Source organism: Winogradskyella thalassocola, assembly GCF_900099995.1.
Taxonomy (GTDB): Bacteria; Bacteroidota; Bacteroidia; order Flavobacteriales; family Flavobacteriaceae; genus Winogradskyella; species Winogradskyella thalassocola.
This window is the reverse complement of the sequence record NZ_FNCZ01000009.1, coordinates 57,672-160,006: the sequence shown is the minus strand read 5'-3', so window position 1 is coordinate 160,006 and position 102,335 is coordinate 57,672. Positions and strand designations below refer to the sequence as shown.

88 protein-coding genes, 2 tRNA genes and 1 pseudogene (1 of these 91 only partly in view) are annotated in these 102,335 nt (G+C 32.0%); 30 read left to right on the top strand and 61 right to left on the bottom strand.

The genetic code is table 11. From position 1 onward, the window contains the following. The 3 genes and pseudogenes from BLT80_RS17135 to BLT80_RS17125 all read right to left on the bottom strand — a co-directional run. Positions 1-276: pseudogene (locus BLT80_RS17135) on the bottom strand (hypothetical protein); the annotation flags it as partial. Between the two features lie 104 nt (positions 277-380). After that, on the bottom strand, positions 381-752 hold the full coding sequence (locus BLT80_RS17130) for a transposase (RefSeq protein ID WP_092470243.1): 372 nt from the start codon (positions 750-752) through the stop codon (positions 381-383). A gap of 68 nt (positions 753-820) precedes the next feature. Next, positions 821-1,375 carry a thioredoxin family protein gene (locus tag BLT80_RS17125; protein ID WP_092470241.1) on the bottom strand — a complete coding sequence of 185 codons (555 nt, stop codon included), beginning with the start codon at positions 1,373-1,375 and terminating at the stop codon, positions 821-823. 35 nt (positions 1,376-1,410) lie between these two features. Between BLT80_RS17125 and BLT80_RS17120 the strand changes: the two genes are divergently transcribed. Next, on the top strand, positions 1,411-1,746 hold the full coding sequence (locus tag BLT80_RS17120) for a tRNA-binding protein (RefSeq protein WP_092470239.1): 336 nt from the start codon (positions 1,411-1,413) through the stop codon (positions 1,744-1,746). 232 nt (positions 1,747-1,978) lie between these two features. Here BLT80_RS17120 and BLT80_RS17115 read toward each other — a convergent pair whose 3' ends face one another. From BLT80_RS17115 to BLT80_RS17105, 3 genes are all read right to left on the bottom strand, one after another. After that, positions 1,979-4,486 carry a M14 metallopeptidase family protein gene (locus BLT80_RS17115; RefSeq protein WP_092470237.1) on the bottom strand — a complete coding sequence of 836 codons (2,508 nt, stop codon included), beginning with the start codon at positions 4,484-4,486 and terminating at the stop codon, positions 1,979-1,981. Positions 4,487-4,573: 87 nt separating this feature from the next. Continuing rightward, on the bottom strand, positions 4,574-4,963 hold the full coding sequence (locus tag BLT80_RS17110; RefSeq protein WP_092470235.1) for a PUR family DNA/RNA-binding protein: 390 nt from the start codon (positions 4,961-4,963) through the stop codon (positions 4,574-4,576). A gap of 66 nt (positions 4,964-5,029) precedes the next feature. Then, positions 5,030-6,784 (bottom strand): ABC transporter ATP-binding protein, encoded by a 1,755-nt coding sequence (locus tag BLT80_RS17105; protein ID WP_092470233.1) that lies wholly within the window; start codon positions 6,782-6,784, stop codon positions 5,030-5,032. Positions 6,785-6,916: 132 nt separating this feature from the next. Here BLT80_RS17105 and BLT80_RS17100 point away from each other — a divergent pair, with 132 nt between their 5' ends. The 4 genes from BLT80_RS17100 (at position 6,917) to yajC (ending at position 10,200) form a co-directional block, all read left to right on the top strand. Beyond that, on the top strand, positions 6,917-8,020 hold the full coding sequence (locus BLT80_RS17100; RefSeq protein ID WP_092470232.1) for a Glu/Leu/Phe/Val family dehydrogenase: 1,104 nt from the start codon (positions 6,917-6,919) through the stop codon (positions 8,018-8,020). A 108-nt stretch (positions 8,021-8,128) separates the two neighbouring features. Then, a complete protein-coding gene (gene nusB, locus BLT80_RS17095) occupies positions 8,129-9,073 on the top strand; it encodes a transcription antitermination factor NusB (RefSeq protein ID WP_245710287.1) in 945 nt (314 codons plus the stop codon). A 234-nt stretch (positions 9,074-9,307) separates the two neighbouring features. Continuing rightward, complete coding sequence (locus tag BLT80_RS17090; RefSeq protein WP_092470230.1) at positions 9,308-9,886, top strand: DUF1573 domain-containing protein; 579 nt, start codon at positions 9,308-9,310, stop codon at positions 9,884-9,886. Between the two features lie 23 nt (positions 9,887-9,909). After that, entirely contained in the window at positions 9,910-10,200 is a 291-nt protein-coding gene (gene yajC / locus BLT80_RS17085) for a preprotein translocase subunit YajC (protein ID WP_092470229.1), read from the top strand. Positions 10,201-10,355: 155 nt separating this feature from the next. Here the strand turns inward: yajC and BLT80_RS17080 are convergent, their stop codons facing one another. The 5 genes from BLT80_RS17080 to BLT80_RS17060 form a co-directional block, all read right to left on the bottom strand. Beyond that, positions 10,356-10,955, bottom strand: a complete 600-nt coding sequence (locus BLT80_RS17080) for a YdeI/OmpD-associated family protein (RefSeq protein WP_092470227.1) — start codon at positions 10,953-10,955, stop codon at positions 10,356-10,358. 241 nt (positions 10,956-11,196) lie between these two features. Continuing rightward, positions 11,197-11,691: an SMI1/KNR4 family protein gene (locus tag BLT80_RS17075; RefSeq protein ID WP_092470225.1), complete on the bottom strand. Its 495-nt coding sequence runs from the start codon at positions 11,689-11,691 to the stop codon at positions 11,197-11,199. Positions 11,692-11,750: 59 nt separating this feature from the next. Next, positions 11,751-12,116: a DUF2200 domain-containing protein gene (locus tag BLT80_RS17070; RefSeq protein WP_092470223.1), complete on the bottom strand. Its 366-nt coding sequence runs from the start codon at positions 12,114-12,116 to the stop codon at positions 11,751-11,753. Between the two features lie 133 nt (positions 12,117-12,249). After that, positions 12,250-13,479 carry a peptidase T gene (gene pepT, locus BLT80_RS17065; protein WP_092470221.1) on the bottom strand — a complete coding sequence of 410 codons (1,230 nt, stop codon included), beginning with the start codon at positions 13,477-13,479 and terminating at the stop codon, positions 12,250-12,252. Between the two features lie 20 nt (positions 13,480-13,499). Next, on the bottom strand, positions 13,500-14,330 hold the full coding sequence (locus BLT80_RS17060) for a universal stress protein (RefSeq protein ID WP_092470219.1): 831 nt from the start codon (positions 14,328-14,330) through the stop codon (positions 13,500-13,502). Between the two features lie 148 nt (positions 14,331-14,478). Here BLT80_RS17060 and BLT80_RS17055 point away from each other — a divergent pair, with 148 nt between their 5' ends. The 3 genes from BLT80_RS17055 (at position 14,479) to BLT80_RS17045 (ending at position 17,141) form a co-directional block, all read left to right on the top strand. Beyond that, positions 14,479-15,513 (top strand): quinone-dependent dihydroorotate dehydrogenase, encoded by a 1,035-nt coding sequence (locus BLT80_RS17055; protein ID WP_092470217.1) that lies wholly within the window; start codon positions 14,479-14,481, stop codon positions 15,511-15,513. A 2-nt stretch (positions 15,514-15,515) separates the two neighbouring features. Then, on the top strand, positions 15,516-16,133 hold the full coding sequence (locus tag BLT80_RS17050; protein ID WP_092470215.1) for a LysE family translocator: 618 nt from the start codon (positions 15,516-15,518) through the stop codon (positions 16,131-16,133). 144 nt (positions 16,134-16,277) lie between these two features. After that, a complete protein-coding gene (locus tag BLT80_RS17045; protein WP_092470213.1) occupies positions 16,278-17,141 on the top strand; it encodes a hydroxymethylglutaryl-CoA lyase in 864 nt (287 codons plus the stop codon). Between the two features lie 53 nt (positions 17,142-17,194). On the opposite strand, the gene BLT80_RS17040 is transcribed toward BLT80_RS17045, so the two are convergent. Together BLT80_RS17040 and BLT80_RS17035 are read right to left on the bottom strand one after the other, a co-directional pair. Further along, complete coding sequence (locus tag BLT80_RS17040; protein ID WP_092470211.1) at positions 17,195-18,292, bottom strand: HmuY family protein; 1,098 nt, start codon at positions 18,290-18,292, stop codon at positions 17,195-17,197. Between the two features lie 12 nt (positions 18,293-18,304). Beyond that, positions 18,305-20,443: a TonB-dependent receptor plug domain-containing protein gene (locus tag BLT80_RS17035; protein ID WP_092470209.1), complete on the bottom strand. Its 2,139-nt coding sequence runs from the start codon at positions 20,441-20,443 to the stop codon at positions 18,305-18,307. Positions 20,444-20,545: 102 nt separating this feature from the next. Between BLT80_RS17035 and BLT80_RS17030 the strand changes: the two genes are divergently transcribed. The 5 genes from BLT80_RS17030 to guaB all read left to right on the top strand — a co-directional run bounded on the left by BLT80_RS17030 (position 20,546) and on the right by guaB (position 27,234). After that, positions 20,546-21,448: a DUF6607 family protein gene (locus tag BLT80_RS17030; RefSeq protein ID WP_092470208.1), complete on the top strand. Its 903-nt coding sequence runs from the start codon at positions 20,546-20,548 to the stop codon at positions 21,446-21,448. Between the two features lie 26 nt (positions 21,449-21,474). After that, positions 21,475-22,956, top strand: coding sequence for an ankyrin repeat domain-containing protein (locus BLT80_RS17025; protein WP_092470206.1), 1,482 nt, complete (start codon positions 21,475-21,477; stop codon positions 22,954-22,956). Positions 22,957-22,969: 13 nt separating this feature from the next. Then, positions 22,970-23,455 (top strand): DUF2271 domain-containing protein, encoded by a 486-nt coding sequence (locus tag BLT80_RS17020; protein WP_092470203.1) that lies wholly within the window; start codon positions 22,970-22,972, stop codon positions 23,453-23,455. Between the two features lie 10 nt (positions 23,456-23,465). After that, positions 23,466-25,664, top strand: a complete 2,199-nt coding sequence (locus BLT80_RS17015; protein ID WP_092470202.1) for a PepSY domain-containing protein — start codon at positions 23,466-23,468, stop codon at positions 25,662-25,664. A 97-nt stretch (positions 25,665-25,761) separates the two neighbouring features. Then, positions 25,762-27,234: an IMP dehydrogenase gene (guaB, locus tag BLT80_RS17010; RefSeq protein ID WP_092470200.1), complete on the top strand. Its 1,473-nt coding sequence runs from the start codon at positions 25,762-25,764 to the stop codon at positions 27,232-27,234. Between the two features lie 117 nt (positions 27,235-27,351). On the opposite strand, the gene BLT80_RS17005 is transcribed toward guaB, so the two are convergent. The 11 genes from BLT80_RS17005 to thrA all read right to left on the bottom strand — a co-directional run bounded on the left by BLT80_RS17005 (position 27,352) and on the right by thrA (position 38,263). Continuing rightward, positions 27,352-28,080, bottom strand: coding sequence for a siderophore-interacting protein (locus BLT80_RS17005; protein ID WP_092470199.1), 729 nt, complete (start codon positions 28,078-28,080; stop codon positions 27,352-27,354). An 11-nt stretch (positions 28,081-28,091) separates the two neighbouring features. Beyond that, a complete protein-coding gene (locus BLT80_RS17000) occupies positions 28,092-28,952 on the bottom strand; it encodes an SDR family oxidoreductase (RefSeq protein ID WP_092470197.1) in 861 nt (286 codons plus the stop codon). Between the two features lie 301 nt (positions 28,953-29,253). Next, the gene (locus BLT80_RS16995) at positions 29,254-30,117 is read right to left on the bottom strand and encodes a helix-turn-helix domain-containing protein (protein WP_092470195.1); all 864 of its coding nucleotides are present in this window, start codon (positions 30,115-30,117) and stop codon (positions 29,254-29,256) included. 146 nt (positions 30,118-30,263) lie between these two features. After that, positions 30,264-31,034, bottom strand: coding sequence for a thioredoxin family protein (locus tag BLT80_RS16990; RefSeq protein ID WP_092470193.1), 771 nt, complete (start codon positions 31,032-31,034; stop codon positions 30,264-30,266). A 7-nt stretch (positions 31,035-31,041) separates the two neighbouring features. Further along, entirely contained in the window at positions 31,042-31,518 is a 477-nt protein-coding gene (locus BLT80_RS16985) for a TlpA family protein disulfide reductase (protein ID WP_092470191.1), read from the bottom strand. Between the two features lie 139 nt (positions 31,519-31,657). After that, entirely contained in the window at positions 31,658-32,008 is a 351-nt protein-coding gene (locus tag BLT80_RS16980; protein ID WP_092470189.1) for a GIY-YIG nuclease family protein, read from the bottom strand. A 17-nt stretch (positions 32,009-32,025) separates the two neighbouring features. Continuing rightward, positions 32,026-32,556: a GNAT family N-acetyltransferase gene (locus BLT80_RS16975; protein WP_092470187.1), complete on the bottom strand. Its 531-nt coding sequence runs from the start codon at positions 32,554-32,556 to the stop codon at positions 32,026-32,028. Positions 32,557-32,568: 12 nt separating this feature from the next. Continuing rightward, entirely contained in the window at positions 32,569-33,405 is an 837-nt protein-coding gene (locus tag BLT80_RS16970) for a DUF6503 family protein (protein ID WP_092470185.1), read from the bottom strand. Positions 33,406-33,439: 34 nt separating this feature from the next. After that, positions 33,440-34,729, bottom strand: a complete 1,290-nt coding sequence (thrC, locus tag BLT80_RS16965) for a threonine synthase (protein WP_092470183.1) — start codon at positions 34,727-34,729, stop codon at positions 33,440-33,442. A 131-nt stretch (positions 34,730-34,860) separates the two neighbouring features. Further along, positions 34,861-35,784: a homoserine kinase gene (locus BLT80_RS16960; protein WP_092470257.1), complete on the bottom strand. Its 924-nt coding sequence runs from the start codon at positions 35,782-35,784 to the stop codon at positions 34,861-34,863. Between the two features lie 4 nt (positions 35,785-35,788). Then, positions 35,789-38,263: a bifunctional aspartate kinase/homoserine dehydrogenase I gene (gene thrA / locus BLT80_RS16955; RefSeq protein ID WP_092470182.1), complete on the bottom strand. Its 2,475-nt coding sequence runs from the start codon at positions 38,261-38,263 to the stop codon at positions 35,789-35,791. 385 nt (positions 38,264-38,648) lie between these two features. Between thrA and BLT80_RS16950 the strand changes: the two genes are divergently transcribed. Then, entirely contained in the window at positions 38,649-40,202 is a 1,554-nt protein-coding gene (locus tag BLT80_RS16950; RefSeq protein WP_092470180.1) for an NAD(P)H-hydrate dehydratase, read from the top strand. 61 nt (positions 40,203-40,263) lie between these two features. Here BLT80_RS16950 and BLT80_RS16945 read toward each other — a convergent pair whose 3' ends face one another. Beyond that, on the bottom strand, positions 40,264-41,301 hold the full coding sequence (locus tag BLT80_RS16945) for a TlpA family protein disulfide reductase (protein WP_092470178.1): 1,038 nt from the start codon (positions 41,299-41,301) through the stop codon (positions 40,264-40,266). A 142-nt stretch (positions 41,302-41,443) separates the two neighbouring features. After that, the gene (locus tag BLT80_RS16940) at positions 41,444-42,796 is read right to left on the bottom strand and encodes a TlpA family protein disulfide reductase (RefSeq protein ID WP_092470255.1); all 1,353 of its coding nucleotides are present in this window, start codon (positions 42,794-42,796) and stop codon (positions 41,444-41,446) included. A gap of 128 nt (positions 42,797-42,924) precedes the next feature. On the opposite strand from BLT80_RS16940, the gene hutH reads away from it, so the two are divergent. Continuing rightward, positions 42,925-44,454 (top strand): histidine ammonia-lyase, encoded by a 1,530-nt coding sequence (gene hutH, locus BLT80_RS16935; RefSeq protein WP_092470176.1) that lies wholly within the window; start codon positions 42,925-42,927, stop codon positions 44,452-44,454. A gap of 101 nt (positions 44,455-44,555) precedes the next feature. Here hutH and BLT80_RS16930 read toward each other — a convergent pair whose 3' ends face one another. Next, positions 44,556-44,927 (bottom strand): hypothetical protein, encoded by a 372-nt coding sequence (locus tag BLT80_RS16930; RefSeq protein WP_092470174.1) that lies wholly within the window; start codon positions 44,925-44,927, stop codon positions 44,556-44,558. Between the two features lie 80 nt (positions 44,928-45,007). Beyond that, entirely contained in the window at positions 45,008-47,557 is a 2,550-nt protein-coding gene (locus BLT80_RS16925) for an ATP-dependent Clp protease ATP-binding subunit (protein WP_092470172.1), read from the bottom strand. A gap of 262 nt (positions 47,558-47,819) precedes the next feature. On the opposite strand from BLT80_RS16925, the gene gyrA reads away from it, so the two are divergent. Further along, positions 47,820-50,363 (top strand): DNA gyrase subunit A, encoded by a 2,544-nt coding sequence (gene gyrA, locus BLT80_RS16920; protein ID WP_092470170.1) that lies wholly within the window; start codon positions 47,820-47,822, stop codon positions 50,361-50,363. A 26-nt stretch (positions 50,364-50,389) separates the two neighbouring features. Continuing rightward, positions 50,390-51,676, top strand: a complete 1,287-nt coding sequence (locus tag BLT80_RS16915) for a tetratricopeptide repeat protein (RefSeq protein WP_092470168.1) — start codon at positions 50,390-50,392, stop codon at positions 51,674-51,676. Positions 51,677-51,730: 54 nt separating this feature from the next. Here the strand turns inward: BLT80_RS16915 and BLT80_RS16910 are convergent, their stop codons facing one another. Together BLT80_RS16910 and BLT80_RS16905 are read right to left on the bottom strand one after the other, a co-directional pair. Beyond that, complete coding sequence (locus BLT80_RS16910) at positions 51,731-52,480, bottom strand: C40 family peptidase (protein ID WP_092470166.1); 750 nt, start codon at positions 52,478-52,480, stop codon at positions 51,731-51,733. Between the two features lie 9 nt (positions 52,481-52,489). Then, the gene (locus tag BLT80_RS16905) at positions 52,490-53,668 is read right to left on the bottom strand and encodes an acetyl-CoA C-acyltransferase (RefSeq protein WP_092470164.1); all 1,179 of its coding nucleotides are present in this window, start codon (positions 53,666-53,668) and stop codon (positions 52,490-52,492) included. Positions 53,669-53,782: 114 nt separating this feature from the next. On the opposite strand from BLT80_RS16905, the gene BLT80_RS16900 reads away from it, so the two are divergent. After that, positions 53,783-55,834 (top strand): HD family phosphohydrolase, encoded by a 2,052-nt coding sequence (locus tag BLT80_RS16900; RefSeq protein ID WP_092470162.1) that lies wholly within the window; start codon positions 53,783-53,785, stop codon positions 55,832-55,834. A 338-nt stretch (positions 55,835-56,172) separates the two neighbouring features. On the opposite strand, the gene BLT80_RS16890 is transcribed toward BLT80_RS16900, so the two are convergent. From BLT80_RS16890 to BLT80_RS16875, 4 genes are all read right to left on the bottom strand, one after another. Continuing rightward, positions 56,173-56,254, bottom strand: a tRNA-Tyr gene (locus BLT80_RS16890). Positions 56,255-56,311: 57 nt separating this feature from the next. Next, positions 56,312-56,384: transfer RNA gene (locus BLT80_RS16885), tRNA-Gly, on the bottom strand. 231 nt (positions 56,385-56,615) lie between these two features. Continuing rightward, a complete protein-coding gene (locus BLT80_RS16880; protein WP_092470160.1) occupies positions 56,616-56,864 on the bottom strand; it encodes a GIY-YIG nuclease family protein in 249 nt (82 codons plus the stop codon). 240 nt (positions 56,865-57,104) lie between these two features. Continuing rightward, positions 57,105-57,353 (bottom strand): GIY-YIG nuclease family protein, encoded by a 249-nt coding sequence (locus BLT80_RS16875; protein WP_092470158.1) that lies wholly within the window; start codon positions 57,351-57,353, stop codon positions 57,105-57,107. 388 nt (positions 57,354-57,741) lie between these two features. Between BLT80_RS16875 and BLT80_RS16870 the strand changes: the two genes are divergently transcribed. The 3 genes from BLT80_RS16870 to BLT80_RS16860 all read left to right on the top strand — a co-directional run bounded on the left by BLT80_RS16870 (position 57,742) and on the right by BLT80_RS16860 (position 63,529). Beyond that, positions 57,742-58,998 carry a tyrosine-type recombinase/integrase gene (locus tag BLT80_RS16870; RefSeq protein ID WP_092470156.1) on the top strand — a complete coding sequence of 419 codons (1,257 nt, stop codon included), beginning with the start codon at positions 57,742-57,744 and terminating at the stop codon, positions 58,996-58,998. 1,300 nt (positions 58,999-60,298) lie between these two features. Beyond that, entirely contained in the window at positions 60,299-60,751 is a 453-nt protein-coding gene (locus BLT80_RS16865) for an Hsp20/alpha crystallin family protein (protein WP_092470154.1), read from the top strand. A 132-nt stretch (positions 60,752-60,883) separates the two neighbouring features. Beyond that, positions 60,884-63,529, top strand: a complete 2,646-nt coding sequence (locus BLT80_RS16860; RefSeq protein ID WP_092470253.1) for a cation-translocating P-type ATPase — start codon at positions 60,884-60,886, stop codon at positions 63,527-63,529. A gap of 183 nt (positions 63,530-63,712) precedes the next feature. Here BLT80_RS16860 and BLT80_RS16855 read toward each other — a convergent pair whose 3' ends face one another. The 3 genes from BLT80_RS16855 to BLT80_RS16845 form a co-directional block, all read right to left on the bottom strand. Continuing rightward, positions 63,713-64,213 (bottom strand): nicotinate-nucleotide adenylyltransferase, encoded by a 501-nt coding sequence (locus BLT80_RS16855; RefSeq protein ID WP_092470152.1) that lies wholly within the window; start codon positions 64,211-64,213, stop codon positions 63,713-63,715. A 143-nt stretch (positions 64,214-64,356) separates the two neighbouring features. Next, the gene (locus BLT80_RS16850; protein WP_092470150.1) at positions 64,357-66,633 is read right to left on the bottom strand and encodes a glycosyltransferase; all 2,277 of its coding nucleotides are present in this window, start codon (positions 66,631-66,633) and stop codon (positions 64,357-64,359) included. A gap of 5 nt (positions 66,634-66,638) precedes the next feature. Beyond that, positions 66,639-67,676, bottom strand: a complete 1,038-nt coding sequence (locus BLT80_RS16845) for a glycoside hydrolase family 130 protein (protein ID WP_092470148.1) — start codon at positions 67,674-67,676, stop codon at positions 66,639-66,641. 122 nt (positions 67,677-67,798) lie between these two features. On the opposite strand from BLT80_RS16845, the gene BLT80_RS16840 reads away from it, so the two are divergent. Together BLT80_RS16840 and BLT80_RS16835 are read left to right on the top strand one after the other, a co-directional pair. Continuing rightward, positions 67,799-69,742, top strand: a complete 1,944-nt coding sequence (locus tag BLT80_RS16840) for an erythromycin esterase family protein (RefSeq protein WP_092470146.1) — start codon at positions 67,799-67,801, stop codon at positions 69,740-69,742. 332 nt (positions 69,743-70,074) lie between these two features. Continuing rightward, positions 70,075-71,205 (top strand): T9SS type A sorting domain-containing protein, encoded by a 1,131-nt coding sequence (locus BLT80_RS16835; protein ID WP_175455640.1) that lies wholly within the window; start codon positions 70,075-70,077, stop codon positions 71,203-71,205. 111 nt (positions 71,206-71,316) lie between these two features. On the opposite strand, the gene BLT80_RS16830 is transcribed toward BLT80_RS16835, so the two are convergent. From BLT80_RS16830 to BLT80_RS16810, 5 genes are all read right to left on the bottom strand, one after another. Continuing rightward, positions 71,317-71,949: a phosphoribosyltransferase gene (locus BLT80_RS16830; protein WP_092470142.1), complete on the bottom strand. Its 633-nt coding sequence runs from the start codon at positions 71,947-71,949 to the stop codon at positions 71,317-71,319. 5 nt (positions 71,950-71,954) lie between these two features. Beyond that, on the bottom strand, positions 71,955-72,590 hold the full coding sequence (locus tag BLT80_RS16825; protein ID WP_092470140.1) for a dienelactone hydrolase family protein: 636 nt from the start codon (positions 72,588-72,590) through the stop codon (positions 71,955-71,957). A gap of 4 nt (positions 72,591-72,594) precedes the next feature. Then, entirely contained in the window at positions 72,595-73,257 is a 663-nt protein-coding gene (locus BLT80_RS16820) for a YceI family protein (protein WP_175455639.1), read from the bottom strand. 72 nt (positions 73,258-73,329) lie between these two features. Next, complete coding sequence (locus BLT80_RS16815; protein WP_092470136.1) at positions 73,330-73,551, bottom strand: heavy-metal-associated domain-containing protein; 222 nt, start codon at positions 73,549-73,551, stop codon at positions 73,330-73,332. Beyond that, entirely contained in the window at positions 73,548-74,348 is an 801-nt protein-coding gene (locus tag BLT80_RS16810) for a patatin-like phospholipase family protein (RefSeq protein WP_092470134.1), read from the bottom strand. Before BLT80_RS16810 ends, BLT80_RS16815 begins: the two co-directional genes overlap by 4 nt. A gap of 602 nt (positions 74,349-74,950) precedes the next feature. On the opposite strand from BLT80_RS16810, the gene BLT80_RS16805 reads away from it, so the two are divergent. From BLT80_RS16805 to BLT80_RS16795, 3 genes are read left to right on the top strand one after another with little or no spacing between them, the layout of a single operon-like run. Continuing rightward, a complete protein-coding gene (locus tag BLT80_RS16805) occupies positions 74,951-78,223 on the top strand; it encodes a PAS domain S-box protein (protein WP_092470132.1) in 3,273 nt (1,090 codons plus the stop codon). A 36-nt stretch (positions 78,224-78,259) separates the two neighbouring features. Then, entirely contained in the window at positions 78,260-79,330 is a 1,071-nt protein-coding gene (locus BLT80_RS16800) for a response regulator (protein WP_092470130.1), read from the top strand. Between the two features lie 11 nt (positions 79,331-79,341). After that, positions 79,342-80,376, top strand: a complete 1,035-nt coding sequence (locus BLT80_RS16795; RefSeq protein WP_092470128.1) for an AI-2E family transporter — start codon at positions 79,342-79,344, stop codon at positions 80,374-80,376. Between the two features lie 307 nt (positions 80,377-80,683). On the opposite strand, the gene BLT80_RS16790 is transcribed toward BLT80_RS16795, so the two are convergent. Both BLT80_RS16790 and BLT80_RS16785 read right to left on the bottom strand, forming a co-directional pair. Continuing rightward, entirely contained in the window at positions 80,684-80,896 is a 213-nt protein-coding gene (locus BLT80_RS16790; RefSeq protein WP_092470126.1) for a DUF6327 family protein, read from the bottom strand. Between the two features lie 313 nt (positions 80,897-81,209). Further along, positions 81,210-81,539: a YtxH domain-containing protein gene (locus tag BLT80_RS16785; RefSeq protein WP_092470124.1), complete on the bottom strand. Its 330-nt coding sequence runs from the start codon at positions 81,537-81,539 to the stop codon at positions 81,210-81,212. Positions 81,540-81,753: 214 nt separating this feature from the next. Here BLT80_RS16785 and BLT80_RS16780 point away from each other — a divergent pair, with 214 nt between their 5' ends. After that, on the top strand, positions 81,754-82,224 hold the full coding sequence (locus BLT80_RS16780; RefSeq protein WP_139181094.1) for a hypothetical protein: 471 nt from the start codon (positions 81,754-81,756) through the stop codon (positions 82,222-82,224). 36 nt (positions 82,225-82,260) lie between these two features. Here the strand turns inward: BLT80_RS16780 and BLT80_RS16775 are convergent, their stop codons facing one another. The 3 genes from BLT80_RS16775 to ppsA all read right to left on the bottom strand — a co-directional run bounded on the left by BLT80_RS16775 (position 82,261) and on the right by ppsA (position 87,807). Next, positions 82,261-83,286, bottom strand: a complete 1,026-nt coding sequence (locus BLT80_RS16775) for a S1C family serine protease (RefSeq protein WP_092470120.1) — start codon at positions 83,284-83,286, stop codon at positions 82,261-82,263. A gap of 1,475 nt (positions 83,287-84,761) precedes the next feature. Then, complete coding sequence (locus BLT80_RS16770; RefSeq protein ID WP_092470117.1) at positions 84,762-85,211, bottom strand: DUF2267 domain-containing protein; 450 nt, start codon at positions 85,209-85,211, stop codon at positions 84,762-84,764. Positions 85,212-85,395: 184 nt separating this feature from the next. Continuing rightward, complete coding sequence (gene ppsA / locus BLT80_RS16765; protein ID WP_092470115.1) at positions 85,396-87,807, bottom strand: phosphoenolpyruvate synthase; 2,412 nt, start codon at positions 87,805-87,807, stop codon at positions 85,396-85,398. Between the two features lie 177 nt (positions 87,808-87,984). On the opposite strand from ppsA, the gene BLT80_RS16760 reads away from it, so the two are divergent. Further along, on the top strand, positions 87,985-88,194 hold the full coding sequence (locus BLT80_RS16760; protein ID WP_092470113.1) for a dodecin family protein: 210 nt from the start codon (positions 87,985-87,987) through the stop codon (positions 88,192-88,194). A 133-nt stretch (positions 88,195-88,327) separates the two neighbouring features. Here the strand turns inward: BLT80_RS16760 and BLT80_RS16755 are convergent, their stop codons facing one another. The 5 genes from BLT80_RS16755 to BLT80_RS16735 form a co-directional block, all read right to left on the bottom strand. Further along, entirely contained in the window at positions 88,328-89,005 is a 678-nt protein-coding gene (locus BLT80_RS16755) for a hypothetical protein (RefSeq protein WP_092470111.1), read from the bottom strand. A 3-nt stretch (positions 89,006-89,008) separates the two neighbouring features. After that, a complete protein-coding gene (locus BLT80_RS16750; RefSeq protein ID WP_092470109.1) occupies positions 89,009-90,166 on the bottom strand; it encodes a baeRF7 domain-containing protein in 1,158 nt (385 codons plus the stop codon). A gap of 100 nt (positions 90,167-90,266) precedes the next feature. Next, positions 90,267-91,184, bottom strand: a complete 918-nt coding sequence (gene ligD, locus BLT80_RS16745) for a non-homologous end-joining DNA ligase (protein WP_092470107.1) — start codon at positions 91,182-91,184, stop codon at positions 90,267-90,269. Between the two features lie 109 nt (positions 91,185-91,293). Then, the gene (locus tag BLT80_RS16740; RefSeq protein ID WP_092470105.1) at positions 91,294-91,962 is read right to left on the bottom strand and encodes a BON domain-containing protein; all 669 of its coding nucleotides are present in this window, start codon (positions 91,960-91,962) and stop codon (positions 91,294-91,296) included. Between the two features lie 363 nt (positions 91,963-92,325). Continuing rightward, positions 92,326-93,060 carry an LOG family protein gene (locus tag BLT80_RS16735; RefSeq protein ID WP_092470103.1) on the bottom strand — a complete coding sequence of 245 codons (735 nt, stop codon included), beginning with the start codon at positions 93,058-93,060 and terminating at the stop codon, positions 92,326-92,328. A gap of 125 nt (positions 93,061-93,185) precedes the next feature. Here BLT80_RS16735 and BLT80_RS16730 point away from each other — a divergent pair, with 125 nt between their 5' ends. Together BLT80_RS16730 and BLT80_RS16725 are read left to right on the top strand one after the other, a co-directional pair. Continuing rightward, on the top strand, positions 93,186-93,635 hold the full coding sequence (locus tag BLT80_RS16730) for a pyridoxamine 5'-phosphate oxidase family protein (RefSeq protein WP_092470101.1): 450 nt from the start codon (positions 93,186-93,188) through the stop codon (positions 93,633-93,635). 192 nt (positions 93,636-93,827) lie between these two features. Then, a complete protein-coding gene (locus BLT80_RS16725) occupies positions 93,828-94,850 on the top strand; it encodes a 2-hydroxyacid dehydrogenase (protein ID WP_092470099.1) in 1,023 nt (340 codons plus the stop codon). A 4-nt stretch (positions 94,851-94,854) separates the two neighbouring features. On the opposite strand, the gene BLT80_RS16720 is transcribed toward BLT80_RS16725, so the two are convergent. From BLT80_RS16720 to ftsH, 9 genes are all read right to left on the bottom strand, one after another. Further along, complete coding sequence (locus BLT80_RS16720) at positions 94,855-95,952, bottom strand: DUF6920 family protein (protein WP_092470097.1); 1,098 nt, start codon at positions 95,950-95,952, stop codon at positions 94,855-94,857. Between the two features lie 537 nt (positions 95,953-96,489). Next, entirely contained in the window at positions 96,490-97,710 is a 1,221-nt protein-coding gene (locus tag BLT80_RS16715) for a metallophosphoesterase (RefSeq protein WP_092470095.1), read from the bottom strand. Between the two features lie 96 nt (positions 97,711-97,806). Then, on the bottom strand, positions 97,807-98,454 hold the full coding sequence (locus BLT80_RS16710; RefSeq protein ID WP_245710286.1) for a CDP-alcohol phosphatidyltransferase family protein: 648 nt from the start codon (positions 98,452-98,454) through the stop codon (positions 97,807-97,809). 128 nt (positions 98,455-98,582) lie between these two features. Next, a complete protein-coding gene (locus BLT80_RS16705; protein WP_092470089.1) occupies positions 98,583-99,668 on the bottom strand; it encodes a site-2 protease family protein in 1,086 nt (361 codons plus the stop codon). A gap of 7 nt (positions 99,669-99,675) precedes the next feature. Then, positions 99,676-100,290 carry a WG repeat-containing protein gene (locus BLT80_RS16700; RefSeq protein ID WP_092470086.1) on the bottom strand — a complete coding sequence of 205 codons (615 nt, stop codon included), beginning with the start codon at positions 100,288-100,290 and terminating at the stop codon, positions 99,676-99,678. Between the two features lie 399 nt (positions 100,291-100,689). Then, the gene (locus tag BLT80_RS16695; RefSeq protein WP_092470084.1) at positions 100,690-101,346 is read right to left on the bottom strand and encodes a BON domain-containing protein; all 657 of its coding nucleotides are present in this window, start codon (positions 101,344-101,346) and stop codon (positions 100,690-100,692) included. 13 nt (positions 101,347-101,359) lie between these two features. Next, entirely contained in the window at positions 101,360-101,863 is a 504-nt protein-coding gene (locus BLT80_RS16690; RefSeq protein ID WP_092470082.1) for a hypothetical protein, read from the bottom strand. A gap of 41 nt (positions 101,864-101,904) precedes the next feature. Continuing rightward, positions 101,905-102,303, bottom strand: coding sequence for a hypothetical protein (locus BLT80_RS16685; RefSeq protein WP_092470080.1), 399 nt, complete (start codon positions 102,301-102,303; stop codon positions 101,905-101,907). Positions 102,304-102,314: 11 nt separating this feature from the next. Continuing rightward, positions 102,315-102,335 carry the 3' portion of an ATP-dependent zinc metalloprotease FtsH gene (gene ftsH / locus BLT80_RS16680; RefSeq protein ID WP_092470078.1) on the bottom strand. It continues 1,920 nt past the right edge of the window, so the window shows 21 of its 1,941 coding nt (coding positions 1,921-1,941); the start codon falls outside the window, past its right edge; it ends in the stop codon at positions 102,315-102,317.

The following is a 102,335-nucleotide window of genomic DNA, read 5'->3' as shown; positions in this document are numbered from 1 at the left end:
TTGGTTAGACCTTGTGACTTCTACATCTTTTATAATGTTATTGTATTTATAAAAACGATGATACGAGTTAGTCGTTCTGGCACTAGTTCTCTTTCTAAGTGTTAGCATTTGGTGCTTTCTAAGAACATTAAATAAAGTATCTCTACCAACCTTAATATTGGCTTCAGTAAAATCTGCATCTAATGATTTTAAAAGTTTTCTAACGCCTTCTCTAGGAAGGGATTTGCGTCTTTCTCTAACAATTTCAATAATCTGTTGTTCTATTTCTAAACGCATATCAGCTCTAGATTTGTATTTATAATACGCATCACGTTTAAGCCCAAAACAATGGGTTATGGTAGTTAAAGAAGCAAATCCCTTAGATTTCTGTTCAGCTTTTACTAAGGCTTTATGCTTAACTTTTTTTTTAATTCAGCTACAGATTTATAGCCAAGATCTTCGGCAGCTACTTCCAGATATGAATCTAATACCAAAGCATCTAGATCCTTTTTATACAGTAGTTTTTTGAGCTGTTCAATTTCCTTTTGAAGAGCTTTGATTCTTGAAATTTCGTCTTTAGTTTCCACTTTTACTCTGGTGTTCATTAAGTCTTTACGATTGTACTTTTTAATCCACTCATTAACGGTTGTAGGCGCAATAGAGTAGAGTTTACATAGTTCACTCTTTGTGTGTTTTCCGGTTGTAAGTTCGGCTAAAATTTTCAGTTTAAAAGGTTCTGAATACCGTCTAATTACTTTGTCATTTTTGTACATAATGTTTAAAATTATGTAGCCTTTATTCAGGACGGGTCACTACTAATCATCCTAAAACTAGATTAATTTTATATCCACTTTATATTACAACCCATGCTAGGCTTTTGATTTGGATTTACAGCTTCTTTGTTAATTAATGCATTCATGGCTGCTCTTATATCTTTTCCTGTTACGGGTTTGCCATTTCCTGGTCTAGAATCATCTAATTGACCTGTGTAAACTAATTTTAAATCACCATCAAACAAGAAAAAATCTGGAGTACAGGCAGCATCATATGCTTTAGCAACCTCTTGAGTTTGATCGTACAAATACGGAAAGATATAATCGTTATCTATGGCATTCTTAGTCATTAATTCGGGACGATCTTGCGGGTAATTCTTAGCATCATTACTAGAAATTGCAATGCAATTAACTCCTTTAGAAACATAATTTTTAGCCAGTTGCGATAGCTCTGAACTGACATGAATTACGAAAGGGCAGTGGTTACAAATAAACATAACTAAAGTTCCCGTGGTTCCTTTTAATTCGTTGAGTGATTTTTTGGTATTATCTACGGTATCTATAAGATTAAAATCTGGTGCTTTGGTACCCAAAGGCAACATATTAGATTCGGTTCTGGCCATTTTACAATGTCTATTTTATTCGTTAATTTTACTAAATGGAAAAGATAATAACATTTGAAGACTTTACAAAGGTAGATTTACGAATAGGGACAATTATAGAGGTAAATGATTTTCCGAATGCGCGTCGCCCTGCGTATCAATTGGTAATAGATTTTGGAGCATTAGGTGTTAAAAAATCTTCTGCTCAAATTACGACCCAATACCAAAAAGAAGATTTACAAGGCAGACAAATAGTAGCCGTGGTTAACTTTCCTAAAAAGCAAATTGCCAATTTTATGAGCGAATGTTTAGTGGTTGGAGCCGTAAAAGCAGATGACGTGTTTTTATTACACCCGGAAACTAAAGTTAAAAACGGAATGCAAGTGTCTTAAGGTTTTTAGTATCAAAGTATCAAAGTATCAAAGTATCAAAGTATCAAAGTTTCAGAGTTTCAAAGTTTCTGAGGTTTAACATTTAATATGTCCATTGAGGTGTTTTCATACTTTCGAAAAAGTTGATATAATGCATGATAAAAACATTTCAAGATTAACATATTAGATCTCATAAAAATATTATTTTCAACAATCAACAATCAACAATCAACAATCAACAATCAACAATCAACTACATCTCTTCTCTAAAGAAAATAGCATTCATTAACAGCTTGTTAGTACCATACCAGAACGCTCTAAAATTAGTGTTGTCCGTAAAGCCTATAATTTTTCCTCTACCGATTTTTCCGATTTTAAAAGGCACAGTTTTACTAATGCTGTCTAAATTTTGTTCCGAAATATAACCACTTAATAATGGGTTTTTAGTGTACTGAATAGGATTGTTATAGCTATTCTTATCTTCATTTATAAATAAAGTCGAATTTCTAAACACCGCCAACTTATCATTTTTATAGCCAAAATTAATAGGGTGGGAGCGATCTAACTCGGTTTCGAAAATAGCACCTCCAATAACTTGTGCACCTCTAAAATCGCTACGTTCTTCGTAAGTAATGTTTTTTGCAGTTAACTTGTTTTTCTTAAAATCAATGGTCATTAATTTTTTAGAGTTCAACCATTTTAAAGCATTTTTATAAGCGACCAAAGTGCCACCATTACTAATCCACGATTGTAATTTCTTAGTACTGCTTTCGCTTAATCCAGAATTAGAATTCACCATGATAATAGTATTATACCGGCTTAAATCTGCTCTACTAATGCTTTTCGTATCGAGTTTGGTGGCTATAATATCATAGCGTGTATCAAATAAATGCCATATTTCGCCAGCATCATAAGAGGTCATGCCGTCACCAACTAGAAGAGCGATTTTTGGTAATTCTAGATGGCTAAAATTCCGACTTCCCAAATCAATACCGTCGTTTAAACCTGTTGAAACTGCAGTAATTGTAATATGACTTTGTTGTGCTAACTCATTAAGAAAACTATACATCTCAGAGGTGCTTAACTCTTGATTTTTAACAGGAATCATAATCGTACCATAGTCGTAAGATGTACCATTAGCTTTAAAACGTTTCATGGCAACCTTGGCTCTTACACCTTTCTTTAAAATAGCATTCAATAATTTTGGAGAGTAATACTCGTGCCATTCAAATAAATAAGCGTAGTCACTTTTAGAACTGACGCCTCCTTTGTGTTGTTTTAAATCTGTGACTTCATCTCCTGCATTGGCAGTCGTCGTTTCTGTATAATCTAAATTAAACGCTAAAGGGAATGTCCACGCAGAAATATCATAAAACAAGCTATCTTCAAATGTGGTTCGTTTTTCAAACATGGCATTTATCAACCGTGTATTCTTTTGATTCTTTGGGACTACATAACTGTAGCCTTTTTTATAGTTTTTGCCATCTTTCGAAAAATCAGATTTTAAGTCGTGAAACGTAATACGATGACGTTTTAATATTTCAGCTAAATGGTAAGTTTTAGCAGCATCTTTTTCATCTCCGAAAACAATCGCGTTTTTCCCTTCTTTAGAAGCTTCAGCTCTCGCATTTTTATAGAAGTTGTGCTGATACTCTAAAATGTCTTTTCGCATGCTATTTGCCGCTTCAAGCGTTGAAAAAGCGGCTGTATATTGATTTTTAATTGTAAATGGAAAGGTTAACAAACCATTTTCACTTTCTTGAATATGACCACGAGAACTCGCTTGTTCAAATAAAATACCAATACCTCCATTAATATCAGGAAAGGTTGATCCTTTTCCGTAGTAGAAGTCATCAAAACTTTCTTCAGAATAATATAATGAGCCTATTTTATCTAAAGCCTTCGCATGATACGTCGCAATACCTTTAGTTAAATCTTGGTTTAATTGTGGAGTTAATGGGTGTGTACGTGACGGAATTCCAGGTTGAAAAAAGAAACTTGCATTGGTACCCATTTCATGATGATCCGTTAAAATATTTGGCATCCAATTATGAAAGGTTTCTATACGTGCTCTAGATTCTGGTAACTGCACAGGTAACCAATCTCTGTTCATATCAAACCAATAATGATTGGTACGAGCACCGGGCCAAACTTCACTGTATTCTCTATCGTTTGGATCCGGATTTAGATTAATGTTTTTATTGGTATTTGCCCAATATGCAAAGCGTTGTAGGCCGTCTGGATTCAAAGATGGATCAAACAAAATCACGGTGTTTTTTAATAAATCCTCAATTTCTGCACCTTCAGCTGCTGCTAAATAATACGCCACTAATAAAGCGGCATTAGATCCACTTGGTTCATTACCGTGAATTGAAAAACCTTGATAAACTACAATTGGTCGGTTTTCTGCATTTGCAGAATTGGATTCGGTCGCTTTGATATGCGCTGATTGAATGGCATCTAGATTTTTATGATTTTCTGATGCCGTTATGGTTAGTAGAAGAAGCGGTCTATCTTCAAAAGTTTTACCTCTATCTTCTAATGTAATTCTATCCGAAGCATTAGCTAAGGCCTTCATGTATTCTACTAATTTGTCGTGTGTCACATGCCATTCGCCAACGTTATGACCAAGAACACTCTGTGGTGTTGGTATGGTTGGATTTAATGACACATCTTGCGGTAAATAATAAGATAATTCTGTTTGTGACTGCGAGAAAAGTGTAGTGGTTGTAAGAATTAGGAGTAGAAGGATGCGTTGCATGGCATTTTTAGGTTGGTTAGTCCCTAAAAATAGAAAAACCCTGACAATAAATTGTCAAGGTTTGTTATAATTTAACAGAAGTAGTTTTTAAATATCGTCGAAACTAATATCTGTAAAGCTATCTGTAGTTTTAGTATCTTCTGGTGTTTTTGCTTCTTGAGTTACAAAATCATCTTCGCGTTTAAAGTCTTTTTGGTGACGTTCGCTAATAACTTCTTGACCTTTCTCATTAATAATATAATCGGTCATTTCAATTAAAATCTCTTTAAACTCTGTAAAATCTTCTTTATAAAGATAAATTTTATGCTTTTTGTAATGGAAAGAACCATCATCATTGGTGAATTTTTTACTCTCCGTAACCGTTAAATAATAATCACCAGCTTTTGTAGCTCTAACATCAAAGAAATAGGTTCTTCTTCCTGCACGTAATACTTTGGAATAAATTTCTTCCTTATCCATCATTTCATAATCACTCATAACTCAATCTATTTTTTTAATTTCAATCCAAAAATCTAAAAAAAAAGTAACCTAAACAACAAATAATTACATTTCTTTTTCGGAGAGTTGTTTCTTGTATAATTCGTTGTAGTAGCTATCCGTATTTATAAGGCTTTCGTGATTTCCAGACTCAATTACTTTTCCGTCCTCTAAAACAATTATGAGATCTGCATTTTTAGCCGAAGACACTCGATGACTCACAATAATCGTCGTTTTATCTTTGGTCAATTTTACGAGATTTTTGAGTATTTTTTCTTCTGTTTCAGTATCTACAGCAGACAAACAATCATCAAATAACAAAATATCTGGTTTTTTAATAATAGCTCTAGCAATAGAAACCCGTTGTTTTTGACCTCCAGATAAGGTAATACCACGTTCTCCTAAAACCGTATCATAGCCTTTAGTAAAACCGATGATGTTTTTATGGACTTTAGCATTTTGAGCTGCTTCGATGACTTCTTCATCTGTGGCATCTTCCTTTCCAAATTTTATATTGTTCTTTATGCTATCTGAAAACAAGAAGGCATCTTGTGGGACGTAGCCAATACTTTCTCTAAGGCTAAAAAGATTCAATTCCGAAATAACCGTATTATCTATTAAAATAGACCCGTTGTCAATATCATATAAGCGGCCTATTAGATCTAAGATGGTCGATTTTCCAGAGCCTGTTTTTCCGAGAATAACTAAAGTTTCACCAGATTTTAATGTGAAACTGACATCTTTTAAAGCTTCAATATTAGTGTCAGGATAGACGAAGGATACATTTTTAAATTCGATATCTCCTTTTATCGGTGTGAGCTCAGTTGCTGTATTTTTAATATCTGGTTCCGTTTTTAAAAATTCGTTAATACGCTCTTGTGATGCTTCAGCTTGTTGAATTAAAGACGTTACCCAACCTACAGTTGCTACAGGCCATGTTAACATATTGACATAGATAATAAACTCTGCAATGGTTCCTATTTGCTCAATTTCCCCATTCATATATTGCATGCCTCCAACATAAATTACTATAAGATTACTCACTCCAATCAATAAAATCATCATCGGAAAAAATAAGGCTTGCACTTTGGTAAGGTTAATTTGTTTCTGGCGGTTTTCTGCTGAAAGATTTTCGAACGCTTCATTTGTTCTTGGTTCAATACCATAAGATTTTATGACAGATATACCACTAAACGTTTCTTGAGAATAGGTAGAAAGTGTAGAAAGCGATTGTTGTACTATAGTACTGCGTTTATTAATTAAACGACTCAATTTATAAATAGCAACCGAAAGAAATGGTAATGGTAATAAAGTGTATAATGTTAATGACGGAGATCTATCTATCATATATATTATAGCCACAGCAAATAGCGTAATGGTATTAATAGTGTACATTATAGCAGGGCCAACGTACATCCTTACTTTACCGACATCTTCGCTAATTCGGTTCATTAAATCACCGGTTCTGTTGGCTTTATAAAACTTTAAAGACAGTATTTGGTAATGATGATAGATTTCATTTTTGAGATCAAATTCTACATAACGCGATACATTAATGATTGTTTGGCGCATTAAAAACGTAAAGATTCCTGCGGCAACAGCGGCTCCTACGAGATAGAGAATGTTTATCGTTAACTCACTTTTAAAAAATTCTTCAGATATTTTTCCTTCTAATCGGTCAGAAACAATATTTATAGATGCGCCAACTAAACGTGGTGTAAACAGTGCAAATATCTTAGAAACTATGGTGATAAAGATGCCAATTATAATGCGATACCTGTATTTATAAAAATATTTATTGAGATGTTTTAGTGCCTTCATTTTTTAATTTAGTAGGTCAAAAGTATTATGACAATCGTATTTAATAGTTAATATTTTGCTAATCCTTTAATTATAATTTACTTTTGCATGCTGTTTTTAGAATATCTTTAAACGCCCTAAAATTTAATGAACATGACTTCAGAAATTATATCGTCAAAAGAATTAAAAAAAATGGATCCGGTTTTCGGACAACATTCTTTTGATGATCATGAGCAAATTGTTTTTTGCAACGACAAAGATACTGGTTTAAAAGCTATAATTGGTATTCATAACACAGTTTTAGGACCAGCTTTAGGTGGTACAAGAATGTGGAATTACGCTAACGAATGGGAAGCCCTTAATGATGTATTGCGCTTATCGCGTGGCATGACATTTAAATCTGCGATTACAGGTTTAAATCTTGGTGGAGGTAAAGCCGTTATTATTGGTGATGCCAAAACACAAAAAACTCCTGAGTTAATGCGACGCTTTGGTGAGTTTGTACATTCATTAAGCGGACGTTATATTACAGCTGAAGATGTTGGTATGACAACAGCTGATATGGATACAGTGAGAGAAGTAACTCCTTATGTAACTGGAATTTCGGAAGGCAAAGGTGGAGCGGGTAATCCGTCTCCAATCACTGCTTATGGTGTTTTTATGGGAATGAAAGCGGCTGCTAAATTTAAATTTGGTTCAGATGTCTTAGAAGATAAAAACGTCTATGTACAAGGTATTGGTAATGTAGGTGAAGCGCTTGTTGAGCATTTGGTTAACGAAGGTGCTAATGTGACTATTGCAGATATCAGTCAAGAACGATTAGAAGAAGTACGCACCAAATACGGTGTTACGATCTATGGTGGTAATGATATTTACAGCGAAGAGATGGATATCTATGCACCTTGTGCTTTAGGAGCGACCATAAATGACGATACTATATATAAGTTGAAGGCAAAAATTATTGCTGGAGCTGCAAATAATCAGTTAGCTGAAGAGAAAACTCATGGTTTAATTTTGCAAGAACGTGGTATCGTTTATGCACCAGATTTTTTAATTAATGCAGGTGGAATTATCAATGTATATGCCGAATTGGAAAATTACGACAGACAGGAGATAATGCGTAAGACCGAGAATATTTATAATACAACGCTCGAAATCTTAGATAATGCTAAAGTAAATAATCTTACAACACACAATGCAGCTCTAAATATTGCTAGAGAGCGTATTGAAACACGTAAACGAGAAAACTTAAAATAGTCTCAATTATTTTCTGTTATAAAAATTAAATAATAGTATTTTTGCAAGGTGAATCTTTTATAGGTTCACCTTTTTTAATAATCAAATACTAAAAGTGAGTTCTTACACATGCTAAACCGAAGACACATCAGAATTAAAGTCATGCAATCCATGTATGCTTTTAAAGGTACCGAAAGTGATGATTTAATAAAAGAACAAAAGTTTTTGTTACACAGTTTAGATAGCATGTATGATTTATACTTGTCGCTTTTAGCGTTGCTTACTGAACTACACAAAAAGAGCAAGGATCATAACGAAAAAGTACAAAATAAACTTGTAAAATCAGAAGCGGATAAAAATCTGAGTTTAAAGTTTCAAGAAAATCAACTTCTGCATCTTATTAGTAGTAATACAATGTTGCAAGAAGCGATTGGAAATCGAAAATTAAATTATTGGGATTTAGATTTCGAATATGTAGACATTCTTTTTAAAGCTATTTTAAAAAGCGATATCTATGAAAGTTATACGGACGATGCTGAAACCAGCTTTAAGAAAGATAAAAATTTCGTAGTCGATGTGTTTACCGAAATTATAGCACCTAACGATAAGCTCTACGATTTTTTTGAAGATAAAAAATTAACTTGGGTAGATGATTTACCGGTGGTAAATACTGCCATGTTAAAAGTACTGCGTAAGTTAAAGTTGACGTCTCCAGAAACAGCTTTGTTACCAAATTTGTATAAAGATGATGACGATAAAGAATTTGCTATAGAGTTGTTTAAAAAGACATTCTTGAATAGTTCTAGATTTGCTGAAGAGATTAGTAAAAAAACGACGAATTGGGATTCTGAACGTTTGGCGAGTTTAGATGGGGTATTGTTAAAAATGTCGCTTTGCGAATTTCAAAAATTTCCATCTATTCCTCATAAAGTTACGATTAACGAATATCTTGAAATAGCCAAAGAATACTCTACACCGAAAAGTAGTTTGTTTATCAATGGTATATTAGATAAGATCGTAAAGGAGTATCAATCTGAAAAAATTCACCTAAAAACAGGTAGAGGTTTAATGTAGTTTTTGTCTTTGATGTTTTTAATATAGACTTTCAATTAGGTGCAATGCTTATAGAGGAATTAGCATGATATATGTTAAAATTCTTTCATTTAAGATTGTTAATTGCTTGATTCATAATCATTTTGAAAGCTGTTTCTTACAAAAATTTGTTAAGAAGTACGTAAAAATTTTAATTCGTTGAAATAATTATTAACTTCGCCAATCGATTATAAATTTTAACAAAAAAATAAAATAATGAAAAAAGTAATTTTAGGACTTAGTGCATTATGCTTGGTAGCTTTTACATCTTGTAAAGAGGATGCTGCTAGTAAAATTAAATCTGAAAATATTGCAGCAGCAGCTGATAGAGATGCTAACGCTGGTGATTTTGCAGTTTTAACATTAGACAAAACAGAACATGATTTTGGTACAATTGCCGATGGAACACCTGTAGAAACAGTATTTAAATATACAAATACAGGAAACTCTATGTTAGTGGTAAGCGATATTAAAAGTACTTGTGGGTGTACAGTTCCTACAAACTATACAAAAGAAGTTCAGCCAGGTGAAACAGGTGAGTTTACAGTGAGGTTTAATGGTAAAGGTAATGGTAAGACAACTAAGTCTTTAACTATGGTTACTAATACTGAAAAAGGACAATTACCAGTAAAGATTACGGCTTTTATTGAGAAAGATCCAAATGCACCTGCTACACAAGCTGCAAAACCAGCAGGAACGGCTAACATTAATCCTTTAGCTACAGATAATGGAGCTGCTGCTACGCCAAGAAAGTATTCTACGCAACCAGGTCACGAAGGACATAACCACGATTAATAATTATTACTGATATTTACTAAATGGAAGCATTAGGATCATTTTTACCGTTTATCGCCATTTTTGCAGTGATGTATTTCTTTATGATTGCACCACAAATGAAACGCTCTAAACAAGAAAAAAAGTTTGCAAGCGAGTTAACACGAGGCACTCGTGTTATTACTAAAAGCGGTATGCACGGAAAAGTTGTAGAATTAAATGATAAAGATAACAGTTGTGTTATCGAAACATTAGCAGGGAAAATTAAATTTGACCGTTCTGCAATTTCTATGGAAATGAGTAATAAATTAAATGCCCCAGCTGTTGTAAAATAGACTGCGTTTTATTATAAATTATTAAAGACTGTTCATTAATTTGAACAGTCTTTTTTTTATTGTAAATAGTATATTTTTCGAAACATAGTTGTTTTGTTACCAACAACCAACAACCAACAACCAACAACCAACAACCAACAACCGACAACTTACAACTATAACTTCCTATACTTATCATGCAAACCAATACCTTTCCTAATCATTGGTGTAATTTTATCTAAGCGTGTTTGTTTGGTAGTCGCTCGTTTTGCCTCAGAAATATACTCACAATACTCGCGTTGTTTAGATAGAGATAGTGATTTAAAACACGTTTTTAGTTCACTATTAATCTTTAAAAGGTCTTTTAATTCATTGGGAATAACAATGGTTTTAATGTTACGCTGTAGTTTTATTGCGCGCCCTAAGTGTTGATTTTCTATAGCTTCCTTTACGTAAGCTAAAACAGCAGCTTCATTAATATCTGCTACAGTTTCAAAACGCATTTGTCGCATGGCTTTCGTTTTTTCTTCTTGAGCATTATAAAGCAATTGTTGTGTATCCTTTAAAAAGATACCGTGATGAAACCAGATGCAAAAATGATTCTTAAACGCACCAATACCTAAAACATTTTTACCGTTTAAGCAGTAGGTTGGCATGCTCCATTTTATAGTTTCTTCTAATTCGGTGGTGTTGATGATACGTCGTAAAATGCTAAGTGCATCTGAGAAGTGACTATTGACTTCAATGTATTCTTCTACTGAGGTTACTTTTTGCATTGGAATTGGTTTAGCTACCGAAAAGGCGTTTAAGGAATCCTTTTTTACTTTTTTTAATACCCTAAATTAATTCCCTTGAATGACGTTTTATCTCACTATTTGGCCCAAATTTCCCCCATGCAAATCCTTCTTTATTTTTAGCATGTCTTAAATCTACTATAACCCAATCATTACCTTCCAATTGGTTTAAGAAAGGGGCGAAGGCTATATCAGCCTTTTCAAAATCGATTTTATCTAAAAATTAACTGTTGTTTTTCCAAATATCATAGACTACTTTATCATGGATGTCATTGAGGTAATTTTCTGTAGGTGATTCATGAAATTCTAATAAGCTGCTTAAAAAATCATTTAGATTATCAGCGTAGCGTATAAACACTGCCGGATCGTGGCAAGCGTAGTATACATAACCTAATGAGCCATCATTTAATATATCCAAAACCCAATGATTTCCAAATCCATCGTGTCCTAGAGTGACAGAATTTGGGCATAATTCAGTGAAACCAAATTGTCCTATTGAAGAAAAATCAATGTCATCCAAACCATAATCTTCCCAACCACGCGTCTCTTTTAAAATGTCTATGAGTTCATTATCAATGGTATGATTAGGAAATAATAGTTTTAGGTTTTCAATTTCTGAAGCTGTTAAACCATCTTTAAAATCTAAAGTATAAGTTTCACCATCTTCGTCGGTAAAGGCTGATGATTTTAGTTTTTTAAGAATTGCTATATTATTCATGTTTCGATGATGCTTCGTATTATATACTATGCTAATTATTTACAAGGTTGTGATGTGAATTATGCGCTACGTAAAATTTTTTCCATTTTTCGTCCTTTTGCTAATTCATCAACCAATTTATCTAAATAGCGCACTTCTTTAGTTAGTTGAGTTTCTATTTCTTCAATTCGGTATCCACAGATAACACCCTTTATGAGATGTGCATCTGGGTTTAGCTTAGCTTTCTCAAAGAAGGATTTAAACGTGACTCTATTATTAATGAGCGTTTGTAATGTTGTGTCATTAAAACCGGTTAACCATGTAATCACTTGATGTAATTCTTCTTTTGTTCTGCCCTTCTTCTCAACTTTTGTAATATAATGCGGATAAACCGATGCAAATGTCATTACAGCAATGCGCTCGTCGTGTTTTGGTGTTGTAGTCATAATGAATGTATTGTAATTGAAAAACTAAAGAATTTTGGTTCTTAAATTTAAGCATAAAAAAAATAAGCAGTAAACTAAATGCTATAGTTTACTGCTTATTGAAATTATTATAAGTCTTTAAAAAGGACTGAAACTATTTTTCTATCGCCGTTAACTCAGCAATTTTACAAATAACCTCAACAGCTTTTTGCATACTTTCTACAGGTACATATTCGTAACGCCCATGAAAATTATGGCCACCTGCAAAAATATTAGGGCAAGGTAATCCCATATAAGAGAGTTGAGAACCATCAGTTCCTCCACGTATCGCTTTAATTAATGGAGTCACTCCAACAGCTTTCATCGCTTCTTCTGCAATATCTACAATATGCATTACAGGTTCCACTTTCTCTTTCATGTTGAAGTACTGATCTTTTATTTCAATCTTAAAAACTTCACTTTCGTATTTTGTATTTAAATCGAAAACAATCTTTTCCAATAGCGCTTTTCGAGCTTCAAACTTATCCTTGTCATGATCTCTAATAATATATTGAAGTGTCGTTTCTTCAACATCTCCTTCAATATTATGCAAATGGAAAAATCCTTCGTAACCTTCGGTACATTCAGGTGTTTCTAATCGTGGTAAAATAGTAATAAACTCTGAAGCGTAATACATAGAATTGATCATTTTTCCTTTCGCATAACCAGGATGTACAATTTTACCTTTTACTTTAATCTTAGCTCCAGCAGCATTAAAATTTTCATATTCTAATTCTCCAACTTGGCTACCATCCATGGTATAAGCCCAATCTGCACCAAATTTTTCAACATCAAATTTATGAGCTCCTCTACCAATTTCTTCATCTGGGGTAAACCCAATTCTTATGGTGCCATGTTTAATTTCAGGATGATTAATAAGGTATTCCATAGCTGTTACAATCTCAGTAATACCAGCTTTATCATCGGCTCCTAAAAGGGTGGTACCATCTGTTGTGATTAAAGTCTGACCTTTATAAAGTAATAAGTCGTCGAAATAATCTGGGGACAGAATAATATTCTCTTCAGCATTTAAAACGATATCTTTTCCGTCATATTCACTGACAATTTGAGGTTTTACATTAGCACCTGTAAAATCAGGAGAGGTATCAAAATGAGATACAAATCCGATAACAGGGACATGGTGAGAAACATTACTAGGTAAGGTTGCCATGATATACGCATTCTCATCTATAGTCACATCACTTAGCCCTATCGCTTTTAGTTCTTCAACTAATTTATTAGCCAAATCCCATTGCTTTTTAGTGCTTGGTGTCGTTTCTGACTCTGGGTCTGATTCTGTATCTATTGTAACGTAACTAATAAAACGCTCTATTATATGCTGCATAAAATTATTTGTTTTGAAAATTAAAGTTTAAAGGTAATAACTGGAAGTTTAGAATGGTTAACGACATCTTCAGAAATACTACCACCAAAGAAATGACTGAGTCCTTTTCTTCCGTGAGTAATCATAGCTATCGCATCTGCCTGTTGTCTTTTTGCAAAACTTGATACTCCATCTTCGATATTATGATCTGAAATACGAGCAATAGAAACATCAGTTTCTTTTAATTTTGCAAGCTTTAAGAAGGTTTCAATTTTTTCGTCAATTTCATCAGTACTTAAAAAGCTTAGATTTGGAGAATTAATATGCAATAAAGTTGTCTTTTTACTTAATTTCAATAGTAACTCTAATGCCTTTTTAATAGCAGGAGCACTGTCTTCTGAAAAATCTGTAGCTAATACAATCTGTTCAAAATTAGTAGACTTTAGTTCTGATTTCACAACTAAAACTGGTGTGTTGCTATAGCGTACTACTTTCTCAGTGTTAGAACCAGTAAAAATTCCATCGTGATCACTATGACCTCTAGACCCCATAACAATTAAGTCTGCTCTAACATCATTTGCAACTGCTGCAACTTCTTTTAGAACTTTATGGTATTTAACCATTGGAGTTACTTCAAGACCTTCAAGATAGGGTTGATCTAAAAATGTTTCAAACTTTTTGTTCGCTACCATTAGCATAAATGCATTTTCTTGACCTCTTTCAGTGCTTGAAGCAGAGAAAATAGATTCAGACATTTCTAGCATATGCATTACAATTAACTCTGAGTTATGTTGTTTTGCTAATGAAGCAGCGGTTTCTAAAGCATATTCTGAATGTTTAGAAAAATCTACAGGAACTATAATTTTTTTCATGATATTTAGGTTTTGGTTTGGATTCCAAAGTTAGTAAAAAACTTAAGCATAAATAATGATATATAACAGTTTCTATTAAAATTAATAGCTTAAACCATGGTTTATTTTAAAGTGGAGTTGCTTATTTTTGTGATGTAAAATTCTTCTCATGTACAAAGCTTTAATCAGACCCATTTTATTCCTTTTTGATCCAGAAAAAGTACATTATTTCACCTTTTCGTTAATTCGGAATTTATCTAAAATACCAGGAGTAAAAAGTGTTTTTAAATCTCTTTATGTTATTGAAGACAAACAATTAGAACGTGAATTGTTTGGGTTAAAATTTAAAAACCCAGTAGGTTTAGCAGCAGGTTTTGATAAAAATGCGGTTTTATATAATGAATTGGCCAATTTCGGATTTGGTTTTATTGAAATAGGAACAGTAACACCAAAAGCTCAAGAAGGAAATCCTAAAAAACGCTTATTCAGACTAAAAGATGATAAAGGGATTATTAACCGCATGGGTTTTAATAATGAAGGTTTACAAGCTGCAATTTCACAACTAAAGAACAATAAAGGGCAACTTATTATTGGTGGAAATATTGGAAAAAATACGCAAACACTTCCTGAAAATTATACTAAAGATTATCTAGAGTGTTTTAATGCCTTACATCCTTATGTAGATTATTTTGTACTTAACGTCAGTTGTCCAAATGTAGGAAGCCACGCTAAATTAAATGATAAAGATTATTTGTTAGAGCTGATTTCTACGGTACAAGAAGCTAATGCTACATTTAGTAAGCAGAAACCCATTCTACTTAAAATTGCACCAGATTTAAACGATGTGCAATTAGATGAAATTGTAGAATTAATTGCAGAAACAAATCTCGATGGTGTTATTGCAAGTAATACCTCTATTGACAGAACAGGATTAAAAGCGAGTGATGCACGACTTAACGAGATTGGTAATGGTGGTTTAAGCGGACAACCAATTAAAGATAAATCGACTAAAGTCATTCAGTACTTAGCGGATAAAAGCAAAAAATCCTTTCCTATTATTGGAGTAGGAGGTATTCATTCTGCAGAAGATGCTTTAGAAAAAATAGCAGCTGGTGCCGATTTGGTTCAGGTGTATACCGGTTTTATTTATGAAGGGCCGAGTTTAATCAAACGCATTAATAAATTGATATTGAATAATCAATAATTTTGAATTTCGAAATTCTTACCGCATTTATAGGAGCCACAATTGCTTTGGCATTTGCTCCTGGACCAGATAATATTTATGTCTTAGTACAAAGTATTAGTCATGGTAAATCTTATGGGATGGCAACCGTTTGCGGTTTAATTACAGGTTGTATAATTCATACGACTTTATTAGCCTTTGGTGTTTCTGCTATCATAGCAGCAAATGAAAACCTATTCTTTGGTATTAAACTTTTAGGAGCCATTTATCTGTTATACCTAGCCTACAAAGTCTTTAAATCTGATGCAAGTCTTAATCTCAATTCCGAACATGTGCCTAAGAAAAGTCTAAAACAGTTATTTGTTCAAGGTTTTTTTATGAATGTTCTCAATCCAAAAGTGACCATTTTCTTTTTAGCGTTTTTTCCAGGGTTTTTATTTAGTGAAACGATGAGTACCGTTTGGCAGTTTTATATTTTAGGTGGACTTTTTATGCTGGTGTCTTTTATTATTTTTTCTATTATAGCGTTGCTTGCAGGACAAATTAAAACCTACACCTTAAAGCATAAAAATTCAGGTTTCGTTTTGAAATGGCTTCAGATTGTGGTATTTGTGGGGATTGCGGTTTTTATTCTCATTTAGAAAGATATTCTATATGACTTATGTTAACACATTCAGATAGTTATCGGAATCTCTAATTTAGAAGAATCATTTATGCTAATTATTATCGCCTTCAAATTCTATTTCGAGTTCAATTTCAATTTCAATTAATGTATATTTGAACTAATGAATAAAGCGGTTAAAATAATAGAATGTCCAAGAGATGCCATGCAAGGCATTAAGGCTTTTATACCTACAGAAAAGAAAGTACAATACATTCAATCGTTACTTCGTGTTGGTTTTGATACTATTGATTTCGGAAGTTTTGTATCTCCAAAAGCAATTCCGCAATTAGTAGATACAGCCGAAGTTTTAGCACAATTAGATTTGAGTAAAACAGAGAGTAAACTACTCGCCATTATTGCGAATACTCGTGGTGCAAATGACGCTTCAGTGCATAAGGAAATAGATTATTTAGGCTTTCCATTTTCGATATCTGAAAACTTTCAAATGCGTAATACGCACAAAACCATAGCACAATCGGTTGTTACGCTTTCTGAAATTTTAGAAATAGCAGATAAGAGTAATAAAGAAGTGGTGGTTTATATTTCTATGGGTTTTGGAAATCCGTATGGTGATCCTTGGAATGTAGATATAGTAGGAGAGTGGACCGAACGTTTAGCAAAACTGGGAGTTCGTATTTTATCTTTGAGTGATACCATTGGGAGCTCTAATCCTGAGAATATTGACTATTTGTTTTCAAATTTAATTCCTGAGTATCCAGATATTCAATTTGGTGCACATTTGCATACCACACCAAGCACATGGTTCGAAAAAATTGATGCAGCTTACAAAGCAGGTTGTCGTCGTTTTGATGGAGCTATACAGGGTTTTGGTGGTTGCCCAATGGCAAAAGATGAGTTAACAGGCAATATGCCAACCGAAAAAATGTTGTCTTACTTTACGCAGAAAAAAGCGCATAATCTTAATGCTATGTGTTTTGAAAGCTCTTATAATGAAGCGACTAAGATTTTTAGTGTGTATCATTAATAAAAAAAGCCTCCATTTTAAATGAAGGCTTTTTTAATATCTATTTTAAAAGTTTACTGTAATAAACTATATACAAATTCAGGATGACCACGTTCTCCTTCTGCATTAGTTAAGGCTAAGAATCTCAATTTATAAAGATTACCATCTGTATCATTAATTATATAAAAGACGTTATCTTTAAGAGAAGGTAATGAACCTGGTCCTCCACCATTTCTCCAGCTGCTTCCGATAATTCTTTGATCATTGGAAAAATTAGATGCAGCGACATCATTTATCGTGAAATTGTCATAAGATAGTTCCGTATTTTCTTCAGTATCTATCCTATAAACATCTACGTTAGCTAGGTTATTTGAAGCTACAAAATCTCCATAGAAATAAGCACCGTAACTATCAGTTCCGGCGAAAACTTCATCCGTAAAGGTTGTAAAGTTTAAATCCCAACTTGAAGATGTTGGTTCAACGTTAACAATACTTTCTGTAGTAAAGCTAAAGAATGTAAAGTTATAATTGCTGTCTTTAGAGATTGTAATTTCTTCATGTGTAGTGGCGTCTAAGTCGGCATATTGAATGGTGTAGTCATTCCCGTTTCTTAATACTCGGATTTTTTTCCAACCTCTTTCTTCATCTTTTAAATCAACAGAACCAGTTGCAGGTGTTTCTGTGCCTACTTCACTACCTAGATTAATCAAATATACTTTGTTTTCAGAGTCTGTAGCAGATATTTCACTGATAGCAGTACCATATATATTTCCGTCAAAAGCATCAACAAAAGCTAAATTTGCAGTATCAAAAATACCAACTTTAGCTAGAGGTTGTAAATCTATTACTTCTTGAGTTGTTGAATTTACGGCATCAATGTCATCAAATGATAATTCTGCTGCAGCCATTTCTATAGAACCATTAATAGCAACCCTGAAATCTGAACCAGAGTAAAATCCTAGGTCCCAAGAATCACGTTGCGCTGATGTCGTTGTGTTTGTACTTAAATCAATATAAACTTGGTTTTGTTGATTAGGGCCTCCAACTTCTGGAGCGATAGAAGCACCTTCAATCACAATAGTAAGCGGGCCAGAAACGTCGTCGTCGCTACTACAGCTAGAAAATGCAATAATACATAGGCATAAAGCCGTTTTTAAAAATTTATTTGTCATAATATTTAGTGTTTAAAAATTTAGGTTATATAATAGTTTTAAATAAAAAGATCTTCCATAGCCTAACAATAAAGCATTACTGTTAGTAGAGTGTGTACCACCAGTGGCAGCATTGTTAACGTTTACATTGGTGACATCTAATAGGTTTCGTGCACCAAGCGTAACTTTAATTTTATTGTCTAAAAATGATTTTTTTACAGAGGCGTCTAACCAACTGTAAGCATCCGTTGTTGCTTTTGAGAATGTTGAATTACCATCCGTATCAGATCCAGACGCTAAGTATTGTTCTTGCTCTCCGTTGTATTTTAATAATAAGGTGAATGAGGTATCCCAAGGTTCCACAAAATAGGATGCACTTGTATTGACTTGAAAATTGTACAGAAAATCATCAGTGCCATTAACTTCATTACTATTGATTCTAGAAATACCTTGAAACGTTGCTCCTAAGTTGAATGATAACTTATCTAATTTTAATGAATTTTCTAATGAAAGACTCCACAGTTTAAATTTATCAATGTTTATAAATTGATATCGCAAAGGACTGGTATTAACGACAGCCAAATCAATTCTATCTGAAACATCGACATAGCTTAACTTTAAGTTGTTGACTAAAGACAGGTCATTAAACCAACTTCTCTTTTTTAGATTCACAAAGGCTGAAAATCCATTCTCTGGATTTAAGTTTTCATTACCCTGAACATCATGATTAGAATCTACAAAATAGTAGTATAACTCTTCAAAATTAGGTGTTCTATAAGAGGTACCGACATTTGCTCTAAGTTCAAAACCATGATCCATTAAATAACGCGCACTTAAAGAGCCCATTAATTTTGATTTAAAAAGTGAATTATATTCATAGCGTACACCAGGACGTAAAGAGAATGCATTGGATAAGTTTAATTCGGAAGACCCAAAAATGGCCGAGTTAGTCTGCTTATTGGTTTTATCTCGTTGAGTAACATCACCTGAAGCTTGTGTGTCAAAGCCTTCAATATAGCGCGCTTCATAACCGAGTTGGAAATTATAAAAATCACTTTTCACTAAGTTGTCTATAGTTCCTTTAGAAAAGAAGACTTTACTAGATTGGTAGGTTTCATCCGTTTCATTACTGCGTTCTTTACTTAAAATGAAATAGTTAAATTCGTTTAAGTCGCGTTCTTGTTGTTGGTAGGAGAGTGCTACGTTATAGTTAGCTCCAGAATTTAAGTTACCATCAATATTAAGATTGTTGACAAATCGGTTGGTGGTAAATATGCGATCTGTAGCAGATGGATTACTCGTTTGATTTTGAGTATCAATATTTGCTCTTACAGCGGCATCATAGTAATTAATTTGCTCGTTAAAGTATTCAAACTTGTATAGTACTCTAAAATTATTGCCTTTATAATTAATCAAAGCATTGGTGTTTAATTGCTGTTTTGGCAACCATTCATAACCTCTAAGACCGTCATTTTGGTAATAATCTTGTCCTTGGCGTTGGTTGAAAAATCCAGCGAAATCATTTCGGTTAACTCCAATTTTAGCCATCCATTTCTCATTAATATTATGAGCTACACTAAAGGATTGGATATGTCTACCTTCATCAAACAAAGCATACTCATCACTTACGGTTTCTTCTTGTAAATAGGCTCGAATGTTCCATGTGTTAGCAATAGACTTTTTAGTAATAATATTAATCACTCCAGAAACAGCATTCGCACCAAATTCTACTCCCATGGCACCTTCAACGATTTCAATACGTTCAATAGCATCGAGATTAATTTGTGTTAAATCAATGTCATTCCCTAAACCATTATCACTAACCATGGGGATGTTATCCACCAAAATATTGAAATATTGAGAGTCTAATCCAAAGAACGAAATCGTAGAGCGTCCTGTTTGGGCATTAGGAATAATAGTAAGGTTAAGGTTGAAATTTAATAAATCGGCCAAATTGTTTGCCGCAACTTGCTCAATCTGAGTTCTATTAATAACAATGACATTATGTACGGACTTTTTAATAGAGGTTGGATTATACTGGCCAGTAACAACGACTTCATCTAAAGGTTTAACTTTAATACTGTCCGTTGGTGTTTCACTTTTCTGAGCAAAAGACCATGAAAAGAAAATAATTGAAAAATAAATTGAGATTTTATTTTTATTTAGACTCATTCTTGATAAATTTGTCGCAAATATATAATCTTATTTTAATTCATTCTAAATAAGAATAGTTTTTTTTGAATAATTTTAAAACACATCATTTATCTTTTAAATATGAAAAAAGTAATACCAGTTTTAGCCATTGTATTAGCATTTACTTTAAGTAGTAACGCACAAAAAAAGAAGACTCTAGATCAGGAAGCCATTAAAGATATGTGTGGTTGTTTTGAAGTAACGTTCAATTTTACGGAGACCTTCAACTATAGTAATGATTCGATTTACAGACCTTCAGAAACCAAAGTTGATAAAGGTTTAGAGTACGCTTTTGCTATAGAAGATGAAGATGATAAAATTTCAATTCAACATTTATTACAAGTTGGGCGAACTGATAGTCCACATATTGTAAAACACTGGAGACAAGATTGGTTATTTCAAAACCAAGACTTTTATATGTATAATGGCGATAATAATTGGACCTTTGAAAAAAAATCTAAGGATGCTGTAAAAGGACAGTGGACGCAGAAGGTGTTTCAGGTAGATGATAGTCCACGGTATGAAGGTTCTGGTACTTGGGTTCATGTAGATGGTAAGAATTACTGGGAAAACACAACAACAGCGCCATTACCGAGACGTGAATACACCAAACGTAGCGATTACAATATTACATTTAGAGGTAACCGTCACGAGATTACTAACTATGGTTGGGTTCACGATCAAGATAATGATAAAGTGTTACGAGAAACTGGAAAAGAAGATGTTATTATTGCAAAAGAAAAAGGATTTAATACGTATAAAAAAGTAGATGATAGTAGATGCCAAGCTTCAATAGACTGGTGGAAAGCACAACAAGATAAATGGGCTTTAGTAAGAACAAAATGGGAAGCTGTTTACAACAGAAATAAAGATTTAACCCTTGAGGAAAAAGTGGATAATAAAGTATTGTTTAAATACTTATTAGATGATGACATCACAGCAGAAAAAGACATTAATAGTATTATAGAATCTTTTGTAAAATAGAAAATTAAAAATAAACCATTATATATATGAAAACAATTAAATCGATACTAGTCATCCTTTTTGTGGCCTTGTCTTTATCTACTTTCGCACAGAATGAAAATATCTTTTTAGATCGTGAGTTTTGGGGAACCCAACCAACGGTAGAAACTGTAAAACAGAAAATAATTGAAGGTAACAATCCTGCTGAAGCCAATGGTAATAATTTTGATGGAGTCGTTTACGCTACGTTGCAAGATGCACCCTTAAAGACCGTTATTTACATGATTTCTCAAAAAGGAAATGACGTCAATAAATTAACACACGATGGTAGAACCTATGCGTTTTGGGCAGCTTATAAAGGCAATGCTGAATTAGTGCAATACCTATTAGAAAATGGGGCAAAAACTAATATAACAGACGATAAAGGGAATTCTATAATCAATTTTGCTGCTGGTTCTGGTCAACAAAATACTAAGGTATATGATCTTGTTATTAAATATGGAGCAGACCTTCAGAAAGATTTAAATACAGATGGAGCAAACGCTTTATTAATAGCAGCGCCAAATGATCCAGATTTTAAATTAGTATCATACTTCCAGTCTAAAGGTTTAGATATTAATAGTGTTGACAGTGATGGTAATGGTATTTTTAATTACGTTACCAAAAAAGGTGAGATTGAATCATTAAATGCTTTATTAAAAAAAGGAATCAAAGGCACTGATGAAGCTTTCATATTTGCAGCAAATGGAGCAAGAGGGACATCTAATGGCATTGAGGTTTATAAATATTTAGAACGTGTGGGTTTAAATCCAAATGTAACTAATAAAGAAGGTGTGTCGGCACTACATATTTTGGCAGCTAGAAGTAAAGATTTAGATGTAATTAAATTTTTACTAGATAAAGGCTTAGAGGTGAGTACTAAAGATTCTAAAGGAAATAATGCCTTAATGCATGCAGCTTCAAGCAATAACTTAGAGGTCGTTAAACTTTTAGCTGATAATATAAAAAGCTATAATGACACCAACACGAAAGACCAATCCGCTTTAACTTTAGCTGTAGGTGGAAATACATCAGATGTTGTAGAATTCTTAATTAAGAAAGGCTCTAAAACTACTATTGTAGATAATGAAGGAAACAATTTAGTTTATTATTTAATTGATTCTTATTCAACGAGAGATAAAGAAGCGTTTTCTGAAAAAATGGAATTATTAGCAGCTAATAAGGTCGACTTAACTAAAGTGCAAAAAAATGGAAATACTTGGTTTCATTTAGCAGCTGAAAAAAATAGCCTTGATTTATTAAAATTGGCATTAAAAATGAATCAAGATATCAATGCAAAAAACAGTGAAGGAAATACAGCTTTACATTTGGCTGCATTAAAAGCTAACGATGATTCTGTTCTTAAGTTTCTTATAGAAAATGGAGCAAAGAAAGATATCGTTACAGATTTTGAAGAATCTGCTTATGATTTAGCACAAGAAAATGAGTTGCTAAAAAAGGGTAATATCTCAATTGAATTTTTAAAATAATATAATTTTGAATATGAAGAACATACGTACAATAGCATTATTATGTGTCGTAATATTTAGTTTAGTATCATTTACTAATCCAGTAGAATCTACAAAGTACAAATGCATGATTCAAATGACCAACTATACAGGTGAAGGTGCCTATATTGTTATTTCATTATTGAATCCTGAAGGCGACTATGTAGAAACTTTAAATGTCATTGGCGACGACGACGAATGGTATAATACAGTAGAGTCTTGGTGGGATTTTTACGGCAAAAAACGTAACGATATTGATGCTATTACAGGAGCCACAGTGAGTGGAGGAGAACGTACTATTAATGTTATTGAAATTGATAACGACAAACTAGATAAAGGTTATAAATTAAGATTTGAAACCGCTGTTGAAGATCAAGACTATTACGAAAGTGATGTGGAATTTGAGTTAACCTCAGAAACTATTAAGTCTAAAGTAGAAGGCCAAGGTTTTATCCGTTACATCCGAATGATGCCTCAATAAAACAGACACTATGACCATTTCCATTTGGAGATACAGTCATTTAGTTTTGGCTGTCATATCTTCTTTGTTCATTTTAATAGCATCGGTAACAGGTGCTATTTTGGCGTTTGAACCCATTACAAATCAGTTGCAACCGTATGCTGTTTCTGGGACGAACGAGATTTCTCTTGCTGAAACCTTAAGTGTGTTGCAACAAGAATATGATGAAGTCTTTACACTCGAAATTGATAATAACGATTTTGTAAGTGCATCAGTCATTACGAAAGAAGGGGACAGTGAAACCTTTTATATCAATCCTATTACCGGCGAAAAATTAGGTGATATTATAAAGAAAGCACCAATTTATGAATTCGCAACCAACCTTCACCGTTCGCTATTTTTAAAAACAACAGGTCGTGTTTTCATAGGTGTGGTGTCCTTTTTGTTATTTCTGATTTCAGTAACAGGAATTCAATTAATATTAAAACGTCAAGGTGGTATCAAACGTTTCTTTTCTAAAGTGGTTAGAGAAAATTTTGATCAGTATTACCATGTCGTTATTGGTCGATATACCTTGATTCCTATTGTGATTATTACGCTTTCAGGTGTGTTTCTATCACTTGAAAAATTTGATTTACTTCCTGATTCGAAAATCTCACATAATTATCCTGAGCAAGATGACGTTGAACACAAATTAGACATCATAGAGTTTCAAACATTTCAAGATATAAAACTTGAAGATGTAAGCTATGTAGAATTTCCATTTTCTGATGATATTGAAGATTATTTCACCGTTAAATTATCTGATAAGGAAATTTTAGTCAATCAATATACAGGAGCTATCGTCAGCAACCAAAACACATCGTTTGTAGCATTGGCATCTAATTGGAGCTTAATTTTGCATACAGGTCAAGGGACTATTTTATGGTCAATAATGTTGTTATTAGCGAGTTTGGCCATTTTATTCTTTATGTATTCTGGTTTTGCCATGACGTTAAAACGACGAAAAGAAACCTCGAAAATTAAGAATAAATTCAAAAAAAATGAGGCAGACTACATCATTTTAGTAGGTTCAGAAACTGGAAACACTTTTAATTCTGCCAAGCTATTTTATGACGCTTTAATCGCAGAAGGTCATTCGGTTTTTATTACAGCTTTAAACGCGTATTCAGAATATAAAAAGGCTAAACATGTCATCGTTTTTGTATCAACTTACGGAGAAGGTGAAGCTCCAACAAGTGCTTCAAATTTCGAAAAGTTATTTCAAAAAACGCATCAGAAGCAAACGATGAAGTATGCAGTTGTTGGTTTTGGATCGCTTATGTATCCTGACTATTGTAAATATGCCATTGAAGTCGATGAGATGTTTCAAATGCAAGATCATTTTGTGGAACACCTTCCGCTTTTCAAAATTAATAACCAATCCTTTGAGGCTTATAAAACGTGGATTAAGCAATGGAATGAGCGCACTAATCACGATTTAAAAATCAAGTTTCAAAAACCTCAAGTCAATTTAAAAAAATTAAAGGAGTTTAAGGTTATTAATAAATCAGAACCTAATAATGACGATTCGTTTTTGGTACAATTACGACCTAATAAAAAAGTGAAATTTGAGTCTGGTGATTTATTGTCTTTATATCCGGAAGCGGATTTTATTGAACGCCAATATTCCATTGGTAAAATAGAAAATGACATTATTTTAAGTATTAAAAAACACGAATTTGGGGTCTGCTCTAATTATTTCAACAACTTAAAAGTAAACGAGATTGTTAAAGCACAAGTCAAACGAAACCTAGATTTTCATTTTCCAACGGATGTAAAAGACGTGGTAATGATAGCCAACGGTACAGGAATTGCTCCGTTTTTGGGAATGATTAATGATAATCAAAGTAAAATAAAAACCCACTTATTTTGGGGAGGACGTACACAAGATTCTCTAAGTATTTATGAAAATATTATAGATTCTGCGTTTAGTAAAAAGACCTTATCTAGTTTTCATATTGCGTATTCACAAGAGCAGAAAGATAAAATTTACGTTCAAGATTTAATTTTAGAGCATCAAGACTTGTTGAGTGGTGTTTTGAATGCTAATGGAGTCATAATGATTTGTGGTTCTGTGGCTATGCAAAATCGCGTTTTAGAAGTGTTGCATACCATCACTACAACACACTTAGACAAACCGTTAAGTGCTTTTGAAAACAACGATCAGCTTAAAATGGATTGTTATTGATTATTAATAGATTGTTAAGTGTTGCAAATAGCCTTTCAATATGTTATAATTTGTCAATATTAATTGTACTTTTGCGTGCAATTAAATTTTAATTGCCATGACAGCACACGAAAATAAAATTGTTGGAGAAGGTCTTACTTACGATGACGTACTCTTAGTTCCAGCATTTTCAGAAGTTCTTCCTCGCGAAGTCAATATTCAAACTAAATTTACACGAAATATAACCATTAACATTCCTGTGATTTCCGCAGCTATGGATACGGTTACCGAAAGTAAAATGGCGATTGCCATGGCGCAAGAAGGTGGAATTGGCGTGTTGCACAAAAACATGACGATTGAGCAGCAAGCTGATAAAGTACGAAAAGTAAAGCGTGCAGAAAGCGGTATGATTATCGATCCTGTGACCTTACCATTAACCGCTACTGTTTTTGATGCCAAATCTAATATGGCCGAACATGGTATTGGTGGAATTCCTATCGTTGATGACAACGGAATCTTAAAAGGGATCGTTACCAACAGAGATTTACGTTTTGAGCACGAAAGCAAAAAAGCCATCGTTGACGTTATGACTAAAGAAAATTTAGTCACTGCAGCTGTTGGAACCTCTTTAAAAGATGCTGAAAAAATTCTTCAACAAAACAAAATTGAAAAATTATTAATTGTTGATGATAATTATAAACTAAAAGGTCTAATTACGTTTAGAGATATCACTAAGGTGACGCAAAAGCCAAATGCAAATAAAGATTCTTACGGAAGATTGCGTGTTGCAGCGGCTATTGGTGTTACTGCAGATGCTGTAGAACGTGTTTCTGCATTAGTAAATGCCGGTGTTGATGCGGTAATTATTGATACTGCTCATGGTCATACCAAAGGTGTGGTTTTAGTTTTAAAAGAGATTAAAAAGAAGTTTCCAAAATTGGACGTTATTGTTGGTAACATCGCTACAGGTGAAGCAGCAAAATATTTGGTAGAAGCTGGTGCAGATGCAGTAAAAGTAGGAATTGGTCCCGGATCAATTTGTACAACTAGAGTAGTAGCAGGAGTTGGTTTTCCTCAGTTCTCTGCGGTTTTAGAAGTCGCTGCAGCTATTAAAGGTTCAGGTGTTCCTGTGATTGCAGATGGTGGAATTCGTTATACAGGTGATATTCCTAAAGCGATTGCGGCTGGTGCAGATACGGTAATGCTAGGTTCGCTTTTAGCAGGAACTAAAGAAAGTCCTGGAGATACGATTATATACGAAGGTCGAAAATTTAAATCGTACCGAGGCATGGGTTCTGTGGAAGCCATGAAACAAGGAAGTAAGGATCGTTATTTCCAAGATGTTGAAGATGATATTAAAAAATTAGTACCAGAAGGTATTGTTGGTCGTGTGCCATATAAAGGTGAGTTGGTAGAAAGTATTCATCAGTTTATTGGTGGACTTAGAGCAGGAATGGGCTATTGTGGTGCAAAAGACATTGCCACTTTAAAAGAAACCGGACGTTTTGTAAAAATCACAAGTTCTGGGATTAATGAAAGTCATCCTCATGATGTAACGATTACTAATGAGTCACCTAATTATTCAAGATAATTAAATTCCTGTGAAAGCAGTAATCTATATAAAAAACAAAAACAGCATCTTTTAGGATGCTGTTCTTTTGTTACTATAATAATCTAGGGGTTGTTTTAAATTTCTTTTTATCAGCAATTATTCTAGTCCTTTTTTTTCAGGGTTCCAGAAAGGTTTAGTTTTTATTCGTTTGGTGTCCCAATGCAATTCCTTCCTGAAAAAATGATTTATAGCAATACATGTTCTGCTATCACCAGCAATATAAGCTATCGTTTTGTCCTTTAGAGTAGGGATTATTTCTTTTAATTGAACAATAATTTCATGGTAAGGGTTTTCAGGTAATTCATGAAAGTTAAAAGGAAAGCGTCCATCAATATCCGGAAATAATTCACTTTTATCAGAATTATAGATGACACTAACTATTTGCTTATCCTTGCCAATATTGCGGTTAATCATGTATAAATGAGACAGGGCAGAACGGTCTCCTATCATAATATAGCTATCCGCTGAATCGTCTGCAGTAAAATTACCTTTCTTCCATTTGTAATAAATGGTATCACCTTCTTTACAATCTTTTGCCCATTGAGAGCCTACACCATTACTATGAGTAGCAATTGCTAAATCTAATGTGCCTTTTTCTTTGTCAATATCCCAAACGCTGTAGCTTCTTATTTTGTCTTTCATAGACAGTTCTTCTTTGCCTATACCTAAAGCCATTCTTAAGAAAGCACCAGGTGTAAACGTAGCTTTACGAATACTGTCTCCTTGCAGACGAATTCTAAAAGCACTCTTAGAAAGTGTAACCTTTTCTATAATAGTAGCTTCCTCTAAGACTACAGTTTTTAATATATTTTCTAAAATGCTCAATGGTCTTAAATTTAGTTTTGAACGTGATTTTGATGGTAAGCCTCTATTAGCCTTAAAGCCGATTTATGTGGTCTACCAGCAGCTTTTTCATAATCAGAATGCACATCATTGGCACCATTTTTAATGCCTTCGTAAATTCCTGCTATGATAGTTCCTAGAAACTCACCAAGCTCAGCTATTCTATCCGCTTTATAAGCTGCTACAGAAAGCGTATTATAAACTAGTTTTGTACCGTAAACCTGATTAATAAAGTCTGCAAGTTGCTTTTGAGAAATCGCTTCACCGACTAAATTATAGGTATTGCCATTATGCTTTTCCTCTAATAACATTTTAGCATAGGCAAATCCTAATTCTTCACGACTCGTATACGTACATTTTCCTTGGTCTGCGGAATTTCTTATCTCACCGTCTTTTATGTAGGTATCTATATACTCTAAATCGGGTTCAATATAAATGCCGTTTCTACCAATAACCCATTGTAAACCGGAGTTACGGATGTCTTCTTCCGTCTGACGATTACTTTGTACTACAGGACTAAAAGCATTGTTTTCTTCAGCACCAACAATACTCGTATATACTATTTTTTGAACGCCGTTTTGTTTGGCTGCTTCAATAACATTGCGGTGTTGTTGTATTCTTTTCTGTGGATCATCCATACCAGAAACTAACAATACGATGTCTATACCTTTTAAAGCGGCGTTGAAATCTTCACGGCTGTTGTAATCACCTTTTCTAACTTCTACACCTAAGTGTTCTGCCTTTTTTGTGGTTCGAGCTATGGCTATGACATTTTCTTTTTTAGTGGCTTTTAAAAGTGCTTTTACAATGGCAGATCCTAAATGTCCGCCTGCTGATGTTACTGCAATTTTCATAATATGTGTTTGTTTATGAATGTTTCGATTTTAATTCTTCTAACTCTTTTTCAAGTTGATCGGCTTTCATTTTAAATTTATCCATAGCCTTTTTTAATTGATGGATTTTTTTAAAAGCTTCTTCATCCTGAACTGCTTAATATGTAGTTTCTCCTTCTTTTACCTTTATCTTAGAATAGCTCCCACAAGTAGGGCATTTTGCGACGTCGCTCATAATATGTTTTATAGCAAAGGTCTTCATATTACTAAGATTGTAAAAGGTAAATCCGTTATTAAAAATGGTAAATCTGAAACCTATAGGCTAAAATGAGGTTTTGAATTCCTTAGGAGAAAGGCCTGTGTGTTTTTTGAAAAACTTAGAGAAATTGGTGACTTCATCAAATCCATTTTGAAAAGCCACTTCTTTAAGACTTATAGTGCTACTAAAAATGTCGCGCTTAATTTCTAGAATCACGTAGTTATCAATAAAATGTTTGGCAGTATTTAGGGTACTTGCTCTAACTATGGTGTTGAGATGTTTTGTTGATATGTTTAGCAGTTGTGCGTAATCTTTGACGTTCCGTGTTTTTATATAATGTTCTTCTACCAAATCCTTGAAAGTCATAAAGAGACTTTGGTGTTTTTTATTGAACGTTTCATTTGAGACTTTATGAGCTTCGCGCTCTAATTTCAATAAAAATAGCTCTAATATTTTAGCAATTATTTCCTTTTGAGCGTAAGTGTATTTGCTTTGAATCTCTTCAGTTATCCGTTCTAAAAAAAAGTCGGTTAAAGTGCTGTTTTCAACTAATGGATCTGAAATATGATAGTTGTATAAATGCGAAATAAATTCGACCGAAGATTTTGAGAAATATTTTAAAATAAAATCTTCTGTAAATACGACAAGATACCCATCGTATTGAAAATGATCTTGAAAAGCATGTACCTGCCCTTTTGCAATTTTAAGTACAGAGCCTTTTTGGATGTTGTAAGTTTTTAAATCGATTTGATGTTCACCTTTACCTTCTGTTACAATCAATAAGGCGAAAAAGGAAATTCGGTGTGGCTGATGTGGATTGTGATTGGGATCTTTTTTAATTCGTGAGAATAATTCGTCTAATGAAATACATTCAATATCCGTAGCTCCTTCGCTACTTTTAAAAGCTACATTTGGGAAATGATTCAATGATGAATTGATTTATATATTTTGAATAAAAATAACAATTAATATGGATTATGCTGAAATGTATGGAAAAGTCAATCTTCAATTAGTATTATAAAAAAAGCAGCATCAAGAAGGTGCTGCTTTATAACTATTATTTAAGTGTACCCTTAAGCTTTACTAGCTTTTACCGGACAGCCTATAGCTTTTGTGAAATTTGGACTTGGTTTTTCTCCTTTTTCCAAAGCTTCAATAGCGTCTTTAACAAAGTTGACTTTTACATCTTCAGGTGATTTTGCATTATCATCTATAGTACCTATATATTGTACTTTACGTTCTGCATCTAATAAGAAAACGTGAGGTGTTCTTACCGCACCATATTGAGGATATATTTTTTGACCTTCGTCTACTAAGTAAGGAAATGTAAATCCTTTGTCTTCTGAACGTTTTTGCATTGCTGCGTAACCTTCTTTTTCGTTTTCAGGACTGTTAGGGTTAATAGCAATTACAGGATATCCTTTCGGCGCATATTCATTGTTTAATGCAATTAAACGGTCTTCATATAATACTGAAAATGGACATTCGTTACAGGTAAATGTGACGATATAACCTTTTGCATTTTCAATACTAGCTAAAGAAACCATTGAACCATCTACGTTCTTAAGATTAAAATCAGTAGCAACATCACCAATGTTGTAACCACCAATTTCTTCTAAAGTTTTAGTTTGTTCTGGACTACCACCTCCTTTAGGTGGTCCTTTTCTATCGCCTCCGTGCGGTGGTCCTTTTCGGTCTCCGTCATGAGGAGGATGTTCTCCTTTATGATCTTTATGTTGATTTTCAGCAGAACGTTCTCCTGTTGTATTTCCTTCGTTTTTACAAGATACAAGTACACTTGCTGATAAGCCAATAATGGCAATTAGGACACTAATTCTTTTCATGTTTGTTTTAATTAAGTTTATGTATTTGGTTTTCTATGTCTTCTAAATTCTCGAATGAACGTTCATAAAATAAGCGTTCATCTTTGTTGAACATAATGGTAAATGGAATGGCTCCAGACCAATTAGGATCTATTTTGTCTATCCAAGTATTAGAATCCGGATCATCTAATAACACGACTTTAGAACTTATATTTTTTTCCTTTAAAAAAGGCTTAAGCTTTGTTTCAATATCTTTTGGGAAATCTAAGCTTACCAAAATGACTTCAACATCAGGATGTTTTGCTGCAAATTGCTCAATGTATGGTAATTCTTTGACGCAAGGCGCACACCACATTGCCCAAAAATTAATGAGATAGGTTTTATCGGATTCCGTATAAATTAAGGGTTCAAATTGATTGAAATCGTAAACAGGAATGTCTTGATTAAGATTCGTAGTCGTGTTAGAATTTAATGTTTTACCTGATTTAGTGTTGTTGCAACTCATAAGAAGGCTGAGTGCTAAAACGAGATATAGTGATGATTTTAGGAGCTTTAACTTTAATAACTTCAAAATGATGTATTCAATTATTTTTGGTTAGACTCCATCAATGATAAAAGGTTTAATTTAAAAGTGATTTTTTTTATTAATTAAACCAAACAGCATAACCTTCGCGTCGCAATTCTAAGGCTATTTGTTCTTCTGCTTTTAAAGCTTCAGCTCTAGTGAAAAATGGATCGATATGATTAAAAAGACTAGGACGTAAATAGGTGCCGTATTTCTCGACAATATTCGCAGATATTTTATGGCCTTTTTTATTTCGATGTCCTGTTTTGTGTTGAAGAAATCGTTCTTTTGGAGTTTTGCTGGTCATACCAACATACAAACATTCTAAAACGCCATTAAATTGCGGATTGGCATTTCTGAACTTCGTGTTTTCCGTAAACACACGTTTCGATAATTCTATAACATATATGGTGTAAAGCGTTTTTGCCATTTTTAAATGTATAGACTCTATTTGTCATCGCTCAATGCGCGATAATAGTGAAGTAACTCTTCTTCATTATTTGGTAGTTTGCCAATACCCTTTAAACTAAAACCTAAACGTTCCAATAGTTTTCTAGAAGCTAAATTAGTTTCAAGTGTATAACCACTCAATTCGGTTAAACAGTAATCTTCTTTGGCAGCAATTAGTAATTGATTCGCCGCTTCAAAAGCATAACCTTTGCCTATATAAGCAGGTAGGAAAGCAAAACCAATATCAGGATCTTCTCTGTCTTCTCTATGATATAAACCACAAGTACCGAGTCTTGTATTATCTGAGGTTCTAATAGCAACGTAATTACCGTAGCCATATTTTTTTAACTGTGGAAAGGCTTTTTCGATGATATAATCTTTAGCATCTTTAACTGTTTTTACGTTTCTATTGCCGATATTTTCAATCCATTTTGGTGTGTTCATTAACTCTAAGATAAATGCAGCGTCATCAGTATCAATGGGCTTGATAAGTAACCTAGGAGTTTGAAATTGTTTATAGATAGACACAAATGTTTGGTTTTATTTTTTGAAATCGTCCTGAGTTAAATTAGTATTGAATTTTATGTTAGTCCAACTTACGATAATCCATGGCTTGTCATTGACGTCTGCATTCCATGTTGAAAGCTTATATTTTCGTTTTGTCGGCATTAATAAACCGTCAACTTCTTCATAGTCTAAAACCATCAAATTTGGAGTTTCCATTTTTCCAAAATCAGCAACCGTAAAAAGAAACTGATCAACTAAGTTAGTGTCTTTATTAATATACAATTGATATATATCTGTAGGTTTGTCATTTTCTGAATCGAAACTCACCTTTACAACGTCATAGTTTTTGTTGTCTATAGTTGTTTCCTCTATAAATTCATAATTCAATCCTGGATCTAACAATTTTTGAAACATCGTAAACCAGTAAAAATTTGTAGGTCTATTAAAAGCGACTCTTTTTAAGTAGTCTTCATTCGTTAAAACGTCACCGTTATGTTTTAACCAATAAGCGTTGCCGTCATAACCTTGTTCTATTACCCCTTCAAGATTGGCTAATGTTCTTTCATGGGTATGGTATGCTCCATATGATAATTCACCGTCAAAAATATATTTTTCAGTAGAGCTGTCTGTTTTTCCATCAGGTGTTTGGTAGGTATACGTGTAAACAACATCTTTAAGTTGACTTAACTTTTCGTAGTTACCTACGTTCTGAACCATATTAAAAACTAGTTCATGCCCTTTATTTTGAAATTTTGGAGTCAGTTCCTGTTCTACGGTGCTAGTTTTATTTTCAGGTTTTACTTGGTTCTCGTTTTTACAAGATACCAAAAGGCCAATTAAAAGAATACTTGTTGTTAGGTGAAGTCTCATTTAAGGTAAAATTAAGCTAATTAATATGCAGTCATTATTGCAGTAAGAATGCTTTCAATGCGTCATAAGAATTAATAGCGATTGCTACTTTTTCTTTGTGCATTACAGCTTCAATTTGTGGAGGTAAATCTATGTTTTCTCTAATCACGTCCTCAACAACATCTAAAAACTTTGTTGGATGTGCTGTTTCTAAAAATACAACATGAGCCTCATTTTCTTTTAAGTAGTCTTTAGCTCCCAAATACCCTACACCTCCGTGAGGATCTGCAACATAATTAAAATCATTATACAATTCTAAAAGGGCAGCTCTGGTATCATCATCAGTGTAGCTGTACGATGATAAATTAGCTTTTAACGTATCAAAGTCATTATTGTGTAATTCTTGGATTCTGATAAAATTACTCGGATTTCCAACATCCATAGCATTACTGATCGTTTGAACAGATGGTTTAGGATTGTACGTTTGAGAAATCATATAATTAACAACCGTAGCATTTGCGTTGTTGGCTGCAATAAAATGCTTAATCGGTAAGCCTAATTTTTGAGCCACCATACCAGCACAAATATTACCAAAATTACCACTTGGAACTGAAAAGACGAGATCTTTATTTTTGGATTTGAGCTGTTTGTAAGTAAACATAAAATAGAAAAGTTGCGGTAACCAACGTGCAATGTTAATAGAGTTGGCTGAAGTCAATTGCATTTTGCTCGTTAATTCAGTATCCATAAAGGCTTGCTTTACCATGTCTTGACAATCATCAAAAACACCATCAACTTCTAATGCAGTTATGTTTTGACCTAGTGTGGTTAATTGTTTTTCTTGAATATCACTTACTTTTCCACTAGGGTAGAGGATAACGACATTGACACCTTTAACACCTAAAAAGCCATTGGCAACCGCTCCGCCTGTATCTCCAGAAGTGGCTACTAAAACGGTAACATCTTTAGTATTGGTTTTGTTAAAGTACCCTAAACAGCGTGCCATAAAACGCGCACCAACATCTTTAAAAGCCATTGTTGGACCATGAAATAACTCGAGAGTAGAAATGTTTTCATTGATCTCAACCACAGGAAAATCGAAATTCAATGTTTCTTCAACAATAGTTTTTAAAACGTCCTCAGGAATTTCAGGACCAATGAATTGTTTTATCGCTTCGAAGGCTATTTCCGTGTTAGATTTATCTTCAATAGTCTCAAAAAATGAGGGCTCTAATGGAGTAATAGATTCAGGGAAATATAAACCCTTATCTGGTGCTAATCCTCTTACAACTGCATCTTCGAAAGTTGTGTTGGGCGCTTTTCTGTTAAGTGAATAGTAATTCATTTTATTTTTATTCTAAATTATTAAACGCTTCATTTAAGTTAACTTTTTAGAGAAAATTCTTTGTGGATCTTCGTGCCTTCTCTGTGAAGCTTTGTGTTATAACTTTTAGTATTAAGTCTTCGGAATAATTATTAAATCACTCGAATTCCTTCAGTATTTATTTTAGAAACATAAGTTTCAAATAATATATCTGTTGTTGAATATACGTTTCTTATCGTTTTTTCGACCTCCTTAGCTGTAGCTTCACTTTTACTCAACATAAAAATTGAAGGTCCAGAGCCCGAAATCGCACAACCCAAAGCTCCAGCTTCTAATGCTGCAGTTTTAACAGCATCAAAATGTGGAATTAATTGTTTACGATAGGGTTCAATCACCACATCGTGCAATGCATCTTTAATTAAATCATAATCTGAAGTATGTAAAGCATGTACTAAACTACCCACATTTGCCCATTGTGTAATAGCATTGCTTAATGGAATCTCTTTAGGTAAAATCGCGCGAGACTCTGAAGTTTTAATTTCAATTTGTGGATGAATTAACGTCGCAAATAAATCCGATGGCGTCGGTAGCTCTAATATTTGCAGTGGAGAAGCACTTTTAACAAGTGTAAATCCACCAAAAATAGCAGGAGCCAAATTATCCGCATGTTCACATTGACTAGCCAAAACTTCGCCTTTCATAGCATAGTACGTCAGCTTCGTTTTATCTAATGGTCTTCCGAGGAGTTCATTCATTCCAAAAACACTTCCTGCCGCACTAGCCGAACTGCTTCCAATACCACTGCCTGGTTTTATTTTTTTATAAATTTCTATTTCAAAACCGCAATCGGGTTGTAAAGCGTCATACATGGCTAAAGCCGAAACTCCTGCCACATTTTTTTCTGCTTCAAAAGGTAAATCGTAGCCTTCAATTTTTGTGATCTTTATACCTTTTTCTTCTGTTTTTCTGATGACCATTTCGTCACCGATAGTATCTAAACAAAAGCCTAACACATCAAAGCCACAGGCGACATTAGCTACGGTTGCAGGTGAAAATATTTTAATTTCTTCAGTCATCATATTAGTTATTAGCGATTCTAATGATATCAGCAAATAACCCAGACGCTGTAACATCTGCACCAGCACCAGCACCTTTAATGATTAAGGGTTGCTCAGGATAGCGTTGCGTGTAAAACATTACGATATTATCTTTTCCTTTTAAGTTATAAAATGGATGCCCTTCAGGAATTTCTTGAAGTCCAACTTTAGCTTTTCCATTATTAAATTCGGCAACAAATTTTAGTTGGCAGTTATTGTCTTGAGCAGATTTAAATAAGCGTTGATAATACGCTTCGTCTTCAATCAATGTTTTGAAGAAGTCTTCAACAGTATCAGAATTTGAGGCATTTTCGGTTAAGAAATTATCAGTTTCAAGTTGAGATAATTCAATAGCATGACCACTTTCACGAGCTAAAATTAAAACTTTACGAGCGACATCAATTCCGCTTAAATCTATTCTCGGATCTGGTTCAGTATAACCTTCTTCTTGTGCTTGTTTTACAACATCGTAAAAAGTAGTTTCTGCATTAAAATTATTGAATATAAAGTTTAAGCTTCCAGATAATACAGCCTGAATAGTATTTATTTTATCTCCTGACGTAATCAAATTACTCAAGGTGTCTAATACAGGTAAACCTGCACCAACATTGGTTTCAAATAAAAAGGACGCATTGTATTGTCTTGATAGCGCTTTTAATTCATTGTAGTATTCAATGTTGCCAGAACATGCAATTTTATTACAAGCGACTACAGAAATGCTTTGCTTTAAGTAGTTGCCATAAATATTAGATACCGCTTCATTTGCCGTAATATCTACGAACACAGAATTTCTTAAGTTCAAGTTTTTAGCGTGTTCAAAAAAACCATCTAAAGTTGCTTTTTCTCCGTTTTCGAGTTCCTGTTTCCAGTTCTTTAAATTAATACCTTCGTCGTTAACAACCATGGTTCTAGAGTTTGATAACCCAGCGATTCTTAAGTTGATTTTAAAGTTCTCCTTTAAATACCCTTTTTGTTGTTTTATCTGTTCTATAAGTCGTTCTCCAACATTACCAACTCCAGTAATAAAGAGATTGATTTGTTTGGTCTTAATTTCAAAAAACTGCTCGTGTAAACTATTTAATGCTTTTTTTACATCGTTTTTATGAATCACAGCAGAGATATTACGTTCAGAAGCCCCTTGAGCAATGGCTCTAATATTCACGTTGTTTTTACCAAGTGTACTAAACATCTTCCCGCTTATACCTTGATGATTTTTCATTTTATCACCAATTACGGCGATGATAGATAAGTTGGTTTCTAAAACAATAGGGTCAATTTTTTGCAGCGCAATTTCATATTCAAAAACAGAATCAATAGCTATTTTTGCACGTTGCGCATCGAGATCAGATATTCCGAAACAAATAGTATGTTCTGAAGATGATTGTGTAATTAAAATGATATTAATTTTCTCTTGAGCAAGCGTTTCAAATAACCGCTTACTAAATCCGGGCACACCAACCATACCATTACCTTGTAAGGTAAGTAGGGCTACATTATCAATATTGCTAATTCCTTTTACAGGCGAATTTCCATTTGGAGTTACGTTTTGCGTAATTGTAGTACCAATAGCATCAGGATCTAAAGTGTTTTTAATCACAATAGGAATTTTCTTTTTAAGTACAGGCATTACTGTTGGTGGGTATAAAACTTTGGCACCAAAATGTGATAATTCAACAGCCTCTTGATATGATAATTCTACAATTGGTGAAGCTTGTTTTACTAGTTTAGGATTAGTGGTGTACATACCACTGACGTCTGTCCAGATTTGTAATTCATCAGCATCCATTGCCGCTGCAATAATAGCTGCTGTGTAATCTGAACCACCACGACCTAAAGTTGTTATTTCACCATTGATAGAGTTTGAGACAAAACCAGGAAGTAAAACAATAGGACTAGAGTTTGAATTAAAAAAGGATTGGATATTAGTGTTTGTAATATCGAAATATACGGTAGCATTATTAAAATTTGAATCTGTAACAATGAGTTCTTGCGAGTTCTTTAATGCCGCGTCGATTGCTCTAGATTCTAATGTATAGTAAATTATAGTCGATGATAAATTTTCACCAAAACTTAATAATTTATCCTTAGTTTTTGGGGACAATTCATTAATAAGATAAATACCGTCTAAGAGACTTTTTAGGTCACTTAATTTTTCTGTAATTAAATCATGTAAATCATCCTGCTTTTTTTGTATTGATTTATCATTATCAGGATTTAAAAATAAACCCTCAATTACAGCATTGTGAATAGACCAAATGGTATCATATTTATGTTTGTAGTCTAAATCTTTATTACAAGCTAAGTTTCCTGCTTCTAATAATTTATCTGTAATGCCACCAACGGCAGAAACCACAACGGCAATATTGGTTGTTTTAGATTGTTGATCTAAAATAGAAATGACTTTATTTATGTTTTCGGCTGAACCAACTGATGTTCCACCAAATTTGAGAACTTTCATACTAAATATATTTTAAGAGAATAAAATGTCTGTATAGACAATTAGGGACGGAGAGCATATTATAAATTACCCCAAAGGGTAATAATTGTTGAAATAAAAAACATAAATGCACACATAGCGTGTGAATTGGAAATTATGGATATGTTATTTTTTTTCTTCATTACATCTCAAATGTATTATTTTTATAACAATAAAAAAACAATTCGTTTCTTTTTAGGGATTTGTTAAAAATACGTCTTCTAATTATTAAAAATGAAATGAAACTTGCTATTTGCAAACGCTTTTAAAACAATATTCGACATGTCCGCAGTATAACCTTCTCAGTTAAAAGAGAATGAAATTATGGATGTGAGATATACTATTAATAAACAATACATATTATTACATGAAATTATTTTCTAAAGAACAAATTTACGAAGGAGATAAATTAACTACAGAACGCCAAAATATTTCCTCTACAGACTTAATGGAACGTGCAGGTACACAAATATTTAATTGGATGCATGCTCGAATGCAAGGTGCACAAGTACCAATTCATGTGTTTTGTGGTATTGGCAACAATGGTGGTGACGGACTTGTTTTAGCAAGACATTTAGTAACACATGGCTATAATGTGGTTACATATATAGTGAATTGTAGTGATAAGCGTTCTAAAGACTTTTTGATTAATTACGATCGTATTAAATCTGTTACTAAAAAATGGCCAACAATGTTGAGCTGCAAGGAAGATTTCACTGAAATTGAAATTGGTGTGGATGACATTATTGTAGATGCTATTTTTGGTATTGGGTTGAATAGACCTCCAAATGATTGGGTAAAAGTTTTATTTCAAAAATTTAAAGCATCCAAAGCATTTACGTTGTCTATAGATATACCTTCCGGATTATATACAGATAAAGCCGTAGAAGAAGAGAATGCTGTTGTTTATGCAGGTTATACTTTGAGTTTTCAATCTCCAAAGTTGGTATTCTTTTTACCCGAAACCGAAAAATATACTGTACAATGGGAAGTTTTGGATATAGGTATAGATCGTGATTATTTAATAAAAACCGAAACGGAAGTTGAGTTGATTTCAAAGCATGAAGTCTTACCTATATATAAACCGAGAAGAAAATTTGCGCATAAAGGAGATTTTGGGCATGTGATGATTTTGGGAGGAAGCTACGGTAAAATAGGAGCTGTTAATCTAGCGAGTAGAGCAGCTTTAAGTGCTGGTGCAGGATTGGTAACGGCGTACATTCCAAAATGTGGATATCACAGTTTGCAAACGGCTATACCAGAAGTAATGGTGATTACAGATGATTCTGAAACGCATATTTCAAATATAAATTTCAATATAGAACCAACTGTAATTGGTGTTGGAGTAGGACTTGGTACTTCTGCTGAAACGGCAAAGACACTTGAAGTATTTTTAAAGAAAAATAAAGCTCCATTAGTGATTGATGCAGATGGCTTAAATATATTGTCACAAAAGAAATCACTTTTAAAATTGTTGCCAGCACAAACCGTATTAACACCACATCCTAAAGAGTTAGAACGGTTAATAGGGAAATGGTCCAATGATTTTGAAAAACTAGAAAAAGTAAAAGCTTTTTCAGAAAAGTATAAGGTTATTGTCTTAATTAAAGGAGCACACTCCATCACGGTGAATAAAAATAAATTGTATATAAATACCACAGGAAATCCAGGTATGGCAACAGCAGGAAGTGGTGATGTGTTAACAGGACTAATTTCAGGTTTAATAGCGCAAGGATACACGCCTTTGGCTGCTACTATTTTTGGAGTGTATCTGCATGGTAAATCCGCAGATATTTCCATAGAAGATTATGGTTATCAAAGTTTAATAGCGAGTCACATAATAGAAACTATTGGTGAAGCTTATATCGATTTATTCAAACAACCAGAACCGCCAAAAGAAGAACCGCAACAAGAAAAATAATAACATAAAAAAAGCCTGTTTAAATTTATTTAAACAGGCTTTTAATTCAATGATGTTGAAATTAGATACTCAACTCATTAAATAAATTTATTAAAGCAGAGTTAGATGGTCTTGGCGCATCTGCACTCACAATATTTCCATTAGGATCTATTAATATAAATCTTGGAATTCCACTAACTTTATAATCTTGTATAAACTGAGACATAAAACCATTATCAGCAATTAACTGCATACCACCTAATTCCTTTTCACTTACCATTTTTTTCCAACCTTTATAAGCTTCAGCAGGATCTCCTTTATAACCTCGACCTTCATCAACAGAAATACTTACAAATTCTATGTTTTTTCCTTCATATTGTTTTTCAACTTTTTTAAGTGAAGGTATTTCCTTAATACAAGGACCACACCAAGTTGCCCATAAATCTATATATACGTATTTACCTTTTAAGTCAGAAAGTGATGTTTTTCCACCAGCATAATTTTCGTAGTTTTCAAAAATAGGTGATGGAGATCCTTTTGGAAAAGCATTAAGTCTAGCTTGCTTACTTTCCATAAATTTAGAAAGTTGCTCCACAGTCATATTAATGTTATTATCCATAATAGCAACATGAGTAGAATCTACGTCAGTATATTTAAGTTTTAAATCTTCGTAAGCAGACTTATAACCTACAATAGCTTCTTCCACTTGACTCATATCACCTGTAGCAACAAGATCTTCGGTAAAGTGATTTTTAGAAATTAAAAAGGATTGAACCGTAAAATTATTTAGATCAGAATCATCACCCTTAAAAATAACAGAATCTATAAAGGCATTATAATCCGTTTCAAAAGAAGACACGTTGTCATTTTTTAAGTATATCTGACCGTATTCCTTTCCGTGTTGAAAGTTGTAATCTCCAGCTTCAACTTTTAATGTGTCGTTAAATGTACCATCATCATTTAAGGTAATTATCTTTTCGTAAGCTCCTGGCTTAAATATTTTTAGGGTTTTACTTTCATCAGGATTTGCAATTTTTCCAGAAAGTGTAACATAATCTTTTGGTTCTCCTTTACATGCAAATAATGTAACTGCCACGCAAAGTGATAATAATCGTTTCATAACTCGTTTTTTTGTTTGAAAGCAAAAATAAACATTATATAGTAAGACCTATTTTAAAATTATTATAAAATTTTATCTAAAAATGATAAAATCAAAAAGCCTTCAAAAGAAGGCTTTTATGTCATTTATAAAATTGTTTTGCTTATATATTTAATTCATTAAATAACTCTATAAGTTTTGGATCAGAAGGTCTCGGAGCATCTGCACTCACAATATTACCATCAGGATCAATGAGTAAAAATCTTGGGATACTATTAATAGCATAATCAGTAACAAATTGTGATTTTGAATTATTATCAGCAATAAGTTGTATGCCTCCTAATTCTTTGTCATTAACCATTTTAACCCATTTATCATGTGCACTTTCTACATCAATTGAAGTGCTCACAAAAGCAATGTTTTTTCCATGATATTTTTTCTCAAGTTCCTTAAGTGATGGGATTTCGGCAATACATGGGCCACACCAAGTTGCCCAAACATCTATATAAATAAACTGCCCTTTAAGATCATCTAAAGATGTTGTACCACCTTTATGATTCTCATAATTTACAAACTTAGGTGATGGCATACCTTTAACAAGTTTTTGAATTTTATTATAATCTTTAGTTAAGTTGTCTTTGAATTTTTCATCTGAAGATAATCCCATAATACCTTCATAATAAACTTTATTGTCGTCATTATTTGGAGCTATTCTGTATTGAAGTGTACTCGCTAAATCGTTCTTTAGTTCCGGAAAAGCTTCTTTATTAATAAATTCAAATACTTCAGTAGGACTATCAGCTTCACCAATTTTTTGAACGTAATGATTTTTTACTAAATTTTTATAGCTTTCTACACTAGTATAGTCCGTTTGATTTTTGTAATCTAAGTTTTCAAGCGGCTTCATAAATTCAGGTGAAGGTATAAATGCTTCATTTTTTGAATAATACTTATGAGCTGAAGGATAATTTTGAATAAAACTTAGATAGTCATATTTAATGTTTTTTTCTTCTATACTGACAAATTCAGGATTTAAATCTTTTTGAACTTTTAAAAGTTTGAATTTAGAATTTTTAATATCATTTATTGCAGAAAGAAATTCAGTTTCGTTGCTAGAATATAATTTTGCAATATCAATATTAGCATTTTCATTCGCCATATATTTTGCGGCTAAATAATTATTGTTTTGAGAACCTGCGCCAGTGTAAGCTATGGTTTCGTCAAACATTTCTGTGTCTAACGTTACATTTATATTATCCTTTGGAGAAAGGTAAATAGCGGAAGTTTCACCACCGTGACTTAAGCTGTAAAATCCAGCTTCAACTTTTAGAGTATCTGCAAAAGTTCCGTTATTGTTTAACGTAATCTCTTTGACTTTTTCGCGTCCTTTTAAGATTGTAACTTTAAGGTCTTTTGGGTTTTCTATTTTACCAGAAAATAGGGTGTAATCTACTTTTGCTTCTTCATTACACGCAAAGCATAGTGCAACTACAAAAACGGCTATTAATCTTTTCATATATTTTAATTTGTTTAACATCAAAAATACATAATCTAAGATAATGATTAGAATTGAATGAAATATTAATTATTCCATGGTAAAATCCAAAATAATTCTCAATTTTGAAGACATATAAAATACACTTCATGGATAACTATCATATCATTTCTTCTGACGCTTTAGATATTGTAACAATTTATAATATTTTTTATGAAAAGAAGAAGCTAAAACTTTCAGAAGCATCGGCAAATAATATACAGAAATGTAAAACGTATTTAGATAAAAAGTTAGCCAATGAAAAAAAACCAATGTATGGAATTAACACAGGATTTGGTTCGCTTTATAATGTGAAAATCTCTGATGCAGATTTAAGTCAATTGCAAGAAAATTTAGTAATGTCTCATGCCTGTGGAACAGGTGATCGTGTACCAGAATCTATAGTTAAAGTGATGTTGCTTTTAAAAATACAATCGCTTAGTTATGGTCATAGTGGAGTGCAGTTAGCGACGGTAGAACGACTCATCGAATTTTTTAATAATGATATATTTCCATTTGTTTTTACACAAGGCTCTTTAGGGGCTTCAGGTGATTTAGCACCTTTAGCACATTTGGCATTGCCTTTATTAGGTAAAGGAAAAGTAGTACATAATAACGAGGAATATGATGCAGCCGTACTTTTAGACAAATTTAATTGGAAGCCTATTACACTTGAAGCTAAAGAAGGTTTAGCCTTATTAAATGGTACGCAATTTATGAGTGCGTATGGTGTGTATTTATTATTAATGTCTCATAAAACATCGTATTTAGCTGATATTATCGCTAGTATTTCTTTAGATGCTTTTGATGGACGCTTAGATCCTTTTCATGATTTAGTCCATGCAGTAAGACCGCATCCTGGACAACGCAAAGTGGCAAGACGCTTTAATGAGTTTCTTAAAGGAAGTGAGCTTATTACACGCGAAAAAGAACATGTTCAAGATCCTTATTCGTTTCGTTGTATTCCACAGGTGCACGGCGCAACAAAGGATACTCTAGATTTTGTTGAAAAAGTTATTTTGACTGAAATTAACTCAGTAACTGATAACCCTAATATTTTTCATGAGGAAGATTTAATTATTTCTGGGGGAAATTTTCATGGTCAACCATTGGCATTGGCCTTAGATTATTTAAAAATTGCCATGGCCGAAATTGGAAACATATCTGAACGACGTGTATTTCAACTCGTATCTGGTTTAAGAGGATTGCCTGCATTTTTAGTAGATAATCCAGGACTAAATTCTGGTTTTATGATTCCACAGTACACCTCAGCAAGTATTGTTAGTGCAAATAAACAAATGGCAACTCCGGCAAGCATAGATAGTATTGTGTCGAGTAACGGACAAGAAGATCACGTAAGTATGGGCGCCAATGCCGCAACACAAGCGTATACCTTAGTTAAAAATGTAGAGCGCGTTATTGCTATTGAATTGATGAATGCGTCGCAAGCGTTAGAATTTAGAAGACCTTTAAAAACATCACCATTATTAGAATCGTTTTTAGAGCAATACCGAAAAGTAGTGCCGTTTATAAAAGTAGATGAAGTATTGCATAATTCTATAGAAGCTTCAATTCAATTTTTAAAGGATGTTGATATTGAAATTGAAGAATTATTTTTGAATTCTTATGATTTAAAGTAATAGTTAATAGTGTTTGCTGCTGTTTTTAAACAGGCTCTTTTAACTCAGCGAGAAATTAATATAGGTAGAAAAATCTTCTGTTAGCAAATAGATATTTAAACTCATTGAGCTGCGATTATCTCATCAGCCCAAGCAAAAGCGTCATCCATTTTGCTAAAAATTTCAAATGGTTTTTTAAAAAACATTCGTTCTATTTGAGCATTAATTTTTGCTTGATAATTGTTAGAAACTACGACCAAGCCTATTAAATTTTTAATTTGAGCAGTTTTAGAATAAACTTCTGGATTTACCGAATAGGAATGGATTCTGTGTGAAATATAAACAAATGGTTTGTTTGAAAAGTAAGTCTCTGTTACTTTTATGAGTGTATTGTTGTGTTCTGTAGAGACAATAATGCCTTCTTTTATAACAACTATAACATAATGGTCATAAATTGTCATATCACAAAAATCGAAGTTTAGGGTTTCGTTCATGACTATGGTGTGAATTCAAAAATATAAGATAAAAAAAACTCTTTCATAAAGAAAGAGTTTTTTTTAATATTGAGTCTTGTTTATGATTCTGTGGTTTTACTAGAAGATTTAATCTTAATGCTTAAAACATCATTTTTTTCATCTAAATCCATTGAGATCGTATCTCCTTCATGAATTTTAGAGTTAATAATTTCTTCTGCAAGTGCATCTTCAACATATTTCTGAATCGCCCTATTAAGAGGTCTCGCTCCGTACTGTTTATCAAATCCTTTTTCAGCAATATAACCTTTCGCTTTATCTGTAAGCTTCAGTTCGTACCCTAAGTCTTTGATTCTGTCTATAAGCTTAGCCATTTCAATATCGATAATTTTACCAATATCTTCTTTTTCTAAGGCGTTAAAGACAATAACATCGTCTATTCTATTTAAAAACTCTGGTGCAAATGCTTTTTTAAGTGCATTTTCTATTACAGCTTTAGCATGGTCTGATTCTTGGGCAACTGCTGCTGCAGTACCAAAACCAACACCACTACCAAAATCCTTTAGTTTTCTAGCACCTATGTTAGACGTCATGATAATGATTGTATTTCTAAAATCAATTTTACGACCTAAACTGTCTGTTAAATACCCATCGTCTAAAACTTGTAGCAACATATTGAAGACATCTGGATGTGCTTTTTCTATTTCGTCTAAAAGCACTACAGCATAAGGCTTACGTCTTATTTTCTCAGTCAATTGTCCGCCTTCTTCATAGCCTACATAACCTGGAGGTGCTCCAACTAAGCGAGAGATTGCGAATTTCTCCATGTATTCACTCATGTCGATTCTAACAAGGGCATCATCGCTATCAAATAACTCACGCGCTAAAACCTTTGCTAACTGCGTTTTACCAACACCAGTTTGTCCTAAAAATATAAATGATCCAATTGGTTTATTAGGATCCTTAAGTCCAGCTCTATTTCGTTGAATAGCTTTAACCACCTTTGCAACAGCTTGGTCCTGACCAATTACTTTTCCTTTTATTAAATCTGGTAATTTAGAGAGTTTTGTAATCTCTTTTTGCGCAATTTTATTTACAGGAATTCCTGTCATCATAGAAACGACATCAGCAACATTGTCTTCTGTCACAATTTCGCGATGCTGTTTGGTCTCTTCTTCCCATTTTTCTTGGGCAGTAGCCAATTCTTTTTCTAGTCGTTTTTCATCATCTCTAAGCTTTGCAGCTTCTTCGTATTTCTGTTTTTTAACGACGCTATTCTTGGTTGCTTTAACTTCTTCAAGTTTCTTTTCTAATTCAAGAATTTGTTTTGGCACATCTATATTCGTAATATGAACTCGAGAGCCAGCTTCATCTAAAGCATCAATAGCTTTGTCTGGTAAAAAGCGTTCTGTCATATAACGACTCGTTAATTTTACACAGGCTTCAATCGCTTCATCTGTATAATTAACATTGTGATGTTCTTCGTACTTACCTTTAATATTATTAAGAATTTCAATAGTTTCCTCAACAGAAGTTGGCTCTACTATGACCTTCTGAAAACGACGTTCTAAAGCACCGTCTTTTTCAATATACTGTCTGTACTCGTCTAAAGTTGTTGCACCAATACATTGTATTTCGCCTCTTGCTAATGCCGGTTTAAACATGTTAGAAGCATCTAAACTTCCTGTGGCTCCACCAGCTCCAACAATAGTATGAATTTCATCTATAAAAAGAATAATATCATCATTCTTTTCAAGCTCGTTCATAACGGCTTTCATACGTTCTTCAAACTGACCTCTATATTTTGTACCTGCTACTAAACTTGCTAAATCTAAAGTTACGACACGCTTATTAAATAAGGTGCGAGAGACTTTACGTTTTACAATTCGTAAGGCAAGACCTTCAGCAATGGCAGATTTACCAACGCCAGGTTCTCCTATTAATAAAGGGTTGTTTTTCTTTCTTCGACTTAAAATTTGAGAAACACGTTGTATTTCCTTTTCTCTACCTACAACAGGATCTAATTTATCCTCTTCTGCAAGTACAGTTAAGTCCCTTCCAAAATTATCTAAAACAGGTGTTTTTGATTTTTTATTCGTTTTGCTAGTTTGTCCACCAAATGGATTTTGCTTTGCTTCTTCTTCGTCATTCATATCGTCATCAGAAAACGATTCTGCTTTTGGAGTGTCTAAATAATCATCTTCGCTAGTTATCATAGATTTAAATTCTTCTTTAACGTTATCATAATCTACTTTAAGCTTATTTAAAAGCTTGGTTGTAGGGTCATTTTCATTTCTTAAAATACACAACAGTAAATGTGCGGTATTAATAGAGGTGCTTTGAAACAATTTAGCTTCTAAAAATGTTGTTTTTAGAGCACGTTCTGCTTGTCTTGTTAAGTGTAAGTTCTTTTTTTCGTTAGATGTTGTTGCTATATTTGGATTAGCAGGACTTAATATCTCTACTTTGCGCCTTAAGTGATTTAAATCGACTTCTAACGCACTTAATATATCAATCGCTTTACCATTACCATCTCTTAATAGGCCAAGCATTAAATGCTCTGTACCAATAAAATCATGGCCTAATCGTAAGGCTTCTTCTTTGCTATAAGCTATAACATCTTTAACTCTTGGGGAAAAATTATCATCCATACTATATTCCTTTCTGCTTTAAAAATAATAAAAACATATTGAGTATAAGGCAAAAACTATACCTTAATTATATGTTGCAAACGAAGAGACTAAAAAAGTGTTTTAAATCAAAGGAAATATGCAGATACTTATTAACGAAAAAGATATTAAATATTGTTAATAAAAAATCCCAAAAATCGAATAGATTTTGTCTATAAACAGTAGTATTTTGGTTATCTTAGCGCGTTGCGAAAACTTACGAAAAAACTAATTAAAATTATATATGGCAGAAGGAGAAAAGCTCATTCCAATTAACATTGAAGATGAAATGAAATCGGCCTACATTGATTATTCAATGTCGGTCATTGTGTCACGTGCGTTACCAGATGTAAGAGATGGTTTAAAGCCAGTTCATAGACGTGTACTTTACGGTATGCACGAACTGGGAATTAGAGCGAATAGTGCACATAAAAAATCAGCGAGAATAGTTGGTGAAGTTTTAGGAAAGTATCATCCACATGGAGATACCTCAGTTTATGATGCAATGGTACGTATGGCTCAAGAATGGAGTTTGCGTTATATGTTAGTTGATGGACAGGGTAACTTTGGATCTGTAGATGGTGATAGTCCTGCAGCAATGCGTTATACTGAAGCAAGAATGCGTAAGATATCTGAAGATATGTTGGCAGATATTGACAAAGAAACTGTTGATCATAAATTGAATTTTGATGATACACTTCAAGAACCAACGGTGCTTCCAACGCGTATTCCTGGACTTTTAGTCAATGGGGCATCTGGTATTGCTGTTGGTATGGCTACAAATATGCCACCACATAACTTAACTGAGGTTGTAAATGGTACAATTGCTTATATCGATAATAACGACATTGAAATTGATGAATTAATTCAACATATAAAAGCTCCAGATTTTCCAACAGGAGGAACTATATATGGTTATGATGGAGTTAAGGAAGCTTTTCATACTGGTCGTGGGCGTATTGTAATGCGTGCAAAAGCGATAATTGAAGAAGTACAAGGTAGAGAGTGTGTTATTGTTACTGAAATTCCTTATCAGGTTAACAAAGCAGATATGATTAAGAAAACTGCTGACTTAGTTAACGAAAAAAAACTAGAAGGTATTGCTACCATTAGAGATGAATCTGATAGAAATGGTATGCGAATTGTTTACGTTATAAAACGTGATGCTATTCCTAATATCGTTCTTAATAAGTTATTTAAATATACGGCTTTACAAACGTCTTTTAGTGTGAATAATATTGCACTAGTTAATGGTCGTCCACAATTATTAAACTTAAAAGAATTAATCCACTATTTCGTTGAGCATAGACATGATGTTGTTGTTAGACGTACGACTTATGAACTACGTAAGGCTGAAGAACGTGCACATATCTTAGAAGGTTTAATTATTGCTTCGGATAATATTGATGAAGTGATTAAAATTATCCGTGCATCATCTAATGCAGATGAGGCTCGTAATAATTTGATTGAGCGTTTTAAACTGTCAGAAATACAGGCGAAAGCTATTGTCGAAATGCGTTTGCGTCAGTTAACAGGTTTAGAACAAGATAAGTTACGTTCTGAATATGACGATATCATGAAAACAATTATTGATCTTAAGGATATCTTAGACAAGAAAGAACGTCGAATGGATATTATTAAAGGAGAGCTTGAAGTTGTTAGAGATAAATATGGTGATGAGCGTCGTTCAGTTATAGAATATGCAGGTGGAGATGTGAGTATTGAAGATATGATACCAGATGCACAAGTTGTAATTACCATTTCACATGCTGGTTATATTAAGAGAACTTTACTTTCAGAATATAAAACACAGCATAGAGGAGGAGTTGGGCAAAAAGCATCAACAACGCGTAACGAAGATTTCTTAGAACATTTATTTGTAGGTACTAACCACCAATACATGTTATTCTTCACGCAAAAAGGAAAATGTTTCTGGATGCGTGTTTACGAAATTCCAGAAGGCTCTAAAACTTCTAAAGGTAGAGCTATTCAGAATTTAATAAATATTGAGCAAGATGATAAAGTGATGGCTTTCATTTGTACTCAAGATTTAAAAGATGAAGAGTATATTAATAGTCACTATGTCATTATGGCGACTAAACAAGGTCAGGTTAAGAAAACATCTTTAGAGCAATATTCTAGACCAAGATCTAACGGAATTAATGCTATCACTATTAAGGAGGACGATGTTTTATTAGAAGCGAAGTTAACAACTGGTGAAAGCCAAGTGATGTTAGCCTTAAAATCTGGAAAAGCAATTCGTTTTGAAGAAGCCAAAACAAGACCAATGGGTAGAAATGCTTCTGGTGTTCGTGGTATTAGACTTCAAGATGAGAAAACAGATGAAGTTATCGGAATGATCGCTGTAGATGATATGGAAAGTAACATTTTAGTAGTGTCCGAGAATGGGTATGGAAAACGCTCTAGCTTAGAAGATTATAGAATTACCAATAGAGGAGGGAAAGGTGTAAAAACCATTTCTATCACAGAAAAAACAGGTAATTTAGTGTCTATTAAAAATGTAACTGATGAGGATGATTTAATGATTATTAATAAATCTGGAATCGCAATTAGAATGGCAGTAGCCGATTTACGTGTTATGGGTAGAGCAACACAAGGTGTTAAACTTATTAACTTAAAAGGAAATGATTCTATTGCAGCTGTTGCCAAAGTAATGAAAGATGAAGATGAAGAAGAGATAATAGATGTAGATGCTGAAATACTTGATAGTGAAGATGCTATTGAAGATGGCACGGCTATTGATAATAATGACACAGAAAGCGAATAATTAACAACAAAACGATTTAATACAAGATGAAAAAATTACTGACAATAGTGCTAACTTTAGCAATTACCTCATTGTCTTTTGCACAAAAAAATGAGATAAAAGCAATTGAAAAAGCACTTAAAAACTCAAATTTTGCGGATGCTAAATCAGCATCAGCAGCAGCTGAAGCTTTAATTGGTAGTATGGACGATAAGTCTAAAGCTAAATTCTATTTATTAAAAGCACGAGCATTGTATGCAAATGGTGCTGGTACAGATGCTAATATCGATGAGGCTATAACAAGCTTAGATAACTTGAAAGATTTAGAATCTAAAATGGGAAAATTAAAATATACCCAAGAAGCTAATGATATGACTACTGGTATGGTTAATACATTTTTAACCAAAGCAAATGAGGCTTTTACTAATAAAAACTATAAAGTTGCAGCAAAGCGCTTTGAGAAAGTCTATAGAATGTCTCCAAAAGATACTCTATATCTTTATTATGCCGCTTCTTCTGCAGTTACAGAGCCAGACTATGATACTGCTTTAGATTATTACGTTCAACTTAAAAATATGGGGTATAATGGGGCAGAGATGAATTATTACGCAACTAATGTTGAAACTGGTGAAGAAGAAAATTTTACAGATAAAGCATCAAGGGACTTTTCAGTTAAAGCGAAACTACATAAGGCTCCTAGAGATGAAAAAAGTAAATCTAAAACAGCCGAAATAGTAAAAAACATTGCTTTAATATATGTGTCTCAAGGCGAGAATGAAAAAGCTTTAGGAGCTATGGCAGATGCTAGAGAAGAAAATCCTGATGATATTGGGTTATTATTATCTGAAGCTAATGTATATCTTAAAATGGGTAACAGAGAGCGCTTTAGAGATTTGATGGAAGAAGCAACTAAAAAAGATCCGGGTAATGCTGAGTTACAATATAACTTAGGAGTTTTGGCCGCTGAAGGTGGAAACTCGGAAGCAGCAATAAAATATTATGAGAAAGCAGTTTCAATCAATCCGAATTATGTTGATGCTTATACAAATATAGCTGTTGTTATTTTAGATGGTGAAGCAAAAATCGTTGAAGAAATGAATGCTTTAGGTACTAGTAAAGCTGATAATATAAAGTATGATGAATTAAAGGAGAAACGTACTCAAGTCTATGAAAAAGCGATTCCTTATTTAGAAAAAGCTTTAGAATTGAAAAATACTAACGTTGATGCAGCTAGAACTTTAATGAACATTTATAGCGCCTTAGGAGAAACTGATAAGTTTAAAACTATGAGAGCTAAAGTTGAAGCGATGGAAGCTTCTGCTAATGGTAATTAATTTTATTATTTAGAATATAAAAAAAAAGCGACTTTTTTAAAAGTCGCTTTTTTTTTATACTATTTTTTTAATGACCCTCAGTTTATGAGTATGTACGTTTTTATCAATATTATAAATACCGCTATGATCTAAGCGATCTATTCTAACTTTCCCATGGGCATGGATAACATAATTGTCTTCCATTATAATCCCAACATGAGTAATATGACCTTCAGAGTTATCAAAAAACGCTAAATCACCTGGTTCACTTTCTTCTATAAAGCTTAAGGCTTCTCCTTGTGTAGCTTGCTCAGAGGCATCCCTAAACAATTTATAACCATTAATTTTATATACCATCTGTGTAAAACCAGAGCAGTCAATTCCAAAAGGTGTTTTTCCTCCCCACAAATAGGGAGCATTTAAAAATAAAAATGCAGATTTTACAATGTTTTCTTTATTGCTTTTTGAAGTTAAAACAGCTCCATCAAAATTATGATTAAGGAAGTCTAAACCATTTAAATCAGACCCAACAGGTATCGGGTATAAATTATTTGAAGCATCTGTTACAAATTCGATTAAATCTTTAGATAAATTAATATCGGATGTATTTAAATCGTTATAATTAGCTTCTTCAATTTCAAGATACTGTTTATTATCTATCCAGCCTTCGTATTTATCGAAAGCAAAACGGATACGACTCCATTTTTTACGCTGTTCAAGCACTTTAAAATAGTCACCATACAATGCTTGCGTTACCATTTCACTGGTATCGCTAGGTTCAAGTCTTATAGGTACAATTCCAAGATTGCAAATGCCGTATTGCATAGGGTTGGGTTAAGCGCGTTCTATTACCACTGCAGAAGCACCACCACCACCATTACAAATAGCAGCTGCACCTAATTTGGCATTATTTTGATGTAAGACATTGATTAACGTCACTAAAATTCTAGCACCAGAACAACCTAATGGGTGTCCTAATGAAACAGCACCACCATTTACATTGACGTTAGTATCAGTTAATCCTAAAATTTTCATATTTGCTAAACCAACAATAGAAAATGCTTCATTAAATTCAAAGAAATCAATTGCATCTATGTCAACATTAGCTTTTGCTAGTGCTTTTGGTAATGCTTTTGAAGGAGCAGTAGTAAACCAATTAGGTTCATGTGCAGCATCAGCATATCCTTTTATAACAGCAATTGGTTTTAAACCTAATTCTTCTGCTTTTTCTCTACTCATTAAAACTAATGCAGCAGCTCCATCATTAATTGTAGACGCATTTGCTGCTGTTACAGTTCCGTCTTTCGTAAAAGCAGGACGTAACGCCGGAATTTTATCCATTCTCACATTAGCGTATTCTTCATCTCTATCAACAATAACAGGTTCTCCACGACGTTGAGGAACTTCCACAGAAATCACTTCTTTGTCAAATTTACCTGCATCCCAAGCCGCTTTAGAGCGTTCGTAAGATTGAATAGCAAAAGCATCTTGATCTTCTCTTGAGAATTCATATTCCGTAGCACAAGCATCTGCACAAACTCCCATGGCATTATTATCATATGCATCTACTAAACCATCTTTTTGCATGCCGTCTACTAAGGTCCCAGGACCAAATTTAGTTCCGGTTCTAGCGTGGAAATAATGAGGAATTAAACTCATGTTTTCCATACCACCAGCAACAACAATATTAGCATCTCCTAGTTGAATAGCTTGAGCTGCTTGCATTACTGCTTTCATACCAGAAGCACAAACTTTATTAATCGTAGTACAAGGAATTGTATTTGGTAAACCAGCAAAAATAGCGGCCTGTCTTGCAGGTGCTTGTCCTGTACCAGCTTGCACAACATTTCCCATAATAACTTCATCGACCAATTCTGGTTTCAATTTAATTTTATCTAAAGCTCCTTTAATAGCTGCAGCCCCTAAACGTGGTGCTGGTACTGTAGATAGGCTTCCTAAAAAACTTCCAATTGGTGTTCTTACTGCTGAAACGATAACGACGTCCTTATTCATTGTGATTATGTTTGATGTTATTTGATGCGAAATTAAACATTTTTTGAGAGATTTGAGAATGTATTAATGATATTAGCCGTCTAAAATTCTAATATTTATTACATTTGATTGTATATGAATGTATTCTACAATAAGTGGTATAAGAATCACGCCTTAGTCTATAAGATTTTGTTGTTTATAGTAACAACATTATTTATAGTATATCTATTTCCAAAAACAGGAAAGTTTAGATACTCGTTTGAAAAAGGAAAGCCTTGGCAATCCGAAAACTTATATGCGCCTTTTAACTTTGCTATCAAAAAGTCTAAAGAGGAATTAGATAAGGAGAAGAGCGAAATAAAAGGCCAAAGTCTCGTTTATTTTGAAATAAATACGGAGATAAAAGAAGAGGTGTTATCTGATTATTTAACAAGGTTTAATCAGGTGTTTAAGGATTCTAGTAATTTTAGTATTGAAAATTCTGACCTGTACAAAAAAGGAAAAGCAATTGTTAATAGTCTTTACAGTTCAGGCATATTAGATTCCGATTATAACTATGCTGACGATAGAGCTGTAAAACTAGCGACCGCTAATAAAGTTGAAAAAGAAATTCAATATGGAAGTTTATTTGAGCTGAGTAACTTACGTCAACGGGTAGAGTCGGATATGGGGAATTCCATTCCTATAGATGTAAAAAAACGCATAGTATCTGTTTTTTTCGACGTTATTAAACCTAATATTAAACTTAATGCGAGCTTAACAGAAAAAGCCTTAGAAGAAGAGCTATCAAGAATATCTCTAACAAGAGGGCGTGTAGAGAAAGACCAGCTCATTATTTCAAAAGGACAAGTTATTGAAGAAGCTCAATATGATATTTTAAGCTCTTTAAAATCAGAATATGAATCGCAAGTTTGGAATTCAGCCAATTACAATTGGGTACTTATAGCATATACGTTGTTGGTTGCCTTGGCGCTGTTAATGTTATTATTATTTCTTAGTAAGTACAGAAAAGAGGTCTTTATAAATAATACAAAAGTTACGTTTATATTTTTCAATATTGCGTTAATGATCTTGTTGAGCACTTTGGTGATTAACTTTAATTCTCAGTATATCTATGTCGTCCCATTATGTATTTTACCCCTAGTATTAAAAGCCTTTTTCGATGCTAGATTGGGTTTGTTTACGCATGTGCTTACCGTTTTGCTTTTAGGTTTTGTGGTGCCCAATAGTTATGAGTATATGTTTCTTCAGATTATTGCGGGTATGGTTACTATTCTGACGGTTTCGGAATTGTATAAACGTGCTAACCTTTTCATTTCAGTAGGTCAAATAACATTTATTTATATCATTGCTTACTTTGCCTTTTTTGTGATTCACGAAGGGCAACTAACAGGGTTAAAAGTTGAAATTTTTGGGATGTTTATCCTCTGTGGTTTGGCAACGCTATTTGTTCAACCTTTAATTTATATCTATGAAAAAATCTTCGGATTAGTATCTGACGTGTCGTTATTAGAACTTTCTGATACCAATACCAAATTATTGAAAGAATTATCTAACCGAGCACCTGGAACATTTCATCATTCGTTAAACGTTGCGAATTTGGCAGAAGCATCAGCCAATGAAATTGGCGCGAATGCTATGTTGGTTAGGGTGGGAGCTTTATATCATGATATTGGTAAAATGAATAATCCAACTTATTTTACTGAAAATCAGAGTACAGGTATTAATCCGCACGATGAATTATCGAGTGAAGAAAGTGCTAAAGTAATTATAGATCATGTTCTAAACGGGATTGAAATTGCAAAAAAATACAATTTACCAGATCGTGTTATAGATTTTATAAGAACGCATCATGGAACGAGTTTGGTTTACTATTTTTATATGAAAGAAAAGGCAGCCAATGAAAATGTAGACATCAAAGATTTTACCTATCCTGGACCAACTCCTTTTAGTAAAGAAACCGCCATTCTGATGATTTGTGATAGTGTTGAAGCAGCTTCTAAAAGCTTAAAAGAACCAACAAGCACTAAGATTAATGATTTTGTTGAGAACATAATTAACAAGCAAATGGAAAGTGGTCAGTTTCTAAATGCTGATATCACCTTTAAAGAAATTCAGGCTCTTAAGAAAGTACTTAAGTTTAAGTTGGCTAATATTTATCATTTAAGGATTGAGTATCCTGAGTAAATTGAAATATGCCTCAGTGTGTGTGTTGTCCACGTTCTTTACTTTTCAATTGACGATATTATAAACACAAAAAAACTCAATATAAATGTTATTAAGGCTTCTTGTGATTGCACGAGGATTCGAACCTAGGACCGCCTGCTTGGAAAGCTGATGCTCCACCAACTGAGCTGCTCTCACATTTTGTAATTAAATTGCTTTAATTAGTGGTATTTCAATATGTAGAATCGTTATGTTTATTTTAGATTACTTCGCTTCGCTCAGTATTTTGGATTGGTGAGTCAATCGAAATGATTTTTATAAAAGTGAGCTTTTGTAAAGCTGCATTTAAAAATCATTTGTGGGGAGAGCAGGATTCGAACCTGCGAAGACGTAGTCAGCAGATTTACAGTCTGCCCTCGTTGGCCGCTTGAGTATCTCCCCAATACTTTAATTCAATATTTCAAACTAAAAAGACCTCTCAATTTAGGATGTCTTTAGAGCGAGAGACCGGGTTCGAACCGGCGACATTCAGCTTGGAAGGCTGACGCTCTACCAACTGAGCTACTCTCGCATTTTTGGTTAGCGGTCGCGAATATATAAATATTTTTTAAAAATGTATTAATTTTTCTTTTTTTTAGGCTATAAAATTTACTGTAGGTTCAACGTAGAACTTATCTATAGATTTAGAGTTGAAATATGTGTTATAAAACACAAAAAAGCCTCAACATAAATGTTAAGGCTTCTTGTGATCGCACTAGGATTCGAACCTAGGACCGTCCCGATTATAAATCGGGATACTCAATCATTCAGTACTATTTATTAGTGTGCGTATAAACTCACTAGATTTTTGCTTTTTTACATACATCTCGTATTGATAAGCTTCAGATTTGGTTGTAAATTCTTTTGTATAAACAACAGTCCAAGGAAATCCGGATTTGGTAGATTTACTTCTTCCGGTATTATGGCGTTTAAGCCTATCTTTTAGATCAGCTGAATGTCCGACATAAAATCTATTTTTTGATTTAGAATATAAAATATATGTAGTATACATAATTCTAAGATACTAAAAAAAGCCTCACTATTTTTAATATGGCCTATTGTGATTGTACTAGGATTCATGCTTAAAGCTGTCCTGATTATAAATCTCGATGCCCTATCTCAATGATTTTCGAATTTGTTATATAATATAACTATAAAACACAAAAAAGCCTCAACATAAATGTTAAGGCTTTTTGTGATCGCACTAGGATTCGAACCTAGGACCGTCCCGATTATAAATCGGGATGCTCAATCATTCAGTGCTATTTATTAGTTTGCGTATAAACTCACTAGATTTTTGCTTTTTTACATACATCTCGTATTGATAAGCTTCAGATTTGGTTGTAAATTCTTTTGTATAAACAACGGTCCAAGGTAATCCGTATTTGGTAGATTTACTTCTTCCGGTATTATGGCGTTTAAGCCTATCTTTTAGATCAGCTGAATGTCCGACATAAAATCTATTTTTTGATTTAGAATATAAAATATATGTAGTATACATAATTCTAAGATACTAAAAAAGCCTCACTATTTTTAATGCGACCTATTGTGATCGCACTAGGATTCGAACCTAGGACCATCCCGATTATAAATCGGGATGCTCTATCTCAATGATTTTCAAATTTGTTATATAATACATACTTATAAAACACAAAAAAGCCTCAACATAAATGTTAAGGCTTCTTGTGATCGCACTAGGATTCGAACCTAGGACCGCCTGCTTAGAAGGCCAAAAAAGCGACTATTTTTAAAAGTAATATTACTTGTAAGTGTTTGATTTATTGAGGTTTAGTTTATTTTAGGATTGTTTGATATGATTTGTACTCAAACAAAAGTGTGCGTAAAGTGTGCGTAATTTTTGCTAACTTTATATCTAAAATTACTGAGAAATGGCACGAGCAAAATTAATTTTGGATACCAGAGCTAAATCAAAAACTGCGAATGAAGGGTTGTTTCCAATCGTAGTTAGAGTTTTTCATAAGAGACCTAGAATGATTCGTCTTCCTTACAAGACGTCTAAAGCTGGATGGGATGCAAATAACATGACAATGAAAAAATCAGTTTCAGTAAATAAGGATTTGGATTGTGATGAGATTAATAAAGCGTTATATGAAAAACTTCATTCAGCAAAGACTTTGATCAATGAACTTGGTGATACTCTTAATCAGATAACAGTTGATACGCTAGTTGAGAATATTAAGAAAATATGGGATGATAAATTAGATTCAAAGGTTAAGAAAGATCTTTCTAATGAAATTACTATTGCGGAATGGGGTAACGTTTTAATAAATCGAAAACTGAAATCTAACAAACCTGCAACTGCTAATTGGTACAAAAATGCAATAACAGCTTTTGAAAAATTCAATAATAATTCTCCTGTAAAGTTTCATCAGATTACAGTAACTTTTTTAACTGATTTTGAGATAGAACATTTATCAAAAGGAAATTCTAAAAATTGTATAAGTTCATACGCAAGAGCAATTAGAGCTATTTATAATAGTGCAATTAAAGAAGATGTATTTATACCATTTAAACATCCTTTTTCTAGTTATAAAATTCCATCTACAACAAGAACAAAAAAAAAGGCATTGTCTAAAGAAAAAATAAATGCTATTCGAAATTTGAAATATGAAGAAAACAGTACTCTTTGGCATACAAGAAATTATTTCTTAGCCATGTTTAATTGTAGAGGTATGAATTTAATTGATCTTGCTAAATTGAAATTAGGTGATATAAAGGGAAATAGAATATTTTATGGCAGAAGTAAAACCAACGACCCTTTATCAATTAGAATCACCACAGAATTTTCTGAAATACTTAATAAGTATACCCATGATAAGGAGCCCAATGACTTTATTTTTCCAATAGGTTATGACGGTTCGGTTGAAGCTTTTAAAAAATATCGCTCAGACAGAAGATTAATTAACAAATTATTGAAGAAAATTGCAAAAGATGCAAATATAGAAGAAAAAATAACCTCTTATTATATACGACATTCTTGGGCAACTATCGCAAAAAACATGGGCATTTCTACGGAAATAATTAGCGAAGGGCTAGGGCATCAATCTATTCGAACAACTGAGGTTTATTTGAAAAGTTTCGAAAATATAGTTTTAGATGAAGCAAATGATCTTATCGTTGGTTAATTATTAAAACAATCTCATGAAATAACTCATAAGAATATAGATAATATGTTTTGGTCTTCCTATGCATTAAAGTTATATTAGATTATTTAGTAAATCTAAAAGATATTTTGAATAAAAATATTATAACAGCGTTTAAGTATAATTTATTTAAAATACATATTTGAATGAGTTGGTACAGTTTAATAATAAATATGCTCGTTACACCATAAATTTTTTATAGCTCGAATCAAAGGGATTTACGATCTATAGAATAAAATGATGCCTTAAATTGATCTTTCATTTTAGCTGCGGTTTCTCCATTCACTATAAAATCTGTAGAGATAACAGTGATCCTTAATAACTCTTTAGATGGTGTATCATTATAGCTAATTTTACCGGTTTTCTCGACTAAAACAAATTCTTCCTATCTTAATTTTTTTAATTAAGTGGACTAAATCAGATGCTTCAATAGTAATAAATTAATCTCCTTTTCTTAAAACCATATCTCCAAAAACCTCATTTAAGACTTCAAAATCAATTTTGTTTTCGCTACAAAATTTTCGAAACCCAATTAAGATTTTTTTTAGATTAGGATCTTTATCTGGTTATATTAAAAGAACCTTCTTCATTGAATTATAATTACTGAGAAATGGCAAGAGTAAAATTGATTTTGGATACTATCACTAAGTATAAAAGAGTGATAGAAGGGCGGTTTTTTATCTTTCTGCTACTTTCTAATAAGATACTTTGGATTATTCGTCGTTTTGATTAGAATTCTAAACGGGATGAGAAACTAATAATACAATTATTAAAAACATCTATTTTTGTAGATAAGGATTTGTATTTTATCAGAACTGAGATTCCTTTAAAATAAAATTCATTTTAATTAATACTATATTTGGTTTATTCTTTAACAATTTGATAGAAATTTAGGAAGCTTTTAATTTGATTAATAAGATTTGAATTTTAGTCTTTGCCAAATTTTTCATGAACAAATTATGTCTAAAAAACGTTTAGTATTAGTAGTTATTTTCATCTAGTTTTAAGATTATTTATTTGAACAACGATATGATGCTAATCACTCAAATTATAAAATATTACTCATTATCTCATAGAGCAAAATTACTATTAAAATTAATATTAATTTGGATCCAAAAGGATTAAATGCATATTAAAAATCTTAATCAATACTTCATAAAATTAGGCATAAAATTCTGTTTGAATAAAGTTTAACAATCCTACTGACCTAGGTCATTTCTAAAACTCTAGTTTCCATGTAATTTAGCAGTAAATAAATTGTTTAACTTAAAATTATAAAATTATGTCACTTGTAAAATTTAGAAACAGAAGACCATGGGGAAATCTTGTTACATCAAATTTTTTTGATAATGATGATTTTTTTAGTAACCCATTATTGAGTAATGAACTTTGGAATACGCAATTGAATGAGCCAGCGCTAAACATTAAAGAAACCAACGAAGCTTTTGAGGTAGAATTGGCAGCACCTGGATTTTCTAAAAAAGATTTTGAAGTAACCATCGATGACGGATGCTTAAATATTTCAGCAGAAAATTCACATTCTGAAGAAGAAAAAGAAAACAACTATACACGTAAAGAATTTAGCTATAATTCTTTTGAAAAAAGATTGCAACTTCCAGATTCTATAAAAGAGGAAGATGTTAAAGCAAAATATAAAGATGGTGTGCTTAGTTTTAATCTTATTAAAAAAGAAGAGGCTAAACTGCACAAGCCAAAGAAAATTGATATTGCGTAAAGTGTGATTTTTAATGAAGATGTTTGGAGATTACCCTCTTGCCAAAATTTTTTATCTAAAAGTTTTGGCAAGAGGGTTTTTAAATCTTTTACTTGTAGTAGTGATTGATTTTAATTTATAATACCAATGACCATGTCAGAACCTTTTTCTCTTTCCATAAAATCTGTAGTAGACAGGTTAAACAGTAATACTAATTCTGGTATAACTGAAAGTAAAGTAAAGGAACGTATAAAGGAATATGGCAAAAATGAGATAGCAGCAAAACTACCAAAGAAAACAATAAAAATCTTAATAGACCAATGTAACGATCCAATCATCCTCATTCTCCTGGTTGCAGCAGGTCTTACTTTCGTTTTTAACGATGATTTGCCCGAGACTATAGCTATAATCACTGTTGTCCTAATTACAGTAATTATAGGCTTTATAATGGAGCTACAAGGCATTCGTTCTCTTGAAGCACTTCGACAGATGGGATTTACTGAGAGCACGGTTTTGCGCAACGGAAAAATTAAAACTGTAAAATCATCTGTACTTGTACCAGGTGATATTCTTTTAATGGAAGTAGGAGATGTCGTTTCAGCGGATGCTCGGCTCATTACTGTTGAAAACTTAGCAATTAAAGAAGCATCGTTAACTGGAGAAAGTAGAGCTATCTACAAGCATGTCAACGTTCTACCTCGCGCCACTATATTATCAGACAGGAAAAATATGGTGTTTAAGGGAACCACTGTAGAGCAAGGTTCTGCAAAAGCAATCGTAGTTGCTACTGGAAAAAACACGCAACTAGGTAAGATTCAGGAAATGGGAAGTACGATTGAAGAAGAACGAACCCCATTAGAAAAAAAAATAAGTGCATTAAGTAAACGGCTTATATACCTTACCTTATTTTTTGCAATCCTCATTATTTTTACCGGTTATTTAAGAGATTTGGATATGCGTTTAATCATAGAAACAGCCGTAGCATTAGCTGTTGCAGCAATACCAGAAGGGCTTCCTGTTATAGCAACTATGGCTTTGGCAAGAGGTATGATGAAACTATCCAAGCGAAATGTTATTATAAAAAAAATGGAGGCTGTTGAAACTTTAGGAGCTACAAACATTATTTGTACAGATAAAACAGGTACGCTTACCGAAGATAAAATGCAAGTACATACCTTGATTTTTGAAGGTGAAGTTCTAAGCGAAATACACAACAAAGACAATGTTTACTTTGAGAATATAGAAAAATCCAAAGCTTTAAATGTTATAATAATGAATAGTGTTTTGTGCAACAATACTATTTTAAATGCAAAAGACATGAAAGGAGACAGTGTTGAATTGGCACTCATTCAGTTTGTTAAAAAATTGCATATTAATCCAAAAGAAATTAAAGAGAATAATCCTGAAGAATTAGAGATTCCGTTCAATACCTCTAGTAAATTAATGGCAACATTAAATGTAACAGAGAAAGGGTTCACGGTTTACGTAAAAGGCGCTTTTGAGAGTGTTATAAACCTTTGTAATACCATTCTTAAAGACAACAAATCACAAGTATTTAAGAATAAAAAAGAATGGACTAATCGCGTTAATAATTTGGCATCTCAAGGGCTAAGAGTATTAGCTTTTGCTTATAAAGAACTCGATGAAAAACCAGAAAAAAATAAGGTGTTATCTCAGTTAACTTTTATTGGAGTTATTGGATTTTTGGATCCAGCTAGAGAAGATGTAAAAGCAACCATAAAAGTGTATAAAGAAGCGGGTATAAAAGTGGTAATGATGACGGGAGATCATCTAAGAACTGCAAAAAAAATAGCTCAAGAAATTGGCTTATTACCTCAAAATTCGGTTTCAAGTAGTATTTTACATGGACAAGACTTACAATTTGAAACTGAACCAAACCCTACTATGGTAACAAATATATTGAATGCTTCGGTTTTTGCGAGGGTAACACCAGAGCAAAAATTAAAACTGGTTTCCCTTTATCAAGTAAATGATAATGTTGTAGGTATGTTTGGTGATGGTATTAACGACATTCCTGCTCTGCATAAAGCAGATATTGGGATTGCCATGGGCATTAGAGGTACACAAGCAGCAAGGGAAGCAGCAGATGTTATTCTAAAAAATGATAAATTTACAGCAATGGAATTGGCCATTAAGCAAGGACGTGCCATTTTTGATCATATAAGACAGTTTGTGGTATATCTACTGTCTTGCAATTTGGCAGAAGTAGTGTCTGTAGGTTTGGCAGCTTTACTCGCTTTACCAGCACCATTATTACCTTTACAAATATTGTTTTTAAATCTTATTACAGATATATTTCCTGCATTAGCCCTAGGTATGGGAAAAGGAGAAGTGGATATTATGAAACGTCCACCAGGGAAAGCCAACGAACCGATTATGTCTGCAAAACGATGGAAATCAACCATTATCTTCGGGCTTTGCATAACGACTGCTGTTATTGGTATTACTGCCTATGCTCACTTCGTACTTCAACTAACATCTAAAATAATAAACAATATGGCATTTTACACCTTAGTTTTAGCGCAATTATTAAACGTTTTTAACATGGCAGAAAGCAGAGTATCATTTTTTAATAATGAAATTTTAAAAAATCCTTGGATATGGTCTTCTATTGTTATATCACTATTGATAACCGTGGGTATCTATTACATTCCGCCTGTGTCAAACGCACTTTTCTTAACCAATTTATCTACAGAACAAATAGGTTGGGTAATCGTTTTTGCTTTTGGTTCATTGGTTTTATCACAGATTTTTAAACGGTTAGGATTTACGTTTTAATCGTGTTTTACGCACTTTTTTATACATAGACTTTAGACTATTTTTATAGTTAGTAATAAAGCAATTATTAGTGAAACATAAAAAAAAGACCATTAAACCTATCAAAGCTCATTGGTCTTTTTTGTAATCTCATTTATACAGTAATGAGTATTTTAATTAATTTTTATAAGCATTGTTTCAAATTTATAAAAAATTACCATCTTGGTCCGTTTTAACTCTAATGGTTTTCTCTCCATTAGTCAATTTTAACTTATAGGTTTTTTTAGATTCCCATTCTGGCTCAGAATAACTCACTTTATAGATATCTTTATCTACTGCCCAGTTAGGAAACCGTTCTACTAACGCTTTACTTACTGAAAGTGGTAGTTTTACGTTCTTATAACGTTCAATAGTTCTAAGTAACTTACCATCTTCGTCATAAGTAGCTACAGCATATCCTTTTGGAATATAAAATGACACATTGTAACTATCATATTCATCGCTGTAATACTCTTCTTTTGTTACATCAAACTTAGCCAGTTTTATTTGTAAATCTTTAACGCTTTGATCAATATCTTCATCCACCACTTCATAAATGTATTTGTATTTGATAGGGCGAACGACAACTGTGTCGAGTTCAACTATTTGTGCAAATATTGGCGAGGTGAACGCACAAATTAATAAAAAAAGAAATAAATTTTTCATAATAATAAAGTTTAAAAGTTAATAATATTCAAATTTAAACATCAAACAAAAGCTGTAAAATGACCTCGGTCATTAGATTGATTTTATTGTAGTAGAAGCATCTTGGAATCTAGCTATAGATTAAATTTTGGTTTTGTTAAAACTCATTTATTTGATAATCTAAAAGAGGCTTTCATAGTTGCTTTTTTTTGTTGAAATAGCTTTATAGATGAAACAGTCTTTTGTTGTTCCATAATAATGCGTCCCATCAAATAACAAATAGTGGACTCGGCACCTTGGTTTAAATTTACGTTCGTTTTTTCTAAGCCGTCATAACAACCACCAGTTATTGGGTTATACATAATTTGATTGAGATGATTTTTACCTAAAAACCAATCAAATGCTGTTTGCATCATCGTTTTATACATAGGATCTTCAAACGTTTTATAAAAGAGACTTAAAGTCTGTATGGTATAAGAAACATCAATAGGTTGTTCTCCAAATTTACTTGGAATACTGTCTTTTTTATACCATCCTTGATTAGAAATTACTTTAAAATGCCCATTTATAAACATCTTTGATAGTAGAAAATCAAACGATTCTATAGCGACTCTCTTATAAGAATCTTTACCTGTTACTAGATAACTATAAAGTATAGCTTCTGGAAGAACACTATTAGCATACGTTAAGTAATTTTCAAACCAGTTCCAGCTTCTTATCGCATTGACATCGTAATTTGAAATAAGGTTTTTTGATAGTTTTTTAATAATTGATATCGCATTGTTATCTTTATCTGCAGAGTTATATAAATATAATCCTTTTATCACAAAACCAATAGCTCTAGGAGACAAAATATTGCTCATCCATGGTATACTTCGTAAGAGACTTAATTTCGCTCTAGTTACAAAAGTTTTTGGTAAATGTTCTTTTAAAGAAACAACGGTTCCCAGAGCCCAAATAGCTCTTGCATTAGAATCCTCTAGATTTACATAGTCGTTTTTTATATGCGTGTGGTTGTGCTCATCCACATAGTTTATAAAAGTGCCATACTCTGTTTGGCAACGCTCAATAAAAGATAAGTATGTATCTATAAATAATAAGTTTGAAGATTTTTTAAACACATTATAATGCATACACATAGTGATTAACGCACGAGCATTATCATCCAAGGTATATCCAGAATTAATATCTGGTTCAGAAATTTTGCTAAACTGAATTATGCCTAAAGCTGTGGTCATATTTTTTAAATGGTTTAGCTTTATTGGAGGATAGTTGAATGTAGTTTTCAACGATTCATCGATACTTTTTTTATAAATATCAATTTGTTTTATAGCGACATTATTCCATGAAGATGCTCTTGTTTTTTCAAAAGCGGAGAGTGCCATAGACTCTCGTAATGTGTTATTATGTAGTATTTTAATTGTTTCTTTCGCCATTTGTTCTGAGTCTTCAATAGGTACTAATATTCCTTCGTTAATTGAAAGCACTTCGTTAGTATGCGGAATAGCTGTTGCCACGATAGGACAAGCGCAACTCATGGCATAAGCAAAAGTGCCACTTACGGCTTGGTTGGCATCTTTAGAAGTAAATAGGTAAATATCTGTTGCCTTTAAATAGTCCAAAAGCTCGTCTATTTCTAAATAGCGATTAATAAAACTGACATGGTTTTTGAGTTTGAGTTCTTTAACAAGCAATTCTAAAGAATCTCTATAGTCATCTTTGTTGTTTACTAAGGTATTGGGATGTGTTTTGCCTAAAATTAAATACAAAACATTAGGTGTGTGATTAATAATTTCTGGCAATGCTTTTAAGGCTGTCTCAATACTTTTGCCTGAACTTAAAAGCCCAAAGGTTGACAAAACTGTGCGATTTTCTAAATTAAATTTACGTTTAGCATTTTGAGTATTTTCATAATTAACGTTATGAGTGCCATGTGGAATGCATGCAATACTATTTTCATTAATATCATAATCGTCTACTAGTATCTTTTTAGATTTTTTAGTCATTACAATAACAGAATTACTATAAGAAATAAGTAGCTTAACAAAAGCCATTAATTTTTTATCAGGAGTTGGTATAACGCTGTGAAATGTGAAAGTTACTGGTTTTTTTAGTACGTCCAGAAAACCTAATAAATAGTTTCCATAAGTGCCACCAAACAAACCAAATTCATGTTGTATATGTACCAATTTTATAGTATTGTCGCCATTTATTTCTCTGCCAATTTTAGTGTAATCTGACTTTAATGTGGGATTGATGGTAAAATGAACATTATGATTTACATCTGTATTATCTGAAATATCACAGATTTCGCAAGCCAACTTTTCACCAAAAACATCAGTAATAGCAGAAATAATATCTTGGGTATAAGTAGCAATGCCACATTGTGTTGGAGGAAATGTTGATAGAAACAGTATTTTAGGTGGTGAATTTATTTTCATTGTTTTTATTGATTTTTCAGTTCATCTAATAGTGTATTAATATTAACGGATGCCACTGCTACGCAACTATCTGCTGCGCCATAATAAATATAAAGCTCATCATCAAAAAGAGCTGTTCCTGTTGGGAATACTACATTGTTTACGTAGCCTACTTTTTCATAACTTTCAGTAGGAGAGAACAAAGGTTTATTAAGTCTTCCTAGTACTTTTCTAGGATCATTCAAGTCTAATAAAACTGCAGAGGCATGATAAATTAAGTGTTTTGTATGGTTTTCTACACTGTGGTATATAACCAACCAGCCTAAATCAGTCTCAATAGGAGGACATCCACCACCGATATGGCTACTTTCGTGTTTATATTTTGGTTGTAATACAATATGTTGTCTTAAATTTGAAATGTAGGTCTCCCAAAATGCTACCGTTAACTCAGAAGGGTCATTGAAATATAAGATTTGAATAGAGGGAAAAAGTCTGTGGAATACGGCAAATTTTCCATTTATTTTCTTCGGAAAAAAGATAATGTTCTTGTCCCAAACATATATTTTTCCTTTCATTAATCGCTCAAGCTTATACCGACAATATAAATCATAGAAAAGTGTATGATGGATACTTATTTTTTCATAATTATTTTTAATAAGCTCTGAATATTCTTCAAAGGTAAATTTGGGTGTAATAATACCTTGTCGTTCAAAGCTTTTTAAATCTTTTGAAGTAGCATATGCACCAAAAACGTTAATACTGTCATAAGCAGCATACGAAAGATAATAGGTATCATCAATTTTTGTAATTCTAGGATCTTCCACACCTTGAAATTCTTCTGGAGTTTCTGAGAAAAAGATAGGCTCATTATAGCGCTTAATAACTTTTAAAGGACCTTCTAATTTGCTATAACCTATGGTAGAGAAATTTCCATTTCTAACAGCACGATATAATAAATGCACGGTATTTCCTTCTTGAATTGCAGCAGGATTAAAAACTCCTAAATTTTCAAAGCTATTATTCGTCTTTTCGAGAATAATACCATGTTTAGTTACTAAAGTCATTATAATGCATTGGATTTTTGATGAAATTAACTTTATTTAATAACCGCTAAAATGATCTAGGTCATTTCAAAACTGTTTCATTGGTACTATATTTAACAGTCTATTTTTAAATAAATATAAAGATGAAGGAGATTAGTATTGAAGAACAATTAAAAGATAAAGGCATAAGAAATTCATTGCTTATTGAGGCCTTTCAAGATATTCCTGAAGCGTTTTTTTTATCAGAAAACCTACATCCTTATTTTTATGAAGATATCAGAATTGAAAAAGCCATCGAGAAAACAGAACCTAGAGTTATTGTAGTTGCCAGAATGTTAGAGCAATTGGAAGTTAAAGAGGAAGAGAAAATTTTGGTTATTGGAGTAGATTCTGTTTATATTTTGGCAGCACTTTCTAAGATTTATAAGGAGGTATACACCGTAGAAACTACTAAAACTTATGCAGAATGGGCATTAGAAGTCTTAAAGAATATAGAGGTTACGAATGTGCATATAAAAACTGGGAAACTTGTGAACGGTTGGAAAACAAAAGGCCCATTTAATGCTATCTTAAGTGCTTCAGAATTTAAAGAAGTTCCTAATACCATAAAACAACAATTAAACATAGGTGCTAAATTACTGGCTCCAGTTGGACCAGATTGGGCACACGTTATGCTAGAAATTATAGAACGCACTTCTGAAACCGATTTTATCACAAAGGCTCTACGAGATAACTATTTTATTCCAAAGCCAAAACTGATTCCTAAAATTGGGACTAAGATGTATCCTGAAAATGAAATTATAGACGAAATAGGTATTAGTTCCATTCCTTTTAAAACGATTAAAAAATTCCCAATAGATGGATTGTTAGAGCGTATAGGTGATGCTAAAGTGGTGTTATTAGGAGAAGCCTCACATGGAACGTCAGAGTTTTATGCCATGCGGCAAGAAATCACAAAAGCATTAATAGAAAAAAAAGGGTTTAACCTTGTTTGTGCAGAAGCAGATTGGTCCGATGCAGAGCAGATTAACAATTATGTAAGAAACCAATACCAATCTCAAGATTGGATGCCTTTTGCACGTTTTCCTGAATGGATGTGGAAAAATAGGGAAGTACTCGATTTTGTAGAATGGCTTAAAAAAAACAATACTAAACATAATAATACAATAGGTTTTTATGGCCTTGATTTATATGGATTAGAAAACTCTATTGATTTAGTTATTAATTATCTTGAAGAGATTGATTCAGACTTAGCAGCACTTGCAAAATTGCGTTATTCGTGTATTATGCCTTATATGTCAAATCCTACCGTATATGGTAAATTAGTAAAAAATCAGAAATTAGAGAGCTGTGAGAAAGCCGTGCTAAAAATGTTGTTTGATTTGTTAAAAAACAAAAATAAACTCAACCATTCTCAAGCCTATTTTTATGCCTACCAAAATGCGACAGTTGTGGTTGACGCAGAGCGGTATTACAAAGCTATGTACTATGGTAGCGCAGAATCTTGGAACTTGCGTGATTTTCACATGTTTTATACCTTAAAATCATTACTATCTTATCATGGTAAAGACTCAAAAGCGGTTGTTTGGGCGCATAATTCGCATATAGGAAATGCTTTGGCTACAGAAATGTACGCGAGAGGAGAAATAAATATTGGGCATTTATGCAAGGAACATTTTGAATCTAAATCTTATAATATTGGTTTTGGAACCCATACAGGAACCGTTGCTGCAGCTAAAAACTGGGGAGATGCAATGCAAGTTATGCCTATTAATAATTCTTTAGCAGAAAGCTACGAACATTTATGTCATAAAACTAACGTTACTAATTTTACATTGCCTTTAAGAGAACAATATTCAGAAAAAAACTTGAGGGAATTATTAAGCACACCAAGGTTAGAACGCGCTATTGGCGTTGTTTATAGATCAGAAACAGAATTGATGAGCCATTACTTTAAAACTGTTTTACCATCTCAATTTGATGAGTATATATGGTTCAATAAAACAAAAGCTATAACACCACTTAAAATAAAAACAGAAAAGCCTGAGCTAAAATACATGCATCCATTTGGCAGAATAGACAAATAAATAATTTCAATTTATTAATTCTAGCTATTAAAACTGTTGTATTTGTACAAACTTATATTTTCTGTATGTTATAGGTTTTTATAACTCTATACTAGCATTACTCTCAATAAATATTAAAGGATAAAGATGATTCAAAACTAAAAATCAATGATTTAGGTCATTATGTTTAATCACAAGCAAACTGACTCACATCATTTTAAAAATGTATTACTACGGCTATTTTTATTGAAACTATTGATTAAAATTAAATTAAAACGTGAAAATTAATATCCGATAGTTTATACATGTTAATGTATTATTTGAATTTTCAATTAACCATAAAATATTATGTTATGAAAAAAATTACTTTATTACTATTATTTACATTTTCGAACTTTTACGCACAGCAGCAATCCTTCGCAGTTCCCGAAACTTGGGAAATTGATTCTTGGGATGGAACAAATTGGAATTTGTCGTCTAGAACAAGCAATACGTTTAATGAAGATTGTTTTCCCATTGAAACATTACAACAAGTAGATCTCGGAGGCGTTCTTATTAATTCAATATTTATTACCACTAGTTATAATGATAATAATCAGCCAATTTTAATGATTGCACAACTTTGGAATTCTAATACAAATTCTTGGAACAATTTATTCAAAGAGGATTATACATATTCAGGAGGTAACTTAACAGAATTACTAACTTCTGTTTGGGTAAATAATACATGGCAGCAATCAGAGAAGAAAACTTCGACTTATTCTGGCTCAGAAAACCTTCTAATAAACAGCATTACTGAAGAGTGGGTGACGTCTTCAAATTCTTGGGAAAATGATGAGCGAGAAGTGTATTCTTATGAGGTGTATTCTTGTTCAGTTTTTTTTATTTCAACCATTGAAATTCAAGATTGGAATGGGACAAGTTGGGAAAACGATGCTCGTGAAGTCTATTCTTATGCTAATTGTTTAATTGCTACGTTAGAGTCTCAAGATTGGGATGGGTTCAATTGGGAAAATGAATATCGTGAAATATTTTACTATGACGGAAATGATTATTTAATAGAAATAGAAGAGGAAGACTGGAATGGTACTACTTATGAAATCGATTCTAGAATTTTAATAACAAATAGTATTGACGGAAACCCAACGGAAATGATTTCGCAAGATTGGCTCGATAATAATACATGGTTAAATACAATTAGAGATACAAGAACCTATTCTTGTTTACCATTAGCTATTACTGAAGTAGGCGAATTAATAAATTTACGGATATATCCTAATCCTGCTTCAAATAGAATTCACATTAATTCAAATTATAATTTAGATGTTTTTATTTATGATACTAATGGAAGAGAATTATGTTCAAAATTAATAAAGCAAGAACATGATATAATTGATTTAACTAACCTTTCAAATGGAATTTATATTATAAAGCTATTTTATAATAATTCTGTACATATTAAAAAATTGGTTGTAAAGCATTAATCATCAATTCTCAGCAAGTAATGCAATAGGTACTTGTTGAGAATTATTTTTGTTTTAAGAACATCTTGTCTTTGTGATTTTTGTAAGTGTTTGAGGTTCGTTAAATAAGTTTTAACTTGTGGTTTTCTTATTGAGATATGTTTTAACTTCGGTATCATCAACTTGATCGAAATTTTTGTAAAACTGACCTACAGCTCTAAAATTTTCGGGTATTGATAGACAAATAACTTCGTTAATAAATGGTGTGTTTTTTAGTTTTTGTAAAGCACTTTTAGATGATACCGGAATAGCAACCACAATTTTTTTTGGTTGCTCATCATGTAACATTTCAATAGTAGATATAATAGTATTACCTGTAGCAATACCATCATCTACAATAATTAAGATTTTATCTTTAAGTTCTTGCGGTTTTTTATTACCATAATAATCTTGATAGCGTTTGGAAAGCAAAGTTCTATTTTTTTTAGTTTCTTCCTCAATATAATTTTTAGAGACTTCTTTAGCGGCTTCACTTAAAACTAGGCTTTTTAAGGTTACGGCACCAATAGCAAATTCTTTATGCAATGGATGCCCTATTTTTTTAGAAAGTACCACTTCTAAAGGTAAATGCAGCTGTTTTGCTAAAATATATCCCATAGGCACTCCACCTCTTGGGATAGCCAAAATTAGAGCATTCTTTTCTTTGTAGGTTTCCAGTTGGTCCGCTAATAAATAAGCGGCTTCAATTCTATCTTTAAATACCATGATGTTTAGTTTTTTAAATATTTATTAAACCAATTACAGGTTAATTTTGCTACAGCTTCTAATTTTCCTGCTTCAGAAAATAAATGGGTTGCACCTTCAATAATCTCTATTTTTTTAATGCCTAAAAGTTTGGAGTAGGCTTTTTTGTTTAAATCAATAACGACACCATCGTTACCGCCAACAATTAAAAGGGTTGGGCTCTTTATTTTATCTAAAATAGTTATGGCCATATCTGGTCTACCACCTCTAGACACAATGGCTTTTATCCTTGTTCCTAAAAATGGTGTTGCCTTTAATGCAGAAGCCGCACCAGTACTTGCACCAAAAAAACCAATAGGTACATTTTGCATGTCCTTTTGTTTGGTTATCCATTTTGTAGTTGCCACCAATCGTTCAGCAAGTAAATCAATGTTAAACCTATTTTCATAAATAGTATCTTCTGCTTCCGTTAATAAATCAAATAATAACGAAGAAAAGCCTTCCTTTAACAGTAAATCTGCAACAAAATTATTTCTGCTACTCATTCTACTACTACCACTTCCGTGAGAAAAAATAACAAGTCCTTTTTGGTTTTCTGCTATATGCAGTCGTCCTTTTAAGATTGTGTTATTTATTGGGATACTTATATCTTTATATTTCATAATTTTAATTTATTATAAGTGTTTTATGTGCAGGTATTTTAATAACGACATCCACATCTGTCCATAATTTTGAAATACCATCAGTCCCTTTATGAAGCTCATAACATTCCGTATTAAGTGTTTTAAGGGCTTCTTCTCCTTTCCAATAGGTTAGATCCAAATTGGTAAAAAGCCTTATGGTATCTTTTTCAATAGCATAGGTAAATGGAATTTTTTTGGAAGTATGATTCATTTTTAAATCTATAATGCCTTCATTTTCTTTCGCTTTTGTAATTGTGCCTATTATTTTTGAAGTGTTAAACGCTTTAAAAAAATAAGTGTCTAATTTAAAATCTCGTATTGGATTGCTTGAGTTTACAGTTGCCGTAGGTATTGATAATTTTGATTTATTCAAGATGTTTTCAACAGTGCCAGAGGTCTTTTTACTTTCAAATATATAGGTGTTAAAAGTCCCTGAAACATCAACTATATTAGTGAATTTATGAGCTGTCCATAAAATTGAAATTCCAGAATTATCAATGGTGTATAGCTGTTGGTCCGAAAATTGGATTTGGTTAGAGGTCGTATTCGGTAGTTTTTTGTCTGAATTGTTGCAAGTAATCATTCCATATACCATGAGCAGATACATAAGATATTTAGAGAGACGTTTCATTATAATAAGATTCATAAAGCACTTGATTCCTTTTAAGAACAGTTTTAAAGAGGTCATCTTTGTGTTATTTTTTCTTTGTTATAGTTACTAGTTTAAAATATTATCATGTCCAAGTATCGGATAGCCCAGCATTTCTAGGGTGTGCTTAGCATGTTCAAAATCATGTTTTGTAAAAAAGTTAAAGCTTACAGTTTCCTTTTCTAAGTCAACATCTACATCACTAATATGTTGTAATTCTGTAAGTTTGCTTGTAATAGTTTTTGCACAAGTTTCACAGATGAGATTTTGTATGTGTACTGTTTTTCTCATAGTTGTAATATTGAAGGTTCTTGTTTTTTAATATTTAAAGTGTTGTTTATTAATGTTTTATTCATGTTGCTATAACCTATTTTATAAATAGCATCAATGTTTTTTTTATCGAATAAGCCATAATGCGTCAAGTTTTTTGGTGCAATTACGACGTCAAAGTGTATAAATTTTTTTTCATCACTTTTGGCTATTCTAATGTTTATAGCACGTTCAATAATGTTATAAAAGTGTTTAAAATCACTGATAGAAGCAGTTTCAAAGAGATTTAAATACACACCGATTAAAGTGTCACAATCTTTTCTAATAAGTTCTAAAGGGAAATTATTAAGCACACCACCATCAATATATAACTTGTCCTTAATTTTAACAGGAGAAAACAATCCAGGAAAAGCAGAAGAAGCTAAAATCGGTTTTATAAGTTCACCCTCACTAAAGGTTTCAAGTTTACCATCAGTAATATTTGTAGCAGTAATAAATAGTTTCTTTTTTAGTACACTAAAACTGTCTTCTGGAAATTTTTTCTTGAAAAAACTGTAATACTTTCCACTATCTATAAAGCCTGGTTTGTTGAGTGCATATTTTTTGTAGTCCAAAATTTGTACGGTTTTAAAAAATTGCATCATCTCATCACATGTATAGCCATAAGCATATAATCCACCTACAATGGCACCAGTACTTGTACCTGCTATATGTGTTGGGTAAATGTTATGTTCTTCTAAGGCTTTTATAGCACCAACATGTGCTACGCCTCGCATACCACCTCCAGAAAGTACTAAACCTATAGTCTCGCTATTCATTGCTATATAAAAATATTAAAAAACTGATTTTGATTATAATTACTGAAGTTATGGCTTAATAAATGTTCTTGAAATGACCGTGATCATTTAATCAAAAATAAGATTAACCTAATTTCATTTTTTCATTGGATAACTTTGTTTTTCTTATAATATGAAGACATTTTTTTTGTACTTATTTATTTATCATATCTATTTATATGATATTGGTTGTAAGATTCTGATATATATCATATTAAGTGGTTTTAAAAAAGGTTAATTTTATAATAGATATTTTTTATTACAACTAATTGGCGAGTTTTTATTGTATGTAGATTAAACATTCTCAATTAGTTCACTTGGAAAAAATTTAATGACATTTATTAATAAAAACAAATTATAGAAAAAAATACAACACAATTTTTAGTCACAAATGCTATTGAAAATAGTTTTGGTGTGAGAGTTGCATTTAGCACAAAAAAACTCAAATGATATTTAGGTTGTTTAATTAAAGAACTGCTTATCTCATTTATACAACCGTAATTTACAAAGTCTTTTCCGAAAATTGTAATACAGCCAGTTCTGAGTTAAAAATGCATTATAACCAACTTAATTATAAGCAATAAATGATAGGTAGTCTACAAAATGAAAGTCTTTTTCAAAGTATGTTCCAATTAACATCTGAAGGTGTTTTAGTGGTAGATAACACCGCGACTATTTTACTAGCAAATCCTGCATGCGAAAATCTGTTTGGTATTGACTCTGATGATTTATTAGGTAGGAGTTTAGATACTTTAATAACAAGTAAAAATAGAGAACAACTTATAAAATACATAATAAACTTAAAAAAAACAAGGACTAATAAAAATTTTGAAATATTAGGGGTCAAAAATGATGGAAAAGAATTTAATTTAGAAATCAAGTTAACTTCTTCGATAATTGATGGTAAAAATTTAATCATCACTTTTTTGCGAGATGTAACCAATCGAACTGAAAATCTTCTAGAAATTAAGCAAACTAATGATAAGTTAATAGAAAGTAATCAAAAATTTGATTCATTAATTAGTAATATCAAAGGTATTTTGTTTCGCTGTAAAAATAATAAAGATTATACCATGCACTATATTAGTGAAGGTTGTTTAGAAATTACAGGACATCCATTTAATGATTTTAAAAACGCGAATATAAATTACGGTCAGCTCATTATAGAAGCAGATTGCAATAACGTTTGGGAACACATACAAACTGCCGTAAAACAAAAAAAAACTTTTGACTGTAAGCATCGCATTCAACATAAAAATGGCAGTATAAAATATGTTTGGGTAAAAGGGGAAGCTGTATATAACCAAGAAAATAATGGAATCGATTTAGTAGGATTTATTACAGATATAACTGCATATAAAGAGCAGGAATTTACCATAAAGACTAATGAAGTTAAAATGAGAGCATTGTTAGATGCCATACCAGATATGATGTTTATTCAAGATCATCAAGGCAACTATCTTGATTGGTATGCAAAGAATTCTAAAAAATTATTTACAGGGCCTGAAAAATTCATTGGTTTGAATATGAAGGATGTATTACCTATATCTGTATATAAAAAAATTAAAACATCCTACAAAGATTTGCTAGCCTCTGGAAACTTACAGATAGCAGAATATAGTATTGAAGGTAAAAAAGGAATTGAACATTATGAAGCCCGTGTGGTTCATATGAACGACAATAAACTTTTAACCATTGTTAGAGATGTTACAAAAGAAAGAGAAAAGGATGAACAACTTAATATAAAAAATAATGCCTTGGCTTCTGCAAGCAATAGTATAATAATTTCAGATGCGCAAAAAAGAAATACACCAATTATTTACTGTAATGATGCTTTTGAAAAAATTACAGGCTATAGTAAAAAAGAGGTATATGGTAAAAACTGTAATTTTTTGCAAAAAGATGATAGAGATCAAGTAGAGATTAATGTTATGAAAAAGGCCATTGCAGGGGGAAAAGCCTGTCGTGTTGTACTGAGAAATTATAGAAAAGATGGGACACTTTTTTGGAATGATGTTACTATTACACCAGTTCGTAACAATAAAAATAAATTAACCCATTTCATAGGTGTTCAAAATGATGTTACAAATAAGGTTAGGGCAGTAGATCTTAAAGATAGAATTCAAAAAATACTAGAATTAATAGCTCAAGACAAGCCTTTAAAATCGATAACGAAAAAAATTATTGATACAGCAGAAATATATCTTAAAGATTGTATGGGTTCTATTTCCATATTAGATAAAGTAGATAAAACATTACACATATTAGTGGCACCAAATTTACCAAAAACATTCTGTAATTTTATTGATGGTACTGTTATTAGTCCAAAAGCAGGTACGTTTGGTGCTGCAACGTTTTTAAAAAGAGAAGTTATTGCCTCTGATATAGAAACTAACGTCTATTGTGAAGGTTATAAACATATGGCTTTAAAAAATGGTTTAAAAGCTTGTTGGTCATTCCCCATTATGTCATCTATTGATGACGTACTAGGAGTATTAAGTTTTTATAGCTCATTAGCAAGAAAACCTTTTGCTAACGAAAAAGAAATGCTTTTAGATATGACTTATCTAGCAAGTATTGCCATTGAGAAACATAATAATTTAATTGTACTAAAAGAAGGCAAAAAGCAGTTAGAAATATACGCTCAAAAATTAGAAGAAAAAGTAAAGGAACGTACAGAGGAAGTTATGGCAACTGTGAAAGAGTTGGTTGTTACTAATCTTAATCTCAAAGATCAAATACAGATTGCCAAACAAGCAGAAAGTGAGACTATCATTAGTAAATCAATTACCACAGCAATTGCAAAAAATTTTCCAAAAGGCTTAATTGTTGTTATAAATAAAGATTTTCAATTGGTCTTAGCCGAAGGGGAAGCGTTGGATCAACTTGGTTTTAAATCACTTGTCTTTGAAGGCATGAATTTAGATGATCTTTCATTTTTTGCTGAAGAACGAAAAAAAATTATAAGTGAATACATTTTTAAAACTCTCTCCGGAATCCATCTCTCGTTTGAACTTGAATATAAAAACAGATACTTCTCAGTAAACACTGCTCCATTATTTGATGAGAACAACCAAGTAACTAATGCCTTAATGGTTTACAACGATATTTCAGAGCAAAAGGAAATTGAATTTAGAATACAAAATGCACTAAAAAAAGAGCAAGAATTAAATCAACTAAAATCTCGTTTTATATCTACAGCATCCCACGAATTTAGAACTCCTTTAAGTGCTATACTAACTTCTGCGATTTTAATACGCAAACAAAATGGATATGGAACAGAGGTGAAAAGAGAAAAATACGTATTACAAATTGAACAGAATGTAAATCACCTTATCACTATTTTAAACGATTTTCTCTCATTAAGTAAATTAGAAGAGGGTAAAACAAAAGCTGTAAAAGAACACTTCGAAATTATCCATTTTGTTAAAATATTGATTAATGAAAGTAAAGTGACTCTGAAAAAAGAACAGCAAATCAGTTTTAATTCAAGTCTGTTGCATTTAATTGTAAATCTAGATGCTAAATTACTTCGTCGAATAATTACAAATCTCATATCTAACGCATCAAAATACTCCGTAGTAAATTCAATTATAAATATAAAAATAGATAAAAACAAAGATAAAGTATTAATAGAAATTAAAGATAGCGGTATTGGGATTCCTCAGGAAGAACAAGACCAATTGTTTAATCGTTTTTTTAGAGCAAATAATGCTATAAATATAGAAGGAACAGGTCTAGGATTAAATATAGCGAAGCACTATACCGAGCTAATGGGTGGAACTATTAGTTTTGAAAGTAAACTAAATGAAGGCACCACGTTTTGCGTTGAATTGCCCATTAATAATAATGAATGAGGTCTCAATAATTTGGGAATAAAAATATAATTTTCGATGAAAAAAGTACTGATTATAGAAGACAATGAGATTGTTCGTGAAAATACAGCAGACATTCTAGAACTTGCAGGTTATAGCACTGTAACAGCCGAAAATGGAAAAGTAGGTGTAGAAAAGGCAAAGCATTTACTTCCTGATGTTATTGTGTGCGATATTATGATGCCAGAATTAGACGGTTATGAAGTGTTACAAGATTTAAACAAAAACACCAATACAGCTAGTATTCCATTTATTTTTCTCACAGCTAAGACAGAAAAAATAGACATGCGAAAAGGCATGAATCTAGGTGCAGACGATTATTTAACCAAGCCGTTTAGTGAAAAAGAATTGTTAGAAGCTATAGAATGTCGTTTGAAAAAACACGATTTTTTAAAGCAGCACTATTCTCCTTCGATTGAAGGCGTTAGACAATTTATAAAAGCAGCATCTAACTATTTGGATTTAGACCATTTATCTAGAGATTATTCACCGCAAAAACATAGTAAGGGATTTGTACTCTATAGGGAAAACAATAGGGCTAATTATTTATATTTTATACAACGTGGAGCAGTAAAGACTTATAAAACCACCGAAAAGGGTAAAGAGTTTGTTACAGGCTTGTGCAGCGCTGGTCATTTTGTTGGCCAGTTATCATTATTGTCAGACCATGGGAGCTATATAGAATCTGCAGCAATACTTGAAGATGCAGAACTGTACGAAATTCCGAAATCGGATTTTACAACCCTTTTGCACACCAATAAAGATGTTGCCAATAAGTTTGTTAGTATAATATCAAATAATTTAGTAGAAGTACAAGAACAACTAATTAACGTGGCTTTTGGAACTGTAAGACAACGTGTGGCTAAAACTTTATTAGACATACATAACAAGTCTATTTTACTAAATAACGAAAACAATGGTATAAGTATTAGTAGAGAGGATTTTGCGGGTCTTATTGGTACAGCTACAGAAACGGCCATTCGTATGCTCACCGAATTTAAGAATGAAGGTTTAATAACCATTGGCCATGCTAGAAAAATAGTGATAGACGACAAAGAAACCCTTGAGGATATTGCCCTGTTTGGTTAAACCTACATTGTATGACACATATTGAGCCTAAAATAATCCGTCAAATTTTTGTGTTACTATTAATTATATTTACTGGTAGTTTAATTTTTTACGAAATACTTCCTTATTTAACAGGTGTTTTAGGCGCAATTACATTTTACATTTTATTAAAAAGTATAATGAAAAAATTAGTGTTTCATTACTGCTGGAAACCTGCACTAGCTGCTGCTACATTAATGATAGGTTCTTTTTTTGTTATTCTAATTCCTCTTATTGGTTTTGGATTATTGTTAGGTGAAAAAATTTCTGACATAGCTCGTAATAGCGAAAAAGTAATTAATGCTCTTAAAGATTTAATGGGAAATCTGGAAACTGAAATAGGAATAGACATTAATTCTCAGATCGATACACAATCAGTTACCACTTTTTTAACGGAGCGTATACAGAATATGGCAGGCAGTACTTTTAATCTATTTATAGCTATCAGTATTATGTACTTTATGCTCTATTTTATGCTAATTAGCTTTAAAAAACTAAGGCAGGCTTTTACTGATTTTATTCCTATGAGTTCTAAGAATATTGATGAAATTAGTGGCGAGGTACAATCCATGGTGAAATCTAATGCTATTGGTATTCCTTTAGTTGCTTTAGCACAAGGTTTTATTGCGCTTATTGGGTTTGTGATTTTTGGTATTGAAGATGCGCTATTTTGGTTTGCAATTACAACTATTGGTTCGCTAATTCCTTTTGTTGGTATATCGATAGGAATTGTACCAGTATTTTTACTTGCTTTATCTTATGGTAATTCTTTTCAGGCTTGGGGAATTTTAACTTATGGTACCGTAGTCGTTGGTGCTACAGATAACCTTTTAAGGTTATATATTCTCAAAAAACTAGATGATGTGCATCCATTGATTACACTTTTTGGAGTACTTGTAGGTATTCCTTTATTTGGGTTTATTGGAGTGATTTTTGGTCCTCTATTGGTAAGTGTTTTTTTAGGATTGATTAAGATTTATAAGGCTGAATATGGAAAGTTATCGGAATATAGCACTGACGACGTTTAATGATGATAATTAATCATAGTAAATTCATTCTAAAAAAACAGATAGTCTTTTGGGTTTCAATAATCCTCAAGCATGAGTTCGTATAATGCAAACGCTAATGTTATGCCGTTAAATAGGTTTAAGACAATGTGGTAAGTGCATTTTATTTTTACTTCTGAAAAATTTTGGAACATTAATTTACCAATTAAACAGCAAAATTTAATTATGTTTTAGGAAATTTATGCCTAGAACTTTTGTTTTGTAAACTGAATATGTAATCTACAGGTTATTATGCTATATACTTGTATTAAATCTCAGTTGGTATTAGTCAAAATATCCAATAATAGCGATTTAGAAGTATCTTGATAATCTTTTCTTGAAGAATGTCACCAATTTCTAATGCAATATGTTTTGGATAAGGCAAATATTTCGCTTTATGGTAATTATAAATCAACAGCTCTTTTTCTATGGACTTTTGTAGTTTTAGTATGTTGAGATGTGTGTCAATTTCTTCAAAAGAATTGTAGTATTTGAGTATCATAATTTATTAAACTAATGTGAAGAGTAAAACCTGATTATTGGTTTGTTTAGTTTTTTCCGAATTTTATAAGAGAGTAGGGCTAAAAGCATTAAGAACACGCTTACAATTACAAACCCGAGCCAGGTGCTTCCCAATGTTTGTCTTATGACATAAGATATTGCAATAGATAAAACAAATAAGGCTAGTAACAAGAGTGATCCTACAAATGCAGTTTGAAAAAAACTAGTTACTAACCTCTTAAGTATTTTAAATAACTATGTGCATCTACATTCTTTAATCGTTTCTTTAAATTGATCAAAAGTCATGTAAGTCTTTATTTATGCAGTTGTGCATTTTTTTTCTTAAGACCTTCAAGTTTAGCTTCTAAGGATGTAATTAAATCTTCTGCTTTATAACTCATGTTAGAAACAGTCTCATCTAATTTTTTATCAAAAGCTTCCTTTTTTTCATGAGCAGTTTTAGTAAGTTCGTCTTTAGCTTGTTTTAAACGATTAGAAATATCGTGTGTAGTATCTGCTACTGTATGTTTTATTTTTTCTCTAGTTTCGCTACCTTTAAATGGTGCAAATAGAATACCTAGACCTGCACCAATGGCTGTGCCAGTTACAAAGGATATAAATAGATTTCCATTATTATTTTCCATGGTGTAATTATTTAAGTTGTTATTTTTTATATACTATAAAGATAATTAGCGATTGCCTTTTCTAAAATGATACAGATCAGTTGTTAAAGTTTTATTTACGGTTTTAACATATCAAATTGCGTTTGGTTTTCTTAGATTGACCTACATCATTTACAATAGGCCTTAAAGGACTTAACTTAGTTTTGTTAGGTATTATACCAACTATATTAAAATAATGATGTCAAATAACCTCAACACAGAGCAAAAACAAGTATCTTTTAAAGCCTATAAAGATCTACGGCAATTAGAAAATGCTTTGAAAGATTTAAAAGAAGCAAACACCAATCTTTTTCATCTTTCTATTTTAGGGAAAGTGAACCAATTTTGTATGGATAAAGATATTATGTATTCAATGGATAATAGTATTATTAAGTTATATTGGCAGGATTTAATGGGTAAGACTGTAAATTTTGGTTCTTATTATAATCCAGAAAGCGGATCTGTATTTGTTGTAGGATATTTAATGACAATATTTCTTCATAAAATTAACGGGAAATCTTTAGCGACATTATCTTCTGGTTCTTACGGAATTTTTAGAGGAATTGGTGGTAGTGAAGCACAAGCAACAATGTCTTTAAAAATGTTGAATAGCGGTTGTTATTTGTTAATTTTAAGAGGAGACAAAAGTGAATTGAATTTTCTTTAATGTTGAAAATGATTTTAAAGCGTAAACAAATTCAAGTTATTCCTTTATAAATTCTAGGCTAATTATTTTTCCATGCCTTAAAATAGTCATAGAAAGATTATCTCCTTTTTTGTAAGTATCCATTTTTGTTTTAATTAGGTTTTTGAAGTTGGATTGGCTAAAATTTACATCAATAAAATTTAAAATAATATCACCACCAATTAAGAGTTTTACACCATCAATAGTAGCTTCAATAAAACCACCTCTAAGACCTATTTTACTAGCTGCTCCTTTAGATGATAAACTAAGTACTAGCAATCCAGATTCTTGAGGTATATTTAGAGCTTTAGCGACATTTCCGGTTACCAATATAGAATTCATTCCTGTCCATAAATTAGGTTCATCCATTAATGTTTTTTTTGCTGTATTAGAAGAGATAGCAAATGCAAGCCCATTAAAACTACCAGATTCACTATGAATTCTGCTAGTAATTCCTATAATTTCCCCTTTCATATTAAACATTGGACCTCCAGAATTTCCGTGATTAATTGCAGCATCCGTTTGAAGAAATTCAACATTCGCTAAACTGCTATTTGAAGGATCTAAATAATGTTTACCACTAATAATTCCTTTAGATAAAGTTTGTTTAATGCCAAATGGTGCGCCAATCACAAAAATATCATCACCAATGTTTTGCATATCAGAATTTCCAATTTTTGCGACTTTTTTGTTCTTTAAGTGAAATTCACCTTTAATTTTAATTAATGCAACATCCGCTAATGGGTTTGATGACAAAACATCAGCTTCAAAGAGTTCACCATCTAAAAATTCTACCTGAACTAATTCCGCAGATTGCACCACATGGGCTGCGGTCCAAATTAGACCATCTTCAGATATTAAAACACCAGATCCTTGAGTGGCTTTTGCTAGTAAATTTAAATCATCATTAACTTTTCTTGATTCAACAGTAATAATATTGATGACTACTACAGACGACTTTACGTCATTATAAAGTTCGGAAAGATTTTGTGAATTTACAATAACAGTAAATAAGAGTAATAGAGAAAGACATAGTTTGTTCATTATTATTAGTTTGATACATTTAGAATATGTTCTAAATCAAAAACGGGAAGCCAAGGCTTCCCGTTTTCTAATGAAGTGACTATTTTTATTTATACCTACACTAAAAATACTCTTTTTCTAACATTAGAATATATTAGTTGTAGTAATAAATAATTTCAATCGCTCCATATAGGTTATAGTTGTTTTATGGTATTTGTTAACCAATACTTAAAGTAACCTGGGACAACTAAATGTCCCAGATTACTGGTGCACAATGTTCTTAATAGACTTAATCTGATTTTGCATTCACTTCTTCAAAGTAAAAACAATAGGCTTAAAGCTATCAAGCACAGTTGAACACCTAAAGTCTCTGTTGCATTGCTACAACAAGACCCTATTTTTTATGTTTTCAAAGAACTATCTTATTAATTATACTGCTAATTTACAACTGCTTTTTAGAGTATAAACTGACCCAGGTCAGTCTGAGTAATATTTTTTAAAATAGAAACTGGAAGCCTAAACTTCCAGTTTCCTGTTGAGACGATTCATTTTATCTGTACGTCTAACCAACCAATCAAACCTTCCATTTCTGGATTTTTTAAAAGATTAATTTTAGTAAAACAAATTCAATCGCTTCAAACTAGTTGCACTTACTTTACAGTAGTTGACAACCAATGTTTTAAATAATCTGGGACAACTAAATGTCCCAGATTACTGGTGCACAATGTTCTTTACAGTCTTAGTCATCTTGCATACACTTCTTTTACAAAGTCAACACAATACGTTTAAAGCTTTCAAGTACAGTTTTGCACCTAAGGCCATTGTTGTATTGCTACACCAAGACCCTGTTTTTTATGTTTTCAAAGAACTATCTTATTAATTATACTGCTAATTTACAACTGCTTTTTAGAGTATAAACTGACCTAGGTCAGTCTGAGTAATATTTTTTAAAATAGAAACTGGAAGCCTAAACTTCCAGTTTCCTGTTGAAACGATTCATTTTATCTGTACGTCTAACCAACCAATCAAACCTTCCATTTCTGGAATTTTAAAAGATCAATTTTAGTAAAACAAATTCAATCGCTTCATACTGGTTACACTTACTTTACAGTAGTTGATAACCAATGTTTTAAATAATCTGGGACAACTAAATGTCCCAGATTACTGGTGCACAATGTTCTTAATAGACTTAATCTGATTTTGCATTCACTTCTTTTACAAAGTCAACACAATACGTTTAAAGCTTTCAAGTACAGTTTTGCACCTAAGGCCATTGTTGTATTGCTGCACCAAGACCCTATTTTTTATGTTTTCAAAGAACTATCTTATTAATTATAATGCTAATTTACAACTGCTTTTTAGAGTATGAACTGACCCAGATCAGTCTGAATAATTTTTATTAATTAATTTACAAATTTGCCCTAAAGATTATTTATTACTCATTTTCAAAGGCTTTACGTTTGTCTAGATGAATTGTTTGAAATATTTTATTAATTCTAAACAAATATGTGCTCGAAAATAAGACCTTTTAATCGTTTGGGTAATTCTCCTCTTATATCATCCAGCTCGCCACTAGAGATATATCTTCTTAAAACTAAGAATGTTGAGTATATATAATCTTCGGCGATTTCATCTGATTCAAAATCATACAAAGATGTTTTGCCATCAAACGACCTAATGAGATCTATAAAACCTTCCACATCTTTTATTCTTTTTTTATTTGTTTTAATAGACCAGCCATTTACATAAACTGCTTTTAAAAACATAGGAAGCTGGGCTATAAGTTGTAAGGATTCTTCAACTGAGATTATAGAACGTAAGCCATGTAAAATAGAACTAAGTACACGACCAGCTCTATCTGGGTCTTCAGAAAGGCATAGCTCTTTGGCATATTCCTTTAGAAACGTATTTCCTTCTGCTGCGTATTGATTAAAATTTAGTGACATAGTATCTGTTTTTAGGTTAAATGTATATTCGAATTAGCTATTTTTAAATAGTATTGAGTTAAATTATTTTAATAAATAGGTTAATAGTGATTATGAAATATGCATTACAGCGAAATTTGAATTACTATCAAAGGAACCAAAACCTTTTCAATTTCAAAATGATACACGTCAGTAGCCAATAACTTTATTTATAAAAAATAAAGTCATTGGCTTTGTTAGCGACTTTCAAACTTTCTTCTGCTTTATTAATATTTTCAATACCTTGTAATAAAGCATCTGGATTAAATGAAATGCTATCAATACCTTCGTTAACTAAAAAGGCGGCAAATTCTGGGAAATCACTTGGTGCTTGTCCGCACAAGCCTATTTTAGTCTGCGTTTTTATAGCTGATTGGATCGCCATTTTAATCATTTGTTTTGCAGCGGCATCGTTTTCATCAAATAGTTTTCCCATGAGTTCTGAATCTCTATCAATACCTAATGTAAGTTGTGTTAGGTCGTTTGAGCCAATAGAAAACCCATCAAATATTTCGGCAAATTTTTCAGCTAAAATCACATTGCTCGGAATTTCAACCATGGTATAGATTTCCAATCCATTTTCACTTTGCTTCAACCCGTTTTCGGCCATTGTAGCTATTACTTTTTTACCTTCATTTAAGGTTCTACAAAACGGAATCATAACTTTTAGATTTATGAGTCCCATTTGTTCTCTTACTTTTTTAATAGCTTCACATTCTAGCGCAAAACCTGCTTTATATAAATCATTATAATAGCGTGATGCACCTCTAAAGCCCAACATTGGGTTTTCTTCATGAGGCTCAAAATCTTTTCCTCCTATTAAATTGGCATATTCATTAGTTTTAAAATCACTTAAGCGCACAATCACTTCTTTTGGATAAAAAGCAGCTACAATGGTTGCGATTCCTTGTGATAGTTTATCTACGAAATATTCTTTTTTGTCTTTATAAGTTTCAGTGATTGTTGTAATTTCTTTTTTTAACGAGATATCTGTTAGTTGATCAAATTTTACTAATGCCATAGGATGAATCTTAACATTATGAGTTATAATGAACTCCATTCGTAATAATCCCACACCATCATTAGGATAAAAGGATAGGGGAAAGGCATTTTCAGGATCAGCGAGAATCATTTTCACCTCCGTTTTTGGCATTTTAATGTTTTGAAAATCTATCTCTTTTTCTTCAAAAGAGAGTTCTCCCTTATAAATATATCCCGTTTTTCCCTGAGCACAGGATATAGTAATTATAGTGCCGTCTATAATAGTCTTTGTGGCATCTCCACAGCCCACAATGGCAGGTACACCTAACTCTCGTGCGACGATGGCTGCATGACTAGTTCTACCTCCTTTGTTAGTTACAATACCAGAGACTTGCTTTAGTAGTGGATCCCAATCTGGCGTAATTGTGTCAGTAATTATTATTGTATTTGGTACCAAAGAACCGACGTTTTTAGGGGATTTTAAAAAACAAGCTTTTCCAACTTTAATTTTAGAGCCAATGGCATTTCCTTGGGATAGAATGGTCCCTTTTTCTAAGAGTTTGTATTCAATAAGACTATTTTTATTTCGAGTTTGGTGTACCGTTTCTGGACGTGCTTGAGTGATAAATAACTGATTTGTAATGCCATCTTTTGCCCATTCTATGTCCATAGGTTTTTGATAATGATCTTCTATCAATTTTGCCCAATTTGAAAGTTTTATAATTTCCTTATCGGTTAGTACAAATTGTTGTTGTTTATTTTTTGGTGTGTTTGAATTAACAATACTTTGCTCTTGCGTTTTATTTGCGTATATCATTGATAGTTTTTTGTCTCCCATTTTTTTCTGAATAATAGGATATTTACCTTGTTTCAAACTAGGTTTAAAGACATAAAATTCATCCGGATTTACAGTGCCTTGTACAATGTTTTCTCCCAATCCCCAAACACCAGATAATACAATAACATTCTCAAAACCAGACTCTGGTTCTATGGTGAAACCTACACCAGAACAGCCTTTATCTGAGCGTACCATAAGTTGCATACCAACAGATAAAGCAATAGTATGATGTTTAAAACCTTTGTCTTCACGATATTTTATAGCACGATTGGTATATAAGGATGCATAACATTTTTTTACAGCTTCTAGTAATTCATCCTCGCCTTTAATATTTAAATACGTTTCGTGCTGTCCTGCAAAACTAGCATCTGGAAGATCCTCAGCAGTGGCACTACTTCTAACTGCCACTTCTTTTAAGTCCTTGCCACATAAACTAGTATAAGATTTCTTTATGTCTTTGGAAAACGCAGATGAAAAAGTACCATTTAGAATATATTTTCGTGCTTGTTCTCCAATAGTTTCTAGATTGGAATAGTCTTTTCTATTAAGCTTTGTTAGCAATTGTTTTAGAGGTGTTTCAATTTTATTTTCTTTTAAAAACTCCCAAAAAGCATAGGATGTAGTAGCAAAGCCATTAGGTATAGAAACACCTTTTGAAGTTAACTTATTATACATTTCGCCTAAAGATGCGTTTTTACCTCCTACAGTACAAACATCTTTTATACCAATTTCACTGAATTTTTTAATACGAGATTCCATAGTTTCTTTAATATATTGGATTCATAATTCTTAAAAATAGTGGTTGTATCTATTTTATGAAATGACCCTCGTCACTCTAATAAAATTAAAAAAATGTGAGATTGACCTAGGTCATTTCTAGATAGTGCATCTCAAATTATTTTCGTGATAGTATTAACAATAAAAAAAACATAAGTTATGTCAGTATTAAAAGTAATTGAAGTCTTAGGAAACTCTACAGTGAGTTTTGATGATGCGGTTAAAAATGTAGTTACAGAAGCCTCAAAAAGTGTAAAAAATATTAAATCTGTTTATGTAAAAGATATGCAGGCTACGGTAAAAAACAATGCCGTTGTTCAATATCGGGTAACTACTAAAGTGTGTTTTGGAATAATGGATACAGAATAATTAGTATTAGTTAGGGTTGAAGAGGATTCCTGAAAGTGCGCAAAAGATTGAGGGTCTTTGCTTTTAGGAATCTCTTCTTTTATTATTTTATTAGATATAATAACTAAGAGGAAATGCTACAAATAATCTGCATCTATTTTTTCAATAAGATAATGGGCCTAAACTCCTGACAATTGTCAATAAAAATTAATTTTTTATCCAAAATCTGGGCAAACTCAGTTTTGGTTGGCGAAACCAAAATCTGTTCTCTTTCTCTTTTTTCAATTATTTTTACAGTAGTAATGGTTTCTAGTGCTGCAAGGTTTTCTGGATAATTTACTTTTGAAATGATAAGAGAGCCTTCTGGTTTTAAGCTCATAATTTTCACTTCCCAATGATTATCCTTTATTTGATTATTCAGAATTAAATGCCCTTTAAACTGTTTTAAAACATGTTTGGAAATACGATTTGAAAAAAGTGTGTCTTTTAGATTTATTGTAGAATAAATAATTCCATTTTTTTCGATGGCAGGGAAGGATTCATTTAAGCCCTTTATAACTAATTGTTCGTTCTCTATTTTAATATCTTCTGTATCTTCTATTTCTTGTTGCGTAAATGTTACATCAAATAGTTTACTTTTATAAATAAGATTTTTATGAACACGCAAACTTACACTGTCATTTTCACACCAATAGATGCCTTGAAAATGTTTGGGAATTAATGTTAAGGGAGCAATACCATTAGGCTGAGGTTCTGAAAAAACCACAGAAGGCTCACAAGACCAAAAGAAGGTTAAGCATACGGCAAATGCTATAAATTTATACTGCTTCATTTTTTAATATCTAAAAAGCGCATTGATTTTTGAATTTGGATTAGGCATCTCTACTTTGTCTATCAAATAAACAGAACCACCATTTAAAAATGTTTTTATGGCTGCCAGATTCATCAATGAGATCGTTGTATCATTTTCTTCAGTTTCGGTAATAGTTATGATGTCGTTTTCTAATTTATATATCCCAAATATATCTTCTAAATTTTCACAGAATAATGTATCAACTTTTCCTTCAAAAGCACTAGGTAATATTATTTCTATTTCAATAGCTGTTTTTCCTGTGCCTTGTGCTTCTAAGAAACGTGTTATTTTATCTTTTCTTTCTTGGTCAAAAGTAGTGGATATAGCTTCCCAAGCTATCTCATGTACATCTAAAATATCTTTGGCTTTAAGATGATTATTGATGTTTTTGTTAGAGAAATTTGAGTATGTATTTACGCTTTTGTAAATATCAAAAAGATAGTCTTGAGATGCTACAACTAAGGGGATGTTTTCATCTTTTAAGATTGGTTTAAGACCATCATTAATAGCTCTGAAATATGTTTTGATTTCATTTTTTCTTTTTCCTGTAGCAGCTTCTTGCCCATAGAACATTGCTTGCCCTCTACCAGCTTGCAGTGTTCTAAATTGCAGATTTTTTTCTTCGTAATCATAACCAACAATGTCTTGTTGATTTTTAGGTATTAAATCATCGATAATAATTTCGGTAATACTATGCTGAGTACATTCATATAATTTAACCTTACCTAATTCTAATGTCATTAAATAAAAACGACCATCATCAACAAAAAGTGGCATCAAAGGTTTTAGGTAAAATGAATTTGAGATATAATTATAGGCTTCAAAATAAATAGGGAGTGTAAATTTTTGAAAATAATTTTCGGCTATATAAATAGCTAAACCATCGGATTGTTGCCTCCAAAACAAATTGTCATCTATTAATTTCTGAACTGGTGCCGTAATAGTATCAATAGTGGTTTTATGAATTCCCTTTTTTGCTAATTTTTTTTTTACATGTTGTAATTGTATTTTTAAGGATAAAGAATCCTCCTCTTGTAGTACTTCTTTTCCTAATCTGTGTGTAGGTATAAAAATTGAAATACAATTTTCTTGATGGATATGATGTAAGTTGGCTATTTCTTTTTTAGATAGTAAAGTCATGATATTTCGGATTTAATGAACCAAATTTGTATTAACTTGTTTACTAAGGTCGTAAAATAGCAAAACTTATAAAATGACCCACATCAGTAGCGCTGTATTATTAATGTTGTTTAAAAACATTAATTAATAATGTTTCTATTGTATTTATTGCTTTATCAATTGAATTAGCATTTTGCTCAAAATTTTTCCAAGGATCGTCTATTGTTTCTAATCGTTTAAAAATAGTATCCATAGTATAATATTGGGCATTTAGTGAGGCGTCATTTAATTCATTCCAATGTAAAGGTGTCGCTACAGGTGCATTTTCTATAGCCCTAATTGAATATGGAACAACACTAGTTTGTGCATAAGAATTTCTAAGAAAATCAATGTATAGTCTGCCTTCGCGTTTGTTTTTTCTAATTGCAGTCGTAAATTCTGTTGGGTTATTGTTACAAATATAATTTGCTACGGTTTTTGTGAAATTATGTATTACATCAAAGTTTTGATTTGGTTTTATTGGTATTACAATATGTAATCCTTCAGAACCAGAGGTCATTACATAAGTATTTAGCTCTAACTTTTCTTCTAAAAGAAAACGTAATGCTTTTGCAGCTTTAACAGCTAATTTAAAATTTCCTTTCGGCGGATCTAAATCAAAAACTAATTTATCTGGATGATTTATTTTTTCAACTTTACTTAAAGTAACATGAAAGGATAATACATTTTGATTTATAAGATAAAGCAAAGTCTCTTTAGAATTACAGACCACATGATTAACCCAACCATCCATTTTTTTGATTTTTACAATTGGAATCCATTTTGGAAAATAATCTGGGGCATTTTTTTGAAAAAAGCCTTCTTCACCTATACCTTTAGGGAATCGTTGCATGGTTAACGGACGGTCTTTTAAATAGGGAAGTATATAATTTGCAATATTATCATAATATAGAATCAAGTCATTTTTTGTGATTCCAGATTCTGGAAATAACACCTTATCTTTATGTGTGATTTTTATTTCTTGAGTGTTAATGTTCATCAGATTATATTTTATGTTAATTATGTATTGTTCTAGATATTAAAACAACCTTGATTTATGAGCTAAAATCAAGGTTGTTTTGATAAAATAAACTCATACAATAGTTTGTCTATGCATACTCTGTATAATATTGTACTTTAAGTTCATTTTTAACATCATAAACACCAGGTGCATTATAAGCAGCAGTTTCAGCATCTTCTTTTTCTTTAATAGAATGTACTTTTCCACGTAAAGTCACCGTATGACCATGAGTTTCTAGAATAATGCTATCTGCATCTAGAGTTGCCATTCGTTGAAATGCTTTTTTGATTTTATCTTTGACTTCTGAGGGTTTAATATTATTTTTTAATGAGATAGAATTACTCACACCCTTTACTCCTAATAAATTCTTAATAGCATTTTTTGCAGCATTTTTTTGGTAAGACCATTGTACTTCACCTGATAAATAGGCCCAACCATTTTCAACTTTTACTGTAATATCGTCTTCAGGAACTGAAGAATTCCATTCAAAAGCATCGACAATAGCTTTGGCTATCTCTTTGTCGGTTTTCTTAAAATCAGTGCCATACTTAACCTCTATATCGAGAGCGACAGCTTTTACTCCTTCAACACTTTTTGCAGCTGTTTCTGCAGCTAGTTTTTTAGAGTAATTATTAACTACACCGCTAAGTGTTACTACTCCATTTTCGACAATGACTCCTATCTGAGTTTCATCGATATTAGGTTGCCACGCTAATTCGTCTAATACATCGTCTTTAATTTCTACATCTGTTTTCATTTTTTTAAGATTTTAATTAAACATTAACTAATCCCATTTTTACAATAAGATTGATCTTGTGATACAAATGTATTTAGATTGGAAGTGGTTGATAATGATCTAGATCAGTCTATGTGATTTTAACATTTTTGTTTCTTTGACTTAGCAATTTTTTGATGTTATAGCATTGCTTCTTGATACTTTTATTTAAAGTATATGCGTTAAAAACAATTTTTAGAAATATATTATAACTATAAAAAGAATGAGCATTTGCTAACAGCATGTAAAAAAACAATAACGAAAAAACTACTTTTTCCATTCCCAGAATAGAGAATTTGTGCTTTAATTGAAAAAGTACATTATTTTAGGAATTAGATTTAGTTGCTATAAATTCCTTTTTTCTCCATACCACCACCTGCTTTTAGATGTCTTAATTTTAAGCGGAGCACCATATTTACTTTCTAATTTTATATTGATATAATTCATACCTTCTGAAACAGAATCTGTAACCAAAAACAAATCTAAATCGTTTTCTGAAATGGTTCCTAGCATTTGCATTACTTTTATTTGTTCTAATAATTTAGACCAATAATCTTTACCAAATAGTACTACTGGGAAATTGGATATTTTTTTGTTTTGAAGCAGTGTTAGTGTTTCAAAAAGTTCGTCCATAGTGCCAAAACCACCAGGAAACACAGCAAATGCATATGAGTATTTTAGTAGAAGTACTTTTCTAACATAAAAATGATTCATGGTAATATTAAAATCAAGATATGAATTGGGATGCTGTTCTTTTGGTAATTCAATATTACAACCAATAGACATCCCAAAAACGTCTTTTGCACCACGGTTAGCAGCCTCCATAATACCAGGTCCACCACCAGTCATAACCGTGAATCCTTTTTTAGCAATAAGTTGTGCAAGTGCTCTAGCTTGTTGGTAATATAAATTATTCTCTTCAAACCTTGCAGAGCCAAAAATGGTTATGCATGGTTCTAGAAAATGGAGTTTCCTAAAGCCATGAATAAACTCGGATACTATAGAAAGCAAGCTAATTAATTCTTTAATACGATTTCTTCTGCCACCTAGAAATTTTGCTTCACGATTATTATGTTTCATAATTAATATATGGTTTTTTAAAAATAGGAAGCGTTCCTTAATCTTCAACTGATATTGGTCATTTCAGAAGTAGTTTTTTTGAGCTTACTTTGTTATATAAGTGTAATTAATTCATAAAAGAAAACATGTTAGGCTATTTAAATAATAAACAAATTGAACACGTATTGCAGAGTTTAATTATCGGTAGAATAGGTTGCCATGCGGATGATAGAACTTATGTAGTACCTGTAACTTATGCTTACGACGGAAAATATATTTATGGTCACACCAAAGAAGGCTTAAAGATTAGCATGATGCGAAAAAATCCTATGGTTTGTTTTGAAGTTGATGTGATGGAGAATATGAGCAATTGGAGAAGCGTTATTGCTTGGGGGAAATTTGAAGAATTAAAATCACCAGAGCAACGTAAAGAAGGCCTTAAAATATTAATGAATGCAGTAATGCCATTAATGACTGGTGAAACCACAATTAGTCATCCTATGAGTGACTCACACCAAAAAACTATTGAAGCTATGAAGGGTGTTGTGTATAGAATTGAACTAACCAAGAAAACAGGACGGTACGAAAAAACGTAATTAACAAATTCTTATTATAATAAAGGTTAATATTTTGTTTAATAGATTATTAAATAGATTTTAAATTTACTCAAATCCGCAATTTAATATGAAGCGAGTTTGTAGAGCATTATTGCATATATGAGTTCGTTAGTAGTGAACGGTATTTTAATCATAATAACTGTTGAGAAATAGAATAATACATATAAACAGATGAAAGTACTTATATTTAGTGCCAAAGATTTTGAAATTCCTTATTTAGAACAAGCAAATAGGGGAAAGCATAAATTCCTTTTTGTTAAAGAAGCTTTATCATCCCAAACAGCTATGAAGGTTATAGGATATGACGCCATATCTATATTCTCAGCAGATGAAGCATGTTTTAATACCATCGAAAAACTTAGGGATTTTGGCGTGAAATATATAGCACTTCGGTCTGTTGGTTTTGATAATGTAAATATAAAAACAGCAACTAGGTTATACATTAGAGTAGCAAATGTACCTGAATATTCACCTTATGCAATTGCAGAACATGCTGCAGGTTTATTATTAGCAGTAAATAGAAAATTAATTGAATCTAATCGAAGGGTAAAACACTTTAATTTTAATATCAATAATCTCGTTGGTTTTGATTTAAATAATAAAACAGTTGGTATTATTGGCACCGGAAAAATTGGAGCTGTAATGACCAAAATAATGCATGGATTTGGTTGTCATATTTTGGGTTATGATATTAAGCAAAATGTGGAATTAGTTACTAATTATAATTTGCGTTATACAACGCTTAAAAAATTATGCGAGCTAGCAGATATTATATCTATACATGTGCCTTTAAATAGAGAAACTCATCAACTTATAAATGAAGATTTAATTTCTGAAATGAAACAAGGGGTTGTCATTATAAATACTGCTAGAGGTGCGGTTATAAATACAAAAGATGTTATTGAAGGCGTTAAAAATGGAAAAATTGGCGCTTTAGGTATGGATGTGTATGAAAACGAAAAAGGAATTTTTTTTAGTGATCATTCTCTTAATATTCCTGATGATAATTTATTATTGGCCCTAAATGCCAGACCCAACGTGTTAATTACAGGGCATCATGCTTTTTTAACAGATGAAGCTTTAACTAATATAGCAGAAACTACAATCTATAATTTAGACTGTTGGGAAGCAGGAAAAGAAACAGAAAATGAATTAACTAAAATTGATAACACAACACAAACTTTATATAATTAGATTTTTAATATATTACTGTTGAATTATAATCTATAGCAACGACTTCTAAATTTAACCAATTAAAATCACCTTCTTTTAATTTCCAAGTTACATTAGATTTATATGGGATTTTTATATCGTGAAAGACCCTATAAGCTTCCACTGTAATTTGCCATTTTTCTAATTTAGAATTTTCACTACCACCATAATAACGTTTTGCCTCAAATGTAATTAAATCTCCTTTGTCATTAAAAGTAAAGATACCTGAAACTGATTGATCTTTATAAGTAAAGGTTCCTTTAGCAGCATTAAAATTTATGATTTCCCAACTTAAATAATTGCTTAATGCAGCAGAAGGAAACCAACATATTTCAGCCAAATATCTATGCATTGCGCTAGAATCTATTTTAGGATTATCTGATGCTTTTACCAAAGGAAGAAGTCCTGCAAGTTTAATAAGCATTTCTCCTTTACCATCTTTCAATTTGTCTCTACCATGTATGTTGATTAATGGTAATGCAGCAACTTTTGTTTGCCATACAAATGAAGGATTCTCAACATTAAAGTATTGTGTAGCTTCAAATGGCATCCATTTGCTATTTGGTTTAGTTCGCATGTTTCCTATTTGTTTTAATCTTACAGATTGTACTATTGGATTTCCTATAGAACCAGAATTAATAATCCATTTTTGAACAATCTGCGGTAAATGCACAATATCATTTTCCGAAATTATCGGAAGATTTTTAGTTTTTATATTCTGAACTATTTGTTTTGATTCTTTTTCAACTAGTGCATCAAATCTATCCGAAGCAAAAGCCGAAATACTCACTAGTAAAATAACAATATTGGTAATGGTACCAAACTTAGCATCGCTCCAAGCTAGAATAATAAGAATTTGAGATGCTAGGACAGCAATAAGCCCTAAATAAAACCACTTTTTACCAGTTTGAACTTGTATTGAGACAACTATAAACATAATAAAAGTGACTAACCATATAGAGCCAATAGGTTTTGAAACTCCTACTAGTTGTTTACTGATGTCTGTTTCAAAAAAAGCTTTCACATAGCCTATTAAGTGAATAAGACCATGGATTATTAAAATAAAACTGAAGGCAGATTTCATTTGTTTAGATTTACTATTGTTTCAATTGTCATATTTAATGATTATTGATAATTATTTACATGAGAGATTATACAACTAACAGATTTTTTTAGTATTACTAACTCAAAAGAAACCTTTTTAATACTGAATAATTACTATATTGTATAGCATTAGTTTGTTGGGATAGTTTTGTGTTTTTTTAGTATTAGAACAATAACTCAATTTTATAAAAGAAAAATTGTACAAAATATAAGTATGATTACTGCAATATAAAGTTTAGTATAGATTTTCATAATAGCACATTTTATATAACCTAAAGTTAATTATTAAAGCATTTTGTTAGAATGATGCAGGTCAGTTGAACTCAATGAATCCATTTTTTTTTTAGAATATTTAATAGTCTATAAGTTATAGAAGGTGTATTTACATTTTGTTGTACTTGCTAAATAGTAGGTTCTTCTCAAAATGTACGATTAGGCAATCTTAAATTCTAGTTATTAGATATCTTATATCTCAACTTTAATAAGGTTTGAACATGTATTATTACGATAAGGACTCTTAAGGTTTGGTTTTTAGTTCTATAAATGTAATTTCTGGACGCATACCAATTCTGGCCGGAAAACCTAACCAACCCAAACCTCTATTTACATACAGGTATTGGGCATTGTGTTTGTACAAACCAGCCCAATGTTTAAACTTGTATTTTATAGGACTCCATTGCAAATTTTTATATTGAAAAGCGGCCTGCATGCCGTGCGTATGACCTGCAAGTGTTAAAGTGATATCTGTATTGTCTATCACTTCTTCTGGCCAATGTGTTGGGTCGTGAGATAATAGAATTTTAAACGGAACGTGTTGCACTTTAGTAATTGCTTTTTCTAAATCTGCATATTGTCTAATTGGTGGTTCTCCCCAATTTTCTACTCCAATTATTGCTATTTCTTCGCTATTTTTTGAAATAATTTCGGCTTCGTTCAATAATAATTTAAAATCAATAGTTTTGTAAAATTGCTGAATAGCTTCAAAATTTTCTTGTTTTGCTTCTAAAGATTCCCATAGACTATAATCTCCATAATCGTGGTTACCTAAAATAGCATATTTTCCATTTTTTGATTCTAATTGTTTAAAAACTTTACCCCAACCACGTAATTCCCATTCAAAATTATTTACTAAATCTCCTGTAATAAAAATATAATCTGGTTTTAAATGGTTAATTTTTTCAATAGCAGATTCTAGTTTTTTATATCTATAATTAAAACTACCTAAATGCAAATCGGATAGCTGAACAATCTTTAAACCATCAAAAGGTTTTGGTAATAGCTTAGTTCTAATTATATGATGATGAACTTTAAATCTATATTTAGCTTTTAAAATACCATACAGAATTACAAAAAAAGGAAGAAACCCAGAAAAGAGTCCAACAATGGGCACTACAATTAGTGACTTACTTTCTGAAAATATGAAATTTGTAAAATACAATATAGAGATAATAATTACGAAGATAAGTTTGGGTACAAATGACAATATGGCAAGACCATAAAACCTAGAGATTAGTAATTGTTTTCTAATAGGACTTATATCATCTAAAATAACTTTAAATACTAAGATGGATGCTATTAAGCCAACTGTAAATATCCAGAACAAAACATGGATACCTATGCTAAAAAAAGCAGAGTCTATAAGATTAGTTATAGATTTAAGCCAATAAAAAGCAGTGATATCTACCAATAAAATAGCGCAACACAATAAAAAAATTGTAAAAAGAGAAACTGTTCTCATGTGTTTTATTTATTAGTTTTCTGAGCTTATAATGTACTTTCATATAATCACTACCTTCAGTATTGATAATTTCTTAAGGCATTTTCATGTGTTTGATTATTGTTTTTCACTCGGACTATTTTTTTTAAATCTTCTTTTATCTCTTAAAGCCCAATAAATACCTTTAACATCAGAGGCCCAATTATTATACATAAAAATCAATGCAATTTCTTCAAATGTTTCTAAAAGTCCGATCCCAATCATAATATAAAACAAGGTATATTCAGGTTGAAAGAACAAAGAAAAAAGAATAAATATACATTGCATAACAGCAGAAAATTTTGCTAAATAGGTATGAAATGCAGTAGCCTTTCCATATTTTATATAAGCAATAAACATTTGTATAATGTAAGGTGTAAAAGCAATACCAATTAAAATAAGATTGGTTTTTATAAAATTAGTTTCAAAGACATATAGACCAATTAACCCTACAATTAATGTTATTTGGTCTCCAAAGGAATCTAATTGTGAGCCTCTAGAACTAGTGATTTTTAATTTTCTGGCTAAAAAACCGTCTATAGCATCAGTGCAATAGCTAACTAGTAACAACCATGTGAAAATTAATCTAAAATCTAACCAAATTAAAAGCAACAAAAAAGGTGATGCAAAAATGCGATAAAACGAAAACCAATCAGCAATATTATAATTTTTCAATGTCAACATATATTTTTTTAATAGGTACTTAACAATCATTTGCTTGGACATAACAATAAGTTTAGAAATATTTAGCCTAAAGGGATGATTTTTTAACCATTGTCGTTTCTATTTTAATTGTAACCTAATAGTATTAGGAGCAAATATTGAAGCGTTTAAATAACTCTATAATTCTATGTTTAAAAGGCTAATTTTGATTGTAGCAAAATGTATTCGTTTAAATTTACGGCATCAATTGCACCAATAAGTTTACCATTCTCCATTACTGGAAATAATTCTTGTTTATCATTATAAATAAGTTGATATACCTTTTTAATACTATCTGTACCTTTTATGGTTTTGAAATTTACATCCATTATTTCTCCAACCAAAACCATTTTATTAGAGTTTTCAATAATTGTTTTATGATGTAAAATACCTATAATGGTTTGGTCTTCAACAACAATAAAATTAGTTTCGGTGCCAGAAATTATTTTATTTACAACAAGGTCTATAGAGTCTTGAGGTTTAAAAGTTGTGATATTAAGTAGCATAGCTTCTTCTACTGTGTGACCATCAAGTAAAGCCATTTGTTGCACCATCAGGTTTTCGCCAAAAGCTCCCAAAAAGATAAATAAGGCTATAAATACTAAAAACGGATTGTAAAGCAGACCAATTAAAAAGAATAGAACTGCTATTATAAGTCCGAGATTAGATGCGATTTTTGTAGCCTTAACACGACCTATTTTTATAGCTAATAGTGCTCTGAGGATTCGACCTCCATCCATTGGAAATGCAGGAATACTATTAAACACCACTAAACCAACGTTAGCAATAAATAAAAAAAACAAAAAACTCTGTATGTTATAACGTACTAAGACTTCAAAAGTTTCGGTAAAGTTTAATTGCATAAAATCTTTAACAGGCACAATAAAAAATAATATAATAGCAATAATGACATTGATTAGTGGGCCAGCTATAGCAATTAAAAGCTCTTGTTTTGGTGATCCAGGAAGCTTTTCAAAACTTGCCATTCCTCCAATGGGAAGTAGCGTTATTTTCTCAGTTTTAATATTATAATGGTTTGCCATAAAAGCATGACCTAATTCATGCAACACAACACATAAAAAAACAGCTAAAACAAAAGTTATATTAAATAAAATGCTTTCTAGATTGCCTCCTTGTGTTAGTTCGGCGAAAATAACCCATGCCATGAGTAGAAAAAACGTCCAATGGACTCTAATCTTAATGCCTGAAACTTGACCTAAACTTAAATTCGCTTTCATTTTTGGCTTATTCTTTAATTTTGATAATGTTCCATAAGTTTTTCTTGTTTTTAACTGCGTAAAGATCTTCTGAAATTTGTTTAGAAGTGATTTGAGGAACTGTTCTTAAAAAGTCTTTATCCAAAACAATATTAACTCCATCTTGATTGAGGTAGTAAGTAATTTTTCCATTAGTATCAATAAGTACCTCAAAATACTTATAATTAACCATATCTTTCCCTAATGCTGTATTTTTGGCAATGACTCTCTTGTCTAATTCTAATGCAATTGCAATACCGTCTGCAAAGTCGGTGCTATTTAAAAAACGTGGTTCAATAATTGTTTTCCCAGATTTATCAATAAATCCAAAGTATGAAATACCAGCTTTGACTGCTACTATTGGGCATCTATCATTATTAAACATAGGATAGTCTCCATCTTCCGTATTTGTTGTAACCAAATCGGTTCTGAAATTTATAATTTGTTGCCCTTCTTTATTGATAAATGCCCATTTTCCATCTTTTTGAATGGCTGCAACATCATTGTGAATTGGTGAAATAAAATCAACATTATTTACAGATTGTGCTACTGCTAAAATTGGAATGCTAATAAAGATTAGAAATAATATTACTGCCTTTTTCATGATGTTTTTATTTTATAGTTAATATTTTAAAATTAATGTTGAATATGTTAGTATGAAATGATTTAGGTCAGACTAGAGCTTATTATTATATAAAATTTATAAATTCAGTTCTAATAGGATAGGGCAGTGGTCTCATCTGTAATATTTAGACTTTAGGTCTACAGCTTTTTGCTTTCTTCTTTAGCTTTAATGATGATCACTCAGCTTTTTTATAACTATAGTTTTTGTTATTAAAAATATTGAGGTCCAAAGAATATCTGTTTTTAAATGGAGAATTAACAAATTGTTTGAAATACACAAAAATTCAAGAGCTATAAACACGTCTTTGTCTTATACGTTTGTTTCCTGAAGACATAAAATATATGGATTCATTTATGTTCTAGGCAATGATCGTTATTTTTAGTGATCTACTCTTAATTCGTTTTGTACAGCATAAACACCTAGTGCATTAAAAGCTACTTTTTCGGCTTCCTTTTTTTCTGTGACAGATTGTACATTGCCTGTTAATTTTACAGCATGTCTGGTGGTTTCTACTGTAATACTTAATGCATCAACTAGTGCAGATCGCTTGAAGGCTTTAGTTATTTTTTCCTTAATATCTTCTGGTTGAAGAGCAAATTGGTTTAAGGTGATGCTGTTGGTTACTCCTTTTACACCGGATAAATTTTCTGCAATTTGTCTTACAGCATCTTTTTGGTAAGCCCATTCTAACTCACCAAGAAGCGTAATCCAACCGTTATCAACTTCAACAATAACTTTGTCGTTGGGTACTGAATCATTCCATTCCATGGCGTTTATTGCAGCATTTGCTATTTCTGTATCGGTTTTATTAAGATTGGACAAATAACCAATTTTAATGCCTTCGGCTATGGCTTTTACGCCTTCTATTTTTTCTATAATTTGTACGACTGCAATTTTTAAAGCGTAAGAAAAAAACAATCCTGTAAGTGTAACAATACCGTCTTTGACCACCACACCAATTTGGGTTTCATTAATATTAGGTTGAAATGCTAGTTCATCTAATATGTCTTGCTTTATTTGTGCATCTGTTCTCATTGTATAATTTATATTAGTTATTCACATTGTCTTTGAATAAATCTTTCAAAGCTTGATTTAATGTTTTCATATCGTGGTCAAATTCCCGTTCAAATTCCTTTTCTCTGTTTTTTGCTTTTTCATTAAATTCTATCCTATTGTTTTTAAATTTTTCAGTTCTTACAACAAGCTTGTCTTTTAAAACCATATGTCTTTGTTCCAATTCATCAAGTTTTTGAGTGAGTCTCTCATATTCTTTTTTATTGTCCTTAGAAATTTTTTCTCGTAATTTCTTTATCTCTTCTCCTGTCTTTTCAATGGCTTTTTCTGAACTTGCCTTAAACTTATCCCATTCTTGTGTAACAGCTATTTTAATTTCTTCTGCTGTATCAATGGCTCCTCTCGTTAAATCTTTATTAAGTTCTATTATATCTTCTTTAACTTCGGTGGCATCTTGTTTAGATTTTTCACCACAGCTTGTTAAGAGGATTGCTACCATCAATATTGTTGTAATTAAGGATACTATTTTTGTCTTCATAATTTCTATATTTAAAATGTTATCAATACTAATACTTCATTTTATTTTTCTTGTAACATATACTTGCTTATAAATCGAAAAAAATCCTTTTTTAATTCACTATATATATGTCTTTGTGTTTCCATTTTATTTCTAAATTCAATATGTTTTTTTACAAAAGAATAGTTGAGTACGTCTTCATCTTTTTTGTAGTGTGCACTCATATTAACTTCGTGCATGGTAATATCTTCTTGCAATTTGTCTATAACTGTGCCATGCAGAATAAACTGATTTTGATAATGATCTAATTGCGCCAGAATGTTTTTATCTGTCCATTTTGTTACTAATTCACCTAATCTATTGTTGAATGATTTAAGTTCGTCTTCCCAAAAAGTAAGTTCTCTTTGCCATAACTTATGTTCAAAATGTAAATCTGTATTATACATAACTTGTGTTTCCATGATATGCTTGATTAAGTAACTTTTAGTTTTGA

Coding starts and splice junctions, on each gene's coding strand:
- BLT80_RS17130 (WP_092470243.1), bottom strand. CDS start 752: ATGTACAAAAATGACAAAGTAATTAGACGGTATTCAGAACCTTTTAAA.
- BLT80_RS17125 (WP_092470241.1), bottom strand. CDS start 1,375: ATGGCCAGAACCGAATCTAATATGTTGCCTTTGGGTACCAAAGCACCA.
- BLT80_RS17120 (WP_092470239.1), top strand. CDS start 1,411: ATGGAAAAGATAATAACATTTGAAGACTTTACAAAGGTAGATTTACGA.
- BLT80_RS17115 (WP_092470237.1), bottom strand. CDS start 4,486: ATGCAACGCATCCTTCTACTCCTAATTCTTACAACCACTACACTTTTC.
- BLT80_RS17110 (WP_092470235.1), bottom strand. CDS start 4,963: ATGAGTGATTATGAAATGATGGATAAGGAAGAAATTTATTCCAAAGTA.
- BLT80_RS17105 (WP_092470233.1), bottom strand. CDS start 6,784: ATGAAGGCACTAAAACATCTCAATAAATATTTTTATAAATACAGGTAT.
- BLT80_RS17100 (WP_092470232.1), top strand. CDS start 6,917: ATGACTTCAGAAATTATATCGTCAAAAGAATTAAAAAAAATGGATCCG.
- nusB (WP_245710287.1), top strand. CDS start 8,129: ATGCTAAACCGAAGACACATCAGAATTAAAGTCATGCAATCCATGTAT.
- BLT80_RS17090 (WP_092470230.1), top strand. CDS start 9,308: ATGAAAAAAGTAATTTTAGGACTTAGTGCATTATGCTTGGTAGCTTTT.
- yajC (WP_092470229.1), top strand. CDS start 9,910: ATGGAAGCATTAGGATCATTTTTACCGTTTATCGCCATTTTTGCAGTG.
- BLT80_RS17080 (WP_092470227.1), bottom strand. CDS start 10,955: ATGCAAAAAGTAACCTCAGTAGAAGAATACATTGAAGTCAATAGTCAC.
- BLT80_RS17075 (WP_092470225.1), bottom strand. CDS start 11,691: ATGAATAATATAGCAATTCTTAAAAAACTAAAATCATCAGCCTTTACC.
- BLT80_RS17070 (WP_092470223.1), bottom strand. CDS start 12,116: ATGACTACAACACCAAAACACGACGAGCGCATTGCTGTAATGACATTT.
- pepT (WP_092470221.1), bottom strand. CDS start 13,479: ATGCAGCATATAATAGAGCGTTTTATTAGTTACGTTACAATAGATACA.
- BLT80_RS17060 (WP_092470219.1), bottom strand. CDS start 14,330: ATGAAAAAAATTATAGTTCCTGTAGATTTTTCTAAACATTCAGAATAT.
- BLT80_RS17055 (WP_092470217.1), top strand. CDS start 14,479: ATGTACAAAGCTTTAATCAGACCCATTTTATTCCTTTTTGATCCAGAA.
- BLT80_RS17045 (WP_092470213.1), top strand. CDS start 16,278: ATGAATAAAGCGGTTAAAATAATAGAATGTCCAAGAGATGCCATGCAA.
- BLT80_RS17040 (WP_092470211.1), bottom strand. CDS start 18,292: ATGACAAATAAATTTTTAAAAACGGCTTTATGCCTATGTATTATTGCA.
- BLT80_RS17035 (WP_092470209.1), bottom strand. CDS start 20,443: ATGAGTCTAAATAAAAATAAAATCTCAATTTATTTTTCAATTATTTTC.
- BLT80_RS17030 (WP_092470208.1), top strand. CDS start 20,546: ATGAAAAAAGTAATACCAGTTTTAGCCATTGTATTAGCATTTACTTTA.
- BLT80_RS17025 (WP_092470206.1), top strand. CDS start 21,475: ATGAAAACAATTAAATCGATACTAGTCATCCTTTTTGTGGCCTTGTCT.
- BLT80_RS17020 (WP_092470203.1), top strand. CDS start 22,970: ATGAAGAACATACGTACAATAGCATTATTATGTGTCGTAATATTTAGT.
- BLT80_RS17015 (WP_092470202.1), top strand. CDS start 23,466: ATGACCATTTCCATTTGGAGATACAGTCATTTAGTTTTGGCTGTCATA.
- guaB (WP_092470200.1), top strand. CDS start 25,762: ATGACAGCACACGAAAATAAAATTGTTGGAGAAGGTCTTACTTACGAT.
- BLT80_RS17000 (WP_092470197.1), bottom strand. CDS start 28,952: ATGAAAATTGCAGTAACATCAGCAGGCGGACATTTAGGATCTGCCATT.
- BLT80_RS16990 (WP_092470193.1), bottom strand. CDS start 31,034: ATGAAAAGAATTAGTGTCCTAATTGCCATTATTGGCTTATCAGCAAGT.
- BLT80_RS16985 (WP_092470191.1), bottom strand. CDS start 31,518: ATGAGTTGCAACAACACTAAATCAGGTAAAACATTAAATTCTAACACG.
- BLT80_RS16980 (WP_092470189.1), bottom strand. CDS start 32,008: ATGGCAAAAACGCTTTACACCATATATGTTATAGAATTATCGAAACGT.
- BLT80_RS16970 (WP_092470185.1), bottom strand. CDS start 33,405: ATGAGACTTCACCTAACAACAAGTATTCTTTTAATTGGCCTTTTGGTA.
- thrC (WP_092470183.1), bottom strand. CDS start 34,729: ATGAATTACTATTCACTTAACAGAAAAGCGCCCAACACAACTTTCGAA.
- BLT80_RS16960 (WP_092470257.1), bottom strand. CDS start 35,784: ATGACTGAAGAAATTAAAATATTTTCACCTGCAACCGTAGCTAATGTC.
- thrA (WP_092470182.1), bottom strand. CDS start 38,263: ATGAAAGTTCTCAAATTTGGTGGAACATCAGTTGGTTCAGCCGAAAAC.
- BLT80_RS16950 (WP_092470180.1), top strand. CDS start 38,649: ATGAAATTATTTTCTAAAGAACAAATTTACGAAGGAGATAAATTAACT.
- BLT80_RS16945 (WP_092470178.1), bottom strand. CDS start 41,301: ATGAAACGATTATTATCACTTTGCGTGGCAGTTACATTATTTGCATGT.
- BLT80_RS16940 (WP_092470255.1), bottom strand. CDS start 42,796: ATGAAAAGATTAATAGCCGTTTTTGTAGTTGCACTATGCTTTGCGTGT.
- hutH (WP_092470176.1), top strand. CDS start 42,925: ATGGATAACTATCATATCATTTCTTCTGACGCTTTAGATATTGTAACA.
- BLT80_RS16930 (WP_092470174.1), bottom strand. CDS start 44,927: ATGAACGAAACCCTAAACTTCGATTTTTGTGATATGACAATTTATGAC.
- BLT80_RS16925 (WP_092470172.1), bottom strand. CDS start 47,557: ATGGATGATAATTTTTCCCCAAGAGTTAAAGATGTTATAGCTTATAGC.
- gyrA (WP_092470170.1), top strand. CDS start 47,820: ATGGCAGAAGGAGAAAAGCTCATTCCAATTAACATTGAAGATGAAATG.
- BLT80_RS16915 (WP_092470168.1), top strand. CDS start 50,390: ATGAAAAAATTACTGACAATAGTGCTAACTTTAGCAATTACCTCATTG.
- BLT80_RS16910 (WP_092470166.1), bottom strand. CDS start 52,480: ATGCAATACGGCATTTGCAATCTTGGAATTGTACCTATAAGACTTGAA.
- BLT80_RS16905 (WP_092470164.1), bottom strand. CDS start 53,668: ATGAATAAGGACGTCGTTATCGTTTCAGCAGTAAGAACACCAATTGGA.
- BLT80_RS16900 (WP_092470162.1), top strand. CDS start 53,783: ATGAATGTATTCTACAATAAGTGGTATAAGAATCACGCCTTAGTCTAT.
- BLT80_RS16880 (WP_092470160.1), bottom strand. CDS start 56,864: ATGTATACTACATATATTTTATATTCTAAATCAAAAAATAGATTTTAT.
- BLT80_RS16875 (WP_092470158.1), bottom strand. CDS start 57,353: ATGTATACTACATATATTTTATATTCTAAATCAAAAAATAGATTTTAT.
- BLT80_RS16870 (WP_092470156.1), top strand. CDS start 57,742: ATGGCACGAGCAAAATTAATTTTGGATACCAGAGCTAAATCAAAAACT.
- BLT80_RS16865 (WP_092470154.1), top strand. CDS start 60,299: ATGTCACTTGTAAAATTTAGAAACAGAAGACCATGGGGAAATCTTGTT.
- BLT80_RS16860 (WP_092470253.1), top strand. CDS start 60,884: ATGTCAGAACCTTTTTCTCTTTCCATAAAATCTGTAGTAGACAGGTTA.
- BLT80_RS16855 (WP_092470152.1), bottom strand. CDS start 64,213: ATGAAAAATTTATTTCTTTTTTTATTAATTTGTGCGTTCACCTCGCCA.
- BLT80_RS16850 (WP_092470150.1), bottom strand. CDS start 66,633: ATGAAAATAAATTCACCACCTAAAATACTGTTTCTATCAACATTTCCT.
- BLT80_RS16845 (WP_092470148.1), bottom strand. CDS start 67,676: ATGACTTTAGTAACTAAACATGGTATTATTCTCGAAAAGACGAATAAT.
- BLT80_RS16840 (WP_092470146.1), top strand. CDS start 67,799: ATGAAGGAGATTAGTATTGAAGAACAATTAAAAGATAAAGGCATAAGA.
- BLT80_RS16835 (WP_175455640.1), top strand. CDS start 70,075: ATGAAAAAAATTACTTTATTACTATTATTTACATTTTCGAACTTTTAC.
- BLT80_RS16830 (WP_092470142.1), bottom strand. CDS start 71,949: ATGGTATTTAAAGATAGAATTGAAGCCGCTTATTTATTAGCGGACCAA.
- BLT80_RS16825 (WP_092470140.1), bottom strand. CDS start 72,590: ATGAAATATAAAGATATAAGTATCCCAATAAATAACACAATCTTAAAA.
- BLT80_RS16820 (WP_175455639.1), bottom strand. CDS start 73,257: ATGAATCTTATTATAATGAAACGTCTCTCTAAATATCTTATGTATCTG.
- BLT80_RS16815 (WP_092470136.1), bottom strand. CDS start 73,551: ATGAGAAAAACAGTACACATACAAAATCTCATCTGTGAAACTTGTGCA.
- BLT80_RS16810 (WP_092470134.1), bottom strand. CDS start 74,348: ATGAATAGCGAGACTATAGGTTTAGTACTTTCTGGAGGTGGTATGCGA.
- BLT80_RS16805 (WP_092470132.1), top strand. CDS start 74,951: ATGATAGGTAGTCTACAAAATGAAAGTCTTTTTCAAAGTATGTTCCAA.
- BLT80_RS16800 (WP_092470130.1), top strand. CDS start 78,260: ATGAAAAAAGTACTGATTATAGAAGACAATGAGATTGTTCGTGAAAAT.
- BLT80_RS16795 (WP_092470128.1), top strand. CDS start 79,342: ATGACACATATTGAGCCTAAAATAATCCGTCAAATTTTTGTGTTACTA.
- BLT80_RS16790 (WP_092470126.1), bottom strand. CDS start 80,896: ATGATACTCAAATACTACAATTCTTTTGAAGAAATTGACACACATCTC.
- BLT80_RS16785 (WP_092470124.1), bottom strand. CDS start 81,539: ATGGAAAATAATAATGGAAATCTATTTATATCCTTTGTAACTGGCACA.
- BLT80_RS16780 (WP_139181094.1), top strand. CDS start 81,754: ATGATGTCAAATAACCTCAACACAGAGCAAAAACAAGTATCTTTTAAA.
- BLT80_RS16775 (WP_092470120.1), bottom strand. CDS start 83,286: ATGAACAAACTATGTCTTTCTCTATTACTCTTATTTACTGTTATTGTA.
- BLT80_RS16770 (WP_092470117.1), bottom strand. CDS start 85,211: ATGTCACTAAATTTTAATCAATACGCAGCAGAAGGAAATACGTTTCTA.
- ppsA (WP_092470115.1), bottom strand. CDS start 87,807: ATGGAATCTCGTATTAAAAAATTCAGTGAAATTGGTATAAAAGATGTT.
- BLT80_RS16760 (WP_092470113.1), top strand. CDS start 87,985: ATGTCAGTATTAAAAGTAATTGAAGTCTTAGGAAACTCTACAGTGAGT.
- BLT80_RS16755 (WP_092470111.1), bottom strand. CDS start 89,005: ATGAAGCAGTATAAATTTATAGCATTTGCCGTATGCTTAACCTTCTTT.
- BLT80_RS16750 (WP_092470109.1), bottom strand. CDS start 90,166: ATGACTTTACTATCTAAAAAAGAAATAGCCAACTTACATCATATCCAT.
- ligD (WP_092470107.1), bottom strand. CDS start 91,184: ATGAACATTAACACTCAAGAAATAAAAATCACACATAAAGATAAGGTG.
- BLT80_RS16740 (WP_092470105.1), bottom strand. CDS start 91,962: ATGAAAACAGATGTAGAAATTAAAGACGATGTATTAGACGAATTAGCG.
- BLT80_RS16735 (WP_092470103.1), bottom strand. CDS start 93,060: ATGAAACATAATAATCGTGAAGCAAAATTTCTAGGTGGCAGAAGAAAT.
- BLT80_RS16730 (WP_092470101.1), top strand. CDS start 93,186: ATGTTAGGCTATTTAAATAATAAACAAATTGAACACGTATTGCAGAGT.
- BLT80_RS16725 (WP_092470099.1), top strand. CDS start 93,828: ATGAAAGTACTTATATTTAGTGCCAAAGATTTTGAAATTCCTTATTTA.
- BLT80_RS16720 (WP_092470097.1), bottom strand. CDS start 95,952: ATGAAATCTGCCTTCAGTTTTATTTTAATAATCCATGGTCTTATTCAC.
- BLT80_RS16715 (WP_092470095.1), bottom strand. CDS start 97,710: ATGAGAACAGTTTCTCTTTTTACAATTTTTTTATTGTGTTGCGCTATT.
- BLT80_RS16710 (WP_245710286.1), bottom strand. CDS start 98,454: ATGTCCAAGCAAATGATTGTTAAGTACCTATTAAAAAAATATATGTTG.
- BLT80_RS16705 (WP_092470089.1), bottom strand. CDS start 99,668: ATGAAAGCGAATTTAAGTTTAGGTCAAGTTTCAGGCATTAAGATTAGA.
- BLT80_RS16700 (WP_092470086.1), bottom strand. CDS start 100,290: ATGAAAAAGGCAGTAATATTATTTCTAATCTTTATTAGCATTCCAATT.
- BLT80_RS16695 (WP_092470084.1), bottom strand. CDS start 101,346: ATGAGAACAGATGCACAAATAAAGCAAGACATATTAGATGAACTAGCA.
- BLT80_RS16690 (WP_092470082.1), bottom strand. CDS start 101,863: ATGAAGACAAAAATAGTATCCTTAATTACAACAATATTGATGGTAGCA.
- BLT80_RS16685 (WP_092470080.1), bottom strand. CDS start 102,303: ATGGAAACACAAGTTATGTATAATACAGATTTACATTTTGAACATAAG.